At 72.0% G+C, this 114,268-nt stretch carries 103 protein-coding genes (1 of these 103 cut by a window edge); 67 read left to right on the top strand and 36 right to left on the bottom strand.

All coding sequences use genetic code 11. The annotated features are described in order from the left end of the window. From ABZY12_RS10635 to ABZY12_RS10625, 3 genes are all read right to left on the bottom strand, one after another. Nucleotides 1-1,082, bottom strand: partial view of a DUF58 domain-containing protein gene (locus tag ABZY12_RS10635; RefSeq protein WP_356888922.1) — the 5' portion only. The gene continues 292 nt to the left of window position 1, outside the view; the window shows 1,082 of its 1,374 coding nt (coding positions 1-1,082); its start codon is at nt 1,080-1,082; its stop codon lies off the left edge, out of view. Continuing rightward, a complete protein-coding gene (locus ABZY12_RS10630) occupies nt 1,082-2,128 on the bottom strand; it encodes a MoxR family ATPase (protein ID WP_356888921.1) in 1,047 nt (348 codons plus the stop codon). Before ABZY12_RS10630 ends, ABZY12_RS10635 begins: the two co-directional genes overlap by 1 nt. Before the next feature lie 168 nt (nt 2,129-2,296). Further along, the gene (locus tag ABZY12_RS10625; protein WP_356888920.1) at nt 2,297-2,836 is read right to left on the bottom strand and encodes a carbonic anhydrase; all 540 of its coding nucleotides are present in this window, start codon (nt 2,834-2,836) and stop codon (nt 2,297-2,299) included. Nucleotides 2,837-3,154: 318 nt separating this feature from the next. Here ABZY12_RS10625 and rsmH point away from each other — a divergent pair, with 318 nt between their 5' ends. From rsmH to ABZY12_RS10545, 16 genes are all read left to right on the top strand, one after another. Continuing rightward, on the top strand, nt 3,155-4,111 hold the full coding sequence (gene rsmH, locus ABZY12_RS10620) for a 16S rRNA (cytosine(1402)-N(4))-methyltransferase RsmH (RefSeq protein WP_356888919.1): 957 nt from the start codon (nt 3,155-3,157) through the stop codon (nt 4,109-4,111). 85 nt (nt 4,112-4,196) lie between these two features. Continuing rightward, complete coding sequence (locus tag ABZY12_RS10615) at nt 4,197-4,700, top strand: septum formation initiator family protein (protein ID WP_356889012.1); 504 nt, start codon at nt 4,197-4,199, stop codon at nt 4,698-4,700. Between the two features lie 5 nt (nt 4,701-4,705). Beyond that, a complete protein-coding gene (locus ABZY12_RS10610; protein ID WP_356889011.1) occupies nt 4,706-6,670 on the top strand; it encodes a penicillin-binding protein 2 in 1,965 nt (654 codons plus the stop codon). A 119-nt stretch (nt 6,671-6,789) separates the two neighbouring features. Next, nucleotides 6,790-8,337 (top strand): UDP-N-acetylmuramoyl-L-alanyl-D-glutamate--2,6-diaminopimelate ligase, encoded by a 1,548-nt coding sequence (locus ABZY12_RS10605; protein ID WP_356888918.1) that lies wholly within the window; start codon nt 6,790-6,792, stop codon nt 8,335-8,337. 3 nt (nt 8,338-8,340) lie between these two features. Continuing rightward, nucleotides 8,341-9,765: a UDP-N-acetylmuramoyl-tripeptide--D-alanyl-D-alanine ligase gene (gene murF, locus ABZY12_RS10600; RefSeq protein ID WP_356888917.1), complete on the top strand. Its 1,425-nt coding sequence runs from the start codon at nt 8,341-8,343 to the stop codon at nt 9,763-9,765. Next, complete coding sequence (gene mraY / locus ABZY12_RS10595; protein WP_356888916.1) at nt 9,762-10,832, top strand: phospho-N-acetylmuramoyl-pentapeptide-transferase; 1,071 nt, start codon at nt 9,762-9,764, stop codon at nt 10,830-10,832. Before murF ends, mraY begins: the two co-directional genes overlap by 4 nt. Next, nucleotides 10,814-12,262: a UDP-N-acetylmuramoyl-L-alanine--D-glutamate ligase gene (gene murD / locus ABZY12_RS10590; RefSeq protein WP_356888915.1), complete on the top strand. Its 1,449-nt coding sequence runs from the start codon at nt 10,814-10,816 to the stop codon at nt 12,260-12,262. The genes mraY and murD overlap by 19 nt, the downstream gene beginning before the upstream one ends. 55 nt (nt 12,263-12,317) lie before the next feature. After that, nucleotides 12,318-13,661 (top strand): putative lipid II flippase FtsW, encoded by a 1,344-nt coding sequence (gene ftsW / locus ABZY12_RS10585; protein ID WP_356888914.1) that lies wholly within the window; start codon nt 12,318-12,320, stop codon nt 13,659-13,661. A 6-nt stretch (nt 13,662-13,667) separates the two neighbouring features. Continuing rightward, nucleotides 13,668-14,762 carry an undecaprenyldiphospho-muramoylpentapeptide beta-N-acetylglucosaminyltransferase gene (gene murG, locus ABZY12_RS10580; RefSeq protein ID WP_356888913.1) on the top strand — a complete coding sequence of 365 codons (1,095 nt, stop codon included), beginning with the start codon at nt 13,668-13,670 and terminating at the stop codon, nt 14,760-14,762. Between the two features lie 88 nt (nt 14,763-14,850). Then, entirely contained in the window at nt 14,851-15,654 is an 804-nt protein-coding gene (locus tag ABZY12_RS10575) for an FtsQ-type POTRA domain-containing protein (protein ID WP_356888912.1), read from the top strand. Nucleotides 15,655-15,933: 279 nt separating this feature from the next. Further along, a complete protein-coding gene (gene ftsZ, locus ABZY12_RS10570; RefSeq protein WP_356888911.1) occupies nt 15,934-17,142 on the top strand; it encodes a cell division protein FtsZ in 1,209 nt (402 codons plus the stop codon). Beyond that, nucleotides 17,139-17,867: a peptidoglycan editing factor PgeF gene (pgeF, locus tag ABZY12_RS10565; RefSeq protein WP_356888910.1), complete on the top strand. Its 729-nt coding sequence runs from the start codon at nt 17,139-17,141 to the stop codon at nt 17,865-17,867. Before ftsZ ends, pgeF begins: the two co-directional genes overlap by 4 nt. A gap of 1 nt (nt 17,868) precedes the next feature. Next, nucleotides 17,869-18,588, top strand: coding sequence for a YggS family pyridoxal phosphate-dependent enzyme (locus tag ABZY12_RS10560; protein ID WP_356888909.1), 720 nt, complete (start codon nt 17,869-17,871; stop codon nt 18,586-18,588). Nucleotides 18,589-18,711: 123 nt separating this feature from the next. After that, nucleotides 18,712-19,335, top strand: coding sequence for a cell division protein SepF (gene sepF / locus ABZY12_RS10555; RefSeq protein ID WP_356888908.1), 624 nt, complete (start codon nt 18,712-18,714; stop codon nt 19,333-19,335). A gap of 77 nt (nt 19,336-19,412) precedes the next feature. Beyond that, a complete protein-coding gene (locus ABZY12_RS10550) occupies nt 19,413-19,703 on the top strand; it encodes a YggT family protein (RefSeq protein ID WP_019885526.1) in 291 nt (96 codons plus the stop codon). Between the two features lie 55 nt (nt 19,704-19,758). Beyond that, complete coding sequence (locus ABZY12_RS10545) at nt 19,759-20,853, top strand: DivIVA domain-containing protein (RefSeq protein WP_356888907.1); 1,095 nt, start codon at nt 19,759-19,761, stop codon at nt 20,851-20,853. 855 nt (nt 20,854-21,708) lie between these two features. Here the strand turns inward: ABZY12_RS10545 and ileS are convergent. Beyond that, complete coding sequence (gene ileS / locus ABZY12_RS10540; RefSeq protein ID WP_356888906.1) at nt 21,709-24,852, bottom strand: isoleucine--tRNA ligase; 3,144 nt, start codon at nt 24,850-24,852, stop codon at nt 21,709-21,711. A gap of 557 nt (nt 24,853-25,409) precedes the next feature. Between ileS and ABZY12_RS10535 the strand changes: the two genes are divergently transcribed. From ABZY12_RS10535 to ABZY12_RS10515, 5 genes are all read left to right on the top strand, one after another. Then, nucleotides 25,410-26,666, top strand: coding sequence for a histone H1-like repetitive region-containing protein (locus ABZY12_RS10535; RefSeq protein WP_356888905.1), 1,257 nt, complete (start codon nt 25,410-25,412; stop codon nt 26,664-26,666). Between the two features lie 62 nt (nt 26,667-26,728). Continuing rightward, nucleotides 26,729-27,295: a signal peptidase II gene (lspA, locus tag ABZY12_RS10530; protein ID WP_356888904.1), complete on the top strand. Its 567-nt coding sequence runs from the start codon at nt 26,729-26,731 to the stop codon at nt 27,293-27,295. Nucleotides 27,296-27,336: 41 nt separating this feature from the next. Next, nucleotides 27,337-28,278 (top strand): RluA family pseudouridine synthase, encoded by a 942-nt coding sequence (locus tag ABZY12_RS10525; protein WP_356888903.1) that lies wholly within the window; start codon nt 27,337-27,339, stop codon nt 28,276-28,278. Further along, on the top strand, nt 28,275-28,742 hold the full coding sequence (locus ABZY12_RS10520) for a GNAT family N-acetyltransferase (protein WP_356888902.1): 468 nt from the start codon (nt 28,275-28,277) through the stop codon (nt 28,740-28,742). The genes ABZY12_RS10525 and ABZY12_RS10520 overlap by 4 nt, the downstream gene beginning before the upstream one ends. Nucleotides 28,743-28,890: 148 nt before the next feature. Continuing rightward, entirely contained in the window at nt 28,891-30,477 is a 1,587-nt protein-coding gene (locus tag ABZY12_RS10515) for a Na+/H+ antiporter (RefSeq protein WP_356888901.1), read from the top strand. A gap of 6 nt (nt 30,478-30,483) precedes the next feature. Here the strand turns inward: ABZY12_RS10515 and ABZY12_RS10510 are convergent, their stop codons facing one another. Next, entirely contained in the window at nt 30,484-31,623 is a 1,140-nt protein-coding gene (locus ABZY12_RS10510; RefSeq protein WP_356889010.1) for a mechanosensitive ion channel domain-containing protein, read from the bottom strand. Nucleotides 31,624-31,681: 58 nt separating this feature from the next. Between ABZY12_RS10510 and ABZY12_RS10505 the strand changes: the two genes are divergently transcribed. Then, on the top strand, nt 31,682-32,269 hold the full coding sequence (locus ABZY12_RS10505) for a dienelactone hydrolase family protein (protein ID WP_356888900.1): 588 nt from the start codon (nt 31,682-31,684) through the stop codon (nt 32,267-32,269). Between the two features lie 87 nt (nt 32,270-32,356). Here ABZY12_RS10505 and ABZY12_RS10500 read toward each other — a convergent pair whose 3' ends face one another. From ABZY12_RS10500 to ABZY12_RS10480, 5 genes are all read right to left on the bottom strand, one after another. Continuing rightward, on the bottom strand, nt 32,357-33,322 hold the full coding sequence (locus tag ABZY12_RS10500) for a zinc metalloprotease (protein ID WP_356888899.1): 966 nt from the start codon (nt 33,320-33,322) through the stop codon (nt 32,357-32,359). Nucleotides 33,323-33,648: 326 nt separating this feature from the next. After that, nucleotides 33,649-35,298, bottom strand: coding sequence for an alkaline phosphatase D family protein (locus ABZY12_RS10495; RefSeq protein WP_356888898.1), 1,650 nt, complete (start codon nt 35,296-35,298; stop codon nt 33,649-33,651). A gap of 111 nt (nt 35,299-35,409) precedes the next feature. Next, a complete protein-coding gene (locus ABZY12_RS10490) occupies nt 35,410-36,225 on the bottom strand; it encodes a DsbA family protein (RefSeq protein WP_356888897.1) in 816 nt (271 codons plus the stop codon). A gap of 47 nt (nt 36,226-36,272) precedes the next feature. Continuing rightward, a complete protein-coding gene (locus ABZY12_RS10485) occupies nt 36,273-36,959 on the bottom strand; it encodes a hypothetical protein (RefSeq protein WP_356888896.1) in 687 nt (228 codons plus the stop codon). 60 nt (nt 36,960-37,019) lie between these two features. Beyond that, entirely contained in the window at nt 37,020-38,357 is a 1,338-nt protein-coding gene (locus ABZY12_RS10480; protein ID WP_356888895.1) for a DUF2252 domain-containing protein, read from the bottom strand. A 155-nt stretch (nt 38,358-38,512) separates the two neighbouring features. Here ABZY12_RS10480 and dnaE point away from each other — a divergent pair, with 155 nt between their 5' ends. Continuing rightward, entirely contained in the window at nt 38,513-42,052 is a 3,540-nt protein-coding gene (dnaE, locus tag ABZY12_RS10475; RefSeq protein WP_356888894.1) for a DNA polymerase III subunit alpha, read from the top strand. 110 nt (nt 42,053-42,162) lie between these two features. Here the strand turns inward: dnaE and ABZY12_RS10470 are convergent, their stop codons facing one another. Continuing rightward, a complete protein-coding gene (locus tag ABZY12_RS10470; RefSeq protein ID WP_356888893.1) occupies nt 42,163-42,333 on the bottom strand; it encodes a hypothetical protein in 171 nt (56 codons plus the stop codon). 227 nt (nt 42,334-42,560) lie between these two features. Here ABZY12_RS10470 and ABZY12_RS10465 point away from each other — a divergent pair, with 227 nt between their 5' ends. The 4 genes from ABZY12_RS10465 to ABZY12_RS10450 are packed head-to-tail and all read left to right on the top strand — an operon-like array spanning nt 42,561 to nt 46,379. Then, a complete protein-coding gene (locus tag ABZY12_RS10465) occupies nt 42,561-43,829 on the top strand; it encodes an NYN domain-containing protein (RefSeq protein WP_356888892.1) in 1,269 nt (422 codons plus the stop codon). A gap of 37 nt (nt 43,830-43,866) precedes the next feature. Further along, the gene (locus ABZY12_RS10460) at nt 43,867-44,838 is read left to right on the top strand and encodes an ABC transporter ATP-binding protein (protein WP_356889009.1); all 972 of its coding nucleotides are present in this window, start codon (nt 43,867-43,869) and stop codon (nt 44,836-44,838) included. 31 nt (nt 44,839-44,869) lie between these two features. Continuing rightward, entirely contained in the window at nt 44,870-45,700 is an 831-nt protein-coding gene (locus tag ABZY12_RS10455) for an ABC transporter permease (RefSeq protein WP_356888891.1), read from the top strand. Nucleotides 45,701-45,734: 34 nt separating this feature from the next. Continuing rightward, nucleotides 45,735-46,379: a DUF2567 domain-containing protein gene (locus tag ABZY12_RS10450; RefSeq protein WP_356888890.1), complete on the top strand. Its 645-nt coding sequence runs from the start codon at nt 45,735-45,737 to the stop codon at nt 46,377-46,379. A 444-nt stretch (nt 46,380-46,823) separates the two neighbouring features. Here ABZY12_RS10450 and ybaK read toward each other — a convergent pair whose 3' ends face one another. The 4 genes from ybaK to ABZY12_RS10430 all read right to left on the bottom strand — a co-directional run bounded on the left by ybaK (nt 46,824) and on the right by ABZY12_RS10430 (nt 50,920). Further along, the gene (gene ybaK, locus ABZY12_RS10445; protein ID WP_356888889.1) at nt 46,824-47,330 is read right to left on the bottom strand and encodes a Cys-tRNA(Pro) deacylase; all 507 of its coding nucleotides are present in this window, start codon (nt 47,328-47,330) and stop codon (nt 46,824-46,826) included. 12 nt (nt 47,331-47,342) lie between these two features. Further along, on the bottom strand, nt 47,343-48,080 hold the full coding sequence (locus ABZY12_RS10440; protein ID WP_356888888.1) for an LON peptidase substrate-binding domain-containing protein: 738 nt from the start codon (nt 48,078-48,080) through the stop codon (nt 47,343-47,345). Between the two features lie 5 nt (nt 48,081-48,085). Continuing rightward, on the bottom strand, nt 48,086-49,123 hold the full coding sequence (locus ABZY12_RS10435) for a hypothetical protein (protein WP_356888887.1): 1,038 nt from the start codon (nt 49,121-49,123) through the stop codon (nt 48,086-48,088). A gap of 195 nt (nt 49,124-49,318) precedes the next feature. Further along, nucleotides 49,319-50,920, bottom strand: a complete 1,602-nt coding sequence (locus ABZY12_RS10430) for an oxidoreductase (protein WP_356888886.1) — start codon at nt 50,918-50,920, stop codon at nt 49,319-49,321. 174 nt (nt 50,921-51,094) lie between these two features. Between ABZY12_RS10430 and hisD the strand changes: the two genes are divergently transcribed. From hisD to ABZY12_RS10380, 10 genes are all read left to right on the top strand, one after another. Then, complete coding sequence (gene hisD, locus ABZY12_RS10425; protein WP_356888885.1) at nt 51,095-52,438, top strand: histidinol dehydrogenase; 1,344 nt, start codon at nt 51,095-51,097, stop codon at nt 52,436-52,438. Beyond that, nucleotides 52,435-53,565 (top strand): histidinol-phosphate transaminase, encoded by a 1,131-nt coding sequence (locus ABZY12_RS10420; RefSeq protein WP_356888884.1) that lies wholly within the window; start codon nt 52,435-52,437, stop codon nt 53,563-53,565. The genes hisD and ABZY12_RS10420 overlap by 4 nt, the downstream gene beginning before the upstream one ends. After that, nucleotides 53,562-54,155: an imidazoleglycerol-phosphate dehydratase HisB gene (gene hisB / locus ABZY12_RS10415; protein WP_158986436.1), complete on the top strand. Its 594-nt coding sequence runs from the start codon at nt 53,562-53,564 to the stop codon at nt 54,153-54,155. Before ABZY12_RS10420 ends, hisB begins: the two co-directional genes overlap by 4 nt. A 4-nt stretch (nt 54,156-54,159) precedes the next feature. Beyond that, nucleotides 54,160-54,327: a hypothetical protein gene (locus ABZY12_RS10410; RefSeq protein ID WP_356888883.1), complete on the top strand. Its 168-nt coding sequence runs from the start codon at nt 54,160-54,162 to the stop codon at nt 54,325-54,327. Between the two features lie 5 nt (nt 54,328-54,332). Then, nucleotides 54,333-54,983: an imidazole glycerol phosphate synthase subunit HisH gene (gene hisH, locus ABZY12_RS10405; protein ID WP_356888882.1), complete on the top strand. Its 651-nt coding sequence runs from the start codon at nt 54,333-54,335 to the stop codon at nt 54,981-54,983. Nucleotides 54,984-54,985: 2 nt separating this feature from the next. Further along, the gene (priA, locus tag ABZY12_RS10400) at nt 54,986-55,717 is read left to right on the top strand and encodes a bifunctional 1-(5-phosphoribosyl)-5-((5-phosphoribosylamino)methylideneamino)imidazole-4-carboxamide isomerase/phosphoribosylanthranilate isomerase PriA (protein ID WP_356888881.1); all 732 of its coding nucleotides are present in this window, start codon (nt 54,986-54,988) and stop codon (nt 55,715-55,717) included. Next, nucleotides 55,714-56,127, top strand: coding sequence for a RidA family protein (locus ABZY12_RS10395; protein ID WP_356888880.1), 414 nt, complete (start codon nt 55,714-55,716; stop codon nt 56,125-56,127). The genes priA and ABZY12_RS10395 overlap by 4 nt, the downstream gene beginning before the upstream one ends. Further along, nucleotides 56,124-56,879, top strand: a complete 756-nt coding sequence (gene hisF / locus ABZY12_RS10390) for an imidazole glycerol phosphate synthase subunit HisF (RefSeq protein ID WP_356888879.1) — start codon at nt 56,124-56,126, stop codon at nt 56,877-56,879. Before ABZY12_RS10395 ends, hisF begins: the two co-directional genes overlap by 4 nt. Nucleotides 56,880-57,002: 123 nt before the next feature. Further along, on the top strand, nt 57,003-57,590 hold the full coding sequence (locus ABZY12_RS10385) for a helix-turn-helix domain-containing protein (protein WP_356888878.1): 588 nt from the start codon (nt 57,003-57,005) through the stop codon (nt 57,588-57,590). 55 nt (nt 57,591-57,645) lie between these two features. Continuing rightward, on the top strand, nt 57,646-58,905 hold the full coding sequence (locus ABZY12_RS10380; RefSeq protein ID WP_356889008.1) for an MFS transporter: 1,260 nt from the start codon (nt 57,646-57,648) through the stop codon (nt 58,903-58,905). A 90-nt stretch (nt 58,906-58,995) separates the two neighbouring features. Here the strand turns inward: ABZY12_RS10380 and ABZY12_RS10375 are convergent, their stop codons facing one another. The 3 genes from ABZY12_RS10375 to ABZY12_RS10365 form a co-directional block, all read right to left on the bottom strand. Beyond that, nucleotides 58,996-59,394, bottom strand: a complete 399-nt coding sequence (locus ABZY12_RS10375; RefSeq protein ID WP_356888877.1) for a hypothetical protein — start codon at nt 59,392-59,394, stop codon at nt 58,996-58,998. 277 nt (nt 59,395-59,671) lie between these two features. Further along, complete coding sequence (locus tag ABZY12_RS10370) at nt 59,672-60,598, bottom strand: MurR/RpiR family transcriptional regulator (protein ID WP_356888876.1); 927 nt, start codon at nt 60,596-60,598, stop codon at nt 59,672-59,674. A 268-nt stretch (nt 60,599-60,866) separates the two neighbouring features. Next, nucleotides 60,867-61,502 (bottom strand): TIGR03085 family metal-binding protein, encoded by a 636-nt coding sequence (locus tag ABZY12_RS10365; protein WP_356888875.1) that lies wholly within the window; start codon nt 61,500-61,502, stop codon nt 60,867-60,869. An 84-nt stretch (nt 61,503-61,586) separates the two neighbouring features. Between ABZY12_RS10365 and hisI the strand changes: the two genes are divergently transcribed. The 10 genes from hisI (at nt 61,587) to lgt (ending at nt 70,721) form a co-directional block, all read left to right on the top strand. After that, entirely contained in the window at nt 61,587-61,937 is a 351-nt protein-coding gene (hisI, locus tag ABZY12_RS10360; RefSeq protein ID WP_356888874.1) for a phosphoribosyl-AMP cyclohydrolase, read from the top strand. An 11-nt stretch (nt 61,938-61,948) separates the two neighbouring features. Next, nucleotides 61,949-63,454, top strand: a complete 1,506-nt coding sequence (locus ABZY12_RS10355) for an anthranilate synthase component I (protein WP_356888873.1) — start codon at nt 61,949-61,951, stop codon at nt 63,452-63,454. Further along, nucleotides 63,454-64,125, top strand: a complete 672-nt coding sequence (locus ABZY12_RS10350; protein ID WP_356888872.1) for a TIGR02234 family membrane protein — start codon at nt 63,454-63,456, stop codon at nt 64,123-64,125. Before ABZY12_RS10355 ends, ABZY12_RS10350 begins: the two co-directional genes overlap by 1 nt. Before the next feature lie 133 nt (nt 64,126-64,258). Then, nucleotides 64,259-64,507: an HGxxPAAW family protein gene (locus ABZY12_RS10345; RefSeq protein WP_356888871.1), complete on the top strand. Its 249-nt coding sequence runs from the start codon at nt 64,259-64,261 to the stop codon at nt 64,505-64,507. 176 nt (nt 64,508-64,683) lie between these two features. Then, nucleotides 64,684-65,157: a DUF2752 domain-containing protein gene (locus ABZY12_RS10340; RefSeq protein ID WP_356888870.1), complete on the top strand. Its 474-nt coding sequence runs from the start codon at nt 64,684-64,686 to the stop codon at nt 65,155-65,157. A 130-nt stretch (nt 65,158-65,287) separates the two neighbouring features. Further along, complete coding sequence (gene trpC / locus ABZY12_RS10335; protein ID WP_356888869.1) at nt 65,288-66,097, top strand: indole-3-glycerol phosphate synthase TrpC; 810 nt, start codon at nt 65,288-65,290, stop codon at nt 66,095-66,097. Nucleotides 66,098-66,665: 568 nt separating this feature from the next. Beyond that, nucleotides 66,666-67,979 (top strand): tryptophan synthase subunit beta, encoded by a 1,314-nt coding sequence (gene trpB / locus ABZY12_RS10330; protein ID WP_356888868.1) that lies wholly within the window; start codon nt 66,666-66,668, stop codon nt 67,977-67,979. Further along, complete coding sequence (gene trpA / locus ABZY12_RS10325) at nt 67,976-68,791, top strand: tryptophan synthase subunit alpha (RefSeq protein WP_356888867.1); 816 nt, start codon at nt 67,976-67,978, stop codon at nt 68,789-68,791. Before trpB ends, trpA begins: the two co-directional genes overlap by 4 nt. Nucleotides 68,792-68,854: 63 nt before the next feature. Next, complete coding sequence (locus ABZY12_RS10320; protein ID WP_356888866.1) at nt 68,855-69,679, top strand: thioredoxin domain-containing protein; 825 nt, start codon at nt 68,855-68,857, stop codon at nt 69,677-69,679. 73 nt (nt 69,680-69,752) lie between these two features. After that, nucleotides 69,753-70,721, top strand: coding sequence for a prolipoprotein diacylglyceryl transferase (gene lgt, locus ABZY12_RS10315; protein WP_356888865.1), 969 nt, complete (start codon nt 69,753-69,755; stop codon nt 70,719-70,721). Between the two features lie 65 nt (nt 70,722-70,786). Here lgt and ABZY12_RS10310 read toward each other — a convergent pair whose 3' ends face one another. The 7 genes from ABZY12_RS10310 to ABZY12_RS10280 all read right to left on the bottom strand — a co-directional run bounded on the left by ABZY12_RS10310 (nt 70,787) and on the right by ABZY12_RS10280 (nt 78,792). Beyond that, entirely contained in the window at nt 70,787-71,581 is a 795-nt protein-coding gene (locus ABZY12_RS10310) for an aldolase/citrate lyase family protein (protein ID WP_356888864.1), read from the bottom strand. Continuing rightward, complete coding sequence (locus ABZY12_RS10305) at nt 71,578-72,780, bottom strand: CoA transferase (protein ID WP_356888863.1); 1,203 nt, start codon at nt 72,778-72,780, stop codon at nt 71,578-71,580. Before ABZY12_RS10305 ends, ABZY12_RS10310 begins: the two co-directional genes overlap by 4 nt. Next, nucleotides 72,777-73,697, bottom strand: coding sequence for a ribokinase (gene rbsK, locus ABZY12_RS10300; protein ID WP_356888862.1), 921 nt, complete (start codon nt 73,695-73,697; stop codon nt 72,777-72,779). The genes ABZY12_RS10305 and rbsK overlap by 4 nt, the downstream gene beginning before the upstream one ends. Next, nucleotides 73,694-75,079 (bottom strand): ADP-ribosylglycohydrolase family protein, encoded by a 1,386-nt coding sequence (locus ABZY12_RS10295; protein WP_356888861.1) that lies wholly within the window; start codon nt 75,077-75,079, stop codon nt 73,694-73,696. Before ABZY12_RS10295 ends, rbsK begins: the two co-directional genes overlap by 4 nt. After that, entirely contained in the window at nt 75,076-76,227 is a 1,152-nt protein-coding gene (locus ABZY12_RS10290; protein ID WP_356888860.1) for an ADP-ribosylglycohydrolase family protein, read from the bottom strand. The genes ABZY12_RS10295 and ABZY12_RS10290 overlap by 4 nt, the downstream gene beginning before the upstream one ends. Continuing rightward, entirely contained in the window at nt 76,208-77,377 is a 1,170-nt protein-coding gene (locus ABZY12_RS10285) for an ADP-ribosylglycohydrolase family protein (RefSeq protein ID WP_356889007.1), read from the bottom strand. Before ABZY12_RS10285 ends, ABZY12_RS10290 begins: the two co-directional genes overlap by 20 nt. A gap of 416 nt (nt 77,378-77,793) precedes the next feature. After that, a complete protein-coding gene (locus ABZY12_RS10280; protein ID WP_356888859.1) occupies nt 77,794-78,792 on the bottom strand; it encodes an ADP-ribosylglycohydrolase family protein in 999 nt (332 codons plus the stop codon). 230 nt (nt 78,793-79,022) lie between these two features. Here ABZY12_RS10280 and ABZY12_RS10275 point away from each other — a divergent pair, with 230 nt between their 5' ends. The 3 genes from ABZY12_RS10275 (at nt 79,023) to ABZY12_RS10265 (ending at nt 86,202) form a co-directional block, all read left to right on the top strand. Then, nucleotides 79,023-79,751, top strand: coding sequence for a VIT1/CCC1 transporter family protein (locus ABZY12_RS10275; RefSeq protein ID WP_356888858.1), 729 nt, complete (start codon nt 79,023-79,025; stop codon nt 79,749-79,751). 426 nt (nt 79,752-80,177) lie between these two features. Next, nucleotides 80,178-84,749: a glutamate synthase large subunit gene (gene gltB / locus ABZY12_RS10270; protein WP_356888857.1), complete on the top strand. Its 4,572-nt coding sequence runs from the start codon at nt 80,178-80,180 to the stop codon at nt 84,747-84,749. Then, on the top strand, nt 84,742-86,202 hold the full coding sequence (locus ABZY12_RS10265) for a glutamate synthase subunit beta (protein WP_356888856.1): 1,461 nt from the start codon (nt 84,742-84,744) through the stop codon (nt 86,200-86,202). Before gltB ends, ABZY12_RS10265 begins: the two co-directional genes overlap by 8 nt. 127 nt (nt 86,203-86,329) lie before the next feature. On the opposite strand, the gene ABZY12_RS10260 is transcribed toward ABZY12_RS10265, so the two are convergent. After that, nucleotides 86,330-87,334 carry a hypothetical protein gene (locus ABZY12_RS10260; RefSeq protein ID WP_356888855.1) on the bottom strand — a complete coding sequence of 335 codons (1,005 nt, stop codon included), beginning with the start codon at nt 87,332-87,334 and terminating at the stop codon, nt 86,330-86,332. Nucleotides 87,335-87,456: 122 nt separating this feature from the next. Between ABZY12_RS10260 and ABZY12_RS10255 the strand changes: the two genes are divergently transcribed. The 3 genes from ABZY12_RS10255 to ABZY12_RS10245 are packed head-to-tail and all read left to right on the top strand — an operon-like array spanning nt 87,457 to nt 89,175. Then, nucleotides 87,457-88,176, top strand: coding sequence for a VWA domain-containing protein (locus ABZY12_RS10255; RefSeq protein WP_356888854.1), 720 nt, complete (start codon nt 87,457-87,459; stop codon nt 88,174-88,176). 55 nt (nt 88,177-88,231) lie between these two features. After that, a complete protein-coding gene (locus ABZY12_RS10250) occupies nt 88,232-88,606 on the top strand; it encodes a VOC family protein (protein ID WP_356888853.1) in 375 nt (124 codons plus the stop codon). A gap of 41 nt (nt 88,607-88,647) precedes the next feature. Next, nucleotides 88,648-89,175 (top strand): pyridoxamine 5'-phosphate oxidase family protein, encoded by a 528-nt coding sequence (locus ABZY12_RS10245; RefSeq protein WP_356888852.1) that lies wholly within the window; start codon nt 88,648-88,650, stop codon nt 89,173-89,175. 8 nt (nt 89,176-89,183) lie between these two features. On the opposite strand, the gene ABZY12_RS10240 is transcribed toward ABZY12_RS10245, so the two are convergent. The 3 genes from ABZY12_RS10240 to ABZY12_RS10230 are packed head-to-tail and all read right to left on the bottom strand — an operon-like array spanning nt 89,184 to nt 92,163. Further along, a complete protein-coding gene (locus ABZY12_RS10240; protein WP_356888851.1) occupies nt 89,184-90,170 on the bottom strand; it encodes an acyl-CoA dehydrogenase family protein in 987 nt (328 codons plus the stop codon). Then, entirely contained in the window at nt 90,167-91,309 is a 1,143-nt protein-coding gene (locus tag ABZY12_RS10235; protein WP_356888850.1) for an acyl-CoA dehydrogenase family protein, read from the bottom strand. Before ABZY12_RS10235 ends, ABZY12_RS10240 begins: the two co-directional genes overlap by 4 nt. Further along, nucleotides 91,309-92,163: an enoyl-CoA hydratase gene (locus ABZY12_RS10230; RefSeq protein ID WP_356888849.1), complete on the bottom strand. Its 855-nt coding sequence runs from the start codon at nt 92,161-92,163 to the stop codon at nt 91,309-91,311. The genes ABZY12_RS10235 and ABZY12_RS10230 overlap by 1 nt, the downstream gene beginning before the upstream one ends. A 46-nt stretch (nt 92,164-92,209) precedes the next feature. Here ABZY12_RS10230 and ABZY12_RS10225 point away from each other — a divergent pair, with 46 nt between their 5' ends. From ABZY12_RS10225 to ABZY12_RS10200, 6 genes are all read left to right on the top strand, one after another. Continuing rightward, nucleotides 92,210-93,346, top strand: coding sequence for an acyl-CoA dehydrogenase family protein (locus tag ABZY12_RS10225; RefSeq protein WP_356888848.1), 1,137 nt, complete (start codon nt 92,210-92,212; stop codon nt 93,344-93,346). Continuing rightward, entirely contained in the window at nt 93,343-94,134 is a 792-nt protein-coding gene (locus ABZY12_RS10220) for an SDR family oxidoreductase (RefSeq protein ID WP_356888847.1), read from the top strand. The genes ABZY12_RS10225 and ABZY12_RS10220 overlap by 4 nt, the downstream gene beginning before the upstream one ends. A gap of 99 nt (nt 94,135-94,233) precedes the next feature. After that, nucleotides 94,234-94,821 carry a TetR/AcrR family transcriptional regulator gene (locus ABZY12_RS10215; protein WP_356889006.1) on the top strand — a complete coding sequence of 196 codons (588 nt, stop codon included), beginning with the start codon at nt 94,234-94,236 and terminating at the stop codon, nt 94,819-94,821. Nucleotides 94,822-94,844: 23 nt separating this feature from the next. Further along, nucleotides 94,845-96,002: an acetyl-CoA C-acetyltransferase gene (locus tag ABZY12_RS10210; RefSeq protein WP_356888846.1), complete on the top strand. Its 1,158-nt coding sequence runs from the start codon at nt 94,845-94,847 to the stop codon at nt 96,000-96,002. A gap of 192 nt (nt 96,003-96,194) precedes the next feature. Then, on the top strand, nt 96,195-96,398 hold the full coding sequence (locus ABZY12_RS10205; RefSeq protein WP_005318814.1) for a cold-shock protein: 204 nt from the start codon (nt 96,195-96,197) through the stop codon (nt 96,396-96,398). A gap of 91 nt (nt 96,399-96,489) precedes the next feature. Continuing rightward, nucleotides 96,490-98,136, top strand: a complete 1,647-nt coding sequence (locus tag ABZY12_RS10200; protein ID WP_356888845.1) for a DEAD/DEAH box helicase — start codon at nt 96,490-96,492, stop codon at nt 98,134-98,136. Nucleotides 98,137-98,274: 138 nt separating this feature from the next. On the opposite strand, the gene ABZY12_RS10195 is transcribed toward ABZY12_RS10200, so the two are convergent. Genes ABZY12_RS10195 through ABZY12_RS10180 form a run of 4 tightly spaced genes read right to left on the bottom strand, consistent with a single transcriptional unit; the run spans nt 98,275 to nt 101,643 of the window. Next, nucleotides 98,275-99,324, bottom strand: a complete 1,050-nt coding sequence (locus ABZY12_RS10195; protein ID WP_356888844.1) for a nitronate monooxygenase — start codon at nt 99,322-99,324, stop codon at nt 98,275-98,277. Further along, nucleotides 99,324-100,049, bottom strand: a complete 726-nt coding sequence (locus ABZY12_RS10190; RefSeq protein ID WP_356888843.1) for a CoA-transferase — start codon at nt 100,047-100,049, stop codon at nt 99,324-99,326. Before ABZY12_RS10190 ends, ABZY12_RS10195 begins: the two co-directional genes overlap by 1 nt. Beyond that, on the bottom strand, nt 100,046-100,891 hold the full coding sequence (locus ABZY12_RS10185) for a CoA-transferase (protein ID WP_356888842.1): 846 nt from the start codon (nt 100,889-100,891) through the stop codon (nt 100,046-100,048). The genes ABZY12_RS10190 and ABZY12_RS10185 overlap by 4 nt, the downstream gene beginning before the upstream one ends. Next, the gene (locus ABZY12_RS10180; RefSeq protein WP_356888841.1) at nt 100,888-101,643 is read right to left on the bottom strand and encodes an enoyl-CoA hydratase family protein; all 756 of its coding nucleotides are present in this window, start codon (nt 101,641-101,643) and stop codon (nt 100,888-100,890) included. The genes ABZY12_RS10185 and ABZY12_RS10180 overlap by 4 nt, the downstream gene beginning before the upstream one ends. Before the next feature lie 67 nt (nt 101,644-101,710). On the opposite strand from ABZY12_RS10180, the gene ABZY12_RS10175 reads away from it, so the two are divergent. From ABZY12_RS10175 to ABZY12_RS10165, 3 genes are all read left to right on the top strand, one after another. Next, entirely contained in the window at nt 101,711-102,475 is a 765-nt protein-coding gene (locus ABZY12_RS10175) for an SDR family oxidoreductase (protein WP_356888840.1), read from the top strand. Nucleotide 102,476: 1 nt separating this feature from the next. Then, a complete protein-coding gene (locus ABZY12_RS10170; protein ID WP_356888839.1) occupies nt 102,477-103,352 on the top strand; it encodes an SDR family oxidoreductase in 876 nt (291 codons plus the stop codon). A 139-nt stretch (nt 103,353-103,491) separates the two neighbouring features. Next, a complete protein-coding gene (locus ABZY12_RS10165) occupies nt 103,492-103,905 on the top strand; it encodes a ribonuclease domain-containing protein (protein ID WP_356888838.1) in 414 nt (137 codons plus the stop codon). 42 nt (nt 103,906-103,947) lie between these two features. Here ABZY12_RS10165 and ABZY12_RS10160 read toward each other — a convergent pair whose 3' ends face one another. Further along, nucleotides 103,948-105,519 carry an ankyrin repeat domain-containing protein gene (locus tag ABZY12_RS10160; RefSeq protein ID WP_356888837.1) on the bottom strand — a complete coding sequence of 524 codons (1,572 nt, stop codon included), beginning with the start codon at nt 105,517-105,519 and terminating at the stop codon, nt 103,948-103,950. A gap of 40 nt (nt 105,520-105,559) precedes the next feature. After that, nucleotides 105,560-106,486, bottom strand: a complete 927-nt coding sequence (locus ABZY12_RS10155) for a hypothetical protein (RefSeq protein WP_356888836.1) — start codon at nt 106,484-106,486, stop codon at nt 105,560-105,562. A 114-nt stretch (nt 106,487-106,600) separates the two neighbouring features. On the opposite strand from ABZY12_RS10155, the gene ABZY12_RS10150 reads away from it, so the two are divergent. Then, a complete protein-coding gene (locus ABZY12_RS10150) occupies nt 106,601-107,383 on the top strand; it encodes a serine protease (RefSeq protein WP_356888835.1) in 783 nt (260 codons plus the stop codon). 84 nt (nt 107,384-107,467) lie between these two features. Here ABZY12_RS10150 and ABZY12_RS10145 read toward each other — a convergent pair whose 3' ends face one another. After that, complete coding sequence (locus ABZY12_RS10145) at nt 107,468-109,216, bottom strand: beta-galactosidase family protein (protein ID WP_356888834.1); 1,749 nt, start codon at nt 109,214-109,216, stop codon at nt 107,468-107,470. Between the two features lie 103 nt (nt 109,217-109,319). Here ABZY12_RS10145 and ABZY12_RS10140 point away from each other — a divergent pair, with 103 nt between their 5' ends. The 4 genes from ABZY12_RS10140 (at nt 109,320) to pepN (ending at nt 114,185) form a co-directional block, all read left to right on the top strand. Further along, on the top strand, nt 109,320-110,207 hold the full coding sequence (locus ABZY12_RS10140; protein WP_356889005.1) for an AraC family transcriptional regulator: 888 nt from the start codon (nt 109,320-109,322) through the stop codon (nt 110,205-110,207). Nucleotides 110,208-110,218: 11 nt separating this feature from the next. Beyond that, nucleotides 110,219-110,533 (top strand): chorismate mutase, encoded by a 315-nt coding sequence (locus ABZY12_RS10135; protein WP_356888833.1) that lies wholly within the window; start codon nt 110,219-110,221, stop codon nt 110,531-110,533. Continuing rightward, nucleotides 110,533-111,522: an asparaginase gene (locus ABZY12_RS10130; RefSeq protein ID WP_356888832.1), complete on the top strand. Its 990-nt coding sequence runs from the start codon at nt 110,533-110,535 to the stop codon at nt 111,520-111,522. Before ABZY12_RS10135 ends, ABZY12_RS10130 begins: the two co-directional genes overlap by 1 nt. A 167-nt stretch (nt 111,523-111,689) precedes the next feature. Then, the gene (pepN, locus tag ABZY12_RS10125) at nt 111,690-114,185 is read left to right on the top strand and encodes an aminopeptidase N (protein WP_356888831.1); all 2,496 of its coding nucleotides are present in this window, start codon (nt 111,690-111,692) and stop codon (nt 114,183-114,185) included. Nucleotides 114,186-114,268 lie beyond the last annotated feature (83 nt).

Genomic DNA, 114,268 nt, shown 5'->3' with positions numbered 1-114,268 from the left:
TTGCCTCCGCGCAGCACGTCGTACGCGCGCGAGAGACCGGCCCCGTCGGAGTGGTCGACGACGGCGAGGGTGTCCATCATCAGACCGGCCGCCGCGGCCGAGTCCTGGGACGAACCGGCGAAGCCCTCGGCGCCCTCGCCCGGCACCGCGCTGCCGGTGTCGGTGAGCAGCCGCACCGCGTAGCCCCGTTCCAGCATGTGCCCCAGGGCCGAGGCGGCGCCCGAGACGGCCCACTCGAAGGCCGAGTCGGGGCCGGCGCCCTGGAAGGCGATCCGGCGGGTGTCGAGCAGCACCGTGCAGCGGGCCCGCTGCGGTTGCTCCTCCCGACGGACCATCAATTCGCCGTAGCGGGCGGTGGAGCGCCAGTGGACCCGGCGCAGGTCGTCGCCGTGGCGGTAGGCGCGGGGGATGATGTCGTCGTCCCCGGCCAGCGCCAGCGAGCGCTGCCGTCCGTCGCCGTACCCGGACGCCTCGCCGGCCAGTTTCACCGGCGGCAGCGGTTCGGTCCGGGGGACGACGGTGAGGGTGTCGTACGCGCTGAAGGAGCGGGTCAGCTCGCACATGCCGAAGGGGTCGCTCAGCCGGAGCTGGAGCGGGCCGAGCGGGAACCGGCCGCGCAGGTCCGAGCGGACCCGGTACGACACCTCGCGCCGTCCGCCCGCCTCGACCCGGTCCAGGACGAACCGGGGCCGCGGCCCGAGCATGTACGGGACGTGGTCCTGGAGCATCAGCAGCCCGGTGGGCAGCCGCGAGACGTTCTCCATGCGCAGATGGACCCGGGCCTCGGAGCCGACGGTCACCCGGTGCGGGGCGAGCCGTCGGCTGCCGGCGACCTGATAGCGGGTGCGGTACAGAGCGGCGGCGCAGACCAGCGGCAGCGCGGCGAGCAGCAGCCCGACGCGCAGCAGATCGCCCTGTCCGAGTACGTAGGCGCAGACGGCGGCGGCGACACCGGCGGCGAGGAAGGAGCGGCCGCGGGTGGTGAGCCCGCTCAGGGCGGCCCGTGGACCGCCCCGCTCGTCGCCCGGCCGGCCGCCCCGGTCGCCACCCCGCTGCCCCTCCGGTGCGGCAGCGGTCGTCATCACAGCTGCCGGATGCCGGGCTGCTGCTGGCCGTAGAGCGGGCCGGCGGGCGGTGCGACGGGCGGCGGTGCGACGGGCGGCGCCGCGGTGGGCACGGGCGTGCGCTGGAGGATGTCCAGGACGACCTGCTCGGACGTCCGCCGGTTGAGCTGGGCCTGCGCGGTGGGCATGAGCCGGTGGGCGAGGACGGGCACGGCCAGCGCCTGGAGGTCGTCGGGCAGGACGTACTCCCGGCCGCTGAGCGCGGCGGACGCCTTGGCGGCGCGGAGCAGATGGAGTGTCGCGCGCGGGGACGCGCCGAGTCTCAGATCCGGATGGGTACGGGTCGCGGCGACGATGTCGACGGCGTACCGGCGGACGGTGTCGGCGACGTGGACCCCGCGCACCGCGTCGATCAGCTTCACGATGTCGTGGGCGTGCGCGACGGGCTGGAGGTCGTCCAGCGGGGAGACCGAGCCGTGCACGTCCAGCATCTGGAGTTCGGCCTCGGGGCTTGGGTAGCCGATCGAGACGCGGGCCATGAAGCGGTCGCGCTGGGCCTCGGGGAGGGGGTAGGTGCCCTCCATCTCCACCGGGTTCTGGGTGGCGACCACCATGAACGGGCTCGGCAGCTCGTAGGTGTGCCCGTCGACCGTGACCTGCCGCTCCTCCATGGACTCCAGGAGGGCGGACTGGGTTTTCGGCGAGGCCCGGTTGATCTCGTCGCCGATCACGATCTGGGCGAAGATCGCGCCCGGCTTGAACTCGAAGTCACGCCGCTGCTGGTCGAAGATCGACACACCCGTGATGTCCGACGGCAGCAGGTCGGGCGTGAACTGGATACGGCGCACCGAACAGTCGATGGACCGCGCCAGCGTCTTGGCCAGCATCGTCTTGCCGACGCCGGGGACATCCTCGATCAGAAGATGTCCCTCGGCGAGCAGCACGGTCAGCGAAAGCCGTACGACCTCAGGCTTGCCCTCGATCACACCCTCCACCGACCTGCGGACACGCTCCGCTGTGGTGGTCAGATCTGTGAGGCTCGCTCGATCGTCATAGGTCGTCACCCGGCCCTCCTCGGCCCGCTCCAGGGCCGATGCGCGGCCCCACCCCGAAACACGTACACCCGTCCCGGAGGGTTTCCGAAAGGTGTCACGCGAGCATTGTTGTTGCCTGTGGCGCCCGGTGTCACTTGCCTGTGGACAAGCGCGGACGTTATGCCGGGGTTTGCCGGATTAAGCGGGGTCGATCTCGCGAAGAAGACCGGTCGTGACGTCGAAGACGAAGCCCCGGACGTCGTCGGTGTGCAGCAGGAACGGCGAGGTCCGCACCCGCTGCATCGACTGCCGGACGTCCTGTTCGACGTCACGGAACGACTCGACGGCCCAGGCCGGCCGCTGCCCGACCTCCATCTCCAGGTCGTGCCGGAACTCCTCCGTCAGCGACTCCAGACCGCAGCCCGTGTGGTGGATCAGCACCACGCTGCGCGTGCCCAGCGCGCGCTGGCTGATCGTGAGCGAGCGGATCACGTCGTCGGTGACCACGCCGCCGGCGTTGCGGATGGTGTGGCAGTCGCCCAGCTGGAGGCCCAGCGCGGCGTGCAGGTCGAGTCGGGCGTCCATACAGGCGACGACGGCGACGTTCAGGACGGGCCGTGCGTCCATGCCCGGGTCGGTGAAGCGGGCGGCGTATCGCTCGTTGGCCTCGACGAGACGGTCCGTGACCGTGCCGCCGGTGCGAATCGCGTCGGCAGAAGTGTGCGCAGAGGTCGACATGGCATCGACGGTAATGGTCACCGGGCGGCCCGGCCCGCTGTGAGACGGGACAAAAAGCGTCAATGAACCTTGTTGTGAGGTAACCCACAGGAGTGGGAAGACCGGCCCGTACGGGTGACTCGTCCGGATCGCCCCGCTCTCTCCGGTCGTCCGCGCGACGCGCCAGCCGGTTGATTGACCGGCGGGGCCCGTGGACTAAAGTGGCGCGAAGTTCACGGAGACATTGAGCGATTTCAGCAGTTTCTCCCCCGCGTGTGCGGCGGTAGGGCCCGGTGACCCGGTGACACGTCCCGGCCGCGCCGGATCTGAGAGGGCGCATTGAGCAACGACCGACACGTCCCGGTGATGCTCCAGCGGTGCCTGGACATGTTGGCCCCGGCCCTGGAACGCCCCGGTGCGGTGGTCGTCGACTGCACCCTCGGCCTGGGCGGCCACAGCGAAGCCCTGCTCCGGCGGTTCCCCGAGGCGCGGCTCGTCGCCCTCGACCGGGACAAGGAGGCGCTGCGGCTCTCCGGCGAGCGCCTCGCCCCGTACGGGGAGCGCGCCACCCTCGTGCACGCCGTGTACGACGAGCTGCCCGAGGTCCTCGACCGGCTCGGCGTCCCCAAGGCGGACGGCATCCTCTTCGACCTGGGCGTCTCCTCCATGCAACTCGACGAGGCCGACCGCGGCTTCGCCTACGCGCAGGACGCCCCGCTCGACATGCGGATGGACCAGACGACCGGGGTCAGCGCCGCGGAGGTCCTCAACACCTACCCGGCGGGCGAGCTGGTCCGCATCCTGCGGGCGTACGGCGAGGAGAAGCAGGCCAAGCGGATCGTCTCCGCGATCGTGCGCGAGCGCGAGAAGGAGCCGTTCACCAACAGCGCCCGGCTGGTCGAGCTGATCCGCGACTCCCTCCCGCAGGCGGCCAAGCGCACCGGCGGCAACCCGGCCAAGCGCACCTTCCAGGCCCTGCGCATCGAGGTCAACGGCGAGCTGACGGTCCTGGAGCGGGCGATCCCGGCGGCCGTGAAGGCGCTCGCGGTCGGCGGCCGGATCGCCGTCCTGTCGTACCACTCGCTGGAGGACCGGCTGGTCAAGCAGGTCTTCGCGGCGGGCGCGGCGACCACGGCCCCGCCCGGCCTGCCCGTCGTCCCCGAGCGCTACCAGCCCCGCCTCAAGCTCCTCACCCGCGGCGCCGAACTCCCCACCGAGGAGGAGATCGCCGAGAACCGCCGCGCGGCCCCCGCCCGGCTCAGGGGGGCGGAGCGCATCCGGGAGGACGAGCGGTGAGCGAGGCACGCCAGGCGAACGAAGGCGAGCGGACGTGACACAGAAGGGGCCGCTCAAAGGGCGGGCCGCGAGGCTCGGACGGTTCATGCCGTCGGGGCCCAGCACCGCCGCCCGTACCCCCTTCGTCCTGCTCGTCGTGCTCCTGCTCGGCGGCGGCCTCATCACGCTGCTGCTCCTGAACTCCTCCCTCAACCAGGGCTCCTTCAAGCTCAGCGAGCTGAAGAAGAAGACCACCGAGCTGACCGACGAGGAGCAGGCCCTCCAGCGCGACGTGGACGACTACTCCGCGCCCGACGCCCTGGAGCGGCGGGCCCGCGAGCTCGGCATGGTCCCGGGCGGCAGCCCCGCCTTCCTGGACCCGGACGGCACGGTCCGGGGCAAGCCCTCGAAGGCGTCCGCGCCGCAGCAGCCCGACCCGGCCCCCGCCGCCCCCGTGACGCCTCCCGACGCGACGGGCTCCCCGCTGCCCGGGGGGTCCGCTCCCGCGTCCCCGGGGCCCACCCCGGTGGACCCGCCCTGGAGCACCGTGGAGACGACCCCCGCCACGCCGACGACGACCGCGCCCGCCCCGACGACCTCCGGCAGGTGACCGAAGTGCCCTCCAAGGAGCCCCCGCGCCGCCGCGTCCCCGGCCCCGCCCGGCCCGCGCGCCCCCGACCCGCCGCGGGCCGCCCGGCAGGTCCCGCCGCGCGCCGCACCTCCCGGCCCCCCGCCCGGCCCACGCCGCGCACCATCCGGCTCGGCAGCCCCAAGCCGCGGCTGCGGCTCGTCTCCCTCGGCCTGACCCTCGTCATGCTGGCGTTCGTCGTCCGGCTGCTCCAGGTGCAAGCCGTCGACGCCAGCGCGTACGCCGCCAAGGCGGAGAAGCACCGCTATCAGGAGTACACGCTCTCGGCGGACCGGGGCGAGATCACCGACCGCGCCGGGATCGCGCTGGCGGCCAGCGTCGACGCGTACGACATCACCGCCGACCCCAAGCTCTTCACCCCCGAGGAGTCCAGGCTCCGCGACGCCCCGGAGCAGGCCGCCGCGCTCCTCGCGCCGCTCCTCGGCAAGGAACCCGCCGAGATCGCCAAGAAGCTCCGCACGCCCAAGTCCCGCTACACCCTGCTCGCCCGCAAGCAGACTCCGCAGGTCTGGAAGCAGATCAAGGACCTCAAGAAGGTCTACGAGAAGAAGGCCAAGCCGGCCGAGGGCGGCAACGGCGTCAATCTGCTCGGCGGCATCCTCAGCGAGCCCAGCACCAAGCGCGTCTACCCCAACGGTGAACTCGCCGCCGGGATACTGGGCTACGTGAACGCCGAGGGCCGTGGCGCCGGCGGCCTGGAGTCCATGCTCGACAAGGAGCTGGCGGGCCAGGACGGAAAGATCAGGTTCGCCCAGTCCGGCGGGCGCCGGGTGCCCACCGCGGGCTCCCAGGGCACCCCGGCCGTGCCCGGCTCCGACATCGAGCTGACCATCGACCGGGACATCCAGTGGGCCGCCCAGCGGGCCATCACCGAACAGGTGGCGAAGTCCAAGGCCGACCGCGGCTACGTCATCGTGCAGAACACCAGGACCGGCGAGGTCCTGGCGATGGCCAACGCCCCCGGCTTCGATCCCAACGACCTGTCCGAGGCCAACGCCGCCGCCATGGGCAACGCGGCCCTCCAGGACGCCTTCGAGCCCGGCTCCACCAGCAAGGTGATGTCGATGGCCGCCGTCCTGGAGGAGGGCGCGGCGACCCCCGGCACCCATGTCACCGTCCCCAACCGGCTGCACCGCGGCGACCGGCTCTTCAAGGACGACGTCAACCACCCGACCTGGTACCTCACGCTCAACGGCGTCCTCGCCAAGTCCAGCAACATCGGGACGATCCTGGCCACCGGCCAGCTCGGCCGCACCCAGGCCGAGGCCAACCAGGTCCTCTACTCGTACCTGCGCAAGTTCGGCGTCGGCAGCCCCACCGGACTCGGCTACCCGGGCGAGACCCCGGGCATCCTCGCCAAGCCCCGGGACTGGTCGACCTCGCAGCAGTACACGATCCCGTTCGGCCAGGGCCTGTCGATCAACGCCATGCAGGCCGCCTCGGTCTACTCGACCATCGCCAACGGAGGCGTACGGATCGAGCCGACCCTGATCCGCGGCACCAAGGGGCCGGACGGGCGGTTCACCCCGGCGCCCGCGCCGAAGCAGACCCGGGTGGTCAGCGAGAAGACCGCCAGGACGCTGGCGCAGATGCTGGAGTCCGTGGTCGGCGACGAGGAGGGCACCGGAACCAAGGCCCGTATCCCCGGCTACCGCGTCGCGGGCAAGACCGGAACCGCCAACCGCGTCGACCCCGAACTCGGCCGCTACAAGGGCTACACCGCCTCCTTCGCGGGCTTCGCGCCCGCCGACGACCCGCAGATCACCGTCTACTGCGCCATCCAGAACCCCACCAAGGGCAACTACTTCGGCGGCCAGATCTGCGGCCCCATCTACAAGAAGGTCATGGAGTTCGCCCTCAAGACCCTCCATGTCGCTCCGACGGGCAGCCAGCCCGCCCGGATGCCGGTGACCTTCCAGGCCAGTGAGTGACACTTTCGGGAGCACCAGTGACAACGATCACCCCCGATTCCGGGAACCGGAAATCGAACTCCGACGACGCCCGGGCCTCATTTAGCCCCGCGGCCGGTACGCCCGGTACGCTCACCGCCGTGCCACACGCTGATCAGTACCGAACCGCCCCGCCCCGGCCGGAGCAGGCCCGCCCGACACCCCTGGGCGACCTGGCCGCCCGGCTCGGCATCGAGACTCCCGGTACCGGGGACGTCACGGGGATCACCCACGACTCACGGGCGGTGCGCCCCGGGGACGTGTACGCGGCCCTGCCCGGCGCCAGGCTCCACGGCGCCGACTTCGCCGCCCAGGCCGCCGGACTCGGCGCCGCCGCGATCCTCACCGACCCGTCCGGAGCCGAACGCGCCGCCGCGACCGGTCTGCCGGTCCTGGTCGTCGACGACCCGCGCGGACGCATGGGCGAGCTCGCCGCCGAGATCTACGGCCGACCGGGCGCCGACCTGCTCCAGATCGGCATCACCGGCACCTCGGGCAAGACCACCACGGCCTACCTCGTCGAGGGCGGGCTGCGCGCGACCGGACGCAAGACCGGCCTCATCGGCACGGTCGAGATGCGGATCGGCGACGAGCGCATCAAATCGGAACGTACGACCCCGGAAGCCACCGACCTGCAGGCCCTGTTCGCCGTCATGCGCGAGCGCGGGGTCGAGTCGGTCGCCATGGAGGTCTCCAGCCACGCCCTCGTGCTCGGCCGGGTCGACGGCTGCGTCTTCGACGTCGCCGTCTTCAACAACCTCAGCCCGGAGCACATGGAGTTCCACTCCGACATGGAGGACTACTTCGGGGCCAAGGCGCGGCTGTTCACCCCGGAGCGCAGCAACCAGGGCGTCGTGAACTACGACGACCCCTACGGCCGCAGGCTCGCCAAGGAGGCCTCCGTCCCGGTCGTCACCTTCTCCGCCGAGGGCGACCCGGACGCCGACTGGCGCGCCGAGGATGTCGAGATCGGTTCCCACGGCTCGACGTTCACCGTCGTCGGCCCGCAGGGCGAGCGCGTCTCCGCCACCGCCCCGCTGCCCGGCCCGTTCAACGTCGCCAACACCCTCGCCGCGATCGTCACCCTCGCCGTCGCCGGGCTCGACCCGCAGACCGCCGCCGACGGCGTCGCCGCCGTCCCCGGCGTCCCCGGCCGTCTCGAGCGGGTCGACGCCGGCCAGCCGTACCTCGCGGTCGTCGACTACGCGCACAAGACGGACGCCGTCGAATCGGTCCTGCGCTCCCTGCGCAAGGTCACCGAGGGCAGCCTCCACATCGTGCTCGGCTGCGGCGGCGACCGGGACACCACCAAGCGCGGCCCGATGGGCGCCGCCGCGGCGCGCCTCGCCGACACCGCCGTACTGACCTCCGACAACCCCCGCTCCGAGGACCCCCTCGCCATCCTCGCCGCGATGCTGGCGGGCGCCGCGGAGGTGCCGGCCCACGAACGCGGCGAGGTCGCCGTCTTCGAGGACCGGGCCGCCGCCATCGCCGCGGCCGTCGCCCGCGCGCGGCCCGGCGACACCGTCCTGATCGCGGGCAAGGGCCACGAGCAGGGCCAGGACATCGCAGGAGTGGTCCGCCCCTTCGACGACCGCCAGGTCCTGCGCGAAGCGATTGAACGCAGCCTCAAGAACAGTCAGGGATAAGTTGTGATCGCCCTCTCCCTCGCCGAGATCGCAGACATCGTCGGCGGGCAGTCGTACGACATACCGGATCCGGCCGTGCTGGTCACCGGTCCCGTCGTCATCGACTCCCGCGAGGTGAAGACCGGCAGCCTCTTCGCCGCCTTCGCGGGCGAGCGCGTCGACGGCCACGACTACGCCGAGCGCGCCGTCGAGGCGGGCGCGGCCGCCGTGTTGGCCACCCGACCCGTCGGCGTCCCGGCCATCGTCGTGGACGACGTCCAGACGGCGCTCGGAGCCCTCGCCCGCACCGTCGTCGAACGCCTCGGCACCGACGTCGTGGCGCTCACCGGCTCCGCGGGCAAGACCTCCACCAAGGACCTGATCGCCCAGGTCCTGGAGCGCCACGGCCCCACCGTGTGGACGCCCGGCTCGCTCAACAACGAGATCGGGCTGCCGCTGACCGCGCTGCGGGCCGGTGACGAGACCCAGCACCTGGTCCTCGAGATGGGCGCCCGCGGGATCGGCCACATCCGCTACCTCACCGAACTGACCCCGCCGCGCATCGGAGTCGTCCTCAACGTGGGCAGCGCCCACATCGGCGAGTTCGGCGGCCGGGAGCAGATCGCCCAGGCCAAGGGCGAGCTCGTCGAGGCGCTTCCCCCGGCCGACAAGGGGGGCGTGGCGATCCTCAACGCCGACGACCCGCTCGTGCGGGCCATGGCCTCGCGCACCCGGGCGCGCGTGACGCTCTTCGGAGAGGCACGCGAATCCGACGTACGTGCCGAGAATGTCCGGCTCACAGAGAACGGACAGCCCTCTTTCAGTCTTCACACACCCACCGGGTGCAGTGACGTGACCTTGCGCCTGTACGGTGAGCACCACGTGTCGAACGCGCTCGCCGCGGCCGCCGTCGCCCATGAGCTGGGCATGCCCGTCGAGGAGATCGCCACCGCGCTCTCCGAGGCAGGCACCCTGTCGCGCTGGCGCATGGAGGTCACCGAGCGTCCGGACGGCGTGACGATCGTCAACGACGCCTACAACGCGAACCCCGAGTCCATGCGAGCCGCTCTGCGCGCGCTCGCGGCCATGGGCAGGGCCGCACAGGTCCAGGGGGGCCGCACGTGGGCGGTGCTCGGCAAGATGGCCGAGCTCGGTGACGCATCGCTCGCCGAGCACGACGCGGTCGGACGGCTCGCCGTCCGGCTCAACGTCAGCAAGCTCGTCGCGGTCGGGGACAGGGAAGCGTCCTGGCTGCAACTGGGCGCATATAACGAGGGTTCGTGGGGTGAGGAGTCGGTGCACGTGTCCGACGCGCAGGCGGCGGTCGACCTGTTGCGCAGTGAGCTGCGCCCGGGAGACGTCGTGCTGGTGAAGGCTTCGAGGTCGGTCGGTCTCGAACAGGTCGCCCTGGCACTGCTCGACTCCGAGGGCGAGGTTGCCGGCCGATGAGGCAGATCCTCTTCGCGGGGGCCATCGGGCTCTTCCTGACCCTGATCGGCACCCCGCTGCTCATCAAGCTGCTCGCCCGCAAGGGTTATGGCCAGTTCATCCGCGACGACGGCCCCCGCGGCCACGCGGGCAAGAAGGGCACGCCCACCATGGGCGGCATCTCCTTCATCCTGGCCACGCTCATCGCGTACGCGCTCGCCAAGGTCATCACCGGTGAGGACCCGACGTACTCGGGTGTACTGGTGCTCTTCCTGATGGCCGGCATGGGTCTGGTCGGCTTCCTCGACGACTACATCAAGATCGTCAAGCAGCGCTCGCTGGGTCTGCGGGCCAAGGCGAAGATGGCCGGCCAGCTGATCGTCGGCATCGCCTTCGCGGTGCTCTCGCTGCAGTTCGCCGACCTGCGCGGGCTGACCCCGGCCTCGACGAAGCTCTCCTTCATCGCCGACTTCGGCTGGTCCATCGGGCCGGTGCTGTTCGTGGTCTGGGCGCTCTTCATGATCCTGGCCATGTCCAACGGCGTGAACCTGACGGACGGTCTGGACGGCCTGGCCACCGGCGCGTCGGTGATGGTCTTCGGCGCGTACACCTTCATCGGTCTGTGGCAGTTCCAGGAGTCCTGCGCCAACGCGATGGACCTGACGAACCCCAACGCCTGCTTCGAGGTGCGCGATCCGCTCGACCTCGCGGTCGTCGCCTCCGCGCTGATGGGCGCCTGCTTCGGCTTCCTGTGGTGGAACACCTCGCCCGCCAAGATCTTCATGGGTGACACCGGTTCGCTGGCCCTCGGCGGCGCGCTCGCCGGTCTCGCCATCTGCTCCCGTACGGAGCTGCTGATCGCCCTGCTCGGCGGTCTGTTCGTGCTGATCACCATGTCCGTGGTCATCCAGGTCGGTTCGTTCAAGATGACCGGCAAGCGGGTCTTCCGGATGGCACCGCTCCAGCACCACTTCGAACTCAAGGGTTGGTCCGAAGTCCTTGTGGTGGTCCGCTTCTGGATCATCCAGGGCATGTGCGTGATCGTCGGCCTCGGCCTCTTCTACGCGGGATGGGCATCAGAGAAGTGAGCACGGATCAGCAGGCTGCCGACTGGCAGGGCAGGCACGTCACCGTCGCGGGTCTGGGCGTCAGCGGGATCCCCGCCGCCCGGGTCCTGCACGGCCTCGGCGCGGTCGTGACCGTCGTCAACGACGGTGACGACGAGCGCTCCCGGGCGCAGGCGGCCGAACTGGAGGCCGAGGGGATCACCGTCCGCCTCGGCGACGGTGCGACGCTGCCCGAAGGCACCGAGCTGATCGTCACCACGCCCGGCTGGCGGCCCGACAAGCCCCTCTTCGCTGCCGCCGCCGAGGCGGGCGTGGAGGTCTGGGGCGACGTCGAGCTGGCCTGGCGGCTCCGGGGCCCCGGAGCCGCTCCCTGGCTCGCGGTCACCGGCACCAACGGCAAGACCACGACCGTACGGATGCTCGCCTCGATCCTGGAGGCGGCCGGTCTGCGGACCGCCGCCGTCGGCAACATCGGCGTCTCGCTCCTCGACGCCGTCCTCGGCGACGAGACGTACGACGTGCTCGCCGTCGAACTCTCCAGCTACCAGCTCCACTGGGCGCCCTCGCTGCGCGCCCACTCGGCGGTGGTGCTCAACCTGGCGCCCGACCACCTCGACTGGCACGGCTCCATGGAGGCGTACGCCGCCGACAAGGGCCGGATCTACGAGGGCAACACCGTCGCCTGCGTCTACAACGTCGCCGACAAAGCCACCGAGGACCTGGTGCGCGAGGCCGACGTCGAGGAGGGCTGCCGGGCGATCGGCTTCACCCTCTCCACCCCCGGCCCCTCCCAGCTCGGCGTCGTCGAGGGCATCCTGGTCGACCGCGCCTTCGTCGAGAACCGGCAGAAGCAGGCCCAGGAGCTGGCGGAGGTGGCCGACGTCCAGCCCCCGGCGCCCCACAACGTCGCCAACGCGCTCGCCGCGGCCGCCCTGGCCCGCGCCTTCGGCGTCGAGCCCAAGGCCGTACGGGACGGACTGCGAGCCTTCCGGCCCGACCCGCACCGCATCGAACTGGTCGAGGACGTCGACGGCGTCGTGTACGTCGACGACTCCAAGGCCACCAACACGCACGCGGCGGAAGCCTCCTTGGCCGCCTACGACCCGATCGTCTGGATCGCCGGCGGACTCGCCAAGGGCGCGACCTTCGACGAACTGGTCCAGAAGTCGGCCGAGCGCCTGCGCGGGGTCGTGCTCATCGGCGCCGACCGCGCCCTGATCCGCGAAGCCCTGGCGCGACACGCCCCCGAGGTCCCGGTGGTGGAGCTCGACCGGACCGACACTGGGGCGATGTCTGCGGCGGTCCAGGAGGCGGCTGGGCTCGCCCGGCCGGGTGACACGGTTCTGCTGGCACCGGCCTGCGCCTCGATGGACATGTTCGCCAATTACAACAAGCGGGGCGAGGCGTTCGCGGACGCGGTCCGCGCCCTCGCCGCCACCGGGCGCGCCTGACCTGACCAGCCAACAGGTCCGGCCGCGCCGGGCACGACCGGAGGGCACAGCGACCATGCCGAGCAGAACCGCCGGGCCACGCCGGCCGTCCGCCGTACGCGGCGGGGGCCGCGCGCCCGCGCCGCCCCGGAAACCCGGCGGCGGTGGCGGGGTACGGCAGCTGTACGAGCGGGCGCGCCGTGCCTGGGACCGGCCGCTGACCGCGTACTACGTGATCCTCGGCGCCGGGCTGCTCATCACCACCCTCGGACTGGTGATGGTCTACTCCGCGTCGATGATCACCGCCCTCCGCTACGAACTGGCTCCCTCGTACTTCTTCGGCAAGCAGTTCCTGGCCGCGCTCATCGGCGCGGGGCTGTTGTTCCTGGCCTCCCGGATGCCGGTCAAGCTGCACCGCGCGCTCGCCTACCCGCTCATCGTCGGCACCGTCTTCCTGATGGTGCTCGTCCAGATCCCCGGGATAGGGCACGCGGTCAACGGCAACCAGAACTGGATCTATCTGGGCGGACCGTTTCAGCTCCAGCCCAGCGAGTTCGGCAAGCTGGCGCTGATCCTCTGGGGCGCGGATCTCCTCGCCCGCAAGCAGGACATGCGGCTGCTGACCCAGTGGAAGCACATGCTCGTGCCGCTGGTCCCCGGCGCCTTCCTGCTGCTCGGGCTGATCATGCTCGGCGGCGACATGGGCACCGCGATCATTCTCACGGCGATCCTCTTCGGGCTGCTGTGGACCGCCGGCGCACCCACCCGGCTCTTCGCCGGTGTCCTCGCCGTCGCGGCCGCCATAGGGATCCTGCTCATCAAGACGAGCCCCAACCGGATGCGGCGGTTCGCCTGTATCGGGGCGAGCGAGCCCGGCGGCGAGGGGGACCCCTGCTGGCAGGCCGCGCACGGCATCTATGCTCTGGCGTCGGGCGGATGGTTCGGTTCCGGGTTGGGCGCCAGTGTGGAAAAATGGGGCCAACTACCCGAAGCGCACACCGACTTCATCTTCGCCGTCACCGGTGAGGAATTGGGTCTGGCGGGGACGCTGTCGGTACTCGCCCTGTTCGCGGCTCTAGGCTATGCGGGTATCCGCGTGGCCGGACGCACGGAGGACCCCTTCGTGAGGTACGCCGCGGGAGGCGTGACCACCTGGATCACGGCGCAGGCCGTGATCAACATCGGTGCGGTGCTCGGTCTGCTGCCGATCGCCGGAGTCCCGCTCCCGCTGTTCTCCTACGGAGGGTCGGCCCTGCTGCCGACCATGTTCGCCGTCGGGCTGCTGATCGCCTTCGCGCGACAGGAACCCGCGGCGAAAGCGGCCCTGGCCATGCGGCGCCCCGGCTGGGGCAAGCGGGCCGGGGTGAGATGGAAGTCGATGCGACGGCGCGTCAAGAAGCGTCCGTCCGGAGAGCGGTGAATTTCGGTGCATGTCGTACTCGCCGGTGGGGGGACCGCCGGCCACATCGAGCCCGCGCTCGCCCTCGCGGACGCCCTGCGCAGGCAGGACCCGAGCGTGGGAATCACGGCGCTCGGCACGGAGAAGGGTCTGGAGACCCGGCTCGTGCCCGAGCGGGGCTACGAGTTGGCGCTCATCCCCGCCGTGCCGCTGCCCCGCAAGCCCACCCCCGAGCTGATCACCGTCCCCGGACGGCTGCGCGGCACGATCAAGGCGGCCGAGCAGATCCTGGAGCGGACCAAGGCGGACTGCGTGGTCGGCTTCGGCGGCTATGTGGCGCTGCCCGGCTATCTGGCCGCCAAGCGGCTCGGGGTGCCGATCGTCGTCCACGAGGCCAACGCCAGGCCCGGCCTGGCCAACAAGATCGGCTCGCGGTACGCGGCCGGGGTCGCCGTCGCCACCCCGGACTCCAAGCTGCGTAACGCCCGCTACATCGGGATCCCGCTGCGGCACACGATCGCCACCCTCGACCGGGCCCGGGTCCGGCCCGAGGCGCGCGCCGCGTTCGGGCTCGACCCGAACCTGCCGACGCTGCTGGTCTCCGGCGGCTCGCAGGGCGCACGCCGGCTCAACGAGGTCGTCCAGCAGATCGCCCCGGTGCTCCAGCGCTCGGGCATCCAGATCCTGCACGCGGTCGGTCCCAAGAACGAACTGCCGCGCGTCGACAACATGCCCGGAATGCCGCCGTACGTGCCGGTACCGTACGTGGACCGGATGGATCTCGCGTACGCAGCGGCCGACATGATGCTCTGTCGCGCGGGCGCGATGACCGTCGCGGAGCTCTCCGCCGTCGGGCTGCCCGCCGCCTATGTCCCGTTGCCCATCGGCAACGGCGAACAGCGGCTCAACGCCCAGCCGGTGGTCAAGGCCGGCGGCGGACTCCTCGTCGACGACGCGGAGCTGTCGCCGCAGTGGGTGCAGAGCAACGTCCTGCCCGTGCTGGCCGATCCGCACCGACTGTACGAGATGTCCCGCGCCGCCGCCGAGTTCGGCCGCAGGGATGCCGACGACCTGCTCGTCGGCATGGTCTACGAGGCGATCGCCGCACGCGGACAGGCGTAAGGAGCGGCGGGCGAGCGAGCCGAAGGGGCGCCGATGGCGCCCCGGAGGCGAGCCGAGCCTCGAAGAGACGGAAGGCAGGAGACGCCAGGTGGCAGCCGGACCGACGACCGCCGAGAAGAGCGGTACGAGCGAACCGAAGAGGTCGTCGGAGCGGCCGCCCCGTCCGGGTTCCCGGGAGCGCCGGTTGCGGGTGCCCGGCCCGCGCGGGCTGATGATCGCACTGGCGCTGATCGCGCTCGTGGCGGGCGGAATCTGGGTGCTCTACGGATCGAGCTGGTTGCGGGTGGAACGGGTGTCGGCCTCCGGCACCGAGGTTCTGACGCCGCGTGAGGTGGAGTCGGTCGCAGCCGTACCGATCGGAGCTCCGCTGATCTCCGTCGACACGGGGGTGATCGAGGAACGACTTCTGGAGAAATTTCCCCGTATCGACACAGTGGAGGTCGAGCGCTCCTGGCCGCAGGGAATCAGTCTGAAAGTGACAGAACGGAAGCCGGTTCTGCTGGTGGAAAAGGGCGGAAAGTTCACCGAAGTGGACTCCTCCGGAACCCGTTTCGCCACCGTCGACAAGGCGCCCGCCGGCGTACCGAAAGTCGTTCTGGACATCGCCTCGTCGCCGAGTCTGCGACGCTTCGACGGGGACCGTCTGCTGCTCGAAGCCGTACGCGCGACGGGCGAACTCCCCGGAAAGATCCGCGCGGACACGCGTGTCGTCCGGGTCGCCTCGTACGACTCCATCACCCTGGAGCTCAGCGGCGAGCGCACGGTCTTCTGGGGCAGCGGCGAGGACGGTGCGGTCAAGGCCCGCGTACTCACCGCCCTGATGAAAGCAACACCCAAAGCGGGGCACTTCGATGTGAGTGCCCCCACCGCCCCTGCGTCGTCAGCGAGTTGACGCGCATCACCGCTGGCCAGCACCCTGGTTGGCCAGCGCTACGGGTGATCACATAGGGTGAAAAGAAAAACGGGAGGTTCGGCGTGTTCGTTGAACGTGCGCCACTTGTCGACTTAGTGTCCTGTTCGGAAGAGTCCAGCGAACAGAGACACTGGTAACCCTAAACTTCAACGTTAGGGTTGGGGTCGGCGTTTCGGACCGTCCCATCGGCATCCGTCGTCGCAGCGCGACTACCACCGCGAAGCGGCGACACGTAACTCGAGGCGAGAGGCCTTCGACGTGGCAGCACCGCAGAACTACCTCGCAGTCATCAAGGTCATCGGTGTCGGCGGCGGTGGTGTCAATGCCATCAACCGAATGATCGAGGTCGGTCTCAAGGGCGTCGAGTTCATCGCGATCAACACGGACGCGCAAGCCCTGTTGATGAGCGACGCCGACGTCAAGCTCGACGTCGGTCGTGAACTCACCCGCGGCCTCGGGGCCGGGGCCAACCCGGCAGTCGGTCGCAAGGCGGCAGAGGACCACCGTGAGGAGATCGAGGAGGTCCTCAAGGGGGCCGACATGGTCTTCGTCACCGCCGGCGAAGGTGGCGGCACCGGCACCGGCGGCGCGCCCGTCGTCGCCAACATCGCGCGCTCGCTCGGCGCCCTGACGATCGGTGTGGTCACCCGGCCGTTCACCTTCGAGGGTCGCCGCCGGGCCAACCAGGCGGAGGACGGCATCGCCGAACTCCGCGAAGAGGTCGACACCCTCATCGTCATCCCGAACGACCGGCTGCTCTCGATCTCGGACCGCCAGGTCTCCGTGCTCGACGCCTTCAAGTCGGCCGACCAGGTGCTGCTGAGCGGTGTGCAGGGCATCACCGACCTCATCACCACCCCCGGTCTGATCAACCTCGACTTCGCCGACGTCAAGTCGGTCATGTCCGAGGCCGGTTCGGCCCTCATGGGCATCGGTTCCGCCCGCGGCGACGACCGCGCGGTGGCCGCGGCCGAGATGGCGATCTCCTCGCCGCTCCTGGAGGCGTCCATCGACGGTGCCCGCGGTGTGCTGCTCTCCATCTCTGGCGGCTCGGACCTCGGTCTCTTCGAGATCAACGAGGCCGCGCAGCTGGTGAGCGAGGCCGCCCACCCCGAGGCCAACATCATCTTCGGTGCCGTCATCGACGACGCCCTGGGCGACGAGGTGCGGGTCACGGTCATCGCGGCCGGGTTCGACGGCGGCCAGCCGCCCGCCCGCCGGGACAACGTCCTCAGCTCGGCCTCGGCCAAGCGCGAGGAGCCGGCCCCGGCGCCGCGCGCCACCGAGCGTCCGCTCGGCGGCCTCGGCACGGTCACCTCGCGGGACGAGCCGGCCCCGTCGGCCGAGCCGGCGCCGGCGGTCAACGAGACCCCGCAGCCGCCGGTGACGCCGCCGGTGGTTCCGCCGGCCCGCCCGTACCCGGACACGTCGGCCGAAGAGCTGGACGTTCCGGACTTCCTGAAGTGATAGACCGGCTCGACCCCGTGAGCGGCGCGCACTTCGCTTTCACCGACAGGTGGGGCGGGGTGAGCGCCGTTCCGTACGAGGAGCTCAACCTCGGCGGCGCGGTGGGGGACGACCCCGAAGCCGTCGCGGCCAACCGGGCCAAGGCGGCCGCGGCCCTGGGGCTCGACCCCGGCCAGGTCGTCTGGATGAACCAGGTGCACGGCCGCGAGGTGGCGGTGGTCGACGGACCGTGGGGCGAGCGCCCCGTTCCGGAGGTCGACGCGATCGTCACCGCCAGGCGCGGACTCGCCCTCGCGGTCCTCACCGCCGACTGCACACCCGTCCTGCTCGCCGACCCGGTGGCCGGAGTGGCGGCCGCCGCCCACGCCGGGCGGCCCGGGATGGTGGCGGGGGTCGTCCCGGCCGCCGTGCGGGCCATGATCGAACTCGGCGCGGAGCCGTCCCGTATCACCGCCCGTACCGGACCCGCCGTCTGTGGACGCTGCTACGAAGTGCCCGAGGAGATGCGGGCGCAGGTCGCGGCGGTCGAGCCGGCCGCCTTCGCGGAGACGAGCTGGGGAACCCCGGCCGTCGACGTCACCGCCGGGGTGCACGCCCAGCTCGAACGGCTCGGTGTCACCGACCGGCAGGTCAGTGAGGTCTGCACCCGGGAGTCGGGCGACCACTTCTCGTACCGCCGCGATCGCACCACGGGGCGACTCGCGGGATATGTCTGGTTGGACTGATATGACGGATCGTAAGACGGAACTCGCCGAAAACCTGGCACGGGTGGAGGAACGTATCTCTGCCGCCTGCGCCGCGGCCGGGCGCAAGCGGGAGGACGTGACCCTGATCGTGGTCACCAAGACCTACCCCGCGAGCGACGTCCGGTTGCTGCACGAACTCGGCGTGCGCGACGTCGCCGAGAACCGGGACCAGGACGCGGCCCCCAAGGCCGCCGCGTGTGCGGATCTGGACCTCCGCTGGCATTTCGTCGGTCAGTTGCAGACCAATAAGGTCCGTTCTGTGACGAGTTATGCGGATGTCGTGCAGTCCGTCGACCGCTTGAAGCTCGTCACCGCGCTGTCGACGGCGACGGAGAAGGCCGGGCGCGAGCTCGGCTGTCTCGTCCAGGTCGCCCTCGACGCCGAGTCGGGCGAGCGGGGCGAGCGCGGCGGCGTGGCGCCGGACGGCATCGAGGAGTTGGCCGCCGCCGTGGACGCCGCTCCGGGACTCAGGCTCGACGGACTGATGACCGTCGCGCCGCTCGCCGGCCCCTACGCGGGGCGGCAACGTGCGGCGTTCGAGCGGCTGATGGATTTGTCGACTGCCCTGCGCGCGACCCGTCCGGCTGCGAACATGGTGTCCGCGGGGATGAGTGCGGACCTCGAGGAGGCCGTGGCGGCCGGAGCGACACATGTGCGCATCGGTACGGCGGTACTGGGTGTCCGCCCCAGGCTCGGGTAACGTCGCGAAGCAAGTCGGACCACAGCAGAAAATATGGTCATTCCCGCTGATGGCGGGCAGACCTCGTGGATCGCGGGCACTTGGTGACGAGGCCGATCCACCACAGAGCGGAGGACTCAGAGAATGGCCGGCGCGATGCGCAAGATGGCGGTCTACCTCGGCCTCGTGGAGGACGATGGGTACGACGGCCGGGGCTTCGACCCCGACGACGACTTCGAACCCGAGCTGGAGCCGGAGCCCGAGCGTGACCGGCGCCACCACCAGCCCCCGCGCCAGGTGGAGCGGGAGGAGCCGGTGCGTGTGGTGCAGCAGCCCGCGCCGCGTGAACCGGTCGCGCATTCCGTCCCACTTTCCGCCGAAAGCGGACGTCCCGCGCGTATCGCTCCCGTGGCATCCATCACACCCGAACGTCCGAGCCTGGAGAAGAACGCACCGGTGATCATGCCCAAGGTCGTGTCCGAGCGGGAGCCCTACCGCATCACCACGCTGCACCCGCGGACCTACAACGAGGCCCGTACCATCGGGGAACACTTCCGCGAAGGCACCCCGGTGATCATGAACCTCACGGAGATGGACGACACGGATGCGAAGCGACTTGTCGACTTTGCCGCCGGACTCGTCTTCGGGCTCCATGGCAGCATTGAGCGCGTGACGCAGAAGGTGTTCCTGTTGTCGCCTGCTAACGTCGATGTCACGGCGGAGGACAAGGCCCGCATCGCAGAGGGCGGATTCTTCAACCAGAGCTGAGAACACGACACCGGTACGGCCCGGCCGAGAGGCCGGTCAAGCGAGAGTACGAGAGCCAGGGGAGAGGGAAGCGCGGGATGGGCGTCGCACTACAGGTGGTCTACATCGCGCTGATGTGCTTCCTCATCGTGCTGATCTTCCGGTTGGTCATGGACTACGTCTTCCAATTCGCCCGTTCATGGCAACCCGGAAAGGCGATGGTGGTCGTTCTGGAGGCCACCTACACTGTCACCGATCCACCGCTCAAGCTTCTGCGGCGGTTCATTCCGCCGCTGCGTCTCGGGGGCGTGGCACTCGACCTGTCCTTCTTCGTTCTGATGATCATCGTCTACATCCTGATCTCCATCGTGAGCAGCTTCGCGAGGTGAATGTGGACGATACGGTCTTGCCGACTGCCGACGACTACGTAGAGGTGAAGAAGAGATGCCGCTGACCCCCGAGGACGTGCGGAACAAGCAGTTCACGACCGTCCGCCTTCGAGAAGGCTATGACGAGGACGAGGTCGATGCCTTCCTCGATGAGGTCGAAGCCGAACTGACCCGCCTGCTCCGCGAGAACGAGGACCTGCGCGCGAAGCTGGCCGCCGCGACGCGTGCCGCCGCGCAGAACCAGCAGCAGGGCATGCGCAAGCCCCCGGAGCAGCAGGATCGTCCCGTCGGTCCCGGGGCCCCGGTGCCCGCCGCCATATCCGGACCGCCGGTCCAGCAGCAGCCCCCGCAGATGGGTCCGCCGCAGCTGCCCTCCGGTGCCCCGCAGCTTCCCGCCGGTCCCGGTGGCCACGGCCCGGGCCCGATGCAGGGCGGCCCCATGGGCGGCCCCGGCCAGATGCAGGGCGGCCCGATGGGCCAGCCGATGGGCGGCCCCATGGGTCACCCGCAGCAGCAGATGCAGCAGCAGCTTCCGCAGCCGGGCCAGGGCCCGGGCGGAGACAGCGCCGCGCGTGTGCTCTCGCTGGCCCAGCAGACGGCCGACCAGGCGATCGCGGAGGCCCGTTCCGAGGCCAACAAGATCGTCGGCGAGGCTCGTTCGCGCGCCGAGGGCCTGGAGCGGGACGCCCGCGCCAAGGCCGACGCGCTGGAGCGGGACGCGCAGGAGAAGCACCGCGTCGCGATGGGCTCGCTGGAGTCCGCCCGCGCGACGCTGGAGCGCAAGGTCGAGGACCTGCGCGGCTTCGAGCGCGAGTACCGCACGCGGCTGAAGTCCTACCTCGAGTCGCAGCTGCGTCAGCTGGAGACCCAGGCCGACGACTCGCTGGCTCCGCCGCGGACGCCGGCGACCGCCTCCCTGCCGCCGTCGCCCTCGATGGCCTCGGCGGGCGCGAGTGCCCCGTCGTACGGCGGGAACGGCACGATGGGCGGTGGCCCGTCGATGGGCGGTGCCCCGTCCTACGGTGGCCAGCAGCAGATGTCCCCGGCGATGACCCAGCCGATGGCACCGGTGCGGCCGCAGGCGCCGCAGCCGATGCAGCAGGCGCCGGCGCCGATGCGCGGCTTCCTGATCGACGAGGACGACAACTGACGGCGGCGGGTCGCGCGATGAGCGCGTAGCCGTCGGCAGGCTGAGGGCCGGGCCCCTGGGAAACCAGGGGCCCGGCCCTTTGCCGTGGGCGGGGCGGGGACGCCTGCGGCGGGGCTCCCCCCACCTGTCCCCCTACGCCCAGGGGCGTGGGGGAACCCCGGAGGGGGAGGCCCCTGCGGCGGCTCCGCGGGTGCGGCGGCGTCGCACCGCCGGGGCGGGGGATCGCTTCGCGGCGAGTCCGCGTGTCGGAGGTCGGCAGCTTCGCGCCGCGCGGAACCGGGGCTCGGTCCCGGGCCCCGGATGGGAGGAACTCGCGCGGCTCCGCGGGTGCGGCGGCGTCGCACCGCCGGGGCGGGGGGTCGCTTCGCGGCGGAGTTCGCCTGTCGGAGGTCGGCAGCTTCGCGCCGCGCGGAACTGGGGCTCCGCCCTGGGCCCCGGAGGGAGGGGGTGGCTCCGGCGCCCCGACCTTCGGGGGGTGGCAGCTTCGTGCCGCCGGACGCGCTGGGGCGAGCGGGTGGCTTCGCGGCGAGCCGCGCGCCAGGGGTGGCACCTTGGCGCCGCCGGACGTGTGTGGGGCGGTCGCTTCGCGGCGAGTCCGCGTGCCGGAGGTCGGCAGCTTCGCGCCGCGCGGAACCGGGGCTCCGTCCCGGGCCCCGGAGGGAGGGGGTGGCTCCGGCGCCCCGACCTCCGGGGGGTGGCAGCTTCGCGCCGCCGGACGCGCTGGGGCGAGCGGGTGGCTTCGCGGCGAGCCGCGCGCCGGGGCGGCAGCTTCGCGTCGAGCGGGAGGCGTCTGCTCTCCGGGACGGAGAAGGCCCGCCACCTTGTGGTGGCGGGCCTTGGGGCGCGGCGTGGGTGTTACGCCTTGCGGAGGCGGAACGTCAGGGAGAGGCCCTCGTCCGTGAAGGGGGTGCCGTAGGTGGCGTCCGCTTCCGTCGAGGCGAAGTCCGTCGCCAGGACCTCGTCCGCGATCAAGGACGCGTGGTCCGTGAGCGCCGAGGTGACCTCCTCGTCCGTGGACGTCCAGCGCAGCGCGATCCGGTCCGCCACGTCCAGGCCGCTGTTCTTGCGGGCCTCCTGGATCAGGCGGATCGCGTCACGGGCCAGGCCCGCCCGCCGCAGCTCCGGGGTGATCTCCAGGTCCAGGGCGACCGTCGCACCCGCGTCCGAGGCGACCGACCAGCCCTCCCGGGGGGTCTCCGTGATGATGACCTCCTCCGGGGAGAGCGTGATGTCCTCGCCGTTCACCGAGAGGACCGCCTCGCCGGAGCGCAGCGCCAGCGACAGCGCCGCCGCGTCCGCCGCCGCGACCGCCTTCGCCACGTCCTGGACGCCCTTGCCGAAACGCTTCCCGAGCGCCCGGAAGTTCGCCTTCGCCGTCGTGTCGACGAGCGAGCCGCCGACCTCGCTCAGCGAGGCCAGCGAGGAGACGTTCAGCTCCTCCGTGATCTGGGCCCGCAGCTCCGGCGAGAGGGCGGAGAAGCCCGTCGCCGCGACCAGGGCCCGGGAGAGCGGCTGGCGGGTCTTCACGCCCGACTCGGCGCGCGTCGCGCGGCCCAGCTCGACCAGGCGGCGGACCAGCAGCATCTGCTGCGACAGCTCCGGGTCGATCGCGGACGTGTCGGCCTCCGGCCAGGTGGAGAGGTGCACCGACTCCGGCGCCTCCGGCGTCACCGGAACCACGAGGTCCTGCCACACCCGCTCCGTGATGAAGGGGGTGAGCGGGGCCATGAGACGGGTCACGGTCTCCACGACGTCGTGGAGGGTGCGCAGGGCCGCCTTGTCGCCCTGCCAGAACCGGCGCCGCGAACGACGCACGTACCAGTTCGACAGGTCGTCGACGAAGGACGAGATGAGCTTGCCGGCCCGCTGGGTGTCGTACGCCTCCAGCGACTGCGTCACCTGGTCCACGAGCGCGTTGAGCTCGCTCAGCAGCCAGCGGTCCAGGACCGTGCGGTCGGCCGGCGCCGGGTCGGCCGCGGACGGCGCCCAGTTCGACGTACGGGCGTACAGCGCCTGGAAGGCGACCGTGTTCCAGTACGTCAGAAGCGTCTTGCGCACGACCTCCTGGATCGTGCCGTGGCCGACCCGGCGGGCCGCCCACGGCGAGCCGCCGGCCGCCATGAACCAGCGGACCGCGTCCGCGCCGTGCTGGTCCATCAGCGGGATCGGCTGGAGGATGTTGCCCAGGTGCTTCGACATCTTGCGGCCGTCCTCGGCGAGGATGTGGCCGAGGCAGACCACGTTCTCGTACGAGGACTTGTCGAAGACGAGCGTGCCGACCGCCATCAGCGTGTAGAACCAGCCGCGCGTCTGATCGATGGCCTCGGAGATGAACTGCGCCGGGTAGCGGCTCTCGAACAGCTCCTTGTTCTTGTACGGGTAGCCCCACTGCGCGAACGGCATCGAACCCGAGTCGTACCAGGCGTCGATGACCTCCGGCACGCGCGTGGCCGTCTTCGCGCAGCCCTCCGCCGTGCACGGGAAGGTGACGTCGTCGATGTACGGGCGGTGCGGGTCGAGCTCGGACTGGTCCGTGCCCGTCAGCTCGGTCAGCTCGGCGCGCGAGCCCACGCACGTGAGGTGGTCGTCCTCGCAGCGCCACAGCGGCAGCGGCGTGCCCCAGTAGCGACTGCGGGAGAGCGCCCAGTCGATGTTGTTGTTCAGCCAGTCGCCGAACCGGCCGTGCTTGACCGAGTCCGGGAACCAGTTCGTGTTCTCGTTCTCCTCGAGAAGGCGGTCCTTCACGGCGGTCGTACGGATGTACCAGGACGGCTGCGCGTAGTACAGCAGCGCCGTGTGGCAGCGCCAGCAGTGCGGGTAGCTGTGCTCGTACGGAACGTGCCGGAAGAGCAGGCCGCGCGCGCCCAGGTCGGCCGTGAGCTGCTCGTCGGCCTTCTTGAAGAAGACGCCGCCGACCAGCGGCACGTCCTCCTCGAAGGTGCCGTCGGGGCGGACCGGGTTCACGACCGGCAGGCCGTAGGAGCGGCAGACCTTGAGGTCGTCCTCACCGAACGCGGGGGACTGGTGGACCAGACCCGTACCGTCCTCGGTCGTGACGTACTCCGCGTTCACGACGTAGTGCGCCTCGGCCGGGAACTCGACCAGCTCGAAGGGGCGCTGGTACGTCCAGCGCTCCATCTCTGCGCCGGTGAAGGACTCGCCGGTGGTCACCCAGCCCTCGCCGAGCGCCTTCTCCAGGAGCGGCTGGGCGACGACCAGCTTCTCCTCGCCGTTCGACGCCACGACGTAGGTGACCTCGGGGTGGGCCGCGACCGCCGTGTTCGAGACCAGGGTCCAGGGCGTGGTCGTCCAGACGAGGAGCGCCGCCTCCCCGGCGAGCGGGCCGGAGGTCAGCGGGAAGCGGACGAAGACCGACGGGTCGACGACCGTCTCGTACCCCTGCGCCAGCTCGTGGTCCGACAGGCCGGTGCCGCAGCGCGGGCACCAGGGGGCGACGCGGTGGTCCTGGACGAGCAGGCCCTTGTCGAAGATCTGCTTGAGCGACCACCAGACCGACTCGATGTACTCGGGGTCCATCGTCCGGTACGCGTCGTCCAGATCCACCCAGTAGCCCATCCGGGTCGTCAGCTCGGCGAAGGCGTCGGTGTGGCGGGTCACGGACTCCCGGCACTTGTCGTTGAACGCGGCGATGCCGTACGCCTCGATGTCCTTCTTGCCGGAGAAGCCGAGCTCCTTCTCGACGGCGAGCTCGACCGGCAGGCCGTGGCAGTCCCAGCCGGCCTTACGGGCCACGTGGTAGCCGCGCATGGTCCGGAAGCGGGGGAAGACGTCCTTGAAGACGCGGGCCTCGATGTGGTGGGCGCCGGGCATGCCGTTGGCGGTGGGCGGGCCTTCGTAGAACACCCACTCGGGGCGGCCCTCGGACTGCTCCAGGGTCTTGGCGAAGACCTTGCTCTCGCGCCAGAAATCGAGCACGGCGTGCTCGAGCGCGGGCAGGTCGACCTGGGCGGGCACCTGGCGGTACTGCGGCGGTTTCATCGGCGAGCTTCCTCCGGCGGACTGCTTCGTTTCCGTCCGGAGGGACGAGAGCGCCGTGCTGCGCGGCTCCCGCGGTACCACCCTCCTTGGCCCCGGGCGGATGCCCGTGGCCCCCTCATTGGGGTCGCGATGCCGGTTCTACTGGCCGAGGGCTGCCCCACGGCGTTCTTCCGGCGGCTCCGGGGTGATGCTTCACATCGGGCTCGCCCCCGGGCTCTCACCGTCCCCGGGTCGCTCATGGCTGCGTACGACGCTACTCGTCCCCATCCAAGCCTTTCGCTGCGCCCAGTGTACGGGCCCCGGGGCGGCGCGGCAGACCGGTTTTCCGGTGACCCGAATGGCCACATGAGGTGCCGTGGAGTTCGGCGGGGCCATGTGGGGGAGCGCGGGGCGTGATTACCGGGCGGGGAGCTGGGCACAACGGATGCAGGCTCGCCGTGCCAGAGGCATGGGCGGGTCCGAAAACGGCGGCGTGCCCCGTTGCCGCGGGCCTTGGGCCGATTTATCGTCCCAGCACGATTCGCGAGCAAGATCACAAAATGTGAAGGGGCCGCGACATGGTGGCGAAGAAGACCGCCGCGAAGAAGACCTCGGCCACCGGTTCCGCCGGCGCGGGCGGGTCGGCCAAGGACGTGACCGGCAAGAAGTCGACGGTCACGAAGAGGGCGGACGCGACGGCCCCGGCACGCAAGAGCACGGCTAGGAGCACGGCCAAGGCCACCGCCTCGGACAGGGCCGCGAAGAAGGTGGCCGCGGCCCCGGCGAGGAAGGCGGCGGTGAAGAAGGCCCCGGCGGGGAAGGCGGCGGCGAAGAAGGCGGTTCCCGAGGAGGCGGTTCCCGAGGAGGCGGCGAAGAAGACGACCGGCAAGAAGGCCCCGGCCAAGAAGGCCCCGGCCAAGGAGGCACCGGCCAGGAAGGAGGAGGTCAAGAAGACGGCGGTCAAGGATGTCCCGGCCAAGAAGGCGGTCGCCAAGAAGACCGCCGCCGGGAAGGCGGCTGCCAAGGAGGTGCCCGCCAAGAAGGCGGCGACCAAGGAGGCTCCCGCCAAGAAGGCGGCGACCAAGGAGGCTCCCGCGAAAAAGGCGGTCGCGGCGAAGACACCCGCCAAGAAGACCCCCGCCAAGAAGACCGCGGCCAAGAAGGCCCCGGCCGATAAGGCGGCCCCGACGCAGGCCCCGGCCGAGAAGCCGGCCGCCCCGAGAGCTCGGAAGACCCCGGCGAAGAAGACCGCCGCCAAGGAAGCCCCGGCCGAGAAGACGGTCGTCGAGAAGAATCCGGCCGGCAAGGCCGGGAGCAAGAAGAAGGCCGCTACCGCGGCGCAGGTGGAGCAGACAGGAGCCATGACGGTGGCAGCGAAGAAGACCGCGGGTGGCGTCACGACGGCCGAGGACGAGGCCGCGGTGCCCCAGGCCCGGGCCGGCGACCTCGCCGTGCGCCCGGGGGAGGACCCCTGGACGCCCGAGGAGGTCACGGAAGCCCGCTCCGGGCTCGAGAGCGAGGTGCTCAGGCTCCGTACCGAGCTGCTCCACTCCCAGGAGGAGCTGACCGGTCTCATGCGGGACCCCGGGGACGGCGCCGGGCACGACGAGGCCGACACCGGCACGAAGAACATCACCCGCGAGCACGAGCTGGCGCTGGCCGCCAACGCCCGCGAGATGCTGGAGCAGACCGAGCACGCTCTGGAGCGGCTCGACGCGGGCACGTACGGCCTCTGCGAGGTCTGCGGCAAGCCCATCGGCAAGGCACGCATGCAGGCCTTCCCACGGGCCACGCTGTGCGTCGAGGACAAGCAGAAGCAGGAGCGCCGGGGCTGACGCCCGCGTACCCCGGTGCCGTACCCTCGGGGGCAGTCAGGCACCTAGGTTGAGGGACTCACGTGGTAGAGGCGGAGCGCATCATCGGTACGCCGGATTCGGCAGGGGCCGACGAGAGCGAGGCACCGGGCGAGCGGCCGAAGGGCAGGCGCAGGATCGTCGCGCTGTTCGTGGTGGCGCTGGTCGCGTACCTCCTCGACCTCGGCAGCAAGATGCTCGTGGTCGCCAAGCTGGAGGGCCACGAGCCGATCCGCGTCGTCGGCGACCTGCTGACGTTCCACGCGATCCGTAACCCCGGCGCCGCCTTCGGCATGGGTGAGGCCTTCACGGTCATCTTCACCTGCATCGCGGCGGCGGTGATCGTCGTGATCATCCGGCTGGCGCGCAAGCTCTACAGCCTGCCCTGGGCGATCGCGCTCGGCCTGCTCCTGGGCGGTGCGCTCGGCAACCTCACCGACCGGATCTTCCGCTCGCCCGGCGTCTTCGAGGGCGCGGTCGTCGACTTCATCGCGCCCGCGCACTTCGCCGTCTTCAACCTCGCCGACTCCGCGATCGTGTGCGGCGGCATCCTGATCGTGATCCTTTCGTTCCGCGGTCTGGACCCGGACGGGACCGTCCACAAGGACTGACCTCGGGACAGGGCGGAGCCGACACAAGGCATACTCGACGGGTGAGTACCAGTCCCGAGATCCGCACGCTGCCCGTTCCCGACGGCCTTGAGGGCGAGCGCGTCGACGCCGCCATCGCCCGTATGTTCGGGTTTTCCCGTACGAAGGCGGCCGAACTGGCCGCCTCCGGGAAGGTCCAGGTCGACGGCTCCGTCGTCGGCAAGTCCGAGCGGGTCAGCGGTGGCGCTTGGCTCGAGGTCGAGATGCCCGGCGCCGCGGCGCCGGTGCAGATCGTGGCCGAGCCCGTCGAGGGCATGGAGATCGTCCACGACGACGACGACATCGTCGTGATCATGAAGCCGGTCGGTGTGGCCGCGCACCCCAGCCCCGGCTGGACCGGCACCACCGTCATCGGCGGCCTCGCCGCCGCCGGATACCGCATCTCCACCTCCGGCGCCGCCGAGCGCCAGGGGATCGTGCACCGCCTCGACGTCGGCACCTCCGGGCTGATGGTGGTCGCCAAGTCGGAGCGGGCGTACACCCTGCTCAAGGCGCAGTTCAAGGAGCGCGTCGTCGACAAGCGCTACCACGCGCTGGTGCAGGGTCACCCGGATCCGATGAGCGGCACGATCGACGCGCCGATCGGCCGGCACCCGAACCACGACTACAAGTGGGCCGTGACCGCCGAGGGCAAGCCGTCGGTGACCCACTACGACCTCATCGAGGCGTTCCGGGCGGCCTCGCTGCTCGACATCAAGCTGGAGACCGGCCGTACGCACCAGATCCGGGTGCACATGTCGGCCCACCGCCACCCGTGCGTCGGCGATGTCACGTACGGCGCCGACCCCACCATGGCCAAGCGCCTCGGCCTCACCCGGCAGTGGCTGCACGCCGTGCGGCTCGGCTTCGAGCACCCGTCGGACGGGCAGTGGGTCGAGTTCGAGAGCACGTACCCGGCCGACCTGCGGAACGCCCTCGACAAGATCGCCGCGGAGAGCGAGTGAGCGTCGGTTTCTCCGTACGGGAGGCGCTCGGTCAGGACGACCGGGACGCCTGCTTCGCGGTGCGCAGGGACGTCTTCGTCGTCGAGCAGAACGTGCCGCGGGAGATCGAGTACGACGCGTACGACGCGACGGCGGTGCACGTCCTCGCCGTCCGCGAGGACGGGCTGCCGCTGGGCACGGGCCGGCTCCTGTACGGCGCGGACGCGGCCGGCAAGACCGGCGGCGACGCGTCCGTGGGCTCCCTGGGCCGGCTCGCCGTCTCCCGGGCGGCGCGCGGTCTCGGCGTCGGCGCGGCGCTGGTCCGCGCGATCGAGGACGCCGCGCGCGAGCGTGGTCTGAAGGCCGTGGACCTCCACGCCCAGACACACGCGCTCGGCTTCTACGAGCGGCTCGGCTACGAGGCGTACGGACCGGAGTTCCCGGACGCGGGCATCCCGCACCGCGCGATGCGCCGGGCGCTGTAGGCCGTATCTCGCCCTTCCCGCCGGGCTCGCGAAGCTCGCGGGCGGGCAGGGTGAGCGGCGTCGTACGCCGGTTTGTCCGGATCCGAACCGGTGCGTGGCAGGGTGGAGACCCTCGTCGTCGACGCGCCGGAAGGCGGAAGGGCACACCGTGGATCAATTGGCCCTGCTGTTCCTGTTGTTGCTCGGGGCGCTCCTCACCGTGCCGCTCGGTGACCGGCTCGGGCTGCCGGCCCCGGTGCTCATGACCCTCATCGGGATCGTGCTCGCCTTCCTGCCGTTCGTGCCGAACGTCGAGATCCCGCCCGAGTACATCCTTCCGCTCGTCCTCCCGCCCCTCCTCTACGCCTCCGTACAGCGCACCTCCTGGCGGCAGTTCGCCGCCAACCGACGGCCCATCTTCCTGCTCGCCGTCGCGCTCGTCTTCGTCACCACCGCCGCCGTCGCCGCCATGGCGAACGCGCTCGTCCCCGGGCTCCCCATCGCGGCCGCCGTCGCGCTCGGCGCGCTCGTCGCCCCGCCCGATCCGGTCGCCGCGACCGCCGTCGCCGGATCGCTCGGGCTGCCGCGCCGGCTCGTCTCGATCCTGGAGGGGGAGGGGCTCTTCAACGACGTCACGGCGATCGTGCTCTACCACGTGGCCATCGGGGCGGCCGTCGGCGGGACGTTCTCCTGGGCGGGTGCCGGCGCCGAGCTGGTGCTCTCCGCCGTCGTCGCCGTCGCCGTCGGGCTCGGGCTCGGCTGGCTCAGCAACAAGCTCATCGGGATCCTCGGCGAGGCCACCCTGCAGACCGGGCTCACGCTGCTCGTCCCCTTCGTCGCCTACGTACTCGCCGAGGAGCTGCGGGGCTCCGGCGTCCTGGCCGTTCTCGTCGTCGCCCTCTACCTCGCCGAACACGCCGTCGACGCCGACGACGTGATGGGCCGGCTCGCCGGGCAGACGTTCTGGCAGATCGTCGACACCCTGGTCACCGGGATCGCCTTCGGGCTGATCGGCCTCGAACTCCACCACGTCTTCGGCACGGCGGAGGACCGGATCGGCGAGATGCTCGGCTGGGGCGCCGCCGTGGTCGGCGTCGTCGTCGGCGTACGGCTGGTGTGGCTGCTGCCCGCGACCTGGCTGGCGAAGCGGCTGCACACGCGCCGGGACTACGAGGAGGAGATCCCGGTGAGCTGGCGGGAGACCGTCGTCATGTGGTGGTCCGGGATGCGGGGGGTGGCCTCGGTGGCGCTGGCGCTCGCCATCCCGCTGCGTACGGAGGACGGTTCTCCGTTTCCCGGCCGCGACCAGATCGTCTTCATCGCCTTCTGTGTGATCATCGCCACCCTCGTCGTCCAGGGCCTCACCCTGCCCTGGCTGGTCAAGCGGCTCGGCGTGCGGGCCGACGCGGACGCCGAGCGTGCGCTGGAGCGGGAACTCGCCCTCCGTGCGGCGAAGGCGGCCAAGCGCCGGCTGAAGGAGATCGACAGCGTCGAGGAGCTGCCCGAGGAGGTCCAGGAGCGGCTGCTGCGCGGGGCGTTCGACATCGGGGCGCGGATCAGCCCGGACATGCTCGACGAGGAGCGGCGGGCGGCCTTCGCCGAGCGGGCGGAGCGGGTCAAGGTGGTGCAGCGCATCCAGCGGGAGATGATGTCGGCCGCCCGGCACGAGGTCCTGTCGGCGCGCAGCGAGCCGGGCGCCGACCCGGAGGTGGTCGACCGGGTGCTGCGGCAGCTCGACGTCCGCAGCATGCGGTGACGTGCCTCAGCCCCGGCCGGTGCGCGGCGGCTCGTCGCCGCCGTCCTTCCTGTAGGCGTCGGCGTTGTTGCTGTGGATCTCGGCGGGGAGCGGCGGCGGCGCGTCCAGACGCCTTCCGGCGTCTCGCGGCGGCGGTACGGCGTCCGACACGGCGATCCGGGGCAGGGCGTGCGGGTACTCCTCGGCCAGCCAGGCGATGAGCTGTTCCCGTACGGTGCACCGCACGGTCCACACGTCGTCCGCGTCCTTGGCCGTGACCACGGCGCGCACCTGGATGGTGCTGGGGGTGGTGTCCGTGACGGCCAGGCTCCAGTCGCGGCCGTCCCAGGCGGGGCAGTCCGCCAGGATCTCCTTGAGCTTGTCGCGCATCGCGGCGACCGGAGCGAAGTGGTCCAGGTGGAAGAAGACCGTGCCGGTCATCTGGGCACCGCCGCGCGACCAGTTCTCGAAGGGCTTGCTGGTGAAGTACGACACCGGCATCGTGATGCGGCGCTCGTCCCAGGTCCGTACGGCGAGGAAGGTCAGGGTGACCTCCTCCACCACGCCCCACTCACCGTCCACCACCACGGTGTCCCCTATGCGGACCATGTCGCCGAAGGCGATCTGGAAGCCCGCGAAGAGGTTGCCGAGGGTGGACTGGGCGGCGATGCCCGCCACGATGCCGATGATGCCGGCGGAGGCCAGCATCGAGGTGCCGACGGTGCGCAGGGCCGGGAACGTCAGCAGCATGGCCGCCACGGCGACCACGGCGACGACCGCCGTCACGATCCTCATGATCAGCGTGACCTGGGTCCGTACGCGGCGGACGCGGGCCGGGTCGCGGCTGATGGAGGCGTACCGGGCGAAGGACGACTCGACGACGGCCGCGGCGATCCTGGTGACCAGCCAGGCGCTGGAGCCGATCAGCACGAGCGACAGGCTCTGGCCGATGCCGGCCTCGTGCTCCTCGACGAGGGGCCACCGCGTCTCCCGGTAGGTGCCGCGCAGCACGGCCGTGAGCAGGACCGCCTGGAGCGGAATCCGGCAGCGGCGGAGCAGCCCCCACAGCGGGGTGTCCGGGTGCCGTGCGTCGGTTCGGCGCAGCAGCAGGTCGGCGAGCCAGCCCGCCAGCAGGGTGAGCAGGACCGATCCTCCGAGGACCAGCATGAGGCGCACGAGGTCTTCCTCTCCTCCGTGATCGGGGTGCGGGGGCCCGGCTGGCAGGATGGATCGCATGGACATCATGCTTTTCCACTCGGCCTACGGTCCGCGTCCCGCCGTGGAGGCCGCGGCCGAGCGGTTGAGGGCCGCCGGGCACCAGGTTCGCGTGCCCGACCTCTTCGAGGGGCAAACCGCGGAGACGGTCGAGGAGGGGATGGAGCTCCAGAAGTCGATCGGCAAGGACGAGCTGCTGAAGCGGGCGGTCCTCGCCTCCGCGCCCTACTCCGACCGCGGGCTCGTCTACGCCGGCTTCTCGTTCGGTGCCTCGGTCGCGCAGACCCTGGCCCTGGGGGACGAGAAGGCGCGGGGGCTGCTGCTGCTTCACGGCACCTCGGACATCGCCGAGAGCGCGTCGGTCGACGACCTTCCGGTACAGCTGCACATCGCGGACCCGGACCCCTTCGAGTCGCACGACTGGCTGACGTCCTGGTACCTGCGGATGGGGAAGGCGGGGGCCGACGTGGAGGTCTACCGCTACCCGGGCGCCGGCCACCTGTACACGGACCCGGACCTGCCCGACTACGACGAGGCGGCGGCCGAGGAGACCTGGTCGATCGCGCTCGCCTTCATCGAGAGCCTCCAGGACGGGTGAGAGGACGCGGACCGGGACGCGTGCGGGAACGCGAGAGAGGGCGCGGCGGGGGCTCTCCCGCCGCGCCCTCCCTCAGGCGATCCGGTTTCAGCCGGCGCGGTACGCGGTCCAGGCGTCGGTCATCCGCGTGACCTGGCCCACGGTGAACTGGGTCATGCACGCGTCGTAGGTGTAGTCCATGAAGTTCTTGATCGGGTCCACACCGGGCTTGGACGCGCAGCTGTCACGTCCGACCGGGCACTCGTAGGCGGGGCTCTTCTCGGCCGGGGTGTCGCTGACGTAGTCGCCGTTGCCGTTACAGCCGCCCTGGAACGTGTGGTACAGCCCCAGCCAGTGGCCGACCTCGTGGGTGGCGGTGTCGCCCTCGTCGTAGTTGGTCGCCGAACCGCCCGGGAGCGAGGCGTCGAGGACGACCACACCGTCCATGGACGGGTTGGAGTTGTACGAGGACGGGAAGGTCGCCCAGCCGAGCAGGCCGCCGCTGAGGTTGGCGGTGTAGAAGTTCAGCGCGCCGGCGCCGCCCTGGCGGAGCGTCGACTTCATCTCCTTCTCGGCGGTGGAGCCGGAGGAGAGGTTGTACCAGGACGCGTTGTCCGTGTAGGTGGTCGCCGCGAGGGTGAACTGGAAGTTGGTGTTCACATTGCCGGTGCCCTGGCCGCCGAAGGCGGAGTTGAGGACCGCCATCTGGTTGTTGATGTCGGTGGCGCTGAGCTTGCCCGTCGTACCGCTGTGGATGACGTGGAAGTAGACCGGGATGTCGACGACGCCGGCGGTGGCGTTCATGCCGCCGGCGCGGGACGACTCCAGTCTCTTCTTCAGGTCCGCGTCCATGGCCTTGGCCTGGGCGGCGGTGACCTCGTTGGGCTCGTGGCCGTGGGCGTCGGCGCCACGGGACTTACGGGCGCTGGAGTGGGCGTCCGTACCGTCCTCGCACTCCTCGGCGGACAGGGCCGCGGCGGAGGTGTTCAGGGCCGGGGCGGCCGAGGGGGCGGAGAGGGGGGCCAGGGCCAGGGTTCCGGCCATGACGGCGGTGCCGAGCATACGACGTGACATACGCGGCGATATACGGGCAAGAGCACGCACGGTGACTCCTCGCGGGGGGTTGTGGAGAGGGACTTCCTCGCCACCGCGGGGAGATTACGGGTCCATGTCAGACGCTGATGAGGACCGATCAAGCCCAATCATTCCTAGGGCATATCAGGTCATCGAGAAGAAAAATTTGCGCTCGTTCCGGAGTTTGAGATGTCGACGTAACGAGCGAGGGTACGGAGGCGGGTGGTGTGTCCGGATTCGATCGCCCGAACACCACCACCCGACCTCGTGATGTGATCTCCCGTTAACAGAAGGAATCATGGCCGAAAATCGACCATGCCGTCCTCTCAGAGCACCGGCTGGTACACCCGCTCGACACGCTGCGTTCCGCTGAGCGTCCGGTAGGAACGTGCCCAGGCGGTCGTCGCGTCCGCCCTCGCCTTGTCGGAGACCGTGTAGTAGTCCATCTGCGAGCGCTCGGCCGTCACGTCGAGCACGCCGTAGCCGTGGTGGTCCATGTCCACCCACTTGACATGGCGGTTGGCTGCCCTGAGCGCCCCCGCCGCGACCACCGAGACCGTCCCGGGCGCCACCCGGAGGATGTCGTCGAGGTTGTCCGAGGTCACCGAGGTCACCACGAACTCGGTCGCCGCCGACTGCGACAGCGGATACGTCGCCGCCTTCACCGGTACGTCGTTGGCCCACGCCATGTGGATGTCACCGGTCAGGAAGACGGTGTTCCGGATGGATCGCCCGGTCAGATGCGCGAGCAGCTCCTTGCGGTCGTCCGTGTAGCCGTCCCACTGGTCGACGTTGACCGCCAGGCCCTCCTTCGGCAGCCCGAGCAACTCCGCGAGCGGCCCGAGCAGATGGGCCGGCAGCGAGCCGAAGGCGACCGGCGAGATCATCACCGACGTACCGACCAGCTTCCAGGTGGTGTCCGAGCCGGCGAGGCCCGACTTCAGCCAGTCCAGCTGGGCGCGCCCGGTGAGCGTGCGCTCCGGATCGTCGACCGCGCCGTTCCCCACGCTCGACTGCCGGGAGCGGAAGGAGCGCAGGTCGAGCAGGTGCAGATCGGCCAACTTGCCGAAGCGCAGCCGCCGGTAGACCGTGCCCTCCGTGGAGGTGCGGACCGGCATCCACTCGAAGTACGCCTGCTTGGCGGCGGCCACCCGGGCCGCCCACGCGCCCTCGGCGCCCTCCGTGTGGTTCTCCGCCCCGCCCGACCAGGCGTCGTTGGCGAACTCGTGGTCGTCCCAGATCGCGATCACGGGGTGGGCCGCGTGCAACGCCTGGAGATCGGGGTCGGTCTTGTACGTCGCGTGCCGGACGCGGTAGTCGGCCAGCGAGACGATCTCGTGCTTCGGCTCGTGCGGCCGGACCGTGGACCCCTCCGCCGGGTAGCCGCCGCTGGCGTACTCGTAGAGGTAGTCCCCGAGGTGGAGGACCGCGTCCAGGTCCGCGCGGGCGGCGAGATGGCGGTACGCGGAGAAGTAGCCGGCCTCCCAGTTGGCGCAGGAGACCACGCCGAAGCGGACGCCGGCGGCGGTGGCGTCGTGGGCCGGAGTGGTGCGCGTACGGCCGACCGGGGAGACGGTCCCGCCGGCCGTGAAACGGAACCAATAGGTGGTCGCCGGGCGCAGACCCCGGACGTCCGCCTTCACGGTGTGGTCGGAGAGAGCCGTGGCGGTGGCGGTGCCACGGGCCGCGATCGTGCCGAAGGCGCGGTCCTCCGCGATCTCCCACGCGACCGTGACATCGGGTCCTTCCAGGGAGCCGGGCACGGCGGCGCGGGTGGGGGTGACGCGCGTCCAGAGCAGGACGCCGTCGGGCAGCGGGTCGCCGGAGGCGACGCCGTGGAGGAAGACGGGTGCCTCGGAGTCCGCGGTGGCGGGGGAGGCGGCGCCCACCAGGGCCGGGGTGGCGACGGCCGTGACGGCGGCGGCTTTCACGACCGTACGGCGGGTGGGTGCTGAGGATATGAAACGACTGGTCACGGGCAGTCAGATTACTGACCAGTACGACGAACAGGCAGGCGAAAACCGGAAAGTTCGCCTGCCTGTCGGCCGATTGTCGCTGATCGGGGGCGCGTCAGCCCCGCACCGCGATCAGCCCTTCAGCGCCGGGGTCAGTGCCGCGTTGAACTCGTCCACCGTCAGCGGGGGGTTCTTGCTGCCCTCGGCGGTCAGCGTCTTGCCGTCCATCTTCAGCGTCGGGGTCCCCGTCACGCCGCTCGCGTCGAACGCGGCGGACATCTTCATCGCCCAGGCGTCGAAGGTGCCGTTCTCCACGTTCTTCTTGAACTGCGCGTTGCCCTTCAGGACCGGGACCGAGTCCGCGATCTCCAGGAGGTAGGAGTCCTTGGCGAACTTGTCCTGCGTCTCCTCCGGGTGGAACTTGGTGGAGTAGAGCGCAGCCTTGAACTTCAGGAACGCCTCCGGGCTCACGTCGAGCGCCGCGCCCAGAGCCGACAGGGCGTTCTTGGAGCCCTCGCCCTGGGCGGCGTTGTCGATGAAGGTGGCACCGATGTACTTGATCTTGTACTTGCCGTCCGCGACGTCCTTGTCGACCGTCGGGCCGACCTGCTGCTCGAACGTGGCGCAGACCGGGCAGCGCGAGTCCTCGTAGAGCTCCAGCGTCTTCTTGGCCTCCGGCTTGCCGATGACGACCGTCGTGCCGTTGGTGCCCTCGGTGTTCCTGGGCGCGGTGATGCTCGTCGCCTTCGCCGCCGCCTCCCACTGGGAGGGCTTGTTGGCCTGGACGACGATGTAGCCGACACCGCCCGCGACGGCGAGCGTGGCGACCGCCGAGACGCCGACGATCACCTGGCGGCGCATCTTGTCCTTCTTCGCCTGGCGTTCGCGCTCTATGCGCAGTCGCTCGCGGGCGGCCGCCTTGTTGGCCTGGCTGTTGCGTGCACTCATGATCGTGATCTCCGTGGAGTGAAAAGGAAAAGTGGGGACTGCGGTGCTCAGACGAGGGCGAGGCCCGAGCACGGAGGTCCCCGCCGTCCGACGGAGTGCACGAGAAGCCGGGCACCCGACCGGCGCGGCCGGTCCGACAGGCGCCCGCGGCGCACCGGAACCCGGCGCGTCACTCCGCGGAGCGCCGCCACCAGCAGCAGCGGCCGGAACGCGGAGGCAGCCACCGCGCCGGCCAGCCGGGCCAGCGCCCGCTCCCCGTGGCGCAGCCAGGCGGCGGCGAACAGCCCGACCGACACATGGGCGGCGAGGAGCAGCCACGGCAGAGCGGGGTTCGGCGTGTGCAGCAGGGCGGCCAGGCTCCCGCTCTCGGGCGCGGCCACGCCCGGCAGCGGTACGCCCACGGCGCCGCCGCACAGCAGGTCCACGCCGACCGAGCGCAGGGAACCGGCGACCGGGCCGCCCGCGGGGCCGTAACAGACCGTCTGCCCGGTGGTGAAGACCGTGTCGGCCGCCAGCTCCAGCGGTATCAACAGCCCGGCGATCGGCCCGAAGCCGCGCTCGCGGCCGGCCAGCGCGTAGGCCAGGGCGAAGACGGCGGCCGCGAGCATGCCGACGGTCGGCAGCGGCAACGGGACCCGGGACAGCAGCACGTGCGCGCCGGCGGACAGCGTCACGACCAGTGCCGTGAAGAGCGCCGCCCGCAGCCCCCTGAGCCGCGTCCCTGATATGTCCATAGCGCTGGAGAGTGTGCCATGCCTTCCTGTAAGACCCTCTTAAGGGATCCCTGTGAAGGATCAGAGGCCCGGGATCCGGCCGTTGCGGAACAGGTCCACGAAGATCTGGTGGTCGGCACGCGCGCGTGCGCCGTAGCTGTGCGCGAAGTCCACCAGGAGGTCCGCGAAGCCGTCCTCGTCGGCGGCGATCGCCGCGTCGATGGCCCGCTCGGTCGAGAACGGCACCAGCGAGTGGCCGCTGGAGTCGTCCGCCGCCGCGTGCATCGTCGCCGTCGCCCGGCCGAGGTCGGCGACGGTCGCCGCGATCTCCTCCAGGTCGTCGATGTCCGACCAGTCCAGGTCCACCGCGTACGGCGAGACCTCCGCCACGAGCTGCCCGGACCGGCTCCCTCCCTCTTCGATCTCCGTCCAGCCCAGCCACGGGTCCGCGTGCGCCTGCAGCGCCCGCTGCGAGATGACCGTGCGGTGACCCTCGTGCTGGAAGTACTGCCGTACGGCGGCGTCCGTCACATGGCGCGAGACCGCCGGCGTCTGCGCCTGCTTCATATAGATCACGACATCGTTCTCGAGGGCGTCGCTGTTGCCCTCGAGCAGGATGTTGTACGACGGCAGGCCGGCCGAGCCGATACCGACCCCGCGCCGGCCGACCACGTCCTTGACCCGGTACGAGTCGGGCCGCGCCAGGCTGGACTCCGGAAGCGTCTCCAGATAGCCGTCGAAGGCGGCCAGGACCTTGTAGCGGGTGGCCGCGTCCAGCTCGACGGAGCCGGCGCCCGAGGTGAAGCGGCGCTCGAAGTCCCGGATCTCCGTCATCGAGGCCAGCAGCCCGAAACGGGTCTTGGCGCGGGCGTCGCGCAGGGCGGCCAGGAGCGCGCCGTCGGCCGTGTCCAGCGTGAAGGGCGGGACCTCGTCGTTCTTGGCGCCCGTCGCCAGGGCGTGGACGCGCTCCCGGTAGGCGGCGGCGTAGATCCGTACCAGCTCGGTGATCTGCCCGTCACTGAGCGCCTTGGCGTAGCCGATCAGCGCCAGGGAGGCGGATAGCCGCTTCAGGTCCCAGGTGAAGGGGCCGACGTACGCCTCGTCGAAGTCGTTGACGTTGAAGACCAGCCGGCCGTTGGCGTCCATGTACGTGCCGAAGTTCTCCGCGTGCAGATCGCCGTGGATCCAGACCCGGCCGGTCCGCTCGTCCAGGTACGGGCCGCTGGGGCGCTCGCGCTCCAGGTCCGCGTAGAACAGGCATGCCGTGCCCCGGTAGAAGGCGAACGCGGAGGCGGCCATCTTGCGGAACTTGACGCGGAAGGCGGCGGGGTCGGCGGCGAGGAGATCACCGAAGGCGGTGTCGAAGACGGCGAGGATCTGCTCACCGCGCTGGGCGGCGGTGGGCTGGGGGACCGGCATCGAGGTGCCTCCTGGTGCGACGCTTGTGGTGACGAACAGGACGGTTGTTCCGTCGGGGACAACGCACGACCGTACCCGGGAGTGCCCGCCGACTGTCAGTCCGGAGACGTAGACTTCCACGCTGTCCCCCCAGACCGTTTTGGAGGCCTTCCGCCGTGACCAAGCCGCCCTTCACGCACCTTCACGTCCACACCCAGTACTCCCTGCTGGACGGTGCCGCGCGGCTCAAGGACATGTTCGACGCGTGCAACGAGATGGGCATGTCCCACATCGCGATGTCCGACCACGGCAACCTCCACGGGGCGTACGACTTCTTCCACTCCGCGAAGAAGGCCGGGGTGACGCCGATCATCGGCATCGAGGCGTATGTCGCCCCCGAGTCCCGGCGGAACAAGCGGAAGATCCAGTGGGGCCAGCCGCACCAGAAGAAGGACGACGTCTCCGGTTCCGGTGGTTACACCCACAAGACGATCTGGGCGGCGAACGTCACCGGACTGCACAACCTCTTCCGGCTCTCCTCCGACGCCTACGCCGAGGGCTGGCTGCAGAAGTGGCCGCGCATGGACAAGGAGACCATCGCGCAGTGGTCCGAGGGCCTGATCGCCTCCACCGGCTGCCCCTCCGGTGAACTGCAGACCCGGCTGCGCCTCGGCCAGTTCGACGAGGCCCTGAAGTCCGCCTCCGAGTACCAGGACATCTTCGGCAAGGACCGGTACTTCCTGGAGCTGATGGACCACGGCATCGAGATCGAGCGCCGCGTCCGCGACGGTCTCCTGGAGATCGGCAAGAAGCTCGGCATCCCGCCGCTGGTCACCAACGACTCGCACTACACGTACGCGCACGAGGCCGGCGCACATGACGCCCTGCTGTGCATCCAGACCGGCAAGAACCTCTCCGACCCGGACCGCTTCAAGTTCGACGGCACCGGCTACTACCTGAAGTCCACGGACGAGATGTACGCCATCGACTCCTCGGACGCCTGGCAGGAGGGCTGCGCCAACACGCGGCTGGTCGCCGAGCAGATCGACACCACCGGCATGTTCGAGGCCAAGAACCTCATGCCGAAGTTCGACATCCCGGAGGGCTACACCGAGGTCACCTGGTTCCGCGAGGAGACCATGCGGGGCATGCACCGCCGCTTCCCCGGCGGCATCCCCGAGGACCGCCTCAAGCAGGCCGAGTACGAGATGGACACCATCATCTCGATGGGCTTCCCGGGCTACTTCCTCGTCGTCGCCGACTTCATCATGTGGGCGAAGAAGCAGGGCATCGCCGTCGGCCCCGGCCGAGGCTCCGCGGCCGGTTCGATCGTCGCGTACGCCCTCGGCATCACCGACCTCGACCCGATCCCGCACGGTCTGATCTTCGAGCGGTTCCTCAACCCCGAGCGCATCTCGATGCCCGATGTCGACATCGACTTCGACGAGCGTCGGCGCGTCGAGGTGATCCGGTACGTGACCGAGAAGTACGGCTCCGACAAGGTCGCCATGATCGGCACGTACGGCAAGATCAAGGCGAAGAACGCGATCAAGGACTCCGCGCGCGTCCTCGGCTACCCGTACGCCATGGGCGACCGGCTCACCAAGGCCATGCCCGCCGACGTCCTCGGCAAGGGCATCGACCTCAACGGCATCACCGACCCCTCCCACCCTCGCTACAGCGAGGCGGGCGAGATCCGGGCGATGTACGAGAACGAGCCGGACGTGAAGAAGGTCATCGACACCGCCAAGGGTGTGGAGGGCCTGGTCCGGCAGATGGGTGTGCACGCCGCCGGCGTGATCATGTCCAGCGAGACCATCACCGAGCACGTCCCCGTCTGGGTGCGGCACACCGACGGCGTCACCATCACCCAGTGGGACTACCCGAGCTGCGAGTCGCTCGGCCTGCTGAAGATGGACTTCCTCGGCCTGCGCAACCTGACGATCATGGACGACGCCGTCAAGATGGTGAAGTCCAACAAGGGGATCGACATCGATCTCCTGGCCCTGCCGCTGGACGACCCCAAGACCTTCGAACTGCTCCAGCGCGGTGACACCCTCGGTGTCTTCCAGTTCGACGGCGGCCCCATGCGCTCGCTGCTGCGGCTGATGAAGCCCGACAACTTCGAAGACATCTCCGCCGTGTCCGCCCTGTACCGGCCGGGCCCGATGGGCATGAACTCGCACACCAACTACGCCCTGCGCAAGAACAAGCAGCAGGAGATCACCCCGATCCACCCGGAGCTGGAGGAGCCGCTCCGGGAGGTCCTCGGCGTCACCTACGGCCTGATCGTCTACCAGGAGCAGGTGCAGAAGGCCGCCCAGATCATCGCCGGGTACTCCCTCGGCGAGGCCGACATCCTGCGCCGCGTGATGGGCAAGAAGAAGCCCGAGGAGCTGGCGAAGAACTTCACCATCTTCCAGGCCGGTGCCAAGAAGAACGGCTACAGCGACGAGGCGATCCAGGCGCTCTGGGACGTCCTGGTCCCCTTCGCCGGCTACGCCTTCAACAAGGCGCACTCCGCAGCGTACGGCCTGGTCTCCTACTGGACCGCCTACCTCAAGGCCAACCACCCCGCCGAGTACATGGCGGGGCTGCTCACCTCGGTCAAGGACGACAAGGACAAGTCCGCGGTCTACCTCAACGAGTGCCGCCGCATGGGCATCAAGGTGCTGCCGCCCAATGTGAACGAGTCCGAGTCGAACTTCGCCGCCCAGGGCGACGACGTGATCCTCTTCGGCCTCTCCGCCGTACGCAACGTCGGCACCAACGTCGTCGAGTCGATCATCAAGACGCGCAAGGCCAAGGGGAAGTACAGCTCCTTCCCCGACTTCCTCGACAAGGTCGAGGCGGTCGTCTGCAACAAGCGGACCGTCGAATCGCTGATCAAGGCCGGCGCCTTCGACGAGATGGGCCACACCCGCAAGGGCCTGGTCGCCCACCACGAACCCATGATCGACAACGTGGTGGCGGTCAAGCGCAAGGAGGCCGAGGGACAGTTCGACCTCTTCGGCGGGATGGGCGACGAGACGAGCGAGGAGCCCGGCTTCGGCCTGGACGTCGAGTTCTCCGACGTCGAGTGGGAGAAGTCGTACCTCCTGGCCCAGGAGCGCGAGATGCTCGGCCTCTACGTCTCCGACCACCCGCTCTTCGGCCTGGAGCACGTGCTGTCCGACAAGACGGACGCCGGAATCTCCCAGCTGACGGGCGGCGAGCACTCCGACGGAGCGGTCGTCACCATCGGCGGCATCATCTCCGGCCTCCAGCGCAAGATGACCAAGCAGGGCAACGCCTGGGCCATCGCCACCGTGGAGGACCTGGCCGGCTCCATCGAGTGCATGTTCTTCCCGGCCACGTACCAGCTGGTCTCCACCCAGCTCGTCGAGGACACGGTCGTCTTCGTCAAGGGCCGCCTCGACAAGCGCGAGGACGTCCCCCGGCTGGTCGCCATGGAGCTGATGGTCCCCGACCTGTCGAACTCCGGCACCAACGCGCCCGTCGTGCTCACCATCCCGACGGTGAAGGTCACCCCGCCGATGATCAGCCGGCTCGGCGAGATCCTCGGGCACCACAAGGGCAACACCGAGGTACGGATCAAGCTCCAGGGCCCGCGGAAGACGACCGTGCTCCGGCTCGACCGGCACCGCGTCCAGCCCGACCCGGCGCTCTTCGGGGACCTGAAGGTGCTGCTCGGCCCGTCCTGCCTGGCCGGATAGCCCGCCCTGACCGTCCTGACAGGCCGGACAGGCCGGACAGGCCGGGCGGCATGCGGAAGGGGCGCGCCCGTCGTCACGGGCGCGCCCCTTACCGCATATCTGCGGATGGATCAGTTATGGCCGAAGCGCTTCTGCCTGCCCTTGCGGGCCATGTCGCCGGGAGTCACCTGCGAGGCGCGCTGCTCGGTCTGCGACTCCATCGCCGACTGCTGCGCCTGCTGGGTACCGCGCTCGGCCGGGGACTGCTTCTGCGGACGGTTCTGGTTCTTGTTCTTGGCCATGGTGATGCCTCCTCGGGGGGATCTCGGGGCCAGGGCCGCTGTCAGACTCACATACGGTATGAACCGCCGCATTTCGGATCATTACGGACCGTGAGCGCGCCGGTCAGCGCGCCGGGCGCGTGAGATCCGCCACGCCGATGATCCAGTTCCGGCCGTCAACCTCCCGGCCGTCGGGCAGACTCGAAGGATTCCGAAGCAACTCCCGATCCCGAGGTTCCCGAAAGAGGGTGGAACACGTGGACCGCTGCGTCGTTCTCGTGGACGCCGGCTATCTGCTGGGCGCCGCCGCGAGCCTCCTCGCCGGGGAACCGGCCCGTTCCCGGATCACCGTCGACCACGCCGCCCTCATCCAGGGCCTGCGCGAACGCGCCGAGGCCGACACCGAGCAGCCCCTGCTGCGCATCTACTGGTTCGACGGCGCACCCGACCGTGTACCCCAGCCCGAACACCGCCGACTGCGCGTGATGCCCCGCGTCACCGTCCGGCTGGGCGCCCTGACCCGCAGCGACGGCCGCTGGGCGCAGAAGGGCGTCGACGCCGCCATGCACGCCGAACTCACCGAACTGGCCAGAAACCGCGCCTGCTCCGACGTCGTCCTCGTGACCGGCGACGGCGACCTCCTGCCCGGCCTGATGTCCGCCAAGGAACACGGCGTCGCCGTCCACCTCTGGGCCGTCCAGGCCGCCGACGGCGACTACAACCAGTCCGAGGACCTCGTCGCCGAGGCCGACGAGCGCCGGGTCCTCGACCGCGCCTGGATCACCCGCGCCGTCCGCGCCAAGGACCTCACCGGCCTCTGCCCGCCCCCGCCCGCCCCGCGCCCCGAGATCGCCGCGATCCTCTCCGCCCCGCTGCCCGAATCGGCGCTCGCCGCCTCCGCCGAACGGGCCGCCGAGGCCGCCGCCTCGGCCGCCGGACAGAACGGAACACAGGCCCCCGCCCCCTCCACGCCGTCCACGAACGGATCGTCGGCGGGCGCCCCCGCATCCGGCGCAGGCAAGGGCGTCCCCACCCCCAAGGACCTCGCCGGGCTGCGCGGCCCCGGCGCCCAGGTCGCCCCCCAGCCGGCCAACGCGACCCTGCGCTGGTCCTCCGACAAGGGCTGGATCGAACGCCCCGGCAGCTCCCTCGGCGAACCCGCGGAGACGGCCTCGCTGCCGACCCTCGCCCAGCTCACCAGCGCCGAGCAGCGCTGGGCCGACCGAGAGGAGGACATCACCACCGTCGGCGGCGACCCCTTCGAAGTGGGACAGGTGTTCGCCCGCCGCTGGATGGAACGGCTCCCGGACCAGGGCCACGTCCAGCGGCTCTCCACGATGTACCCGCGCATCCCGCACCGCATCGACGGCGAACTCCTCCGGTACGCGGCGCGGTTCGGCCTGCTCGCCCACAAGGACGACCAGATCGACGAGCACGACCGGTACGCCATCCGGGCCGGGTTCTGGCGTGAGCTCGACGTCCGGGCCGCCGCGGAACACGCCCCCGCGGGGGAGTAGGCCCGGGGACCCCGTAGGCTCATCCCTCGTGAGTACGGTGTGCGTGGTGCGGGATCTGGTCAAGACGTACCCCGCCGCGCGCGGCAGGCGAGGAGCGCCCGCGACGCCCGAGGTGCGAGCCACCGACGGCATCAGCCTGGACGTCCGCGGCGGCGAGATCTTCGGCCTGCTCGGCCCCAACGGCGCCGGCAAGTCCACCCTCGTCCGCCAGCTGACCGGCCTCATGCGCCCCGACTCCGGCACCGTCGAGATGCTCGGCCACGACCTCGTACGCCACCCGGAGCGCGCCGCGCGGCTGCTCGCCTACCTCGGCCAGGAGTCCACCGCGCTCGACGAGCTGACGGTCGCGCTCGCCGCCGAGACCACCGGGCGGCTGCGCGGTCTGACGGCCCGGGACGCGCGTGCCGCGCGGGACGCCGTCCTGGAGGAGCTCGGCCTGACCGAGCTCGCCGGGCGGCCCCTGAAGAAGCTCTCCGGCGGGCAGCGACGGCTCGCCTGCGTCGCCGCCGCCCTGATCGGACAGCGGCCGGTCCTCGTCCTCGACGAACCCACCACCGGCATGGACCCGATCGCCCGGCGGGCCGTCTGGGCCGCCGTCGACCGGCGGCGCGCCGAACACGGCACGACCGTGCTGCTCGTCACCCACAACGTGATCGAGGCCGAGACCGTACTGGACCGGGTGGCCGTCCTCGAACGGGGCCGGGTCATCGCCTGCGACACCCCGGCCGGGCTCAAGGAACGCGTCGCCGGAGAGGTCCGGGTCGACCTGGTCTGGCGCGAACGCGCCCCTCTGGATGTCCCCGAGGTCGCCGCGCTGCGGACCTCGGCGCAGGAGTCCGGCAGGCGCTGGACCCTCCGGCTCGCCCCGGACGAGGCGAGGGCGGCGGTCGCCGCCGTCACGGGCGGCGCCGCGTTCGCGGCCCTGGACGACTTCACGCTGGCTACGCCGAGCCTGGAGGACGTGTACCTGGCACTGGGCGGCGAGACCAAGGGACTGGTGAAGGCGTGAGGCATCGCCCGAGTGACGGGAGCAGTACGCAGTGAGCATCGTGCCCGCCGAGGTCCTGTCGGCCGGGGCGCCGGTCGCCCAGGCCCGTGACGGCGACAGGGAGAGCGCCGCGCCCCTCGCGCCGCGTGCCCGGCTGCTGCCCGCCCTCGCCGCCGTGTACCGGGCGCAGCTCTCGCGCGCCCGGGTCTCGCGCATCCCGCTGCTCTTCGTGGCGACGTTCCAGTCCGTCGGGATCATGGTGCTGATGCGGGGTGTCGTCGACGGCGGGGCGGAGGCGCGGGCCGTGGTGGCCGGTTCGTCCGTCCTCGTCGTCGCCTTCGTCGCGCTCAATCTGCTCGCCCAGTACTTCGGGCAGCTACGGGCCGGCGGCGGGCTCGACCACTACGCGACGCTGCCGGTGCCGCCGGCGGCCGTGGTCCTGGGCGCGGCGGGCGCGTACGCCTCCTTCACGGTGCCCGGGACGGTGGTGACCGCCGTCATCGGGTCCGTACTCTTCGGGCTGCCGCTCGCCCATCTGTGGATCCTGGCGGCGGTCGTGCCGCTGGCCGGGGCGGCGCTCGCGGGGCTCGGAGCGGCGCTCGGACTGCTCGCGCCGCGCCAGGAACTCGCCACGCTCCTCGGTCAGCTGGGCATGTCGGCGGCGCTGCTGCTCGGTGTCCTGCCGGCGGACCGGCTGCCGGCGCCGATCGGCTGGGCGCGGGACCTGCTGCCGTCGACGTACGGGGTGGAGGCGCTGGCCCGGACGTTCGATCCGCGGCCGGACTGGGCGGCGGTCGGTCTCGACCTCGCGGTGTGCGGGGCGGTCGGTGTGGTGTCGCTGGCGGTGGCGACGTGGGCGTACCGGCGGGCGGCGGTCCGCTGAGGCGACGCGCGGGGGGACCTGGCACGATGGCGGGGTGACCGCACCTCTGACACCGCCTCACCAGCCGCAGCCGCACGACGCCCATGCGTGGCCCTCGCCGTACCCTCCGCTGTCCGGGGAGGACGGCGTACCGAGCACGGCGACGGAGCTGCGGCAGGCCGCCGTGGTGACCGCCGTCTCGACGGTGGCCGGGGCGGCGCTGGGGTTGCTGTGGCTGTGGCTGGCGCCGAGGGTGCCGCTGATCTCGGACGGCAAGGCGGTGTTCCTGCGCCACAGCGAGGGCGAGGCGGCGATCGGCGCGGACGGCACGTTCGTGCTGCTGGCGCTGGGGTTCGGGGCGGTCGCCGCGCTGGTCGTCTTCCTGTTCCACCGGCACGGCGGGGTCGCTCTCGTCCTCGCGCTGGCGGCGGGCGGCGTGCTCGGATCGCTGCTCGCGTGGGGCGTGGGGACGTATCTGGGGCCGACGCACGATGTGGTGGGCCATGCGAAGGCGGTCGGGTCGAACGTGGTGTTCGAGGCGCCGCTGAAGCTGGAGATGTGGCAGGGGGCGATTCTGGCGTGGCCGCTGGCGGCGATGATCGTCCACCTGGGCGTGACGGCGGTGTTCGGCCCCCGGGACCCGGAACCGGAATGGCCCCCGACGCCCCCGACGCCCCCGACGCCGTCGGCCCAGGGCTGAGGGCCTTCCCCCACCCCACCCCTCCCCGAAACCCTGACGGGCCCGGGGGCTCCGCCCCCGAACCCCCGGCGCGGCGGCTTCGCGTCGCGGGACCGGGGCCCCGCACGGCTGGCGGCCTCGCGCGGCGAGGGGGAGGGCTTGCGGGGGCCCGCACCTGTGGTGGCGGCAGCTTCGCGCCGCAGGACGTGCCCGCTCCCTGCGACAGCTTCGCGCCGCAGGACGTGCCCGCTCCCTGCGGCGGCTTCGCGCCGCGAGGGGCGAGGTCTGCGGGCCGGGCCCGCACTCTGCGTGGCGGCGGCTTCGCGCCGCGTGCCACTGGCCCCGAACGCTGGCGGCTTCACGGTGGCGGCTTCACGGTGGCGGCTTCGCGCCGCCGGACCGTGCCCGATCCGGGGCCCCGAACGCGTGGCGGCGTCGCGCCGCTCGCGCACCCGCCGGAGACTGCTACGCGCGGCCGATCGGGGCCAGGACCGCCGTGGTCAGGGTGGCCAGGTCCGTGGGGGAGAGTTCGACCTCCAGGCCGCGGCGGCCTGCCGAGACGCAGATGGTCGCGTGGGTGGCGGCCGAGGAGTCGAGGACCGTGCGGAGGCGTTTGCGCTGGCCCAGCGGGGAGATGCCGCCGCGGACGTAGCCGGTGGTGCGTTCCGCCGCGGCCGGGTCCGCCATCGCCGCGCGCTTGCCGCCCACCGCCGAGGCCAGCGCCTTGAGGTCCAGCTGGCCCGCGACCGGCACGACGGCGACCGTCAGTTCGCCGTCCACGTCCGCCACCAGGGTCTTGAAGACGCGGTCCGGCGACACGCCCAGCGCCTCCGCCGCCTCCTCGCCGTACGAGGGCGACGCCGGGTCGTGGTCGTACGCGTGGAGCGTGAACGGGGTGCCCGCCGCCGTCAGGGCGACCGTCGCCGGGGTCCCGCCGCCCCCGTTGGCCGCCTTCTTCTGCTTCTTCGCCACAGGGCTCCTCCGTCAGTTCGGGCTGGTCGGCGCCCGCGTCAGCTCCACCGCCGGCAGCGACGGCAGATGCCGCAGCACCGCCGTCTCGGCCCGCAGCAGCGAAAGTTCCTCGCGCAGCCGCGTCGCCGTGTCCGGCGCCTGCAGCAGCCGCTGCTTCGCCGGGGTGTCGAGCACCGCCGCCGCGGCGACCAGGTACGACACCACCGACGGGTCGTCCGGCAGCTCACTCGTCGTCAGCGACCGCTCCCGCGCGCCCGCGAGCCGCTTCTGGTAGTTCCGGAACGCCCGCAGCACGCCCTCGGCGAGCGTGCCCGCCTCGTCGCCCTGCTCCTCCGGGATCTCCTCGACCTCCGCCACCAGGAACGGCCCGCTCGCGTCGACCGACAGCAGCTTCACCCGGGTCGTCCCCGTCGCCATCACCTCGAAGCTGCCGTTCGCGCGCTCCCGGATCGTCGCCGCGTCGGCGATGCAGCCGACCCGGTGGAACGCCTGGATCGGGTCGGAGCCGAAGCCCGCGGCCGGTCCCTTCTCCGGCTGCGCCGTCGGATCCGGCATGCCGGGTGCGGTCTGCGCGACCTCACGGCCGTCGCGGATCGCCACGACGGCGAAGCGGCGCGGCTCCGACTCGTCGGTCTTCAGCAGCTCGCGCATCATGGCGCGATATCGCTCCTCGAAGACGTTCAGGGGCAGCACGAGGCCCGGGAACAGCACCGCGTTGAGCGGGAAGAGAGGCAGGCGAGCGGTGGTCACAGCGGTCAAGCGTAATGGTCGCGGGGCCCGCCTCGTCCGGCCCGTCCCTGTCCGGCTCCCCGCAGTGGCGTCGCACGGGCGACTTCCAGCCGTGCCGCGTCCCGCGCCGCGAGGAACCGGGCGAGCGGATCCTCGCCCACCAGCGTCCAGGGGAAGGACGTCGCGTACGGCCCCACCCGCCGGAACTCCTCCAGTGCCTCGTCCCACCGCCTGCGCCGCATCAGGACGTAGACGAGCACGTTGCGGACCTCGGCGGGCCACGGATCGCCGGCCGGATAGTCGGCGGACAGCGTGATCGCCCGGTCCGCCGCCGCGTCGATCCGGTCCTCGTGCGGGTGGCCGTGGCCGACCAGGAGCTCGGCGAAGGCGGCCCGGGCGGGCAGAGCCTGGACCAGCGAGCCGGGGAGCGCGTCCTCCGCGGCCTGCTCCGCGAAGTCGAAGCACTCGCGGTGCGAGCCGTACCACTGGGCCGAGAGGTACTTCAGGGCGGCGACATGGCAGCCGTAGTGGTGCGGGGAGCGGCGCACCGCCTGCTCCCACAGCGACTCGAAGACCGTGTGCCCGGCGTGCGTGCCGCGTGCGTGGTCCAGGGCGAGACGCCACGGCACCGGATCGCGCGGTGCCGCCTCGGAGGCCGCGTCGATCAGCGGGCCCAGCTCGCGCAGCCGTTCGGCGCGGGCCGGCGACTCCCACGCCCTGCGCACCGCCAGCTGGGCCTTGACGAGGAGGGCGTCGGGGTCGCGGGGCGTGGCGGCGAGCCAGTGGGCCAGCCATTCGTCACGGCTGTAGGCGAAGGTGGCCAACCGCGCGACATACCGGTCCCGGTTCTCCCATTCGGCGGCCTCCCGGGTCGTGGCGAGGAGCTTGGCCGCCGGCTCCGGGTCCGCCAGGGCGGCGGCGACCAGCGCGGGGGCGAGCCGTTCGTCCGGCACGTCGAGCAGCACGTCGTCGTCCGGCGGCAGGGCGGCGGTGAGCCGGGGCGCGTGCCGGACGAGTCGGGCGGTGCCGATCAGGGCGCGGAGCAATGACATGGTGCGGACCATTGAAAACCGCAGGTGAGGGCGGCGCCAGTGGAGAGCTGTGAAGCTTTGGTAGCGGCGGGAAAGTTGTCCTGACCGAGGTCAAGACCGGGTAAAGAAAGAGGTGAGGTTCGCGGGAATGCGTGCTCCGCGCGCCCCGTCCGTCCCGCGCCCCGGAGACGCCCCGCATCGCGCGCCCCGGCACCGCCCCGCCCCGCGCTAGCCCCGCCTCAAAAGTCTCGACGCCCCCGCCGCCACCGTCGTCGCCAGAACCCATCCCAGCAGGATCAGTACGGTCGAGACCCACTGCCAGGCGCCCTCCAGCCGCCAGTAGCCGTCCTGGCCCAGGTTGATCACCGGCAGCAGCAGATCGAGCGCGTACAGCGTGGCGTTCCACCGAGGGGACTCGTCGCCCTTCAGCGGCACCGGGTCGTAGCGCGAGAACGCCACCGCACCGGCCGCCCACAGCACCGCCATCCACAGCGCGGCCCGCCCCGGGCGGTAGCCGTACGCCACCGTCCAGTCCTGGAGGTAGCCCCACAGCTTGCCGGCCACCGGCAGCGTCTCCCGGCGTCTGCGCTGCTTGGCGAGCAGCACCTCCCGGGCGTCCGCGTCCTCCCCGCTGGCGCGCAGCACCGTCGCCAGCCGTTCGTACGGCTCCGGGGCGTACTCCGGGGTCGCCGCCGCCACCCACTCGAGCCGCCGGGCCAGTGGGAAGTGGCCGTACGGCACCAGGTTCTCGTAGACGAAACCGTTCATCGCGAGCCCGCCGGGCCCCGGCCAGCTGGTCGACAGGTCGATCAGGGTCACGATCTTGGCGCCGTTGAGCACCACCCGCCCCTCCTCCGGGCGCTCGCCGTTGAACCGCAGCTCCGGCGTGACGATCCGGCGCAGCGACACCTCCTCACGGTGCGCCCCGTTCAGCATGAAGCGGGCGTAGTGCAGGTCCACCGCGTCACCGAACCGCCCGTCGTCGAGCCGCACCCCGCCATGGCACTCGACCGGCTTGCGCCGCGCCCCCCGCACCGGTGTGTACCCGATGCCGTACGGGGGAGTGGCCGTGGCGTTCCCCGTGGACTCGTACACCCAGGCCGCGTTCAGATACAGCGAACGCTCCACCGTCAGCTGCGGCGCGTTCAGCGCCCGCCGCTCCTGCGCCCCGCGCAGCACACTGCCCCGCAGGCTGAGCGAGACGCCCACCTTCGCGCCGCGCAGACTCAGCTCGCCATGCGTCTCGATCAGCTCCGCCTGCAGGTCCTGCGCCACCACGAGACCGTCCGCGGTGATCGCCCGGCCTCGCCGGTCGGGCCACACCTGGATCTGGTTGATCAGCAGATCCGTGCCGATCTGCGCGTCCGTGAGCCGGATGCCCCGCTCCACCCGGCAGCGCGGCAGATGGAGGTCGCCCTCGGTGTGCAGCCGCGCCCCCTCCAGGCGCGGGATCGCGCACTCCACCATCCGCAGCGTCCCGAAGTGCGCCTCCGGCAGCACGATCTCGTGGTCGAACCGGCAGCGGTTCAGCTCCACGTACGGACCTATCGTCCCGCCCGCGAGGTTCAGCGCCCCCGTGATCCGCACCCCCCGCAGCTTGAGCGCCGCGACCCGCCCCGACCGGGCCGCCGGGCCGTCGAGCAGCAGCAGAGCCACCACCTCGGCGCGCACACTGCGCTCGTCCCCCCACGGATGCGATCCGAACGGATCGTCCCGTGTCGCGTCCCCGTCGCTCATGTCACAGGTCCTGCCCACCCGGAACGCCCACCACATGGACCGCTCCGGGCCCGTGAGACCGTCCGGCATACCGTCCTCGTGCGGCTCGGTCACTGCCGCCCCCTCGCTTTCCACGAACCCGCTTTCCTGGATTCGTACAGCCGTTCTTCCCGCTGAGTGACGGACTGAACGCTAACGGTCAGCTGTGGCGACAAGACGCCAGTGTGGCTCGTATCAGCCAGTGATACGGACGTCCGGCGCCTGTGGGGCGTCTGAGAGAATTGACCCGTGATCTCTCGAATCGATCTGCGCGGCGACACCCTCCCCGAGGGTGGCGCTCTGCGCGACCTGCTGCCCCGTGCCGAGTTCGACGTGGAAGCCGCCCTGGAGAAGGTGCGGCCGATCTGCGAGGACGTCCGGCATCATGGCGCGGCCGCGGTGATCGACTACGGGGAGAAGTTCGACGGCGTACGCGTCACCGACCTGCGGGTCCCCGCCGAGACGATCGCACGCGCCCTCGACGAGCTCGACCCGGCGGTCCGGGCGGCCCTGGAGGAGTCCATCCGCCGGGCCAGGATCGTCCACCGCGAGCAGCGCCGCACCACCCACACCACGCAGGTCGTGCCCGGCGGCACGGTCACCGAGAAGTGGGTCCCGGTCGAGCGCGTGGGCCTCTACGTCCCCGGCGGCCGCTCCGTGTACCCCTCGTCCGTCGTCATGAACGTCGTCCCCGCCCAGGAGGCCGGCGTCGAGGGCGTCGCCATCGCGTCGCCGCCGCAGAAGGAGTTCGGAGGCCTGCCGCACCCGACGATCCTCGCCGCGTGCGCGCTGCTCGGCGTCGACGAGGTGTACGCCGCGGGCGGCGCCCAGGCCATCGCGATGTTCGCCTACGGCACCGAGGGCACCGAGGACGCGCCCGGCTGCGCCCCCGTCAACCTGGTCACCGGCCCCGGCAACATCTACGTCGCCGCCGCCAAGCGCCTCCTCAAGGGCCGTATCGGCATCGACGCCGAGGCCGGACCGACCGAGATCGCGATCCTCGCGGACTCCACCGCCGACCCGGTGCACGTCGCCGCCGACCTGATCAGCCAGGCCGAGCACGACCCGATGGCCGCCGCCGTCCTCGTCACCGACTCCGAGGAGCTCGCCGCCGCCACCGAGGCCGAGCTGAAGACCCAGGTCGCCGCCTCCAAGCACATCGACGACCGGATCGTGCCGGCTCTGGCCGGAAAGCAGTCCGCGATCGTCCTCGTCCGCGACCTGGAGGACGGCCTCAAGGTCGTCGACGCGTACGGCGCCGAGCACCTGGAGATCCAGACCGCCGACGCCGCCGCCCGCGCCGACCGCGTCCGCAACGCCGGCGCGATCTTCGTCGGTCCCTGGGCCCCGGTCTCACTGGGCGACTACTGCGCCGGCTCCAACCACGTGCTGCCCACCGGCGGCTGCGCCTGCCACTCCTCGGGCCTGTCCGTGCAGTCCTTCCTGCGCGGCATCCACATCGTGGACTACACCCGCGACGCCCTCGCCGAGGTCACCCACCACGTGGTGACCCTCGCCGAGGCGGAGGACCTGCCCGCCCACGGTGCCGCCCTGAAGGCCCGGTTCGGATGGAAGGTGCCCGAGAGCAAGTGACCTCGCACGACACGGTCGGCATCGACGACCTCCCCATCCGCGACGAGCTGCGCGGCAAGTCCCCGTACGGCGCGCCCCAGCTCGACGTCCCCGTCCAGCTGAACACCAACGAGAACCCCTACCCGCTGCCCGAGCCCCTCGTGGCCCGGATCGCGGAGCGGGTCGCCGAGGCCGCCCGCGGCCTCAACCGCTATCCCGACCGGGACGCCGTCGAGCTGCGCACCGAGCTCGCCCGCTATCTCACCCGTACCGGAAAGCACCCGGTCTCGGTCGAGAACGTGTGGGCCGCCAACGGCTCCAACGAGGTCCTCCAGCAGCTGCTGCAGACCTTCGGCGGCCCCGGCCGTACGGCCATCGGCTTCGAACCCTCGTACTCGATGCACGCGCTCATCGCCCGCGGCACCGGCACCGGCTGGATCTCCGGACCGCGCGGTGACGACTTCACCATCGACGTCGAGGCGGCCGAGAAGGCGATCGCCGAACACCGGCCGGACGTCGTCTTCATCACCTCGCCCAACAACCCCACGGGCACGGCCGTCGAGGCCGAGACCGTCCTCGCGCTGTACGAAGCCGCCCAGGCCGCCAAGCCCTCGCTCGTGGTGGTCGACGAGGCGTACGTCGAATTCAGCCACCGCGACTCGCTGCTGCCGCTGATCGAGGGCCGGCCGAACCTGGTCGTCTCCCGCACCATGTCCAAGGCCTTCGGCGCCGCCGGACTGCGCCTGGGCTATCTCGCCGCCCACCCCGCCGTGGTCGACGCCGTGCAGCTCGTACGCCTGCCGTACCACCTGTCCGCCGTCACCCAGGCCACCGCGCTGGCCGCCCTGGAGCACACCGACACGCTCCTCGGATACGTCGAGCAGCTCAAGACCGAGCGCGACCGCCTGGTCACCGAGCTGCGGACCATCGGCTTCGACGTCACCGAGTCCGACGCCAACTTCGTCCAGTTCGGCCGCTTCGACGGAGCCGAGGGCTCCCACGCGGCCTGGCAGAAGATCCTCGACCGGGGCGTCCTGGTCCGGGACAACGGCGTGCCGGGCTGGCTGCGGGTCACCGCCGGCACCCCCGAAGAGAACGACGCGTTCCTCGATGCGGTTCGCGCACTGAAGAAGGAGCAGAGCTCATGAGCCGCGTAGGACGGGTCGAGCGCACCACCAAGGAGACCTCCGTCGTCGTCGAGATCGACCTCGACGGCACCGGCAAGGTCGATGTCGCCACCGGCGTCGGCTTCTACGACCACATGCTCGACCAGCTCGGCCGCCACGGCCTGTTCGACCTCACGGTCAAGACCGACGGCGATCTGCACATCGACTCCCACCACACCATCGAGGACACCGCCCTCGCGCTGGGCGCCGCCTTCAAGCAGGCCCTCGGCGACAAGGTCGGCATCTACCGCTTCGGCAACTGCACCGTCCCCCTGGACGAGTCGCTCGCCCAGGTGACCGTGGACCTCTCCGGCCGTCCCTACCTGGTGCACACCGAGCCCGAGAACATGGCGCCGATGATCGGCTCCTACGACACGACGATGACCCGGCACATCTTCGAGTCCTTCGTCGCGCAGGCCCAGATCGCGCTGCACATCCACGTGCCGTACGGCCGCAACGCCCACCACATCGTGGAGTGCCAGTTCAAGGCGCTGGCCCGGGCCCTGCGCTACGCCTCCGAGCGCGACCCGCGCGCGGCCGGCATCCTGCCCTCCACGAAGGGCGCGCTCTAATCACATGACCGGCCTCTCCACCATCCTGATCGTCGTCGGGCTCTTCCTCGCCGGCGGTGTGTACTCCTTCGTCAAGCAGAAGATGCCCAAGGGCCTCATCGTGCTGGTGACCATCGCCTCCGTGATGTGCCTCGTCGCCGGCGTCCTGCGGATTCAGGGAATCTGGGAATGAGCGGTATGAGCACTGCGAGCACCCCCAAGAAGGTCGTCGTCTTCGACTACGGCTTCGGCAACGTCCGCTCCGCCGAGCGGGCCCTCGCCCGGGTCGGCGCCGACGTCGAGATCACCCGCGACTACGACAAGGCGATGAACGCCGACGGACTCCTCGTCCCCGGCGTCGGAGCCTTCTCCGCCTGCATGAAGGGCCTCAAGGAGGCCCGAGGCGAGTGGATCGTCGACCGCCGGCTCTCCGGCGGCCGCCCCGTCATGGGCATCTGCGTCGGCATGCAGATCCTCTTCGCCCGGGGCATCGAGCACGGCGTGGAGACCGAGGGACTCGACGAGTGGCCCGGCACGGTCGAGCCGCTGAAGGCCCCGGTCGTGCCCCACATGGGCTGGAACACCGTCGACGCGCCCGAGGACAGCCAGCTGTTCGCGGGCCTCGACGCCGACGCCCGGTTCTACTTCGTGCACTCCTACGCGGTGCGCGAGTGGAACCTGGAGATCGGCAACCCCAACATCCGCGCCCCCAAGGTCACCTGGGCCACCCATGGCGAGCCCTTCGTCGCGGCCGTCGAGAACGGCGCCCTGTGGGCCACCCAGTTCCACCCCGAGAAGTCCGGCGACGCCGGCGCCCAGCTCCTCACCAACTGGATCGAGACCCTCTGATCATGGCTCAGAAGCTTGAACTCCTCCCCGCCGTCGACGTCCGCGACGGCCAGGCCGTCCGCCTCGTGCACGGCGAGTCCGGTACGGAGACCTCCTACGGTTCCCCGCTGGAGGCGGCCCTCGCCTGGCAGCGCTCCGGCGCCGAGTGGCTGCACCTGGTCGACCTCGACGCCGCCTTCGGCACCGGCGACAACCGTGAGCTGATCGCCGAGGTCGCCCGCGCCATGGACATCAAGGTCGAGCTGTCGGGCGGCATCCGCGACGACGCCTCGCTCGCCGCCGCCCTGGCCACCGGCTGCACCCGCGTCAACCTGGGCACCGCCGCCCTGGAGACCCCCGAGTGGGTCGCCAAGGTCATCGCCGAGCACGGCGACAAGATCGCCGTCGGCCTCGATGTGCGCGGCACCACCCTGCGCGGCCGCGGCTGGACCCGGGACGGCGGCGACCTCTACGAGACGCTGGCCCGCCTCGACTCCGAAGGCTGCGCCCGCTACGTCGTCACCGACATCGCCAAGGACGGCACGCTGCAGGGCCCCAATCTGGAGCTGCTGCGCAACGTGTGCGCCGCGACGGACAAGCCGGTCGTCGCCTCCGGAGGCGTGTCCTCCCTGGACGACCTGCGCGCCCTGTCCGGGCTCGTCCCCGAGGGCGTGGAGGGCGCGATCGTCGGCAAGGCGCTGTACGCCAAGGCGTTCACCCTGGAGGAGGCGCTGGAGGCGGTGGCTTCCGTATGACCGACCCCGTGCGCAAGGTCGTGACCGGCGCTCCCTGGGAGGAGCAGTTCGGCTACTCCCGCGCGGTGGAGCTGCCCAACGGCCTGGTCCTCGTCTCCGGCTGCACGTCGATGGTCGACGGCCAGATCGCCGACGGCGGTCCGTACGACCAGGCGGTCAACTCCTTCAACGTGGCCTTCGCCGCGCTGAAGCAGCTGGGCCTGGGCGTGGAGGACGTCGTGCGGACCCGGATGTACCTCACGCACGCGCGCGACGTGGACGACGTCGGCCGGGCGCACAAGGAGCTGTTCGACGCCGTACGCCCCGCCGCGTCGATGATCATCGTTTCCGGCTTCGTCGATCCGCGGCTCGTCGTGGAGGTCGAGGTCGAGGCGTTCCGCTCCGGCGGACAGAGGAGTGAGACGGCATGAGCCTCGCCGTACGAGTGATTCCCTGCCTGGACGTGGACAACGGCCGGGTCGTCAAGGGCGTCAACTTCCAGAACCTGCGCGACGCGGGCGACCCCGTCGAGATGGCCAAGCTGTACGACGCCGAGGGCGCCGACGAGCTGACCTTCCTCGACATCACCGCCTCCTCGGGCAACCGGGAGACGACCTACGACGTGGTGCGCCGCACCGCGGAGCAGGTCTTCATCCCGCTCACGGTGGGCGGCGGCGTCCGGTCGGCGGACGACGTCGACAAGCTGCTGCGGGCCGGTGCCGACAAGGTCGGAGTGAACACCGCGGCCATCGCCCGGCCCGAGCTGATCCAGGAGATCGCGGAGCGCTTCGGCCGCCAGGTCCTCGTCCTCTCGGTCGACGCCCGGCGCACGGCTTCCGGCTCCTTCGAGGTCACCACGCACGGCGGCCGCAAGGGGACCGGCATCGACGCCGTCGAGTGGGCCCACCGGGCCGCCGAGCTGGGCGCGGGCGAGATCCTGCTCAACTCGATGGACGCCGACGGCACCAAGGACGGCTACGACACCGAGATGATCGCCGCCGTGCGCAAGCACGTGACCGTGCCGGTGATCGCGAGCGGTGGCGCGGGCAAGCTCTCCGACTTCCCGCCGGCCATCGCGGCGGGCGCGGACGCGGTGCTCGCGGCCTCCGTCTTCCACTTCGGCGACCTGCGGATCTCGCAGGTCAAGGACGCGCTGCGGGAGGCGGGCGAGCTGGTCCGCTGAGCCGCCCGATCTGTTGAGGCCCCCGCCGGGCGACCGGCGGGGGCCTTGCTCTCGGCCAAATGCGCAGGACTTTTTGTGCAATTTATATTGCGCAAGTTTTCTTTCGTATCTACGGTCGTGTCCATGACCGCTCCCGACCCTCGCCGGATCACCGACCTCGGCACCCTCAAGGCCATCGCGCACCCGCTGCGCATGAAGCTCTACCGGGCCCTGCTCGTGGCTCGTACCGCCACCGCCTCGCATCTCGCCGAGCAGGTCGACGAGGCGGTCTCCCTCGTCAGCTACCACCTGCGCAAACTCGCCGACCACGGCCTGATCGAAGAGGCCGCACCCCAGTCGGCGGACGGCCGCGAGCGGTGGTGGAAGCCCAGCTCGCAAGGGCTCAGCGTGTACGACGAGGACTTCCGCGACGCCCCCGAGAAGGTGGCCGTCAGCGCGGCGCTCGGCCGCACGGTCTTCGAACAGCGCAGCGAGCTCTACCGCGCCTTCCTCGACCGGAAAGCGGCCTGGAGCGAGGAGTGGCGATCGGCGTCCATCGGCTCCGAGTGGATGCCCCGGCTCACCGCGGCCGAGCTGGCCGAGCTGCGACGCGAACTGGACGCCGTGCTGAAGAAGTACGACGACAAGGGCCGCGCCGCGGACCGGGCCGGCGACACCGAGGGCCGCGAGCACGTCGCCGTGCACCTGTACGGATTCCCGTTCCGTACGTGAGACCGAGCCGGGCCGCCACTCTCCGAGAAAGCGATGCGTCGTGACCGTCACCGAGATGTCCGGCACCACCCCCAGCGCCGCCCCCGGGGAGCGGCCCGCCTACCGCGATCCCAACGTCCTGCGCTGGCTCACCGCCTACGGCGCGTCCACCATCGGCGACAGCGTCTACTACCTGGCCCTCTCCTGGGCCGCCGTACGCGGCGGGAGCCCGGCACAGGCCGGACTCGTGCTCGCCGTCAGCGCCGTGCCGCGCGCCCTGCTCATGCTCGGTGGGGGAGTGATCGCCGACCGTTTCGGCCCGCACCGGGTCGTCGTCGTCTCCGACGCGGTCCGTGCCCTGATCGTCCTGGGGGTGGCGGCCCTGCTGTTCACCACCGCTCCCGGCCTGTGGCCGCTCGCGGCCGTCGCCGTCGTCTTCGGCATCGTGGACGCCATGTTCATGCCCGCCGTGGGCGCCCTGCCGCCCCGGATCGCCCCGCCCGGCCAGCTCACCCGCATCCAGGGCATGCGCGGCCTCGCGCACCGGTCCTCGCTCGTCCTCGGCGCCCCGCTCGGCGGCCTCGCGGTCGCCCTCGGCGGACCGGCCGCCGCGTTCGGCGCGGCCGGGCTGCTCTTCGCGGTCTCGCTGCCGCTGCTCCTGACCCTGCGCGTCGCCCCGCTGCCCACCGACGGCGAACGGACCGAGGGCACCCCGTGGCGGGATCTCGCCGACGGGCTCCGCTACATCCGCCGCCACCGGGTCCTCGGCCCGCTGATGATCGTCATCGCCCTGAGCGACCTCGGCTTCGTCGGCCCGCTCAACGTCGGCCTCGCCCTGCTCGCCGACGCGCGCGGCTGGGGCGCCGCCGGCATCGGCTGGGTCCTCGCCGGCTTCGGCGTGGGCGCCGGAGCGGCCTCGCTGCTGCTGACCGTACGGGGCCGTGTCCCGCGCGCCGGGGCCGTCATGGCCTGGACGATCACGATCGGCGCGGGGGCGATCACCGCCCTCGCGTACGTACCCGGGCTCCCCGTCGCGGTGGCCGCCTCCCTCGCGCTCGGCCTCCTCGCCGGGCTCAGCGGCTCGCTGTGCGGGGCCCTCACCCAGACTGCCTGCGACCCCGCCTACCTGGGCCGGGTCACCTCCGTCTCCCACTTCTTCAGCCTCGGCGTGGCCCCGCTGACCTTCCCCCTCACCGGCGCGGCGGTGGGCCTGTGGGGACCCGGCCCGGTCTTCGCGGCCAGCGCCGCGATCTGTGCGGTGGGCGGCGTGTACGGGCTCCTGGTCCCGGCCCTGCGCGGTGCGGAGTTGCCGACGGTGCCGGCCCGGCGTACCTAGGTCGTGTCCGGACACTCCCTAGACGAGTAAGTCCGAAGTGCTGGTCACTGATCGCCTACGACCACTGACCAGCACTTCGGACTTACTCGTCTAGGGCCTGACCCGCGCCTGTCGTCGAGGGGCCTGTTCGCTCCTGAGGAGGGCGTCCGTCACGAGGCGGACTCCCCGGGCCAGGCGGCTCAGCTGCTCCAGTTCGAAGGCGTACAGCCTGATCGTGCTCTCGATCGTGGAACCGGACACGCCGAGCGTGGGCAGCTCCGCACGGCAGGTCTGCATCGCCACCCGCACCGCACGGACCTCGTGCTCGATCTGCAGCTGGGCGTGGCGGGCCAGCAGAACGGGATGACGCGTGAGGGTGGTGTAGCCGCCGTAGCGGGCCGGGAGGAGCTCGCGCAGCCATCGGACGGCCGTGCCTTCCCAGTCGCGGTTGCCCGGGGTCGTGACCGAGTAGGGCCAGTCGCTGCTGACCGGAGTGCGGTGGTGGGACATCGTTGTCGCCTTCGGGAGGGGCCTGTTCGGAGGGGTGCGGCGGCTCGGCCCAGGGGTTGACCGGAGCCGCCGCAGAGGCACCCGCGCGAAGCGCGACGTGCCCCGGGGGAACAACCCAGGGGTCGACTGAGGAGGAGGGGGTCGACCCATCGGCGTTCGATCCGAGCCCGCGGGGGCACGTGTAGTAAATATATATACCGTCGAGTAAGCAAGGGCATGAAAAAATTCATGCGTCCCCGAGGCAGCGAAAAGCCGGTCCCGCGGTGTCGGGACCGGCTCAGTCCTCCAGGAAGAAGTCGTACTGGTCCGACGCCTGCTCGTACTTCTCCAGCCGGACCTGCGTGCGCTCCGGATCGGCGTCCGCCATGGCCTGCAGGATCGCCGCGGAGAGGACCCCCGGCGCCGCGTACGAGTCGAAGACCAGCCGCGAGCCCGTACCGGCCGTGAGTGCCACGTCGGCCTCGTGGGCCAGCGGCCCGAGCGCCCTGTCCGTGATCAGCGCGACGCGCAGCCCGGTACTGCGCGCTGCTCTCATGGCGGCGAGGGTCTCCTTGGCGTGCCGGGGCATCGCGAAGGCCAGCACCCAGGTGCCGCCCGCCTCGCGAGACTGGAGCAGTGCGTCGTAGGCGACGCTGCCGCCACGGGTCACCACCCGCACATCGGGGTGGATGCGCCGCGCCGCGTAGGCGAAGTACTCCGCGAGGGAGACCGAGATCCGCAGGCCAAGCACGGTGAGCGGGACGGATCGGGCGAGCTCGCGGCCGATGTCGAGGATGCGGTCGGTGTTCGCGAGGGTGCGGCGCAGCGACGTCAGGTTCTCGATCTCGGCGTCGACCGCCGCCTGGAGCTCGTTGCGCCGCTGCGCCTGCAGGTCCTCGGGGGATCCGGCGATCGCACTGAGGGCGATGGGCTGGAGCGCATCCCTGAGTGCGGGGTATCCGCTGAAACCGAGTGACGACGCGAACCGGGTCACGGACGGCTGGCTTACGCCCACGCGTTCCGCCAGCTCGGTGATCGACAGGAACGCGGCCTCGGTGAGGTGGTCGAGCAGGAACTGTGCGATACGCCGCTGGCCCGGTGAGAGCCGGTGTCCGCCGAAGAGCGCGCGCACCCGCTCGACGGGCGTCGCCTCCTCCGTCTCCGGGGCAGGCGCGCCGGGTGTGATCGCCGCCGCCTGCGCGCGTGCCTGTTGGCCTGATGGCACGGGGTGCCTCCGTTTCGTCCCGATGCCGCCCAAGATAGTTCACGGACGATCGCTGCAGGAGACAACTGTCATACCGCGCGAGCGTCGCGAGACGGGTCGCCCGCCAGCGCGCTGACGGACTGTCCGATCGGCGTCGGGCGGGGCGTTTCCGTGCGCGGACGGGGCGTTCGCGTGCGCGGGCCTGACGTTTCCTGCGCGGACAGGGCGTTCCCGCGCGCGGAAAGGGCGTTCCCGTGCGGGGTGAGCCCGCACGGGCGGACGAAGGGTCCTAGATCCCCAGCTGTTTCGCCTGGTGCAGCCGCTCCACGGCCTCCTGCTCGCCGTCCAGCTCCACCTTCGCCGCGTCCTGGCGGCCGAAGAGGAACATCGTCAGCTCGCCAGGCTCCCCGGAGACCGTCACCACCGGGGTGCCGCGGTGCGCCACCGCCGTCTGGCCGTTCGGGCGGCGCAGGACCAGGCCCACCGGGGCCTTGCGGCCGAGGAGCCGCGCGCCCTTCTCCAGGCGGTTCCACAGCGCGTCCGAGAAGACCGGGTCCAGCTCCCGCGGCGACCAGTCGGGCTGGGCCCGGCGGACGTCCTCCGCGTGGACGTAGAACTCCACCGTGTTCGCCCCCTCGTCCACCTGCTTGATGGTGAACGGGGACATCCGCGGCGGCCCCGTACGGATGAGCTGGATCAGTTCCTCGTACGGCTTCTCGGCGAATTCGGCCTGCACCCGGTCGAGCCGGGCCTTCAGCGCCGGTACGAGCGTCCCGGCGGCCGCGTCCGGACGGCGCTCGCGCACCACCACATGGGCCGCGAGGTCCCGGGTCAGCCAGCCCTCGCAGAGCGTCGGGGCATCGGGCCCGGCCGCCTCCAACAGGTCGGCGAGCAGAAGTCGTTCACGCTTGGCATGGGTCGACATGCCCGCCAGCGTACGGCCCGGGCCGCCGGTCCGCCCAGTGGACGCTCCGCCGGGCGAACGCCGCGGTCACGGCACAATGGCCGCATGAGCAGCAATCTCGACCCGGCCATCTCCGCCCGCCTCAAGCGCAGCCCGGACGGACTCGTCCCGGCGATCGCCCAGCAGTACGACACCGGCGAGGTGCTGATGCTCGGCTGGATGGACGACGAGGCCCTGCACCGCACCCTCACCACCGGCCGCTGCACCTACTGGTCGCGCAGCCGCCAGGAGTACTGGGTCAAGGGCGACACCTCCGGCCACGTCCAGCACGTCAAGTCCGTCGCCCTCGACTGCGACGCCGACACCGTGCTCGTCAAGGTCGACCAGATCGGCGCCGCCTGCCACACCGGCGCCCGCACCTGTTTCGACGCCGACGTGCTCCCGCTCTCCCAGTAAGGTCACCCGCCATGGACCTCGAGACCTTCCGCAAGCTGGCGGCCGACCGCCGCGTGATCCCTGTCAGCCGCCGGCTCCTCGCGGACGGCGACACCCCGGTCGGGCTCTACCGCAAGCTCGCCGCCGAACGCCCCGGCACGTTCCTCCTCGAGTCCGCCGAGAACGGCCGCTCCTGGTCCCGGTACTCCTTCATCGGCGTGCGCAGCGCCGCCACCCTCACCGTCGCGGACGGCCAGGCGCACTGGTTGGGCACCCCGCCCGTCGGCGTGCCCACGGACGGCGACCCGCTGGCCGCCCTGCGCGCCACCGTCGAGGCCCTGCACACCCCGCGCGACCTCGCGTCCGGAATGCCGCCCTTCACCGGCGGCATGGTCGGCTACCTCGGCTACGACATCGTCCGCCGGCTGGAGAAGATCGGCGAGCACGGCCGGGACGACCTCCAGCTTCCCGAGCTGACCATGCTCCTCACCAGCGACCTCGCCGTCCTCGACCACTGGGACGGCACGGTCCTGCTGATCGCGAACGCGATCAACCACAACGACCTGGAGACCGGCGTCGACGAGGCGTACGCGGATGCCGTCGCCCGCCTGGACGCGATGGAGGCCGACCTGGCCCGCCCGGTCGCGACGGCCCCCGCCGCCCTGCCCGCCTCCGAACTGCCGGAGTTCTCCGCGCTGTGGGGCGGCACGGCGTACCAGGAAGCCGTCGAGGACATCAAGGAGCGGATCAGGGCCGGTGAGGCCTTCCAGGTCGTTCCCTCCCAGCGCTTCGAGACCCCCTGCCGGGCCTCCGCGCTCGACGTCTACCGCGTGCTGCGGGCCACCAACCCGTCCCCGTACATGTACCTCTTCCGCTTCGAGAACGGCTTCGACGTCGTCGGCTCGTCCCCCGAGGCCCTGGTCAAGGTCGAGGACGGGCACGCCATGCTCCACCCCATCGCCGGCACCCGGCACCGCGGCGCCACCCCGCAGGAGGACCACGACCTCGCCGAGGAACTGCTCGCCGACCCCAAGGAGCGCGCCGAGCACCTGATGCTCGTCGACCTCGGCCGCAACGACCTCGGGCGGGTCTGCGAGCCGGGTTCGGTGGAGGTCGTCGACTTCATGTCGATCGAGCGGTACTCGCACGTCATGCACATCGTCTCGACGGTGACCGGCCGCGTCGCCGAGGGGAAGACCGCCTTCGACGTCCTCACCGCCTGCTTCCCGGCCGGCACGCTCTCCGGCGCGCCCAAACCCCGCGCGATGCAGATCATCGAGGAGCTGGAACCTTCGCGGCGCGGACTGTACGGCGGGTGCGTCGGTTACCTCGACTTCGCCGGCGACTCCGACACCGCCATCGCCATCCGTACCGCCCTGCTCCGCGACGGCACCGCGTACGTGCAGGCCGGAGCCGGCGTCGTCGCCGACTCCGACCCGGTGGGCGAGGACAACGAATGCCGCAACAAGGCGGCCGCCGTGCTCCGCGCGGTCCACACCGCCAACCGGATGAACGGCGCGGAGGCGCGTAAGGGATAGTGGGGTACGTGAGTGCTGTACCCGTACCCCAGCCCAGAGCCGCACGCGCGAGCGGAACGGCCGCCCCCGGCGGCCGCCGCAGCCTCGCCGCGGCTCTCCTGCTCGGCGCCCTCGGAGCCACCGTCGTGCTGCTCTCCTCGGGCCAGATCTGGGCCGAGGGAACCGCGTCCGTCGGGGGCGGCACCGTGCCCGTCGAGGCCGACGGCGGCACCGTCACCGGCGTACCGACGGCGCTCGCCGTCGTCGGGCTCGCCGCGCTCGTCGCCGTCTTCGCCGTCCGCCGAACCGGCCGCGCCCTCGTCTCCGGGCTCCTCGCGCTCAGCGGCGCGGGCGCGGCGCTGGCCTCGGTCCTCGGGGCCGCCGACAGCGACGCCCTGGACGCGGAGGCCGCCCGCGTCACCGGCGACTCCGCCGCCGCGGTGGCCGGCCTGACCCACACCGCCTGGCCGTACGTCACCGCCGCCGGTGCGCTGCTGATCCTGCTGGCCGGTCTCCTCGCCCTGCGGTACGGCGGGAGCTGGCCCGCGATGGGCGGCCGCTACGAACGCCAGGGCGGCCCCCGAGGCGCGCGCCCGGCCGGCGCCACCACCCGGCCCGGTGGCGACCCCGACCGGCCCGAGGATCTCTGGAAGGCCCTGGACCGCGGCGAGGACCCGACGCGCGAGGGCTGAGCGCGACGCGTGATCGTTGCGCCACCCCGATTCATCCCCGCGCCCCGGTGTGCGGGACAATGACCGTGAGTGTCCGCGCAGGCGAGACCTCACCACTGAGCCACCACCGAGCAACAGCAACGAGGAGCAACTCATGGCGGGCAGCGCCCACGGACACACCCCGGCCGCCTGGACCGGTGTCATCATCTCCTTCATCGGCTTCTGCATCGCCGGGGTCTTCATGGTGGCGGCGAACGTGGCCGGCTTCTGGGCCGGGATCGCCGTCATTCTCCTCGGCGGTGTCGTCGGCCTCGCCATGAAGGCCGCGGGCCTCGGTATGCCGAAGGAGCCGGAGAACGTCAGGGCCGCCCGCGAGGCGGCCTCCGCGAAGGCCCGGGTCTGACGTACGACCGGTGCGAAGGCGCGGTCCGGCCATGCCGGGCTGCGCCTTCGCGCGTCAGGGGCGAGAATCACCGGGTGAACGCGAAGCCGCCGACCGCCACCCCCGTGCCCGACGACCCGGCCCCATCGCCGCCATTGCCCTCCGGGGCGACGGCCCCGGGCCTGGCTGGTGACCGGATGACCACGGCTCCGGGCCACGAGGGCCCCGCCGGTCGCGAAAGCCCCGTCGGCCCCGCCCGCCCCGTCGCGCCGCCGTCTCTCGGGCGGCGGTTGGTCGCGCCGCTGGGCGCGCTCGTCGGAGTCGGCGCCGCCTTCGCCTATGTCGGCGCGGTCGACCCCAACGAACCCGGCCACTACCCGGTCTGCCCCCTGCTGCGGTTCACCGGCCTCTACTGCCCCGGCTGCGGCGGCCTGCGCAGCGCCCACGCCTTCATCACCGGGGAGTTCGGCGCCGCCGTCGGCGCCAACGCCCTCGCCGTCGTCGGCTACGGCCTCTTCGCGGTCGTCATGACCGTGTGGCTGGTTCGCGTCGTTCGGGGCGTGCCGATGCGCTTCGTGATCTCCTCCGCCTGGTGGTGGGTGATCGGCGCCGTCCTGGCCGCCTTCACCCTGGTGCGGAACCTGCCGTTCGGCTCCGCGCTCGCGCCGTGAAGTCCCAGCAGGTGGGACGCATCTCCACCGGATGCGGGCCCCACGCGCTCCTGCGGATACCATCGACATGGCTGAACCTGGTTCATCTTCACCAACGTCACCATCACCGTCCCGGAAGGGGGCCTCTCGCGTGAGTGTGCTCGACGAGATCATCGAAGGCGTGCGCGCCGACCTCGCAGAGCGGCAGGCGCGGGTCTCCCTCGACGAGCTCAAGGAGCGCGCCGCCAAGGCGCCGCAGGCCAAGGACGGCGTCGCCGCACTGCGCGGGGACGGCGTCAAGGTGATCTGCGAGGTGAAGCGCTCCAGCCCGTCCAAGGGCGCGCTCGCCGCGATCGCCGACCCGGCCGCACTGGCCGCGGACTACGAGGCGGGCGGCGCGGCCGTCATCTCCGTGCTCACCGAGGAGCGCCGCTTCGGCGGCTCGCTCGCCGACCTCGAGGCCGTCCGCTCCCGGGTCGACATTCCCGTGCTGCGCAAGGACTTCATCGTCACCGCGTACCAGCTGTGGGAGGCGCGTGCGTACGGCGCGGACCTCGCGCTCCTGATCGTCGCCGCCCTCGAGCAGGAGGCCCTGGTCTCCCTCATCGAGCGCGCCGAGTCCATCGGCCTCACGCCGCTGGTCGAGGTCCACGACGAGGACGAGGTCGAGCGCGCGGTCGAGGCCGGCGCGCGGGTGATCGGCGTGAACGCGCGGAACCTCAAGACCCTCAAGGTCGACCGGTCCACCTTCGAGCGGGTCGCCCCGGAGATCCCCGCGCACATCGTCAAGATCGCCGAGTCCGGCGTCCGCGGCCCGCACGACCTCATCGCCTACGCCAACGCCGGGGCCGACGCGGTCCTCGTCGGCGAGTCCCTGGTGACCGGCCGCGACCCCAAGGCCGCCGTCGCCGACCTGGTCGCCGCCGGCGCCCACCCGGCCCTCCGTCACGGCCGGAGCTGACCCTCCATGACCACCCGCCGCGCCACGCCGAACCCTCTGGGCTCCGCCCGGAGGGCGTCCGGCGCGCCCGCGGTGACGCTCCCGGGCCCGGCCCGGGAGAGTGCGGTTCCGGGCGGCGGGGGCCCCGCCGTACCGGGCCGGCGAAACCGTCTCCGTACCGCCGCCGCGCCCGCCCACGCCCCGCTGGCCCGAGGCTGCCGCCCGCGCGGCTGCCGGGCGCCGGCGCGCCGTGTGCACGGCCGCCGGGTGCGGTACGTGATCGGTGACGAGCCCGGCCAGGTCAACGGGATGCGATGGCGCCCGCGCCTCGCGCGCACCCAGGCCCCCTAGCCGTCACACGGGACGGGAACCCTCGCGGGTGCCTCCGCCCGTGCTCTCCGCGACCACGACCGCGCCGCGCTCGTGGGCACCGCACGCACCGGGAGCTGGGTCCGGCAGGGGCGCCGTCCGTTGTGCACACCCGTTCCGTCCCAGCGGAACAGGTGCCCACAACGCGGGTTCACGCGCGCATAACGTGACCACTGTCAGCACATCATTCCGGGGCATCCGCCCCGCGAGGAGCAGTCGCATGTCCAGCGAGTTCTTCATTCCGGACCCCGAGGGTCACGTCCCCACCACCGAGGGGTACTTCGGCGCCTACGGCGGCAAGTTCATCCCGGAGGCCCTCGTCGCCGCCGTCGACGAGGTGGCCGTCGAGTACGACAAGGCCAAGGCCGACCCCGAGTTCGCCCGTGAGCTCAACGACCTGATGGTCCATTACACCGGCCGTCCCAGCGCCCTCACCGAGGTGCCCCGGTTCGCCGAACACGCGGGAGGCGCCCGGGTGTTCCTCAAGCGCGAGGACCTCAACCACACCGGCTCGCACAAGATCAACAACGTGCTCGGCCAGGCCCTGCTCACCAAGCGCATGGGCAAGACCCGGGTCATCGCCGAGACCGGCGCCGGTCAGCACGGCGTCGCCACCGCCACCGCCTGCGCCCTCTTCGGGCTCGAATGCACCATCTACATGGGCGAGATCGACACCCAGCGCCAGGCGCTGAACGTCGCCCGGATGCGCATGCTCGGCGCCGAGGTCATCCCGGTCAAGTCCGGCAGCCGCACCCTCAAGGACGCCATCAACGAGGCGTTCCGCGACTGGGTCGCCAACGTCGACCGGACCCACTACCTCTTCGGCACCGTCGCCGGACCGCACCCCTTCCCGGCCATGGTCCGCGACTTCCACCGCGTCATCGGCGTCGAGGCCCGCCGCCAGATCCTGGAGCGCGCCGGCCGCCTCCCCGACGCGGCCGTCGCCTGCGTCGGCGGCGGTTCCAACGCCATCGGCCTCTTCCATGCCTTCATCCCGGACACCGGCGTCCGCCTGATCGGCTGCGAGCCGGCCGGCCACGGCGTCGAGACCGGCGAGCACGCCGCGACCCTCACCGCCGGCGAGCCCGGCATCCTGCACGGTTCGCGTTCGTACGTCCTCCAGGACGACGAGGGCCAGATCACCGAGCCGTACTCCATCTCGGCGGGCCTGGACTACCCGGGCATCGGCCCGGAGCACGCGTACCTCAAGGACAGCGGCCGCGGCGAGTACCGCGCCGTCACCGACGACGAGGCGATGCAGGCCCTGCGGCTGCTCTCCCGTACCGAGGGCATCATCCCGGCCATCGAGTCCGCGCACGCCTTGGCGGGCGCGCTCCAGGTCGGCAAGGAGCTGGGCGAGGACGGACTGATCGTGGTCAACCTCTCCGGCCGCGGCGACAAGGACATGGACACGGCGGCCCGCTACTTCGGGCTGTACGGCGCCGACGCCGCTCCGGTCGAGGCCGACGCCTCCGCCGAGAACGGCGCCGCCGAGATCCAGCGGGACACCGAGATCCAGGGGGGCTCCAAGTGAGCGGGAACATCCGACTGCTGAGCGACACCCTGGCCAAGGCCAAGGCCGACAACCGCGCCGCCCTCATCGCCTACCTCCCGGCCGGATTCCCGACCGTGGACGGCGGCATCGAGGCCGTCAAGGCGGTCTTCGAGGGCGGTGCCGACGTCGTCGAGGTCGGCCTGCCGCACAGCGACCCGGTCCTGGACGGTCCGGTCATCCAGACCGCCGACGACATCGCCCTGCGCGGCGGCGTCCGGATCGCCGACGTCATGCGCACGGTCCGCGAGGCGCACGCCGCGACCGGGAAGCCGGTGCTCGTCATGACGTACTGGAACCCGATCGACCGCTACGGCATCGAGCGGTTCACCGAGGAGCTGGCCGCGGCCGGCGGCGCGGGCTGCATCCTGCCCGACCTGCCGGTCCAGGAGTCCGCGACCTGGCGCGAGCACGCCGACAAGCACGGTCTCGCCACCGTCTTCGTCGTCGCGCCGAGCAGCAGGGACGAGCGCCTCGCCACCATCACGGCCGCCGGCTCCGGCTTCGTCTACGCCGCCTCCCTGATGGGGGTCACCGGCACCCGTGAGTCGGTCGGCGAGCAGGCCGCCGATCTCGTGCGCCGCACCCGGGCCACCAGCGAGCTGCCGGTCTGCGTCGGGCTCGGCGTCTCCAACGCCGAGCAGGCCAAGGAGGTCGCGAGCTTCGCCGACGGCGTCATCGTCGGCTCCGCGTTCGTCAAGCGGATGCTCGACGCCGACGACGAGGCCGCCGGGCTCGTCGCCGTAAGGGAACTGGCGGGCGAACTTGCCGAGGGCGTGCGCCGCGTTTCGTAACCCGTACGGGTGGATCTGGGACCGGGGAGGCGCGTACGTGCCTCCCCGGTTCGTTGCTGAGGCGTGAGCGAGAAGAACCGAGACGGTAAGCAGAGCGCGCGGGAGCGCCTCAAGGAGCAGCGCGACCGCGACAAGGCGCGCGAGAAGCAGCGGCGGGTCATCATCGTGTCGGCCGCGGTCGTCGGCGTCCTCGGCCTGGCCGCGGTCGTCGGCGTGATCGCCGCCAACAGCGGGGGCAAGGGCGGCGGCTCCGACAAGGCGGGCCCGGTCGTCGCGCCGTCCGGTGCCGTCGGGGACGATCAGCCGGCCATCCCGACGGGCCGGGCGGACGCCCCGGCCACGCTCACCATCTGGGAGGACTTCCGCTGCCCGGCGTGTGCCTCCTTCGAGAACGCGTTCCGGGACACCATCCACGAGCTGGAGGCGTCCGGCGCCCTCAAGACCGAGTACCACCTCGTCACCATCATCGACGGCAACATGGGCGGCAGCGGCTCGCTGCGGGCGGCGAACGCCGCCGCGTGTGCGCAGGACGCCCGGAAGTTCGCGCCGTACCACGACGCGCTCTACATCAACCAGCCCGCGGAGACCGACGACGCCTTCGCGAAGAACAGCAAGCTGCTGGAGCTGGCTGCGAAGGTGCCGGGGCTCGACACGCCCGCCTTCCGCAGCTGTGTCGAGGACGGCACGCACGACAGCTGGATCACCAAGTCCACCGACGCCTTCCGGAAGGGCGACTTCCGCGGCACTCCGTCGGTCCTCCTCAACGGAGAATCGATCTTCCCGACCAAGGGCGACGAGCAGATCTCGCCGGAGAACCTGAAGAAGTGGGTCGCCGAGGCGAACAAGGGCAAGAAGCCGGGCACGGCCTCCCCGGCGGCCGACGGCTGAGACCGGTAGTTACCCAGACGTTGCCGGGTGGGCTGCCGTCCCGCCCGCCCGGCAGGGTAGCGTCGGTCATGCCATGGACCTTGCCTACATTCCCAGCCCGTCGACCGGTGTGATCCATCTCGGACCGGTTCCGCTGCGCGCCTACGCCTTCTGCATCATCATCGGTGTCTTCGTCGCCGTCTGGTACGGCAACAAGCGCTGGATCGCCCGGGGCGGCACAGCCGGCACCGTGGCCGACATCGCCGTCTGGGCGGTGCCCTTCGGCCTCGTCGGCGGCCGGCTCTACCACGTGATCACCGACTACCAGCTGTACTTCAGCGAGGGTGAGAACTGGGTCGACGCCTTCAAGATCTGGGAGGGCGGCCTCGGCATCTGGGGCGCCATCGCCCTCGGCGCGGTCGGCGCCTGGATCGCCTGCCGCCGGCGCGGTATCCCGCTGCCGGCGTACGCGGACGCCATCGCGCCCGGCATCGCCTTCGCCCAGGCGATCGGCCGCTGGGGCAACTGGTTCAACCAGGAGCTGTACGGCAAGCCGACCGATCTGCCGTGGGCCCTGAAGATCAGCGCCGGTGTGAACCGTGAGGCCGGGCTCTACCACCCGACCTTCCTGTACGAGTCCCTGTGGTGCGTCGGCGTCGCGCTGCTCGTCATCTGGGCGGACCGCCGCTTCAAGCTGGGCCACGGGCGGGTCTTCGCCCTCTACGTCGCCGCGTACTGCGCGGGCCGGGCGTGGATCGAGTACATGCGCGTCGACGAGGCCCACCACGTCCTCGGCCTGCGGCTGAACGTCTGGACCGCGATCGTCGTCTTCGTGCTGGCCGTGGTCTACATCGTGATCTCCTCGCGGGTCCGACCGGGCCGCGAGGAGACCGTGGAGCCCGCGGCGGGCGGCGACAAGTCCGCCGTGGACGCCGACGCCGACCCCGACACCGACACCGACGCGGACGGTGAGGCCACGGGTGAGGCCGAGCCCGAGGACGCTCCCGCCGACGGGGTCGCGGACACACCGAAGAACGGGGCGGGGTCCGCCGCCAAGGGCTGAGCGGGCACGCACACAACGAACGCGGGGCCGCCGGGACCGAAGGGTCCCGGCGGCCCTGTCGCGTGTCACGCCCGGGCGGCCAGGGCCAGGACGCGGCGGGCGCCCTCCACCACGGCCGCGTCGACGAAGCGGCCGTCCGGGAGGGCCAGGGCGCCTTCCTCGGTCTCCGCCGCCTTGACGACCTCCTCGGCCGCGGCGACCTCGTCGGGGGTCGGGAGGTACGCCCGCTCGATCACCGGGAGCTGGCGGGGGTGGATCGCCGCCCGGCCCAGGAAACCGAGGGAACGTCCCCGGGCGCATCCGGCCGCCAGGGCCTCCAGGTCCCGGACGTCGGGATGGACGGACTGGGCCGGGGGCGGCAGGGAGGCCGCGCGGGCGGCGACCACGAGGCGGCCGCGCGACCAGTCGAGCCCGTCGTCCTCCCGTACGCCCAGATCTGCGCGGAGATCAGCCTCGCCGAGGGCGATGCCCCGGACGGCGGGGTGGGCCGATGCGATGGCGTAGGCGTGCTCGACGGCCGGCGCGCTCTCCAGGAGCGGGAAGAGCGGAACGCCGGGGGCGGCGTCGGCGATCCGGTGGATGTCAGTGGCGTGTGTCACCTTGGGAACACGGAAACCGCCGAGGCCGGGGAGGGAGGCCAGAGGGGGGATGTCGCGCGGTGTGTGGATGCGGACATGGACCGGTACGGGGTGCGGGTCGGAGAGCAGATCGACGGTGGCGGCCAGGGCGTACGCCTTGCGGTCCGGCGCCACCGCGTCCTCCAGGTCGACGATGACCACGTCGGCTCCGGAGGCCAGGGCCTTCTGGACGACGGCGGGGCGGTCGCCGGGGGCGTACAGCCAGGTGAGGGGGACGCTCATACGGCTCCCTCGCCGCGCAGCGCGCTGATCTCGGCGGGGGAGAGGCCCAGTTCGGCGAGGACGTCGGCGGTGTCGGCGCCGTGCGGCCGGCCGGTCCAGCGGATCGCGCCGGGCGTCTCGGACAGCCGGAAGAGGACGTTCTGCATACGGATCGGGCCCAGTTCAGGGTCCGGGACCTCGGTGATGGTGTCCAGGGCGCGGTACTGCGGATCGGTCATCACGTCCCGGATGTCGTAGACGGGCGCGATCGCCGCCTCCGCCTTCTCAAAGGCGGCCATGGCCTCGTCGCGGGTGTGGCGGGCGATCCAGGTGCCGACCGCGTCGTCGAGGACGTCCGCGTGGGCGGCGCGGCTCGTGCCGTCGGCGAACCAGGGCTCGTCGATCAGCTCGGGCCGGCCGACCAGCCGCATCACGCGCTCGGCGATGGACTGGGCGGAGGTGGAGACGGCGACCCAGGAGCCGTCGGCGGTGCGGTACGTGTTGCGAGGGGCGTTGTTGCGGGAGCGGTTGCCGGTGCGGGGCTGGACATAGCCGAGCTGGTCGTACCAGAGGGGGTGCGGTCCGATGACGGAGAGGATCGGTTCGATGATCGCCATGTCGACGACCTGGCCACGGCCGGTGGTCGTCCTGGCGGTGAGCGCGGTCATCACCGCGTACGCCGTCGCCAGGGCGGCGATCGAGTCGGCGAGTCCGAAGGGGGGAAGGGTGGGCGGGCCGTCCGGCTCGCCGGTGATCGAGGCGAAGCCGCTCATCGCCTCGGCGAGGGTGCCGAAGCCGGGGCGGTGGGAGTACGGGCCGAACTGGCCGAAGCCGGTGATCCGCGCCAGGACCAACTCCGGGTTGACGGTGGACAGTTCCTCCCATCCCAGACCCCACCGTTCCAGCGTGCCGGGGCGGAAGTTCTCCACGATCACATCGGCGTCGGCGGCGAGGCGCAGCAGGGTGTCGCGGCCGCCGTGGGTGGACAGATCGAGGGTCATGGTCCGCTTGTTGCGGCCGAGGACCTTCCACCACAGACCGACGCCGTCCTTGGCGGGGCCGTGGCCACGGGACGGATCGGGCTTGCGGGGGTGCTCGATCTTGATGACATCGGCGCCGAAGTCGCCGAGCATCATCGCCGCGAGGGGGCCGGCGAAGAGGGTGGCGAGGTCGAGGACGCGCAGTCCGTGGAGGGGGGCGGGGCTCTCGGGGCGGGTCATACGGCGTCGACCTCCAGGCCGGTGACGGAGTCGTGGGCCGCGTCGATCTCGGCGCGGTACGGCATCGAGGAGGAGGCGCCCTCGCGCTGGACCGAGAGCGCGGCCGCGGCCGACGCCCAGGACAGCGCCTCCGGGACGGGCCGGCCCTCGCCGAGGGCGACCGCGAGCGCGCCGACGAAGGTGTCGCCCGCTGCGGTGGTGTCCACCGCCCGGACGCGCGGGGCGGGGACCGTGACCGGCTCGCCGTCGCGGGCGGCGTAGAGGCTGCCCCGGGCGCCGAGGGTGATGACGACCTCGGGCACGTCCCGCAGCAGCGCCGCCGCGGCGGCGTGCGGGTCGGCGATCCCGGTGAGAGCGGCGGCCTCGTGTTCGTTGGGCACCAACAGGTCGGTGGCGGCGAGGAGTTCGGGGGGCAGCGGCTGCGCGGGGGCGGGGGTGAGGACGGTACGGACGCCGAGGCGGCGGGCGGTCGCGGCCCCCGCGACGACGGCGGAGAGGGGGAGTTCGAGCTGGAGGAGCAGGGCGTCGGCGGTGCCGATCAGGGCCTCGTCGCCGTGGCTGAGGGCGGTGACGGTGCCGTTGGCGCCGGGGACGACGACGATCGCGTTGCCGCCCTCGTCGTCGACGACGATGTGGGCCGTGCCGGAGGCCCCCTCGACGGTGCGCAGCAGATCGGTCTCGACCCCGGAGCCGTCCAGCGCGGCCCGGAGCCGTACCCCGAAGTCGTCGGAGCCGACCGCGCCGATCATCGCCACCTCGGCGCCGGCCCGGGCGGCGGCCACGGCCTGGTTGGCGCCCTTGCCGCCGGGGATCGTACGGAACTCCCGGCCGGTGACGGTCTCTCCGCGCGCCGGGGCCCGGGGGACGAAGGCGACGAGATCCATGTTGGTGCTGCCGAGCACCACGATGCTGGTCATGGGTGTACTGCCTCCAGGTGCGTCAGGTCGGCCAGGGTGTCGAAGCCGATGCCGTCGAAGGACGGGATCGAGGTGGAGAGCCGGTTCTTGAGGGGGGAGGTCCAGCGCTCGGGCAGCCGGTCGGGGTGGCCGGCGAGGAGTCCGGCGACCGAGCCGGCGGTGGCGCCGTTGGAGTCGGTGTCCCAGCCGCCGGAGACCGCCGCGCAGATGGAGCGGGAGAAGTCGCCGTCGGCGTGGGTGAGCGCGGCGGCGAGGAGGGCGGCGTTGGGGACGGCATGGACCCAGTGATACCCGCCGAGGGCGGCGTGGAGCCGGTCCGCGACGTCGTCGAAGTCGGCGGCGGTGCGAGCGGTGTCGATGCCGAGGCGGACCGCTCGGGCGAGGCGCGAGCGGGGAGGGATCACGCCGAGGCCGCACTCCAGTGACCGGTGGACGTCGGCGGCGCCGGACGCGGCGGCGGCGAGGGTGGCGGCGACGAACATGGCGCCGTAGATCCCGTTGGCCGTGTGGGTGAGCGCCGCGTCCCGGTACGCCTGCGCGGCGGCGGCGGCCGGGTCGCCAGGGTGCGTCCAGCCGTGGACGTCGGCGCGGATCTGGGCGCCGATCCACTCCCGGAAGGGGTTGCGGTGGACGGCGGTGAGCGGGGGCTCGATGCCGTCGAGGAGATTGCGGTAGGCGACGCGCTCGGCCGTGAAGGTGCGGCCGGCGGGGAGTTCGTCGAGCCAGAGGCGGGCGACGTCGGCGGTGGTGAAGTCGCGGCCGTACCGCTGGAGGAGGAGCAGATTGAGGAGGGGGTAGTTGAGGTCGTCGTCCTCGGGCATGCCGTCGATGTTCTCGGCGAGCGAGGTGGGCGCGGAACGGCGGTTCCAGGGGTGGGCGGCGAGCAGGTCGGGGGGTACGCCGACGGCGGTGAACCAGGAGGAGAGCGGCCAGTTGCCGGCGGCGCGGGCGAGGGCGCGGATGGCGGGCAGGGGCAGCTTCTCGACGGGTTTGCCGAGCAGGCACCCGGCTGCCCGCCCGAGCCAGGCGGCGTGCAGCCGGTCGCGGAGGGAGGCCGGTTCTCCCGTTCCGCCCTCCGTCGTGCTCCGTCCACGGTGGGCGGGGGGCTGGGGGGCGCGGTTCCGGATGGCGGACAGTGACGTGGGTTCGTCGGGGGCCAGGGGGGTCTCGAGCGTGGACAGTTCGTCGAGGAGGCGTTCCGCCAGGGGGCGGAGATCGGGGCGGGGGGTCGAGGACGCGCCGGCCGTGCGGGGGGCGGGAGGGCCGCCCGCCGCCTGCCAGCGGGCGGCGATCGCGGAGGCGTCGCGGCCGTCTTCCGCCGCCTGGCGGAGCTCGTGGCCGACGAGGTCCTCGGGCTGCACCCAGGTCACGCGCAGGATCATCGGTCCGCGCTCGTCAGGGCCGCGTACGCCGACTCGTGCGCCCGGCGCCTGGCGGTGTCACGGGCGAAGACCTCCCGCGCGACCGAGGCCAGGGCCGCCGCCGGGGCGTGCAGATCGAGGCGGCTCGCCTCCGCCACCCGCTTCGACCAGTCGGCGGGGACGGCGGACTCACCGCGCAGCGCGCCCACGATCGCCCCCGACATCGTCGCGATCGAGTCGCAGTCACGGCCGTAGTTCACCGAGCCGAGCACCGTACGCCGGTAGTCGCCCTCGCCGACCAGCAGCATCCCCAGGGCGATGGGGAGCTCTTCGATGGCGTGCAGACGGGACGGGCGCCGCGCGCCGAGGGAAGGGGCGCGGTAGTCCGGGCCCACCGTGTCGAACGGGGCCACCGCCTCGCGCAGCGGGGCGAGGGCCGACTCGAAGTCCCGGTGGTGGGCCGCCACTTCCGTGACCGCCTCGATCGCCGACCGCGTGCCGTCCTTGGCGAGGGAGAGGGCCGTGCGGACGACGGACTCGGGCGTCGCGCCGGGAGCGCACGCCGCGGCCACCGCCGCTGCGAACACCCCCGCCGCCTCCCGGCCGTACGAGGACTGGTGCGCGCCGGCGACGTCCAGGGCCTCCGCGTACGCGCCCTCCGGGTTGGCCGCGTTGACCAGGCCCACCGGCGCCATGTACATCGCCGCCCCGCAGTTGACGATGTTTCCGCTGCCCGCCTCGCGCGGGTCGACATGGCCGTAGTGGAGTCGTGTCACGATCCACTTCTCCGCGAGGAAGATCCGCTGGAGGGGCAGGGCTTCGGCCTCCAGCTCCGGGATCCAGACGGGGTTTCCGATGAGTTCGGGGACCAGGTGGTCGGCCACCGCGTACGCGTCGAGGTGGTCGCGCACCTTCTCGTACACCCTGATCAGGGCGTGGGTCATCAAGGTGTCGTCGGTGACGTTCCCGTCGCCCTTGTGGTACGGCGCGATGGGGCGGGCCGTCCGCCAGGACGCGCCGTTCCAGGGGCCGACGATGCCGGTGATCCGGCCTCCGTGGCGCTCCACGATCTGCTCCGGGGTGTAGCCCTCGACGGGGCCGCCGAGGGCGTCGCCCACCGCCGCGCCGACGAGGCTGCCCGCGATCCGGTCATCCAGTGTGGGTGTCATGTCGGAATTGTCCACCCGTGGTGGTCAGTTCCGTGTCTCCCAACAGCCCGGCGAGTTCCACCAGGTCGGTGCCCGCGAGGCGGGGGAGGGCGCAGCCGGCGAGGGTGCGGCAGGCGTCGCGCCAGGTGGCGGGGATGGAGTCGCCACCCCCGAGCGCACCGGTGAGCGCGCCCGCGAGGGCGGGCGCGGAGTCGGCGACGCGGGAGAGGCAGGCGGCCGCCGGTACGGCCGCGGCCGCCTGGCCGCGCGCGGCGGTGGCGAGGGCGAGGGCGACGGGGACGGTTTCGGCGGCGGCGATGCCGTAGCTGTAGACGTGGTCGACGATCTGGTGCTCCAGCAGGGGGACGAGCTCGAAGGCGGACGCCGCGTCCTGCGCCATCTTCACGGCCTGTCGGGCGTTGCGGCCGATCTCGGTGGCGGGCGGCAGCTGGGCGAGCGCGGCCGCCACGGCGTCGTCGACCGTCGCCCCGCCGAGGGCCGCGGCGACGGCCGCGGCGGTCGCGCGGGCACCGTGGACGCCGTCGCCGTCCTGGGTGTACCGCGCGTCGAACTCGGCGAGTTCGGCCGCGGCGGCCGGATCGCCGGGGTGGACGACGGCGAGGATCGCGGCCCGGACGCAGGCGGCGTCGTCGAAGTAGTGCGGGTTGTCGTGGCCGGTGGCGGGCGGACGCAGCCCGGTGGCGAGATTGCCGAGCCCGGCGCGGACCGAGATCCGGGCCCGGAGGGGGAGGACGGCGGACTCGACCTCGGGGGCGCGGTCGGAGGCGGCGGCGATCTGGCTGGCGAGCGCGTTCCAGGCCAGGTCGACGGCGGCGCGGAGGCGGCGCTCCGGGGCGAGGGAGGAGAAGGGGGGGCCCGCGGCGGCGAGAACGGCCTCGGCGGTGAAGACCGCCCACTCTGCGTCGTCGGAGGGGCCGAGGCGGAGGGGTTCGGGGGGCTGGTTGAGGGCGATGGGGACGGGGAGGGTGGTGGTGGCGTTCTGTTCGGCGAAGGTGTCGAGCTCGCGGGTGAGGCGACGGGTCCATTCGGGCATGCGGGCGGCGCGATGTCTGGCCGCGGGCCAGCCGGCGGCGTCGCCCGCGGCGAGGCCGAGGAGGAGGCCCTCGATATGGGCCCTGTTCCGGGTGCCCGGTCCCGGGGCGAGCCCCAGGGCCCCGTCGCTGCCCCCCGCATCGGGGGCGCCGTCCCTGTCCAGGGCGCCGCGCTCGTGGGCTGTGCCCACCCGTTCCGCCCCAGCGGAACGGATGCCCACAGCGGTAGCGGCAGCGGTGGTGGGGACGGGGTTCGGGGCGGGACGACCGCCCACGGCGGCACTGGCGGGGGCAGCGGCAGCGGTAGCGGTGGTGGGGTCCGGCGCGGGACGGGTGTCCGCGGTGGCACCGGCACTGGCAGCGGCAGCGGCAGCGGTAGCGGTCGTGGGGTTGGGCGCGGGACGACCGCCCACGGCGGCACTGGCGGGGGCAGCGGCAGCGGTGGTGGGGTTCGGGGCGGGACGGGTGTCCGCGGTGGCTGCGGCAGTGGGGTAGGGGGCGGAGCCGTAGGCGCGGTGGGCGGGGTCCGGCGTCGTCATGCCGCTTCCTCCTCGTCCGTCGTCAGCAGGTCGGCGATGTCCAGGACGTGGTAGCCGCGCATCGACGGGAGGCAGCTGCCCGTCACCGGGGCGATCGCCGTCGCCCATTCCTCGGGGATCGCCGACACGCCCGCCGACGCCCCCGCGAGCGCCCCCGCGACCGCGGCCGTCGTGTCGGCGTCGCGGCCCATGTTGACCGCGGTCAGCACGGCCGTACGGAAGTCGCCGCGTGCCGCCGCGAAGGCGCCGAAGGCGAGGGCGACGGCCTCCGGGGCCAGATCCGTCCAGGGGTAGCCGCCGATGACGACCGCCGAGCGGACCGTGCGCTCCCGCGTCAGGGCGTCGGGCTGGACGCGCTGCGCCGCCACCACCGCGCGGCGCATCGAGCGGGCCGTCCAGGAATCCATCGGGACCGCGGAGAGCGCGGCCGCGATGACCGAGGTCACCGACGCGCCCGCCATCGCCGCCGCGACGCCCGCCGCGACCGCCTGCCCGCCGTAGATGCCCTCGCCGTCGTGGCTGACGCTGCCGTCGATGGCGACGAGCCGCGCGGCTTCGGCGGGGCGGCCGGCCGCGAAGACCCCGAAGGGCGCGGCGCGCATGGCGAGTCCGTCCGACCAGGCATGGCGGTGCTGGGCCGAGATGGGGGCCGCCAGACCCCGGCGGAGGTTCTCCAGGGTGCCGCGCTCCGAGAACCCCGCTCCACGGAACGGGCCCTCGTCCAGGTCGGCGATCCAGTGGTGCCAGGCCCGTTCCACATGCTGGACGGTCAGGGCCGAGCCGTGCCGGGCGAGGAGCAGCCCCGAGAAGATCGCGTACTCCGTGTCGTCGGTGCCGGCCGGTCTGTCCGTCACGAAGCCCTCGATCCGGCCCCAGCGGCGGCGGATCTCCGAGGGACGCATGTTCTCGGCGGGCGCGCCGAGCGCGTCGCCGACCGCGAGGCCGAGGAGCGCGCCCCTGGCCCGCTCGCGCGTGTCGCAGGCAGTCGTTCGCATCTCGCTCGCCCTCTCGCTCGCCTTCCGCGGTTCCTGGATCTGTGCCACGCGAGGGGCCCGAGGTGTGCGCGGAATCGTTTCTGTCACCCGGCTGACACCCCGCGCGGAAGATCAGGCGGGCCTTACTAAGTACGGCCTGCCTTGCTGGCGCGCCCCTTACATCGCGCGTACTTTCGAGGTGTTGAGGGCGGCGGGGTCTGTCCGGACCGCCGGAAAGTCAGGGGAGAAGCATGTCCATCATCGAAGCCGAGGCGCCACTTCACGAGGCCCACCGCGACAACCACACGCACCGCGACGTGAACGGCGGCTGGCTCCGGCCCGCGGTGTTCGGGGCGATGGACGGACTGGTCTCCAACCTGGCTCTGATGACCGGTGTCGCCGGTGGCGCGGTCTCCCAGCAGACCATCGTCATCACGGGACTCGCGGGGCTCGCGGCCGGCGCCTTCTCGATGGCCGCCGGAGAGTACACCTCGGTCGCCTCGCAGCGGGAGCTCGTCCAGGCGGAACTGGACGTCGAGCGCCGTCAGTTGCGCAAGCACCCCGTCGACGAGATGGAGGAGCTCGCCGCGCTGTACGTCTCCCGCGGTGTCGAGCCCCCGCTCGCCCGCGAGGTGGCGATGCAGCTCTCCAGGGACCCGGAGCAGGCGCTGGAGATCCACGCCCGCGAGGAGCTGGGCATCGACCCCGACGACCTGCCGTCGCCGATGGTCGCCGCGGTCTCCTCGTTCGGTTCGTTCGCCCTGGGCGCCCTTCTTCCCGTACTGCCGTATCTGCTCGGTGCCACCGCGCTCTGGCCGGCTCTGCTGCTCGCGCTCTTCGGGCTTTTCGCCTGTGGTGCGCTGGTGGCCCGGGTGACGGCCCGCAGCTGGTGGTTCAGCGGACTGCGCCAGCTGGTCCTCGGCGGCGCGGCGGCGGCCGTGACGTACGGACTCGGGATGCTCTTCGGCGCCGCGCTCTGACCATGGGCCATGGGCGCTGACCCGCGATTCCTGGAGGGGACCCCGCCCTGTGGCGGGGTCCCCTCCAGGGTGCTGTGATGTATATCCCCTGGGCGGATCCGCCGCTCAAGTGAGACACTATGCATAGCGCTGAATATGTAGCCGTTACTCGGCGGTTTCGAGTCGATGACCACCGGGCATGAGGCGTAAGCGCTGCGGGCAATGAGGCTCGCTCCGCGATGGGTCGTCGAACCCCTTCCAACGCCGCAAGATCGACCTGTCCCCACGTGAACCAACGCCACCGCTCCGTGTCAGCGGTGTCCGCATGCTGGAATGAGCTATCCGCTTCCCGAGAAGCCAGCCATCATGTAACCTGCACGAAATTTCGCGGAGGGCCAACGTCGTCCCTCGGCTGCTGCATATGCCACGACGACGACGGGAGAGCCGATGCGTTCCGACGCCTGGTCGCCCATGGACGGTCGCCCCGCTCCGCAGGGGATGTACGACCCCCGTAACGAACACGACGCCTGCGGTGTCGGGTTCGTGGCCACCCTCACCGGTGTAGCCAGCCACACACTGGTCGAGCAGGCGCTGACCGTACTGCGCAATCTCGAACACCGCGGCGCCACCGGCTCCGAGCCCGACTCGGGAGACGGCGCCGGCATCCTGCTCCAGGTCCCCGACGCCTTCCTGCGCGAGGTCACCGACTTCGACCTTCCGGCCGCCGGCGCGTACGCCGTCGGTATCGCCTTCCTTCCTGCCGACGGCTCCGCACAGGCCGTCTCGCAGATCGAGACGATCGCCGCCGAAGAAGGTCTGAACGTCCTCGGCTGGCGCGAGGTCCCCGTCGCCCCCGAGCTGCTCGGCGCCTCCGCCCGCTCCACCATGCCGGTCTTCCGTCAGCTCTTCGTCGCCGACGGCGACAGCGAGGGCATCGTCCTCGACCGCAAGGCGTTCGTGCTGCGCAAGCGCGCCGAGCGCGAGGCCGGGACGTACTTCCCGTCGCTCTCCGCCCGCACCATCGTCTACAAGGGCATGCTGACCACCGGCCAGCTGGAGCCCTTCTTCCCGGACCTGTCGGACCGCCGCTGCGCCACCGCCGTGGCCCTGGTCCACTCCCGGTTCTCCACCAACACCTTCCCGAGCTGGCCGCTGGCCCACCCGTACCGCTTCGTCGCGCACAACGGCGAGATCAACACGGTCAAGGGCAACCGCAACTGGATGGTGGCCCGCGAGTCCCAGCTCGTCTCCGACCTCTTCGGCGAGAGCACGGACGGCAAGAGCCTGGAGCGGATCTTCCCGATCTGCACCCCGGACGCCTCCGACTCCGCCTCCTTCGACGAGGTCCTGGAGCTGCTCCACCTCGGCGGGCGCTCCCTCCCGCACAGCGTCCTGATGATGGTCCCGGAGGCGTGGGAGAACCACGACACCATGGACCCGGCCCGGCGCGCCTTCTACCAGTACCACTCCACGATGATGGAGCCCTGGGACGGCCCCGCGTGCGTCACCTTCACCGACGGCGTCCAGGTCGGCGCGGTCCTCGACCGCAACGGTCTGCGCCCCGGCCGCTACTGGGTCACCGACGAGGGCCTCGTCGTCCTCTCCTCCGAGGTCGGCGTCCTCGACATCGACCCCGCCAAGGTCGTCCGCAAGGGCCGCCTGCAGCCCGGCAAGATGTTCCTCGTCGACACCGCCGAGCACCGCATCATCGAGGACGACGAGATCAAGGCCGGCCTCGCCGCCGAACTCCCCTACCAGGAGTGGCTGGAGACCGGCGAGATCGAGCTCTCCGACCTCCCCGAGCGCGAGCACATCGTCCACACCCACGCCTCGGTCACCCGCCGCCAGCAGACCTTCGGCTACACCGAGGAAGAGCTCCGCGTCATCCTCGCCCCGATGGCCCGCACCGGCGGCGAGCCGCTCGGCTCCATGGGTACGGACTCCCCGATCGCGGCCCTGTCCGAGCGCCCCCGGCTGCTCTTCGACTACTTCACCCAGCTCTTCGCGCAGGTCACGAACCCGCCGCTGGACGCCATCCGGGAAGAGCTGGTGACGAGCCTGCGCTCCTCGCTGGGCCCGCAGGGCAACCTCCTGGAGCCGACCGCGGCCTCCTGCCGCAGCGTCACCCTGCCCTTCCCGGTGATCGACAACGACGAGCTGGCCAAGCTCATCCACATCAACGCCGACGGCGACATGCCCGGGATGAAGGCCGTGACCCTGTCCGGCCTGTACCGGGTCTCCGGCGGAGGCGACGCGCTCGCCGCCCGCATCGAGGAGATCTGCGCCGAGGCCGACGCGGCGATCGAGGGCGGCGCCCGCCTGATCGTCCTCTCCGACCGGCACTCCGACGCCGAGCACGCGCCCATCCCGTCGCTGCTGCTCACCGCGGCCGTCCACCACCACCTCATCCGCACCAAGCAGCGCACCCAGGTGGGCCTGCTGGTCGAGGCCGGCGACGTCCGCGAGGTCCACCACGTGGCCCTCCTCATCGGGTACGGCGCCGCCGCCGTCAACCCGTACCTCGCCATGGAGTCGGTCGAGGACCTGGTCCGCGCCGGCACCTTCATCGAGGGCCTGGAGCCCGAGCAGGCCATCCGGAACCTGATCTACGCCCTCGGCAAGGGCGTCCTCAAGGTCATGTCCAAGATGGGCATCTCGACCGTCGCCTCCTACCGCGGCGCCCAGGTCTTCGAGGCCGTCGGCCTCGACGAGGCCTTCGTCCACAAGTACTTCAACGGCACCGCCACCAAGATCGGCGGCGCCGGACTCGACGTCGTCGCCAAGGAGGTGGCCGCCCGCCACGCCAAGGCGTACCCCGTCTCCGGCGTCCCCTCCGCGCACCGCGCGCTGGACATCGGCGGCGAGTACCAGTGGCGCCGCGAGGGCGAGCCGCACCTGTTCGACCCGGAGACCGTCTTCCGCCTGCAGCACGCCACGCGCAACAAGCGGTACGACATCTTCAAGAAGTACACGGACCGGGTGAACGAGCAGTCCGAGCGCCTGATGACGCTCCGCGGCCTGTTCGGCTTCACCTCCGACCGCCCCTCGATCCCGCTCGACGAGGTCGAGCCGGTCTCCGAGATCGTCAAGCGGTTCTCGACCGGCGCCATGTCGTACGGCTCGATCTCCCGCGAGGCGCACGAGACCCTCGCCATCGCCATGAACCAGCTGGGCGGCAAGTCCAACACCGGTGAGGGCGGCGAGGACCCGGAGCGCCTGTACGACCCGGCGCGCCGCTCCTCCATCAAGCAGGTCGCCTCCGGCCGCTTCGGTGTCACGAGCGAGTACCTGGTCAACGCGGACGACATCCAGATCAAGATGGCGCAGGGCGCCAAGCCCGGCGAGGGCGGCCAGCTGCCCGGCCACAAGGTCTACCCGTGGGTCGCCAAGACGCGTCACTCGACGCCCGGCGTCGGCCTCATCTCGCCGCCGCCGCACCACGACATCTACTCCATCGAGGACCTGGCCCAGCTGATCCACGACCTCAAGAACGCCAACCCGGCGGCCCGCATCCACGTGAAGCTGGTCTCCGAGGTCGGTGTCGGCACGGTCGCCGCGGGTGTCTCCAAGGCGCACGCGGACGTCGTCCTCATCTCCGGCCACGACGGCGGTACGGGCGCTTCTCCGCTGACGAGTCTCAAGCACGCGGGCGGTCCCTGGGAGCTCGGCCTCGCCGAGACCCAGCAGACCCTGCTGCTCAACGGCCTGCGCGACCGGATCGTCGTCCAGACCGACGGCCAGCTCAAGACCGGCCGTGACGTCGTCATCGCCGCGCTGCTCGGCGCCGAGGAGTTCGGTTTCGCGACCGCGCCGCTCGTCGTCTCCGGCTGCGTCATGATGCGCGTCTGCCACCTGGACACCTGCCCGGTCGGCATCGCCACCCAGAACCCGGTCCTGCGCGACCGCTTCTCCGGCAAGGCCGAGTACGTCGTCAACTTCTTCGAGTTCATCGCCGAAGAGGTCCGCGAACTCCTCGCCGAGCTGGGCTTCCGTACCCTCGAAGAGGCCGTCGGCCACGCCGAGCTGCTCGACACCAGCCGCGCGGTCACGCACTGGAAGGCGCAGGGCCTCGACCTGGCTCCGCTCTTCCACGTGCCCGAGCTGCCCGAGGGCGCGGTCCGCCACGCCCTGATCGAGCAGGACCACGGTCTGGAGAAGGCCCTCGACAACGAGCTGATCGAGCTCGCCGCCGAGGCGCTGGGCGCGGCTTCCGCCGAGGAGGCGCAGCCGGTCCGGGCCCAGGTCGCGATCCGCAACATCAACCGTACGGTCGGCACCATGCTCGGCCACGAGGTGACGAAGAAGTTCGGCGGCGCCGGTCTGCCCGCCGACACCATCGACATCACCTTCACCGGCTCCGCCGGCCAGTCCTTCGGCGCCTTCCTGCCGGCCGGTGTCACCCTCCGCCTGGAGGGCGACGCCAACGACTACGTCGGCAAGGGCCTCTCCGGCGGCCGCGTGATCGTCCGCCCGGACCGGGGCGCCGACCACCTGGCCGAGTACTCGACCATCGCGGGCAACACCATCGCGTACGGCGCGACCGGCGGCGAGCTGTTCCTGCGCGGCCGCACCGGCGAGCGCTTCTGCGTCCGCAACTCCGGCGCGCTGGTCGTCTCGGAGGGCGTGGGCGACCACGGCTGCGAGTACATGACCGGCGGTACGGCGGTCGTCCTCGGCGAGACGGGCCGTAACTTCGCGGCCGGCATGTCCGGCGGCGTCGCGTACGTCGTCGACCTCGACCGGGACAACGTCAACTCCGGCAACCTGGAGGCGATCGAGGCCCCGTCGGACTCCGACAAGGCCTGGCTGCACGATGTCGTGCGCCGCCACCACGAGGAAACGGGTTCGACCGTCGCCGAGAAGCTCCTCGCCGACTGGTCCGTCAACGTGGGCCGTTTCAGCAAGATCATCCCCACCACGTACAAGGCAGTGCTCGCCGCCAAGGACGCCGCTGAGCTCGCCGGTCTCTCCGAGGCCGAGACCACCGAGAAGATGATGGAGGCGGCGACCAATGGCTGACCCCAAGGGCTTCCTGACCACCGGGCGCGAGGTCGCCAAGACCCGGCCGGTGGGCGAGCGAGTCAAGGACTGGAACGAGGTCTACGTTCCCGGCTCCCTGCTGCCGATCATCAGCAAGCAGGCCGGCCGCTGCATGGACTGCGGCATCCCGTTCTGCCACAACGGCTGCCCGCTCGGGAACCTCATCCCCGAGTGGAACGACTACGCCTACCGCGAGGACTGGGCGCAGGCGTCCGAGCGGCTGCACGCCACCAACAACTTCCCGGAGTTCACCGGCCGTCTGTGCCCGGCTCCGTGCGAGGCCGCGTGCGTGCTCGGCATCAACCAGCCGGCCGTCACCATCAAGAACGTCGAAGTCTCCATCATCGACAAGGCGTGGGACGGCAACGACGTCAAGCCGCAGGCGCCCGAGCGTCTGTCCGGCAAGACCGTCGCGGTCATCGGCTCGGGTCCGGCGGGTCTCGCCGCGGCCCAGCAGCTGACCCGGGCCGGCCACACGGTCGCCGTGTTCGAGCGCGCCGACCGCGTCGGCGGCCTGCTGCGCTACGGCATCCCCGAGTTCAAGATGGAGAAGCGGCACATCAACCGCCGCATCGAGCAGATGCGCGCGGAGGGTACGAAGTTCCGCACCGGCGTGGAGATCGGCCGCGACATCACGGCGAGGGACCTGCGCAAGCGGTACGACGCCGTGGTCATCGCCGCGGGCGCCACGACCGCCCGTGACCTGCCCGTCCCGGGCCGGGAGCTGAACGGCATCCACCAGGCGATGGAGTACCTGCCGCTCGCCAACAAGGTCGTCGAGGGCGACTTCGTCACTCCGCCGATCACGGCCGAGGGCAAGCACGTCGTCGTCATCGGCGGCGGCGACACGGGTGCGGACTGCGTGGGCACCGCCCACCGCCAGGGCGCTGCCTCGGTCACGCAGCTGGAGATCATGCCGCGTCCGGGCGAGGAGCGGGCGGCCGGCCAGCCCTGGCCTACCTTCCCGATGCTCTACAAGGTCACCTCGGCGCACGAGGAGGGCGGCGAGCGGGTCTACTCCGTCTCCACCACCCACTTCGAGGGCGACGAGGACGGCAACGTCCAGTTCCTGCACCTGGTCGAGGTCGAGTTCGTCGAGGGCAAGCTGACGCAGAAGCCCGGCACCGAGCGGAAGATCCCGGCGCAGCTCGTCACGCTCGCGATGGGCTTCACGGGCACGGACGTCGAGAACGGGCTCGTCTCGCAGTTTGGTCTGGACCTCGACGAGCGAGGTAACATCGCTCGCGACGCGGACTTCGCCACCAACGTCGACGGCGTGTTCGTGGCCGGCGACGCGGGCCGCGGCCAGTCGCTGATCGTCTGGGCGATCGCCGAGGGCCGCTCGGCGGCGCGCGGAGTCGACCGCTTCCTGACGGGTGCGAGCGACCTCCCGGCCCCGATCCGCCCGACGGACCGTGCCCTGACGGTCTGACCCCGGGGTCCGACGACCCCACCTGACGTCCCGTACAACGGAGTACGGAACTGAGCGCGGCGCCTGCCCCACTGTCCCCGACCGGACGACTGGGCGGGCGCCGCGGCGCGTTCCGAACGGCCCGTCGCTACTGCATGCTCATACGGTGCGGGTGCCACGGGTCCGACGGGCAGACGAAGGCCCGGTACTCGCCGTCGCGGCCCACGCTGACCCCCGTCGCCGGCGCCACCGGCGGGTACGGTCCCCAACTGCCCCCGGAGTCGTAGGAGTCGATGGTCAACAGGACCCGCATCTCACTGCCGCAGGCGGCGCAGTACACCCGTACGAGATCGGTCCTGTGCCAGGAGTCCCAGCCGCCGACCTTCCAGCCGGGCGCGAGTGAGAGATCGTACTGGTACCAGGGTGCCGCCTCCCCGGCCCGCTCGCGGAACGCGTCCTCCCAGGCATCGATCCGCTCGACGAGGTCCGAGGGCAGATAGTCCGCGAAGGGGTACTCCACGACCTGCTCCGGATACAGCACGCACGGCCTCGGCAGATATCCCGTCCGTTCCACGATCGGCGGCTCCGGTTGTACGGACAGGGGGTCGGTGACGTCCGCCGCCCGCCGCCAGCGCAGACGGGTCGACGGGCCGAAGTGACTGGATCCGCCGTCCTCGTGGCCGGTGAAGGGGCACCACAGCACCTGGAGCAGATCCGTCCCCGGCGGGGCGAAGGCCGCCAGGTCGGGCACGTCCCGGGCGTAGAACTGGGCGAGGGCGAGCAGGGGGAGCGGGGTTCCGTCATGCCGGTCCGGCTGGTAGCCGGACAGGGACATCTCATCGAGTTCCGCGCGCTCGGCGTCGGTGTAGGGCACGCCGTCGGCGCCGGCCGGCCGGGGGCGCGCCCAGGCCGTCTCGACGATCGTCTCGTACCGCCGCGCCCGCTCCGGCCGTACGCCCGGCACCCTGCCGTGTTCACGGCAGACGGGCCACTCCTCGTCCGCCGGCCACAGCAGCGGCCCGCCCACCGAACTGTCGGCGGCCGTCGGCGCACCCCGGCGTGGGTGCAGCCGGGTGCCGGTCCGGGCGAAGGGCGCCAGTTCGGGGAAGGGGATCGTGATGTCGAGCGGACGGTACGGGGTGGTGGGCCTCACTCGCACAGGCTAGCGAGCCACGCCGCCGCATATGGGCCGTGGATACACGCTCCGGATTCGACCCTCCCGGGTGATCACGTACGCTCGGCACCTCGTAGGGGCACGATGGAGGGGAGGCGTCCGTGGCGCTGAGTCTGCGCAAGGTCGAGGAGTCCGCACCCGCGCTGGTGAGTCTGTACAAGTCGGCCGGGGTCTCGCTCCAGAAGCACGGCATGAGCGGACAGCGCGTCGCCGTCTATCTCGTGCTCGACTACTCGGGCTCGATGAAGCCGTACTACCAGGACGGCAGCGTCCAGGCGCTCGCCGACCGGGTGCTGGGGCTCTCGGCGAATCTGGACGACGACGGGCGGGTGCCGGTCGTGTTCTTCTCCACCGACATCGACGCCGAGACCGACATCGCGCTCGACGACCACGAGGGCCGGATCGACCGGATCGTCGCCGGGCTCGGCCATATGGGCAAGACGAGTTACCACCTGGCGATGGACGCGGTCATCGACCACTATCTCGACAGCGGCGCCACGGCCCCCGCGCTCGTCGTCTTCCAGACCGACGGCGGGCCGATCAACAAGCTCGCCGCCGAGCGCTATCTGTGCAAGGCGGCGCGGCTGCCGCTCTTCTGGCAGTTCATCGGTTTCGGCGACCCGGGCAGCCGGCAGTTCGAGTTCCTGCGCAAGCTGGACGAGCTGGCGGTCCCGGCCAAGCGGCCCGTCGACAACGCCGGCTTCTTCCACGCGGGCAAGGACCCGCGCCGGGTCCCGGACGCGGAGCTGTACGACCGGATCGTCGCGGAGTTCCCCGTCTGGCTGTCCGCGGCGCGGGCCCGGGGCATCGTGCGGCCGTGACGCCCGGGGCGTAATCCACTGGCCGGAGCGGCTCCCCGTGCGGAAGGGTGAGGCCATGGCATCTCTGGTGAGACATGTGACGATCGACAGCTCCGACGCCTACGCCCTGGCCACGTTCTGGGCCGCGGCGCTGGATTCCCGGCTTTCCGACGACGACCAGCCGGGCGACGAGGAGGCGCTGGTGGAGGCGCCCGGCGCCGCGCTCCTCTTCGTGACCGTGCCCGAGAAGAAGTCGGTCAAGAACCGGGTCCACCTCGATCTCCAGCCGCAGGACCGCACCCGCGACGAGGAGGTCGAGCGGCTGCTGAAGCTGGGCGCGACGCTGGTGAGCGACCGGCGGAACGCCGACGGGACGGGCTGGGCGACGCTGGCCGATCCCGAGGGCAACGAGTTCTGCGTGGAGCGTTCCGCCGGCGAACGCGCGGAGTAATCCGGACAGGAGATGTCGGGTATCCGGTGTTCCCTCGAACCATGAGCAGCACAGAGACCGCGGGGAACACCGCACAGACCTGGTCGGCCTTCGCCGCCGCCGAGCCCGAGCTCGCCGCGACCGTACGGGAGCGCTTCGGCCGCTACACCCATCACGTTCTCGCGACCGTACGGAAGGACGGCTCGCCACGCCTCACCGGCCTCGAAGTGAACTTCCGCTTCGAGGAGTTGTGGCTCGCGATGATGCCGAACTCCCGCAAGGCGCTCGACCTCCGGCGCGACCCGCGGTGCTCGCTGCTCGCCAACCCGGGCGGCGGGACCGACATGGACGGCGGCGACGTCCGCGTCTCCGGGCGGGCCACCGAGGTCACCGACCCGGAGACTCTCGAGCGGTTCGCGACGGAGGTCGGCGCGCCGCCGCCGTTCCACCTCTTCCTGGTGGAGCCGACGGAGGTGGTCCGCACCTCCGTCGAGGGCGACGAGCTGGTCGTCCGCACCTGGACGCCGGGACGGCCGGTACGCACGATCCGGCGCGGCAACGACGACAGCCCGCCGCGTGAGGACTCATGACCGGGCGGTCATGACGCACCCAGCACCAGGGCCCGGCACCGGGACGGGGCGCCCCAGGCGTCCCGCAGCGGCCGGGCCTTGCGCAGCCAGAGGGAGAGGTCGAGCTCCTCGGTGTAGCCGACGGCGCCGTGGATCCGCAGCGCGGTGAGGGCCGCGGCGTGGGCCGCCTCGCCGGCCGAGACCTTCGCGGCGGCCAGATCGGCGCGCTCGAAGGTCAGCGCCGCTCCGAACAACAGCGGGCGGGCGAACTCCAAGCCGATCAGCGTGTCCGCCAGCCGGTGCTTGACCGCCTGGAACGACCCGATCGCCGTGCCGAACTGCGTGCGCCGCTTGGCGTACGCGACCGTCCGGTCGAGCAGGGTCAGCCCCACCCCCACCGACTGGGCGGCCGTCGCGAGCATCGCCCAGCGCACGGCGTGCTCGGCGGCGGCGGTGACGGCGGGGCCGGAGGCGAGCAGCCTCCCGCCGGGCGCGGGCCGCGCGAGGCGCCGGGCCGGATCGGCGGACGCCCGCACGGGACCGTGGCCGGGGGCGATCCGGAGTTCGTCGCCGGTGACCACCAGCGTGAGCGCGGCGACGTCCGCGTCGAGCGCGCGGCCGCCGGCCGCCACGGGCGGCGCCAGCGTCGTCACCGTCTCGCCGGAGGCGATGCCCGGCAACAGCCGCTTCGCCGGGCCGTCATCGCCCCGGCGCGCCAGCTCCGCGAGCAGGGCCGCCGCCGCGGTCGTCTCGACGACCGGGCCCGGCACCCCGTGGCGGCCCAGCTCCACGAAGGCCAGGGCCACTTCGACGGGCAGCGGGCCCACCCCCTCGTACGGCTCAGGGACCGCGAGGGCGAACACGCCCGCCTCCGCGAGCCGCGTCCACAGCGCGAGCCCCGGCTCCGGGGACCCCGCACCCCACGCCCGTACCACCGCCGGAGTGTCCGCGGACGTGAGCATCGCGTCCAGCGAGCGCGTGAAGGCGCGCTGTTCCTCGGTGGGCAGGAACCTCATCGGCGGCGGCCCTTCGGCAGGCCGAGCAGCCGCTCGGCGATGATGTCGCGCTGGATCTCGTTCGTCCCCGCGTAGATCGGCCCCGCCAGCGCGAAGACGTACCCCTCGGCCCACTCCCCGTCCGTCAACTCCCCCTCCGCCCCCAGCAGATCGAGCGCCGTCTCGTGCAGTGCGATGTCGTACTCCGACCAGAAGACCTTGTTGAGGCTCGACTCGGCCCCGATCGTCGCGCCCGCCGCGAAGCGCGCCGCCCCGCCCGCAGTGAAGAGCTGGTACGCCCGCGCCCCGATCACCGCGTCCGCCACCCGGTCCCGCACGCCCGGGTCCGCACCGGTCGTGTGCCACAGCCGTACGAGACGGTCGGCGGCGGCCAGGAAGCGGCCGGGGGAGCGGAGCGTCAGCCCGCGTTCGTTGCCGGTCGTGGACATCGCGATCCGCCAGCCCTGGCCGGGCTCCCCGATCACGTCCTCGTCCGGCACGAAGACCTCGTCGAGGAAGAGTTCGGCGAAGGCCGGCTTCCCGTCGAGCCGTCCGATGGGCCGGACGGTCACCCCCGGCGCCCGCAGGTCGAACATCAGGTACGTCAGCCCCCGGTGCGGGCGGTCGGCGGCCGGGTCGCTGCGGAAGATGCCGAAGGCCCGGTCGGCGAAGGCCGCCCGCGACGACCAGGTCTTCTGCCCGGACAGCAGCCAGCCGCCCTCCGTGCGGACCGCCCGCGAGGTCAGTGAGGCCAGGTCCGAGCCGGACTCGGGCTCGGACCACGCCTGGGCCCAGACGACCTCACCGGTCGCCATCGACGGCAGGACACGCGCCCGCTGTTCCTCGGTGGCGTGGTCGAAGAGGGTGGGGGCCAGCAGGTTGATGCCGTTCTGCGACACCCGGCCGGGCGCCCCCGCCGCGTAGTACTCCTCCTCGAAGATCAGCCACCGGAAGATGTCGGCGTCCCGGCCGCCGTACCGCTCGGGCCAGGTAACCACCGACCAGCGGTCGGTGGCGAGCTCCGCCTCCCACGCGCGATGGGCCGCGAAGCCCTCCTCGGTCTCCAGGGACGGCAGCGGTTCGTCAGGGACGTGGGCGCGGAGCCACTCCCGCGCCCGCGCGCGGAAGTCCTCCTCGTCCGCGGTGTACGTCAGATCCATCAGGCGCCCGCCTCCTTCATCGCCGCCTCCTTCATCGCCGTCACGTCCATTCCGGCGAGCGAGTCGGCGGCGGTCTCCGCGTTGTGCGCGTGGGCGAGGTGGTGCAGGCCGAAGGCCGAGTCCAGGCCGGAGTGCAGACCCTGGAGGTCCTCGGCCTGGTTCACCGCCCGTTTGGTGAGGGCGAGTCCGAGCCGGGGCATCTCCGCGATCCGCAGTGCCAGCCGGTCGGTGGCCGCGGCCAGTTCCTCGCGGGGCACGACCCGGTTGACCATGCCGATCTCGTACGCCCGGCGGGCCGTCATCCGGTCCCCGGTGTAGAGGAACTCCTTGGCGATCCTCGGCGGCATCACCCAGGGGTGGGCGAAGTACTCGACGCCCGGGATGCCCATCCGTACGACCGGGTCGGCGAAGAACGCGTCCTCGCTCGCCACGATCAGGTCGCAGATCCAGGCCAGCATCAACCCGCCCGCGACGCAGGCGCCCCGGACGGAGGCGACGACCGGCTTGGGCAGTTCGCGCCAGCGCCGGCACATGCCCAGATAGACCTCCGACTCGCGGGCGAAGCGGGACTCGGCGCCCTGCCGGCCGGAGTGGTCCCACCACAGTCCGGCCCGTCGCTCGAAGGGCAGATGGGCGTCGCGCCCGGGGCTGCCGATGTCGTGGCCCGCGGAGAAGTGCTCGCCCGCACCGGCCAGGACGACGACCTTCACCTCGGGGTCCTCGGCCGCGCGGTAGAAGGCGGCGTCGAGGGCGTAGGTCATCGCGGAGTTCTGGGCGTTGCGGTAGCGGGGGCGGTTGAGGGTGACGTACGCGACCGGGCCGCGCGTTTCGAGGAGAACGGGATCGTCGGTCATCCGGGCATCCTTCCCTAACAAGTGTTTGGTAGGTTAACGTACGGCCATGAACAGCGTCGAGGAGTTCCGCACCGGGATACGGGACTGGCTGCGAGCCCACCTCACCGGCGAGTTCGCCGGCCTCAAGGGCCTCGGCGGTCCCGGTCGCGAACACGAGGCGTTCGCCGAACGCCTCGCCTGGGAACGGCACTTGGCCGCACACGGCTGGACCTGCGTCGGCTGGCCGAAGGAGCACGGCGGACGCGGCGCGAGCATCGAGGAGCAGATCGCCTTCCACGAGGAGTACGCCCTCGCCGACGCCCCCGCCCGCGTCAACCACATCGGCGAACAGCTCCTCGGCCCCACGCTCATCGCCTACGGCACACCGGAGCAGAAGGCCCGTTTCCTCCCCCCGATCCGGGCCGTCGAGGAGCTCTGGTGCCAGGGCTACAGCGAACCGGACGCCGGCTCCGACCTCGCCGCCGTCCGCACCCGCGCCACCCGCGACGGCGACACCTGGGTGGTGCACGGCCAGAAGATCTGGACCTCCCTCGCCCACGAGTCCCAGTGGTGCTTCGTCGTCGCCCGCACCGAACCCGGCTCGCGACGGCACGCCGGACTCTCCTACCTCCTCGTCCCGATGGACCAGCCGGGCGTCGAGGTCCGGCCGATCACCCAGCTCACCGGCACCAGCGAATTCAACGAGGTCTTCTTCGACGGGGCCCGCACCGACGCCGCCCACGTCGTCGGCGCACCCGGCGACGGCTGGCGGATCGCGATGGCCACCCTCGGCTTCGAACGCGGCGTCTCCACCCTGGGCCAGCAGGTCGGATTCCGCCGGGAGCTGGAAGGGCTCATCGCCCTCGCCCGGCGCAACGGCGCGATCGCCGACCCGCACATCCGCGACCGGCTCGTCCGGTCATGGAGCGGACTCCAGACCATGCGCGCGAACGCCCTGTGCGGAACCGAACCCTCCGTGGCCAAGCTGTACTGGTCGCACTGGCACCGCGACCTCGGCGATCTCGCCATGGAGGTGTGCGGCGCCGCCTCCACGGTCGTGGCGGGCGAACCGTACGAACTCGACACCTGGCAGCGGCTGTTCCTCTTCTCCCGCGCCGACACCATCTACGCCGGATCGAGCGAGATCCAGCGGAACATCATCGCCGAGCGGGTGCTCGGCCTCCCGAAGGAGCCGCGCCCATGACACCGCCCGCCGCCCCCGACTACATACCGGGACACGGACTCCTCGCCGGCCGCACCGCCGTCGTCACCGCCGCCGCCGGAGCCGGCATCGGCGGCGCCACCGCCCGCCGATTCCTGGAGGAGGGCGCCAGGATCCTCGTCAGCGACGCCCACGCCCGCCGCCTGAAGGAGACCGAGGCCGCGCTCGGCACCGAGTTCGGCGCCGACCGCGTCGACTCCCTGCCCTGCGACGTCACCGACGAGAGTCAGGTCCAGGCGCTGTACGGAACCGCCGTACGGCTCCACGGCGGCCTGGACATCGTCGTCAACAACGCCGGCCTCGGCGGGACCGCCGACCTCGTCGACATGACCGACGAACAGTGGACGCGGGTCCTCGACGTCACCCTGAACGGCACCTTCCGCTGCACCCGGGCCGCACTGCGCCACTTCAGGGACTCCGGCCGCCCCGGCGCCGTCGTCAACAACGCCTCCGTCGTCGGCTGGCGCGCCCAGGCCGGCCAGGCCCACTACGCCGCCGCCAAGGCCGGCGTCATGGCCCTGACCCGCTGCGCGGCCGTCGAGGCGGCCGCGTACGGCGTCCGCGTCAACGCCGTCTCGCCCTCGCTCGCCATGCACCCCCACCTGGTCAAGGTCACCTCGGCGGAACTCCTGGAGGAACTGACCGCCCGCGAGGCCTTCGGGCGGTACGCCGAACCCTGGGAGATCGCCAACGTCATCGTCTTCCTCGCCAGCGGCTACTCCTCCTACATGACCGGCGAGACCGTCTCCGTCAGCAGCAGGCATCCATAGGACGAGAATGGTGACGTGCCGACGAACACGCCAAACAGCAAGCCGAGCAGCAAGCCGACCAGGCCGGGCGGCAAGCCGAGCAGCCCCAAGAAGACCCAGGTGACCGCCTCGCCCGAGCGGCGCCGCGAACTCCTCGACACCGCCGCCGAGGTCTTCGCCGCCCAGGGCTACAACGCCACCACCGTCCGCAAGATCGCGGACGCCGCCGGCATGCTCGCCGGCAGCCTCTACTACCACTTCGATTCCAAGGAATCGATGCTCGACGAGATCCTCTCCACCTTCCTGGCCGAACTGTGGGAGGGGTACGACGCCGTCCTCGCCGCCGGCCTCGGCCCCAGGGAGACCATCGAGGCCCTCGTCACCGAATCCTTCCGGGAGATCGACCGGCACCGCGCCGCCGTCGCCATCTACCAGAAGGAGTCCAGGCACCTCACCGACCAGCCCCGCTTCCACTACCTCTCCGACTCGCAGCAGAAGTTCGAGAAGGCGTGGCTCGGCACCCTGGAGCGCGGCGTCGAGGCCCGGGTCTTCCGCGCCGACCTCGACATCCGGCTCACCTACCGGTTCGTGCGCGACACCGTCTGGGTCGCCGCGTCCTGGTACCGGCCGGGCGGACAGCACAGCCCGGAGGAGATCGCCCGCCAGTACCTCTCGATGGTCCTGGACGGAATCGCCGTACGCACCTGACCCGACCGTGTGAAGGAGCAGCCATGCCCGAGGCCTACATCGTCGAAGCGGTCCGCACCCCGGTGGGCCGCCGCCGGGGCGGGCTCTCCGCGGTCCACCCGGCGGACCTCGGCGCCCACGTCCTGAAAGCCCTCGTCGCACGCTCCGGCATCGACCCCGCCGCCGTCGACGACGTGGTCTTCGGCTGCCTCGACACCGTCGGCCCCCAGGCCGGCGACATCGCCCGTACGGCCTGGCTCGCCGCCGGCCTCCCCGAAACGGTCCCCGGGGTCACCGTCGACCGCCAGTGCGGCTCCTCCCAGCAGGCCGTCCACTTCGCCGCCCAGGGCGTGCTCTCCGGCACCCAGGACCTGGTCGTCGCGGGCGGCACCCAGAACATGTCGATGATCCCGATCGCCTACGCCTCCCGGCAGGCCGCCGAGCCGCTCGGTCTGACCGAGGGCCCGTACGCCGGCTCCGAAGGCTGGCGCGCCCGCTACGGCGACGCACCGGTCAACCAGTTCCACGGCGCCGAGCTGATCGCCGCCACCTGGGGCATCACCCGCCGTGACCAGGAAGAATTCGCCCTGCGCTCCCACGAGCGGGCCGTGCGCGCCATCGACGAGGGCCGCTTCGACCGGGAGACCGTCCCCTACGGCGACGTGACCGTCGACGAGGGCCCGCGCCGGGACACCACCCCGGAGAAGATGGCGGGTCTCGCTCCGGTCGTCCAGGGCGGCACCATCACCGCGGCCTGCTCGTCCCAGGTCTCCGACGGCGCCGCGGCGATGCTGCTCGCGAGCGAGCGGGCCGTCCGCGAACACGGGCTCACCCCGCGCGCCCGGGTCCACCACCTCTCGGTACGCGGCGAGGACCCGATCCGGATGCTGTCGGCGCCGATCCCGGCCACCGCGCACGCCCTGAGGAAGACGGGCATGACCATCGACGACATGGACCTGGTCGAGATCAACGAGGCCTTCGCCCCGGTCGTCCTCGCCTGGCTGAAGGAGACCGGAGCCGACCCGGCGCGCGTCAACGTCAACGGCGGCGCGATCGCCCTCGGCCACCCGCTGGGCGCCACCGGAGTCAAGCTGATGACGACCCTCCTGCACGAGCTGGAACGGACCGGCGGCCGCTTCGGCCTCCAGACCATGTGCGAGGGCGGCGGCCAGGCGAACGTGACGATCATCGAACGGCTGTGACGCCGGCGCGCGCGGCCCGTGTGACGCTCGTCGCTGTCCCGCCCTTCAGGGCGGGACGGCATGCTACTGTTCTCCCGTTGCTAGTTTTGGTACCCATGAACTTTATGTGCGCCTGACGGGAATGTTCCTTCAGGCGCAATTTTGTTTTCCGGACTCTCCGGGATGGGGCCCCTACCTGTTCAGGAGATACACATGGCTACTGGAACCGTGAAGTGGTTCAACTCGGAAAAGGGCTTCGGCTTCATCGAGCAGGACGGCGGCGGCGCCGACGTCTTCGCCCACTACTCCAACATCGCGACCTCCGGCTTCCGTGAGCTCCAGGAAGGCCAGAAGGTCACCTTCGACGTCACGCAGGGCCAGAAGGGCCCGCAGGCGGAGAACATCCTCCCCGCCTGATTGCCGTAACGCGTTTCTCGCAGCCGGGGCCCGCACCGCGCAGGTGCGGGTCCCGGCTCGCGCTGTGCTCAGGCCAGGAAGGCATTTCCCCATGACTCGCTCCGAAAAGCGGCCCCGCCGGGCCGCGGACTCCACTTCCGGAACCCCGTCCGGAAATGCCTCGGGCCGCCCCGCGCGCGCCTCCGGCAGCCGTAACGGCTCGGGCGGTGCCGGCTCGCGCCGCGGCGCCGGCACCGGTGCCCCCAAGGGCAGGGGCGGCGCCTCGCGCGGCCGCGGCCCGGCCACGCCTCCTCCGCCGCGTGAGTTCACCCTGCCGGAGACGCTGACCCCCGCGCTCCCCTCCGTCGAGTCCTTCGACGCCCTCGACATGCCCCCGGCGCTCGTCAAGACGCTCAACGCCCAGGGCGTGACCGAGCCCTTCCCGATCCAGGGCGCCACCCTGCCGAACTCGCTCGCCGGCCGGGACATCCTCGGCCGCGGCCGCACCGGCTCCGGCAAGACCCTCGCCTTCGGCCTCGCCCTGCTCGCCCGCACCGCCGGCCGCCGTGCCGAGCCCAAGGCGCCGCTCGCCATGGTCCTCGTGCCCACCCGCGAGCTCGCGCAGCAGGTGACCGACGCGCTCTCCCCGTACGCCACCTCCGTGCAGCTGCGGCTGGCCACCGTCGTCGGCGGCATGTCCATCACCAAGCAGGCCAACTCCCTGCGCCGCGGCGCCGAGGTCCTCGTCGCCACCCCCGGCCGTCTCAAGGACCTCATCGAGCGCGGCGACTGCCGTCTCGACCAGGTCGCGATCACGGTCCTGGACGAGGCCGACCAGATGGCCGACATGGGCTTCATGCCGCAGGTCGTCGCGCTGCTCAAGCAGGTCGAGCCCGACGGTCAGCGGATGCTGTTCTCGGCGACGCTCGACCAGAACATCGACCGGCTGGTGAAGATGTTCCTCACCGACCCGGTCGTGCACTCCGTCGACCCCTCGGCGGGCGCGGTGACGACGATGGAGCACCACCTCCTGTACGTCGCCGACGAGACCGACAAGAAGGCCGTCACCACCCGGATCGCGGCCCGCGACGGCCGCACGATCCTCTTCCTCGACACCAAGCGTGCCGTGGACCGGCTGGTCAAGCGGCTCCTCGCGAGCGGTGTACGCGCCTCCGGCCTGCACGGCGGCCGTTCCCAGCCGCAGCGCAACCGCACCCTGGACCAGTTCAAGAACGGCCTGGTCACCGTGCTGGTGGCGACCAACGTGGCGGCCCGCGGCATCCACGTCGACGACCTCGACCTGGTCGTGAACGTCGACCCGCCGATCGACCACAAGGACTATCTGCACCGCGGCGGCCGCACCGCCAGGGCCGGCGAGTCCGGCAGCGTCGTCACGCTCGTCCTGCCCGAGCAGAAGCGGGACATGAGCCGGCTCATGTCCAACGCGGGCATCAGCCCCCGCACGGCCCAGATCAAGTCGAGCGACGAGGAACTGACCCGCCTCACCGGTGCCCGGGAGCCCTCCGGCATACCGGTCGTCATCGAGGTCCCGCAGCCCACGCAGCCCGCCCAGGGCCGCAGCGGCGGGTCCAGGTCCGGCGCCCCGAGGACCGGCGGCCAGCGCTCGCGCCGCGGTGGCGGCGGGGCCGGCGGGGCCGGCGGACGCTCGCGTACGACCTCCACCGGCCGTACGGCCACGGGCGGCGGTTCCGCCACCCGCACCCGCAGCGGCGGCGGCGCTCGCCGGGGCGCGGCCTAGGAAAGTCCGGCGGGCCGGGGCCGGATCAGGCCCCGGCCCGGTCGGCAGCCGGTCGGCGCCGTCGTAGCGGATCGCGGGCGGGATGCGGAAGCCGCGTCTCGAAGGAGACGGCCGAACTCCCGTACAGGGGGCGAGGGTTCAGCCTGGTGGCGGCAGGGCGCGGAGCACGTGCTCGGCCTCGGACATGACCCGCAGGACGAGTTCCTCGCAGCTCGGAAGGTCCTCGATCACCCCCGCGACCTGTCCGGACGCCATGACGCCGAGGTCGGTGCGGCCCTCGACCATGGCGGCTCTGAGGAGCATGGGGGTGTTCGCGGCGAGCAGGACCTGGCTCCACGAGAGGTCCTTGCCGTGTCTCATCGCGCGTCCGTCACGGACCATCCGCGGCCATGACAGACCCGAGAGCTTCCGGAAGCCGGCCGCGTGCCGCACGGCCCGTGCCAACGCCCGGAACCTGCCCGTCTGTTCGAGAGCGGCGACCATCTCCGTACGGAGCATCCGGTGCGGCAGCCCGTCGACGGCCGTGGTCACGGTGACGTCCTTGACCGACGCCGCGAGGTACATCGCCTTGACCGCGTCCGGCACGGTCGAGTCGGAGGTGAGCAGGAAGCGCGTCCCCATGGCGATGCCCGCCGCCCCGTAGGAGAGCGCGGCGACCAGGCCCCGGCCGTCGTGGAAGCCGCCGGCCGCGATCACCGGAACGCCGACCGCGTCCACCACCTGAGGCAGCAGGACGGTGGTGGCCACCTCGCCGGTGTGCCCGCCTCCCTCCCCGCCCTGCACGATCACCGCGTCCGCGCCCCACGCGGCGACCTTCTCGGCATGCCGCCGGGCCCCGACCGACGGGATCACGACCACACCGGCGTCCTTCAGTTCGGCGATCAGCTCGCGGGACGGGGCGAGGGCGAACGAGGCGACCCGTACGCCCTCGTCGACGATGATCCGCACCCGCTCCCGGGCGTCGCCCGCGTCCGCGCGCAGATTCACCCCGAAGGGCCGGTCCGTACGGGACTTCACCTCGCGGACCGCGGCGCGCAGCTCGTCGGCGGTCATGGTCGCGGAGGCGAGGATGCCGAGCGCGCCGGCGGCGGCGGTCGCCGAGACCAGACGCGGACCGGCGACCCAGCCCATACCGGTCTGGACGATCGGGTGGCGGACGCCGGTGAGGCTGGTCAGCGCGGTCTCCATCAGGCCCTGACCTCGCGATCGCGCAGCCCCTCGGGGTCGATCACCTGGCGGATCAGCCGCAGCTCCTCGGCGGTCGGCTCGCGGGTGTACGGCACGTCGTCGCCGATCACCAGGTCGAAGCCGGTGGCCGCCCTGACCTGGTCCACGGTGACGCCCGGGTGGAGGGAGGCGAGCCGCATCGAGCGGTCGGGCGTCTCGAAGTCGAGGACGCCCAGATCGGTGACGACCCGGGGGATCCGGTGGAAGCGGGTCGCCCCGGCGGCGGCCGCACGGTCGTAGCCGACGCCGCTGACCATGTCGACGCGTTCGACGAAGACCCGGGGCGAGTGCTTGGGGATCCAGTAACTCACCGGGTTGTTCAGGGTGTTGACCGGCGCGCCGCGGACCCCGAGGAGCTGGCGGGTGGGCCGCGACCAGTCGCCGACGCACGAGATGTTCTGGTTGCCGTACCGGTCGATCTGGCTCGCGCCCATCATGACGTGGCGCGCCCCGCCGGTGACCATGGTGAGATGGCGGCGGTACGGCAGCCAGCCCTCCACCTCTCCGTCGAGGCCGACGAGCATCGCCTCGCCGTCGGTGAGCAGCAGCTCGGGGGCGAAGGAGCGCTTGGCGAGCCGGGCGCCGAAGGAGGAGACGGGAGCCATCGCGGCGGCGAGGATCTCGCCGTTGTCGCGCCACGCCTCGGCGCAGGCGACGACACAGTACTCGGAACGAGTGACGCTCATCGCTGCTCCTCCCGCCAGGTCCGTACGGCCCGCTGGTAGTCGTCCTCGCTCTCGCCGGACAGGAACCGCTCGGCGAACGCGGGCCACGGGGTGGTCGCGTACAACCTCTGGAAGGGCTCGTCGCGGGCGTGGTCGGGGGCGCAGGAGGTGAAGTGGGCGCCGTCGGGAGTCTCGACGACTCCGGTGACGCTGTGGCGGCTCACGAGGAGGGACTGCGGCGCGGCGGTCGCGTCGAACCTGTCGACGATCTGCTCGCACGAGACGTACGCGGTGTCGGCGGCCTCACAGAAGAGGTCGTCGAAGTACGGGTCGGGGCCCAGGTACTGGCCGTTGCCCTGCCGGTCGGCGCGGTTGAGGTGGACCAGGGCCGCGTCCATGCGCAGGGCGGGGACGGCGACGAACGTCTCCCCGTCCTCGTACGGGGAGGTGACCGTCCGCAGCCCGGGGTTGACCGTCATCACGTCCGAGCCGAGCCCGGCCCGCACGGGCAGGAAGGGCAGCCGGTTGGCGGCCGCGTGCAGACCCCACATGAACATCGCCTCGTCGAGTTCCGTCAGCTCGAAGGCTCCGCGCTCGCGGGCGGCGCGGAAGTTCGGTTCGAGGGGGATGGAGTCCAGGGTGGTGAAGGCGGCGACGAGCTTGCGGATCCGGCCGGCGGCGGCGAGCAGGCCCACGTCGGGGCCGCCGTAGGAGACCACGGTGAGATCGGTGATCCCGGACCGGAGCAGCGCTCTGACCAGGGCCATGGGCTTGCGGCGCGAGCCCCAGCCGCCGATGCCGATCGTCATCCCGCTGCGCAGCCGGCCCACCACCTCATCGGGCGTCATCGTCTTGTCGGTCACGCCCGGCGCTCCTTCCCGAAGGTGTCGCGGACCCGGTCGGCGACCCCGCTGAGGTTGGCCTCGAAGGTGAACCCCTGCTCGAAGCGGTAGCTGCGGCGCACGTCCACCGGGTCGATGCCGTTGATGGCCGCCTTGGCCAGGCGGATCAGCGACCCGTCCTTGCGGGCGATCTCGGCCGCCAACTCCAGCGCGGCGTCGAGGAGTCCGGCGCGGGGGACCACCCGCCAGACCGAACCGTGGGCATGCAGTTCGGCGGCGGTGGCGGTGCGGGAGGTGTAGTACAGCGCGCGCATCAGATGCTGCGGCACGAGCCGGGCGAGGTGGGTGGCGGCGCCGAGCGCGCCCCGGTCCAGCTCGGGCAGCCCGAAGGTGGCGTCCTCGGAGGCGACGATGGCGTCCGCGTTGCCGACGAGTCCGATACCGCCCCCCAGGCAGAAGCCGCCGACGGCCGCGACGACCGGGACCTCGCACTCGTACACCGCCGAGAAGGCCTCCGCGCAGCCGTGGTTGGCGCCGATGAGGGCGGCGTGCCCGGTGCCGTGCTCGCGCCGCAGCTCCTTGATGTCGACGCCCGCGTTGAAGCCGCGGCCCTCGGCGGTCAGGACCACGCACCGGTTCCCCGGGTCGCGGCCCGCCGCCCGGACGGCGTCGGCCAGGTCGTACCAGCCCTGGACCGGGAGGGCGTTGACGGGCGGGAAGTCGACGGTGACCAGGGCGACGTGCTTGTCCGGGCTTGAGGTGGAGACACCCATGAGCGGATCAGCTACCTTTCCACCAAACATTTGTTAGGTGACTGCGTGGTGAGGAAGGTAGCAGCCGATGGAGCTGGACGGGAGGGTCGTCGTCGTCACCGGCGGCACGCGCGGGGTGGGCGCCGGCGTCGCCCGCGCCTTTCTGCGGGCCGGGGCGCGCGTGGTCGTCTGCGCCCGCAGACCCCCGGACACGCCGGTGGCGGAGGCGGGCCGCACGGCCGAGTTCGCCCCCCTCGACCTGCGGGAACCACGCGCCGTCACGGAGTTCTTCGCGGACGTCGGCCAGACGTACGGGCGGCTCGACGTCCTCGTCAACAACGCGGGCGGAACGCCGTACCGGCTGCTGGGGGAGGGGGACGCGGAACGCCACGCGCGGGTGCTCGCCCTCAATCTGACGGCCCCGCTGACCGCCACCCTCGCCGCGTACGAGCGGCTGCGGGCCGCGCGCGGCTCGGTCGTCATGATCGGCAGCGTCAGTGGGACCCGGCCCTCGCCGGGGACGGCCGCGTACGGCGCCGCGAAGGCCGGCCTGGAGAACCTGGCCCGCTCGATGGCCGTGGAATGGGCCCCGGACGTCCGGGTCAACACCCTCGTCCTCGGCATGGTCCGCACCGAGCTGTCCCACCTCCACTACGGCGACGAGGACGGAATCGAGGCCGTCGGCAGGACGGTCCCGCTCGGCCGCCTCGCCGAACCGTCGGAGGTGGGGGAGGCTGCGGTCTTCCTCGCCTCCGACCGCGCCGCGTACGTCTCGGGCGCGTCGCTGCTCGTGCACGGCGGCGGGGAGCGCCCCGCCTTCCTGGATGCCGCAACCGCCGACAAGGAGAGCTGAGATGAGTCTGTGCGAGGGCCGGGTCGTGATCGTGACGGGCGGCGGGCGGGGGCTGGGCCGGGCCCACGCGCTCGCCTTCGCGGCGGAGGGGGCGAGGGTCGTCGTCAACGACCTGGGGGTGGGCCTGGACGGCTCAGCCTCGGCCGGTTCGCCGGCCCATCGGGTGGCGGGGGAGATCCGCGCGACCGGCGGCGACGCCGTCGCCCACGGCGGTGACATCGCCACGGAGGAGGGCGCGGCGTCGCTGATCGCCACCGCGCTCGACACGTACGGACGGCTCGACACCCTGGTCAACAACGCGGGCTTCCTGCGCGACCGGATGCTCGTCAACCTCGGCGAGGACGACTGGGACGCGGTCATGCGCGTCCATGTGAAGGGGCACTTCCTGCCGCTGCGCCACGCGGCCGGGCACTGGCGGGCGGAGACCAAGGCGGGGCGGGAGGTCGTGGCTCGGGTCGTCAACACCACATCGGGAGCCGGGCTGTTGGGCAGTGTGGGACAGGGGAACTACGCGGCGGCCAAGGCGGGGATCGTCGGGCTGACTCTGGTCGCGGCGGCGGAGATGGGCCGGTACGGGGTCCAGGTCAACGCGATCGCCCCGGCGGCCAGGACCCGGATGACCGAGCAGGCCTTCGCGGGCCTGGAGGGCGTACCGGAGGACGTCTCCCCGCTCGTGGTGTGGCTGGGCTCGCCGGCGTCGGCGGGGGTGACCGGCCGGGTCTTCGAGGCGGAAGCCGGCCGCATCACGGTCATGGAGGGCTGGCGCCCGGGCCCCACGGCGGACAAGGGGGCGCGCTGGACCCCGGCGGAGGCGGGGGAGACGGCGCGGAAGCTGCTGGCGGCGGCGGAGGAGCCGGGGGCGGTGTACGGGGCGTAGGGCGAGAGGGCGCGCGAACGAGGGACGCGCAAACACCGCGCGCACAATGTCCGCACACTGGGCGGAGGAAGTTAACATCCGGAAAATTCAAGCGAGTTGGGCTGCCGGAGGTGGTTCTACGCGCATCATCATGCTGCCCATGCGAATCCCCCCACGCCTCACCGTCATCGGCGGCGCCGCCGCCCTGCTCTCGACCCTTCTCCTCGGTGCCCCGGCCACGGCCGCCGTCACCCCGGCGCCGCTCCCGGCCACCGCCACGGCCGCCGCGATCGGGAACATCTGTTACTCCGACCTCCCCTCCCAGGCCCACGACACCCTCCGCCTGATCGAGTCGGGCGGCCCCTTCCCGTACCGCCAGGACGGCAGCGTCTTCCAGAACCGGGAAGGCATCCTCCCGGCCCACTCGACCGGCTACTACCACGAGTACACGGTCAAGACCCCCGGCTCCTCCACCCGCGGCGCCCGCCGGATCGTGACCGGCGAGTCGCACCAGGAGGACTACTACACCGCCGACCACTACGCCTCGTTCGACCTCGTCGACCACACCTGCTGACCGGCCCGCCCCCGCCCCGGTCCGGGTTCGCGGGGGTGGCCGTCAGCGGCATCGGGGGGTCGTCCACTCCAGTCGCCTTCTGACCCGCTCGTCGCGTACGAACTCCAGGGCGGCCAAGGCCGTGTCGCGGGCGGTGCCGTCCGGTGTGGCGTCCGCGAGGAGGGCGGCGAGGGCCTCGGTGGCGCGCGGGTCCTGACGCATCGCCAGGCCCCGGGCCGCCTCGGCGACCACGTCCGGATCGGGGTCGTCGAGCCGGGCCGCCAGGGCCTCCCGCAGGACGGGCGTGTCCTCGGGCACCTCCGCGAGGGCCAGCGTCGCCCAGTCCCGCACCCCGGAGTCGTGGTCCCGGCTCAGCGCCAGCAGCGTGTCGACGGCCCGCGCGTGCCCGGCCGGTACGAGCCCGGTGAGCGCGGTCCCGACCGCCCGCCGCACCTCGGCGTCGGCGTGCCCGGCGAACGCCAGCAACTCCGGCAGCCCGGCCGCGTCCCCCACCCGCCCCAGCGCCGCGACCACGGCCAACGCCGGCTCCCGCCCGCCCTCGCCGCCCCCCGGCCTCGAAGCCGGACTCCCGGCGGCGCCGAGCCCGGCGACAGGCCCCGAAGCCGGGCTCCCGGCGGCGCCGACCCCCGAGGCCCCGGGGGTCGAGAGGGTCTCCGTCGCCAGGCGGCGGAGGAGCGGGAGGCTTCGGGACCCGAAGGTGTCCAGGCCGCCCAGGACCGACGCGCCCAGGGACCGGCGCAGGATGGTGTCGCCCGCGCACCAGGCGGCGGCCGCGTGGAAGGTCTCCTCGTCGGCGCGGCTCGCCAGGGCCGCCACCGCCTCGGTCCAGTCGTCCAGGTCGGGGTCCCCGCACCGCAGGGCCCGGGCGGCGAGCTCCTCGCACGGCGTGCGGACGCCGAGCGCGGTCTCCAGGAGCGTGGCGATCGCGGCGTGGCCGGTCTGCTGCTCGTTGCCGCTGCCGGGAGCGCCGTCCTCGCGCAGCAGGTCGACGACGACGGTGATCCCGCCGTCCTCCCGGACGCGGCGGACGACGGCCTCGTACGGCTCCGAGCCGTGCGTCTCCAACAGGCCGCGCAGCACGGCGCCCGCGATGTCCACGCCGATCCAGCGGCGCGCCTCGCGCAGCGCGTCCTCCAAGCCGCCGGCGCCGTGTTCGAGGAGTGCGCGCACGCTCGGCGTGGACCCCCGCCGGGCCGCCGCGACGAGCGGCGGGAGGCCGTCGGGGCCGGGGCGGTCGGGGTCGGCGCCGTGCTCCAGCAGGACCCGTACGGTCTCCGCGTGCCCGAGTCGCACGGCCCAGGCCATGGCCGTGAACCCGTACACCTCCTCCTGGTCCGGGTGCGCCCCGGCGGCCAGCAGCGCCCGCACCACCTCGGCATGTCCCCCGCACGCCGCCCCGCACAGGGGCAGGTCCCCGCCCTCGGCCCCGCTGCCCCGCGCGGGATCGGCCCCGGCGGCGAGCAACACCCGTACGATCGCGGCCTCGTCCGCGACGGCGGCCCGGTACAGCGCGGTCTCCCCGTCCGCCACGGCCTCGGCCGGCTCCCCGCCCCGCAGGGCCCGGACGACGGCGTCGACATCCCCGTCGAGAATCCCGTTGAACAACGTGCTCATCCGCCGACCCTGACCCGAGCCGCCCGGACGACGCAACTCCTTACGCCTCGCACTCCAGCACCGACCCGCACACCCGGCACCTCGCCCGGAGCCGTCGCCCCGCCGGGACCCGGAGCCGCTGCCGGCAGACCGGGCACGGGAAGGAGACCCGCATCGACGCCCCCGTGCCCTCGAAGTCGTACGAGGCGCCGGGGGCCGCCCGGCCGTACCGCCGTTCCTTCGCGTAGCGGTGCCGTGCCGCCCACCCGGCCTGCGCCAGCGGAGGCCGTCGCCCGTCCCGGGCCGCCAGGTCCCGTCCCCGTACCCACGCCTCGTAGGCCGCCGCGCTCGTGAACCAGGGTGACGGGTCCTCACCGAAGACCTCCGCGCGCTTCGCCAGTACGTAGCCGAACTCCTCCGGCGTCAGATAGCCGAGTTTCTGGCTCGACACCGCGTCCTCCCGGTAGGCGTCGAGCAGCAGCCACCCCGCCCCCAGATAGGTGGTGACCACGTCCGTGAGGATCTCGTTGTCGCCGGTGGCCGCGAAGCCCAGGTCGAGCCGGTGCAGCAGCACATGGGTGATCTCGTGGGCCAGCGCCGCCCCCACGTCCCGGCGGTGGCGGCGGAAGCGGTCGTTCAGCTCGATGAAGTACTCCGGTCCCGCCGCCAGCTCGACGCTCGCGGCGTGCTCCATCTCCCGGAAGGTCACGATCATCCGCGCCTGCGGCAGCCCCGGCAGCCCCAGATGCCGTACCAGCGCCGCGGCCACCCGCTGCGCCCCCATGTGAAGATCGTCGTCGTCCCCGAAGGCGACGTCCGCCGCCGCCACGCTCGTGGCGTACCGCCTTACTCCGTCCGCCGACAGTCTCCGGTACAGCGCGGTGATCGCGGTCCGAACCGTGTCGAGGTGCGGAAACCCGTGGGCGACTTCGTTAGCGTTCGGCACGCCGGACCCCCTTTTCTCCACTCTACGGGGCCGCCGGGCCATGTCCGCATGGCTGAAAACGCGTCCTTGTGGCCTCCGCGACACGTTGCCCATAATCCGGACCAAGCCTTGACGGGCACATGCCATCAAGGCCAACCCCCCATGAAAGGTAGACAGTTGAAGAAGAACAGGATCGTCCGCGCGCTCCAGAGAATCGCCGCCACCGGCGCCGTCGTCCTCGCCGCCGTCAGCCTCCAGCCCAGCACCGCCTCCGCCGCGCCGGCGCCCGTCGTCGGCGGCACCCGCGCCGCCCAGGGTGAATTCCCCTGGATGGTCAGGCTCTCCATGGGCTGCGGCGGTTCGCTGCTGACCCCGCAGATCGTGCTCACCGCCGCCCACTGCGTGAGCGGCTCCGGCAACAACACCAGCATCACCGCCACCGCCGGAGTCGTGGACCTGCAGAGCAGCAGCGCGATCAAGGTCCGCTCGACCAAGGTCCTCCAGGCCCCCGGCTACAACGGCAAGGGCAAGGACTGGGCCCTGATCAAGCTCGCCTCGCCGATCACCTCGCTGCCCACGCTCAAGATCGCCGAGACGACCGCGTACAACAGCGGCACCTTCACCGTCGCCGGCTGGGGCTCCACCCGCGAGGGCGGCGCGCAGCAGCGGTACCTGCTCAAGGCGACCGTGCCGTTCGTCTCCGACGCCTCCTGCCAGGCGTCGTACGGCAGCTCCCTCGTCCCGAGCGAGGAGATCTGCGCCGGGTACAGCCAGGGCGGGGTCGACACCTGCCAGGGCGACTCCGGCGGCCCGATGTTCCGCCGCGACAACGCCGGCGCGTGGATCCAGGTCGGCATCGTGAGCTGGGGCCAGGGCTGCGCACGCCCCGGCTACCCCGGTGTCTACACCGAGGTGTCGACGTTCGCCTCCGCCATCAAGTCGGCCGCGGCGACGCTCTGACGACCTGACACGACGTGACACGTACGCCCGGGGGCGGGAGCCCACCCCGGGCGTACGCGTTCCAGACCGTCCCCCGGACACCCGCTACACCAGCTCCACCCGCGCCCCGGCGCCCCCGCCCTCCAGCTCCAGCACCCACACCTCGTTGCCGCCCTCCCGCAGCACCGGGCCGGGCACGAAGAGCGTCTCCTGCGGGCCCACCTCCCAGTACCGCCCCAGGCAGAAGCCGTTGACCCACACGAAACCGCGCGTCCAGCCCGGCAGCGACAGCGCCGCGTCACCCGCCTCCGCGACGTCCACGACCGCCCGGTAGAGCCCCGGACCGGCGTTCCCGGCCACCGGCCGGAACGGCACCTTCGGCACCGCGCCCGCCTCGAAGGCGTCGAGCCGCAGCCCCCGGGCCCGCACCCCGTGCACATACTGACGCTCGTGCCGCACCCCGCCCGTGATCCCCTTGGGCTCCGCCTGCCGCGGCCCGTAGTTGACCCGCCCGAGCGACTCCACCCACAGCTCCACCACGGCGGGCCCCGCCACCGGCTCGGGAAGCACCGCGTCCTCGGCCGTCAGCACACCCGCCCGCACCCCGTCCACGTACACCACCGCGCGGTCGCGCAGCCCGGTGACGGACAGCGGGTACGGCCGCCGGGGCCCGGGGACCTCCAGCCGGTAGCGGACCAGCCCCCGGTCCACCCCCAGCTCCTCGAAGGTCGGCGGCATCGGAGCCGACGCCTCCTCGTCACCGAGGACCTCCAGGACGCCCTCCAGGGGAGCCCACTCCACCGGCACCGCCCCCGCCGGGCCCGCGATCCGCCGCGGCGGCGCCGGAACCTCCGGCAGCGGCCCCTCCGCGAACTCGGCGAGCACCTCACGGAACCGCCAGAACTTCTCCGTCGGCAGCCCCGCCTCGTCCACCGGCGCGTCGTAGTCGTACGAGGTCACCGTCGGCCGCAGCGCACCCTCGTGCAGCGCACCCGCCCGGTTCGCCCCCGCCCAGCCGGCGAAGTTCGTCCCCCCGTGCGCCATGTAGACATTGACCGACGCCCCGCACTCCAGGATCTCCCGCAGCGTCGCCGCCGCGTCCGCCGCGTCCCGTACGGAGTGCTCCGTGCCCCAGTGGTCGAACCAGCCGCACCAGAACTCCATGCACATCAGAGGCCCCGACGGCTGATGGCGCCGCAGCGCCGCGAACGCCTCCCGCGCCCCCGAGCCGAAGTTCGCGGTGGCCAGGATCCCGGGCACCGAGCCGCCCGTCAGCATGTGATCCTCCGGCCCGTCCGAGGTGAACAGCGGCACGCTCACCCCGCAGTCCCGCAGCAACCCCGCCACATGGCCCAGATACGCCTGGTCGGAGCCGTAACTGCCGTACTCGTTCTCCACCTGGACCATGATCACCGGGCCGCCCCGGTCGATCTGCCGCTCCACCACCTGGGGGAGCAGCACACCGAACCAGCGGTCGACATGGACCAGATACGCGGCGTCGTCCGTGCGCACCCGCCGCCCCAGCGGGCCCGTCAGCCAGTGCGGCAGCCCGCCGTTCTCCCACTCGGCGCAGATGTACGGCCCCGGCCGCACGATCGCCCACATCCCGGCCCGCTCCACCGCGTCCAGGAAACGGCCGAGCGCCGCCACGTCCCCGTACCGGCCCGGCTCCGGCTCGTACAGATTCCACGGGACGTACGTCTCCACACAGTTGAGGCCCATCGCGCGGAGCATCTCCAGCCGATGGCCCCACTGCGCCTCATGCACCCGGAAGTAGTGCAGCGCCCCCGACAGCAGCCGCACCGGCCGCCCGTCCAGGAGGAAATCGTCGTCACCCACAGCGAACGTGCTCATGGCCTCACCCTCACCCTCTGGCGGCGGACCGGTCCATGGACAAAGATCGGCGCTGTTTGGACGTAAGGAGACGCGAGGAAACCCGCGGGGAGGCGTGAGCCCGATGTACCACACCTGGATGCGCTACTTCACGCCCAGCCCGGTCCACCACCGCCTCGGGCTCGTCTGCCTCGGCGTCGGGCTGCAGCACGGCGCGCTGCCCACCGTCGGCCCCCGCACCCTCGACCACCACGTCGCGGTCGTCATCAGCGCCGGCAGCGGCTGGTACCGCGCCGCGGACGGGCGACGGACCACCATCACCGCGCCCGCCCTGATCTGGCTCACCCCCGGCGTCCCCCACCACTACTCCGCCGACCCCGGCCCCGGCTGGGACGAGAGCTTCGTCGACTTCGCCGGCCCCGCCACCGCCACCTACACCGAACTCGGCTACATCGAGCCCGACCGGCCCGTCGTCCCGCTCTCCGACGCCGCCGGCGCCCGCGCCGCCATCGGCCGGATCGCCCGAGCCGCCCGGCGCGGCAACCCCCTCCTGGAAGTCGAGACCGGAGCCGCCGTCCACGAACTCCTCGTCGCCCTGCGCCGCGCCCGCGCCGACACCAACGCCGACGGCGACCCCGTCCTCACCGCGCTCGCCCGCGACGCCTTCCAGCCGCTGTCCGTCGCCGAGCACGCCGCCCGGCACGGCATGACCCCCGCCGAGCTGCGCACCGCCGTCCGGCGCGCCGCCGGCTGCAGCCCCAAGGACTACCTCCTCTCGCTCCGGCTCGGCCGCGCCAAGGAACTCCTCGCCGCCACCGAACTGCCCGTCGCCGCGGTCGCCCGGCGGGTCGGCTACGACGATCCGGCGTACTTCTCCCGGCTGTTCACCCGCAGGGTCGGCACCGCCCCCATCCGCTTCCGCGAACAGCAGGGAAGGACCGTGCCGGGCGGCTGGAGCAACCGGATCCCGGATCCCGACCACCCACCGACCATCGCCTCCCGATCCGTCTAAGCTCGCTGCTCATGAGCGACACCAGCGACATCGACGAGACCGTACGAGCGGAACTGAACCGGCTCCGCGAAAGCATCGACAACATCGACGCGGCGGTCGTCCACATGCTCGCCGAACGCTTCAAATGCACCCAGCAGGTCGGCGTCCTCAAGGCCCGGCACCAGCTGCCCCCGGCCGACCCGGCCCGCGAGGCCAGCCAGATCGCCCGGCTGCGCGAACTGGCGGAGAGCGCGAAACTGGACCCGGCGTTCGCGGAGAAACTGCTCAACTTCATCATCGCGGAGGTCATCCGCCACCACGAGACGATCGCGGACGGAGCACGCTGATGGACCGGGTCACGGTCTTCACCCTGGGCGGGACCATCTCCGCCCGGGGCGGCGACGCCACACGCATGACCGGCACCGAGGTCCTCGCCGGTCTCGGCGTCTCCGGCATCGACGTGGAGCTGCGCGACTTCCGCCGGCTGCCGAGCTCCTCCCTCTCCTTCGAGGACCTCGCCGCCCTGGCGCGGGAGGTACGGGAGACGGTCGCCGCCGACTCCGGCGTCGTCGTGGTCCAGGGGACCGACACCCTGGAGGAGACCGCGTTCCTGCTCGACCTGCTGTGCGCGACCAGCCGACCGATCGTCGTCACCGGCGCCATGCGCCGCCCCGACCTGCCCGGCGCGGACGGCCCCGCGAATCTCGCCGCCGCGGTCGCCGTCGCCGCCGACCCGGCCTGCCGGGACCTCGGCGTCCTCGTGGTCTTCGCGGACGAGATCCACGCCGCCCGCCACGTCCGCAAGACCCACACCACCTCCGTGGCGACCTTCGCCTCGCCCGGCGCGGGCCCGCTCGGATCGGTCGTCGAGGGCGTCCCCAGGATCCTGCTGCGGCCGGCCACCCCCACGGCGCCCTGCCCCCTGCGGCTCGACCCGACGGTACGAGTGGCCCTGGTGACCCTCGCCTTCGGCGACCGCGGCGACCTCCTCACCGGCCTGGACCCCCGCATCGACGGCCTGGTCGTGGCCGCCTTCGGCGCCGGACACGTCCCCACCTGGCTGGTCGAGCCCCTGGAGAAGCTCGCGACCCGCATCCCGGTCGTCCTCGCCTCCCGTACCGGCGCCGGAACCACCCTCACCCACACCTACCGCGGCCCCGGCTCCGAGCACGACGTCCTGCGCCGCGGCCTCATCCCCGCCGGCGCACTGGACCCCGCCAAGGCCCGCCTCCTGCTGCACACCCTCCTCTCCGCCGGAGTGGCGGGCCCCGCGGGCTACGACCGCCCCCGCATCACCGCGGCCTTCACCCACCTCAACGGCACCGGGTTGGCTTGATCTTTTTCAGGGCTCGGTTCACCTCCGGGGCGCTTCGACGCACGCGCGCCCCTTCGGCTCACTCGCCGGAACCTGTGGCAGACACAGGCCCCCTCCCCGGGCCGTGAGGCATCAGGCAGACACAGGCCCCCCTCCCCGGGCCGTGAGGCATCAGGCAGCATGGGCCCATGTCCGTACTGACGCGCGACGAAGCGCAGACCCGTGCCCAGCTCCTCGACGTCCAGCACTACACGGTCGACCTCGACCTCACCACCGGCGAAGAGACCTTCGCCTCCACGACCGTGATCCGGTTCACCGCCCGCACCGCCGGGGACACCTTCGTCGAGCTCAAGCCCGAGACCCTGCGCTCCGCCCTCCTCGACGGCGAGCCGCTCGACCCCGCGGCACTCGACGGCAACCGGCTGCCGCTCACCGGCCTCGCCGCCGGCGAGCACGAGCTGCGCATCGAGGCCGAGATGCGGTACTCCCGCACCGGCGAGGGCATGCACCGCTTCACGGACCCGACCGACGGCGAGTCGTACGTCTACACCCAGCTCTTCATGGAAGACGTCCAGCGCGTCTTCGCGGCCTTCGACCAGCCCGACCTGAAGGCCGTCTTCGAGATGGGCGTCACGGCCCCCGAGGGCTGGACCGTCCTCGCCAACGGCATCACGACCCGGCAGCCCGACGGACGCTGGAAGGCCGCCCCCACCCCCCTGCTCTCCACCTACTTCGTCTGTGTCGCCGCCGGCCCCTGGCACTCCGTGCGCACCGAACACGCCGGCCTGCCCTTCGGCATCCACTGCCGCCGCTCCCTCGCCCCCTACCTCGACGCCGACGCCGAGGAGATCCTCGACATCACCAAGGCGTGCTTCGACCGCTTCCACGAGAAGTTCGAGGAGCCGTACCCCTTCGACTCGTACGACCAGGCCTTCGTCCCCGAGTTCAACGCCGGCGCCATGGAGAACCCCGGACTCGTCACCTTCCGCGACGAGTTCGTCTACCGCTCCGCCGTCACCGTCACCGAGCGGCAGACCCGCGCCATGGTCATCGCCCACGAGATGGCGCACATGTGGTTCGGCGACCTCGTCACCCTGCGCTGGTGGGACGACATCTGGCTGAACGAGTCCTTCGCCGAGTACATGGGCTACCAGACCGTCAACGAGGCGTGCTCGGACCGCTTCCCCGACACCTGGATCGACTTCGGCATCGAGCGGAAGGCCTGGGGGTACGACGCCGACCAGCGGCCCTCCACCCACCCCGTCGCCCCCGATCCCGACGCCGTCCCCGACACCGCCTCCGCGCTGCTCAACTTCGACGGCATCTCCTACGCCAAGGGCGCCTCCGCCCTGCGCCAGCTCGTCGCCTGGATGGGGGAGAAGGACTTCCTCGCCGGGATCAACACCCACTTCAAGCGGCACCGCTTCGGCAACGCCACCCTCGCCGACTTCATCGACAACCTCGCCTCCGCCACCGACCGTGACGTGCACGCCTGGGCCGAGCGCTGGCTGCGGACCACCGGCGTCGACACCCTCACCCCCGAGCTGGGCGGCGACGAGACCCGCACCACCCTCACCGTCCGGCACGACGGCAGCCGGCCGCACCGCATCGCCGTCGGCGTGTACGACCGCGATCTCATCGACGGCCGACGGCTCGTGCCGCGCGAGCGCCTGGAGGTCGACGTCCCGCAGACCGAGCCCGTCGAACTCCCCGGCCCCCGCCCCGCCCTCGTCGTCCTCAACGACGGCGACCTCACCTACGCCAAGGTGCGCCTCGACCCGACCTCGCAGGAGACGGCCCTGCGCACCCTCTCCAGCATCCCCGACGCGCTCACCCGCGCCGTCCTCTGGAACACCCTGCGCGACATGGTCCGCGACGGCGAACTGGAGCCCGCCGCCTACCTGAAGACCGCGCACGCGCACCTCCCCGAGGAAACCGACCTGGCCGTCGTCCAGGGCGTGCTCGCCTTCGCCCGCACCCAGATCACCGACCGTTACCTGCCGGCCGAGGAGCGCCCCGCCGCGCTGGCCCTCATCACGTCGCTGGCCCGCGACCTCGTCCGCCGCACCGAGGACGGCTCCGCCCCGGGACTGCGCCTGACCGCCGTCCGTACGTTCATCGGCAGCGCCACCCAGCCCGACACCATCGCCGCCTGGCTCGCGGACGGAACCGTCCCCGGCGGCCCCGAGACCGACCCGGAGCTGCGCTGGCGGATCCTCGCACGGCTCGCCGTCCTCGGCGCCGTCGACGAGGCCGCGATCGACGAAGAGCTGGAGCGGGACCCCAGCGCCTCCGGCCAGGAGGGCGCCGCACGTTGCCGCGCCGCCCTGCCGACCCCCGAGGCGAAGGCCGCCGCCTGGTCCCGGCTCTTCGACTCCGACGACCTGTCCAACTACCTCTTCACCGCCACCGCCCAGGGCTTCTGGCAGCCCGAACAGGCCGATCTTGTACGGGAGTACGTCCCCCGCTTCTACCCCGCCGCCATCGCCCTGGGCGCCCGCCGCGGCCCCGCGATGGCCGAGGCGGCCGGCCGCCACGCCTTCCCGGCGTACGCGATCGACGCCGACTCCCTGGCCCTCGGCGAGGCCCACCTCACGGACGAGTCCCTGATCCCGGCCCTCCACCGCAAACTCGCCGACCAACTGGACGACCTGCGCAGGGCCCTCCGCATCCGCACCCCCTGACGGTCCCGACCGCCCACCACGGGTGCGGGGCCCTTCAAAGGCCCCCCCCCCCCCCCCCCCCCCCCCCGGGCCCCCCCCCCCCC

The sequence above is a fragment of the Streptomyces sp. NPDC006551 genome (assembly GCF_040611675.1).
Lineage (GTDB): Bacteria > Actinomycetota > Actinomycetes > Streptomycetales > Streptomycetaceae > Streptomyces.
Note: the sequence above shows the minus strand (reverse complement) of the source record. Positions and strands in the feature narration are given on the sequence as shown.

What these genes read in the sequence shown, in the direction of transcription:
- murD (WP_356888915.1), top strand. Translation starts at nt 10,814, where the DNA reads ATGGGCATCAGAGAAGTGAGCACGGATCAGCAGGCTGCCGACTGGCAG.
- ABZY12_RS10365 (WP_356888875.1), bottom strand. Translation starts at nt 61,502, where the DNA reads ATGTCGACCCATGCCAAGCGTGAACGACTTCTGCTCGCCGACCTGTTG.
- ABZY12_RS10560 (WP_356888909.1), top strand. Translation starts at nt 17,869, where the DNA reads ATGACGGATCGTAAGACGGAACTCGCCGAAAACCTGGCACGGGTGGAG.
- ftsW (WP_356888914.1), top strand. Translation starts at nt 12,318, where the DNA reads ATGCCGAGCAGAACCGCCGGGCCACGCCGGCCGTCCGCCGTACGCGGC.
- ABZY12_RS10245 (WP_356888852.1), top strand. Translation starts at nt 88,648, where the DNA reads ATGAGCAGCACAGAGACCGCGGGGAACACCGCACAGACCTGGTCGGCC.
- ABZY12_RS10305 (WP_356888863.1), bottom strand. Translation starts at nt 72,780, where the DNA reads ATGACCCGCCCCGAGAGCCCCGCCCCCCTCCACGGACTGCGCGTCCTC.
- ABZY12_RS10435 (WP_356888887.1), bottom strand. Translation starts at nt 49,123, where the DNA reads ATGGTCCGCACCATGTCATTGCTCCGCGCCCTGATCGGCACCGCCCGA.
- ABZY12_RS10195 (WP_356888844.1), bottom strand. Translation starts at nt 99,324, where the DNA reads ATGGAGACCGCGCTGACCAGCCTCACCGGCGTCCGCCACCCGATCGTC.
- ABZY12_RS10505 (WP_356888900.1), top strand. Translation starts at nt 31,682, where the DNA reads ATGGATCGCATGGACATCATGCTTTTCCACTCGGCCTACGGTCCGCGT.
- ABZY12_RS10410 (WP_356888883.1), top strand. Translation starts at nt 54,160, where the DNA reads ATGACCGGCCTCTCCACCATCCTGATCGTCGTCGGGCTCTTCCTCGCC.
- lgt (WP_356888865.1), top strand. Translation starts at nt 69,753, where the DNA reads ATGGACCTTGCCTACATTCCCAGCCCGTCGACCGGTGTGATCCATCTC.
- ABZY12_RS10485 (WP_356888896.1), bottom strand. Translation starts at nt 36,959, where the DNA reads ATGGACATATCAGGGACGCGGCTCAGGGGGCTGCGGGCGGCGCTCTTC.
- ABZY12_RS10145 (WP_356888834.1), bottom strand. Translation starts at nt 109,216, where the DNA reads ATGAGCACGTTCGCTGTGGGTGACGACGATTTCCTCCTGGACGGGCGG.
- ABZY12_RS10355 (WP_356888873.1), top strand. Translation starts at nt 61,949, where the DNA reads ATGGACCTCGAGACCTTCCGCAAGCTGGCGGCCGACCGCCGCGTGATC.
- ABZY12_RS10290 (WP_356888860.1), bottom strand. Translation starts at nt 76,227, where the DNA reads ATGACACCCACACTGGATGACCGGATCGCGGGCAGCCTCGTCGGCGCG.
- ABZY12_RS10385 (WP_356888878.1), top strand. Translation starts at nt 57,003, where the DNA reads ATGACCGCTCCCGACCCTCGCCGGATCACCGACCTCGGCACCCTCAAG.
- ABZY12_RS10135 (WP_356888833.1), top strand. Translation starts at nt 110,219, where the DNA reads ATGAGCGACACCAGCGACATCGACGAGACCGTACGAGCGGAACTGAAC.
- ABZY12_RS10380 (WP_356889008.1), top strand. Translation starts at nt 57,646, where the DNA reads ATGTCCGGCACCACCCCCAGCGCCGCCCCCGGGGAGCGGCCCGCCTAC.
- hisB (WP_158986436.1), top strand. Translation starts at nt 53,562, where the DNA reads ATGAGCCGCGTAGGACGGGTCGAGCGCACCACCAAGGAGACCTCCGTC.
- ABZY12_RS10535 (WP_356888905.1), top strand. Translation starts at nt 25,410, where the DNA reads ATGGTGGCGAAGAAGACCGCCGCGAAGAAGACCTCGGCCACCGGTTCC.
- hisF (WP_356888879.1), top strand. Translation starts at nt 56,124, where the DNA reads ATGAGCCTCGCCGTACGAGTGATTCCCTGCCTGGACGTGGACAACGGC.
- ABZY12_RS10275 (WP_356888858.1), top strand. Translation starts at nt 79,023, where the DNA reads ATGTCCATCATCGAAGCCGAGGCGCCACTTCACGAGGCCCACCGCGAC.
- ABZY12_RS10210 (WP_356888846.1), top strand. Translation starts at nt 94,845, where the DNA reads ATGCCCGAGGCCTACATCGTCGAAGCGGTCCGCACCCCGGTGGGCCGC.
- ABZY12_RS10375 (WP_356888877.1), bottom strand. Translation starts at nt 59,394, where the DNA reads ATGTCCCACCACCGCACTCCGGTCAGCAGCGACTGGCCCTACTCGGTC.
- ABZY12_RS10310 (WP_356888864.1), bottom strand. Translation starts at nt 71,581, where the DNA reads ATGAGCGTCCCCCTCACCTGGCTGTACGCCCCCGGCGACCGCCCCGCC.
- ABZY12_RS10140 (WP_356889005.1), top strand. Translation starts at nt 109,320, where the DNA reads ATGTACCACACCTGGATGCGCTACTTCACGCCCAGCCCGGTCCACCAC.
- ABZY12_RS10230 (WP_356888849.1), bottom strand. Translation starts at nt 92,163, where the DNA reads ATGACCGACGATCCCGTTCTCCTCGAAACGCGCGGCCCGGTCGCGTAC.
- priA (WP_356888881.1), top strand. Translation starts at nt 54,986, where the DNA reads ATGGCTCAGAAGCTTGAACTCCTCCCCGCCGTCGACGTCCGCGACGGC.
- ABZY12_RS10545 (WP_356888907.1), top strand. Translation starts at nt 19,759, where the DNA reads ATGCCGCTGACCCCCGAGGACGTGCGGAACAAGCAGTTCACGACCGTC.
- ABZY12_RS10225 (WP_356888848.1), top strand. Translation starts at nt 92,210, where the DNA reads ATGAACAGCGTCGAGGAGTTCCGCACCGGGATACGGGACTGGCTGCGA.
- hisH (WP_356888882.1), top strand. Translation starts at nt 54,333, where the DNA reads ATGAGCACTGCGAGCACCCCCAAGAAGGTCGTCGTCTTCGACTACGGC.
- pepN (WP_356888831.1), top strand. Translation starts at nt 111,690, where the DNA reads ATGTCCGTACTGACGCGCGACGAAGCGCAGACCCGTGCCCAGCTCCTC.
- ABZY12_RS10265 (WP_356888856.1), top strand. Translation starts at nt 84,742, where the DNA reads ATGGCTGACCCCAAGGGCTTCCTGACCACCGGGCGCGAGGTCGCCAAG.
- ABZY12_RS10160 (WP_356888837.1), bottom strand. Translation starts at nt 105,519, where the DNA reads ATGAGCACGTTGTTCAACGGGATTCTCGACGGGGATGTCGACGCCGTC.
- ABZY12_RS10205 (WP_005318814.1), top strand. Translation starts at nt 96,195, where the DNA reads ATGGCTACTGGAACCGTGAAGTGGTTCAACTCGGAAAAGGGCTTCGGC.
- gltB (WP_356888857.1), top strand. Translation starts at nt 80,178, where the DNA reads ATGCGTTCCGACGCCTGGTCGCCCATGGACGGTCGCCCCGCTCCGCAG.
- ABZY12_RS10190 (WP_356888843.1), bottom strand. Translation starts at nt 100,049, where the DNA reads ATGAGCGTCACTCGTTCCGAGTACTGTGTCGTCGCCTGCGCCGAGGCG.
- ABZY12_RS10155 (WP_356888836.1), bottom strand. Translation starts at nt 106,486, where the DNA reads ATGGCCCGGCGGCCCCGTAGAGTGGAGAAAAGGGGGTCCGGCGTGCCG.
- ABZY12_RS10170 (WP_356888839.1), top strand. Translation starts at nt 102,477, where the DNA reads ATGAGTCTGTGCGAGGGCCGGGTCGTGATCGTGACGGGCGGCGGGCGG.
- ileS (WP_356888906.1), bottom strand. Translation starts at nt 24,852, where the DNA reads ATGAAACCGCCGCAGTACCGCCAGGTGCCCGCCCAGGTCGACCTGCCC.
- ABZY12_RS10500 (WP_356888899.1), bottom strand. Translation starts at nt 33,322, where the DNA reads ATGTCACGTCGTATGCTCGGCACCGCCGTCATGGCCGGAACCCTGGCC.
- ABZY12_RS10250 (WP_356888853.1), top strand. Translation starts at nt 88,232, where the DNA reads ATGGCATCTCTGGTGAGACATGTGACGATCGACAGCTCCGACGCCTAC.
- ABZY12_RS10165 (WP_356888838.1), top strand. Translation starts at nt 103,492, where the DNA reads ATGCGAATCCCCCCACGCCTCACCGTCATCGGCGGCGCCGCCGCCCTG.
- mraY (WP_356888916.1), top strand. Translation starts at nt 9,762, where the DNA reads ATGAGGCAGATCCTCTTCGCGGGGGCCATCGGGCTCTTCCTGACCCTG.
- ABZY12_RS10175 (WP_356888840.1), top strand. Translation starts at nt 101,711, where the DNA reads ATGGAGCTGGACGGGAGGGTCGTCGTCGTCACCGGCGGCACGCGCGGG.
- ABZY12_RS10295 (WP_356888861.1), bottom strand. Translation starts at nt 75,079, where the DNA reads ATGATCCTGCGCGTGACCTGGGTGCAGCCCGAGGACCTCGTCGGCCAC.
- ABZY12_RS10550 (WP_019885526.1), top strand. Translation starts at nt 19,413, where the DNA reads ATGGGCGTCGCACTACAGGTGGTCTACATCGCGCTGATGTGCTTCCTC.
- ABZY12_RS10625 (WP_356888920.1), bottom strand. Translation starts at nt 2,836, where the DNA reads ATGTCGACCTCTGCGCACACTTCTGCCGACGCGATTCGCACCGGCGGC.
- ABZY12_RS10340 (WP_356888870.1), top strand. Translation starts at nt 64,684, where the DNA reads ATGACCACGGCTCCGGGCCACGAGGGCCCCGCCGGTCGCGAAAGCCCC.
- hisI (WP_356888874.1), top strand. Translation starts at nt 61,587, where the DNA reads ATGAGCAGCAATCTCGACCCGGCCATCTCCGCCCGCCTCAAGCGCAGC.
- ABZY12_RS10235 (WP_356888850.1), bottom strand. Translation starts at nt 91,309, where the DNA reads ATGGATCTGACGTACACCGCGGACGAGGAGGACTTCCGCGCGCGGGCG.
- ABZY12_RS10480 (WP_356888895.1), bottom strand. Translation starts at nt 38,357, where the DNA reads ATGCCGGTCCCCCAGCCCACCGCCGCCCAGCGCGGTGAGCAGATCCTC.
- ABZY12_RS10395 (WP_356888880.1), top strand. Translation starts at nt 55,714, where the DNA reads ATGACCGACCCCGTGCGCAAGGTCGTGACCGGCGCTCCCTGGGAGGAG.
- ABZY12_RS10345 (WP_356888871.1), top strand. Translation starts at nt 64,259, where the DNA reads ATGGCGGGCAGCGCCCACGGACACACCCCGGCCGCCTGGACCGGTGTC.
- ABZY12_RS10510 (WP_356889010.1), bottom strand. Translation starts at nt 31,623, where the DNA reads ATGCTGGTCCTCGGAGGATCGGTCCTGCTCACCCTGCTGGCGGGCTGG.
- ABZY12_RS10240 (WP_356888851.1), bottom strand. Translation starts at nt 90,170, where the DNA reads ATGAGGTTCCTGCCCACCGAGGAACAGCGCGCCTTCACGCGCTCGCTG.
- ABZY12_RS10615 (WP_356889012.1), top strand. Translation starts at nt 4,197, where the DNA reads ATGCCGTCGGGGCCCAGCACCGCCGCCCGTACCCCCTTCGTCCTGCTC.
- ABZY12_RS10470 (WP_356888893.1), bottom strand. Translation starts at nt 42,333, where the DNA reads ATGGCCAAGAACAAGAACCAGAACCGTCCGCAGAAGCAGTCCCCGGCC.
- ABZY12_RS10280 (WP_356888859.1), bottom strand. Translation starts at nt 78,792, where the DNA reads ATGCGAACGACTGCCTGCGACACGCGCGAGCGGGCCAGGGGCGCGCTC.
- ABZY12_RS10180 (WP_356888841.1), bottom strand. Translation starts at nt 101,643, where the DNA reads ATGGGTGTCTCCACCTCAAGCCCGGACAAGCACGTCGCCCTGGTCACC.
- ABZY12_RS10220 (WP_356888847.1), top strand. Translation starts at nt 93,343, where the DNA reads ATGACACCGCCCGCCGCCCCCGACTACATACCGGGACACGGACTCCTC.
- ABZY12_RS10200 (WP_356888845.1), top strand. Translation starts at nt 96,490, where the DNA reads ATGACTCGCTCCGAAAAGCGGCCCCGCCGGGCCGCGGACTCCACTTCC.
- trpB (WP_356888868.1), top strand. Translation starts at nt 66,666, where the DNA reads ATGTCCAGCGAGTTCTTCATTCCGGACCCCGAGGGTCACGTCCCCACC.
- ABZY12_RS10130 (WP_356888832.1), top strand. Translation starts at nt 110,533, where the DNA reads ATGGACCGGGTCACGGTCTTCACCCTGGGCGGGACCATCTCCGCCCGG.
- rbsK (WP_356888862.1), bottom strand. Translation starts at nt 73,697, where the DNA reads ATGACCAGCATCGTGGTGCTCGGCAGCACCAACATGGATCTCGTCGCC.
- sepF (WP_356888908.1), top strand. Translation starts at nt 18,712, where the DNA reads ATGGCCGGCGCGATGCGCAAGATGGCGGTCTACCTCGGCCTCGTGGAG.
- ABZY12_RS10490 (WP_356888897.1), bottom strand. Translation starts at nt 36,225, where the DNA reads ATGAGTGCACGCAACAGCCAGGCCAACAAGGCGGCCGCCCGCGAGCGA.